We start from the raw sequence: 112,881 nt of genomic DNA on the forward strand, positions 1-112,881 counted from the left end.
ACCCACCAGAGACGCGCGATCACCCTCCGCGACAAAGAGTGCCTCATCCCCGGATGCCACGTACCCGGCTCGTGGTGCGAGATCCACCACGTGCAGGAACACTCCCGCGGCGGACCGACCCACACCGACAACGGTGTGACGTTGTGCTGGCATCACCACCGCACCCTGGACTCGTCGGGGTGGGAGATCCGTATGGACAACGGTCTCCCCATCGTCCGCGGACCCGCCTGGTGGGACCCCGCCCGACGATGGCGGCGACCACGACCCCCGCTCGCGAGGCATCGACGGTCCCGCAGCAAACCTCTCAGCGCCGGCACCTTTCACGACCGGACTTCGGCGATGAGCGTCGGCGGGTGAGGGCCACTCGATCCCCCCGCCCTGCGGTTGGAGGCAGCGGCTCGACAACTCCGCCACGTGAACCACAGGCGCGGCCCGCTGCAGTCTGCCCGCGAAGCGAGAGCGCCGCTCAGCGCACAGAGACGTCCCGCGCCGCCGACGATCTCCCCAGGTACACGTAGTCGTCATGTTTGGCGCTACGACCGTCACCCGCGGCACGACCGTGCATCCGCCGCCACACCCAGGGCAGTGCGTGGCGTCGCCACCAGACGCCGGTACCGATGGGCTCGTGCTCATGCAGTGCGGCGTCGAGCAGCCCCAGCGCGTCGGCATGCGGCACGGCGAGCACCTCGCCGACGCGGTACGCCAGAAAGCGATGTCCTCGGCTGCTGAGGTGTACGAGGTCCTCACCCCAGTGCGGGCGGTCCCCCAGCGTGGGGTGCAGATCCGTGTCGATCAGGATCGCTCCGGTTCGCGCAGCGATCCCCGCGAGCGCGGTCGCGAAGGCGGCGAAACGCGCGGTGTAGATCGCTGCGGCGCGACGACCGGGAAGGAACGGCGTCACCAGCACCACATCCGCGCCGATCCCGCGCAGCTGCAAGACGGCGCCCTCGAGAGATGCGGCGAGCGCAGGGATGTCGACCCGGCTCTTCACGAGATCATTCGCACCGATCAGGATCGACACCAGGTCCGGCCTGAGCTCGAGTGCTCTCTGCAGCTGGGACCCGCAGACATCGCTGACTCGCTTCGAGCGGATCGCGAGGTTGGCGTAGTGCAGACCTCCCCGCGAGGCGAGGAGCAGGGCGAGACGATCCGCCCACCCACGCAAGGCTCCGTCGGGGGCAGGATCGCAGAGCCCCTCGGTCAGCGAGTCGCCCAGCGCCACATAGCGTCGCCACCGTGTCGACGCGACCGGCCGCGATCGTTCAGGCCGCACCACGCGGCGAGCGCGCACGGCCGTGTCCACCCGCTTCAACGCCCGGGCCTCCTCATAGTGGCCGAGAAGCTGTTCGCAGACGCTGGACCATGACCTGCCCTGCACCGCGGTGAATCCCGCCTCTCCGAAGGCGCGTCGCTTGCGTGCATCACCGGTGAGGTCGGCAACCCGCATCCGCAGGTCGTCCAGGTCGCCCGGTCGATACAGCCATCCGTCCACGCCCATCCGCACGAGATCCAGCGGACCTCCTCGCCCGGTCGCGACCACGGGAATCCCGCTCGCGTGCGCCTCCTGCAGGGTCTGCCCGAACGTCTCACTCTCCCCCGGATGCACGAACACGTCGAAGGAGGCAATGGCCGCGGCGAGCGCGTCGCCGTCCAGGTGTCCCAGGAAGAGCGCATCCGGCATCAGGGACTCCAGGCGCGCACGGCTCGGACCGTCCCCGACGATCACCACCCGCGCCCCGGGCACCGACTGCAGCACCGCAAGATCCTCCACCTGCTTCTCCGGGGCGAGGCGTCCGACGTAGCCGATCACGGCTTCTCCCCCCGCTCCCCACCGGGCACGCAACGCGAGATCACGGCGCATCGGGTGGAAGCGCTCCGCGTCGACTCCTCTCCCCCAGCGGCGCAGCCGATCCACTCCGAGCTGCTCGAGCTGGCTCTGCGCGTCGGACGATGGGGCGAGGGTGAGCGTGGCCCTGCGGTGCAGCCGGGCGATATGCGTCTGCGCGAACCCGGTCGTCGCGGCGATCCCGTAGCGCTCCGTGTAAGCCGCGACGTCCGTCTGATAGGCGGCGACTGCGGCGGTCCCGAGGCGCTCCGCGGCGAGAACTCCGCGCCACCCGAGCGCGAACGGCGACGCCAGGTGCACCACATCCGGCTGGAAGCGCCGCAACGACGAGGCCACCCGGTGCGCGGATGACGTGCCGACTCTGACGTTACGGTATCCCGGCAGCGCGAGACTCGGGATGGACTCGATCATGGCGCCGCTCACCGACGACGGGATCCCCGCGGCAGCAGGAGCGATCACATGGGCCTCGTGCCCGGAGTTCTCGAGGTGACGCAGGATCTGCAGCACCGACCCGGTGACGCCGTTCATATGGGGAAGGAAGGACTCTGTCACGATCGCGACTCTCACACCCCCAGGATGACGGCCGCATCCGCGTCCCCGGTGCGGATCAGGCCTCCATCATCAGATGTTCACCGGATGCTGGAGCGCCGGTCACCGGCTATGCGCCCTTTGGTTCCTGTTCACCCGCGGAAGGCACCGTGTGGGTGTGCCTGCCGACCTGCTCACCGCGTCATTGACCGGCCCCTGGAGTCTCGCCCTCATGAGCGTGCTGGTTCTCGGCGACGCGTTCTTCGTGGTCATCCCCGGGGAGATCGCCGTCACCGCGCTCGGAGCCCTCGCCGCGTCCACCGGGTCCCCACCGCTCTGGGCCGTCATCTGCTGCGCCGCGGTGGCTGCCATTGTGGGCGACGTCTGCTGCTATCTGATCGGTCGGCAGGTCGGACTGCAGCGCTGGCGCTGGATGCGTGCGCCCCGCATCCAGCAGGCCCTCGGATGGGCGCGGCGCCGACTGGACGCCGGAACGGCGACGGTGCTGTTCACGGCGCGGTTCATCCCCTTCGCGCGACTCGCGATCAATCTCGTCGCCGGTGCATCGCGCATCCATCCTCCGCGCTACCTGACCTTGGTCACGCTCGCAGCGATCGGCTGGGCGGCCTACCAGGCGGCCGTGGGCGCGGCAGTCGCCGCGGTCCTTCCCGGCGGACCGCTCGTCGCAGTCCCGGTGTCGATCACCGTGGCCGTCGGTATCGGCCTGCTGATCGATGTCGTCACCCGCCGAGTCCGCAACTGAGTGCCCCGTCCCCACACCTGTGCCTTAGGCTGGCGAACATGAGCACCGAAGAAGGCGCCACCTCCGCTGAGGAGATGAAGCGCAAGTTCAAGGAAGCGCTCGAGAAGAAGAACGCGCACCACCGGCAGGGCGAGGCACACCTCGACGGCGATTCCGCCGTGCACGGCGCGCCCGCCCCGCAGACGCGGCGCGAGTTCCGACGCAAGAGCGGTTGACCACACGGATGCGGGAGCCGACGATCGTCGACTCCCGCATCCCTCACTCCCCTCGGGGAGCGGTCATCTCGCGGCAGCCCGGAGCCGGGCGCGCTCCTCCTTCGCGGCCATCTCATCAAGCGCCGATTCCTTGAGCCCCTGGACGTCGACGGCCTCCCGCTCCTCAGCCATCCCGTGCTCGTCGACGCCGTCGAGCTGCGATTCCTCGAAGGGGATCGCTCCGCTCAGCACCTGCTGCACCCGGTCCCGATCGATCTGACGAGTCCACGTGCCGATCAGCAGCGTGGCGACGGCGTTGCCGGTGAAGTTGGTGAGCGCGCGTCCCTCCGACATGAACCGGTCGATGCCCACGATCACGCCGACGCCGTCGACGAGGTCGGGACGGTAGGCCTGGAGTCCTCCCGCGAGCGTGGCGAGCCCGGCACCGGTGACGCCGGCGGCTCCCTTGCTGGCGATGATCATGAACACCAGCAGACCGATCTGCTCGCCGATCGACATCGGCTGTCCCATCCCGGTCGCGATGAACAGCGACGCCATGGTCAGGTAGATCGCGGTGCCATCGAGGTTGAACGAGTACCCCGTCGGCACGGTGATGCCGACGACCGGCTTCGAGACGCCGATGTGCTCCATCTTCGCGATGAGGCGCGGCAGCGCGGATTCCGACGACGAGGTACCGACGATGAGCAGGTACTCCCGAGCCAGGTACTTCACCAGACTGAAGATGTTGACCCGGGTGACGGCGTAGAGCAGCGTCCCGAGCACCACCACGATGAAGAGGATGCAGGTGATGTAGAACGCGATCATGAGCACGCCGAGACTCCAGATCGCGGCGATTCCCGTCTTGCCCACCACCGCGGCGATCGCACCGAAGGCGCCGAGCGGGGCGAGCCACAGGATCATGCCGAGGATGCGGAACACCAGCTTCTGGAGGTTCTTGACCGCATCCATGATCGGGGCGCCCTTCTCGCCGAGCCCCTGGAGGGCGAAGCCGACGAGCAGCGCGATGAACAGCACCTGCAGGACGCTCTCCCCCGTGAAGGCCGAGAAGAAGGTCGTCGGGATGATGCCGAGGATGAACTCGGTCGTGGTCTTCGCCTCGGTCTCGGTCGCGTCGTAGCTCGAGTTGACCATGTCGAGACCGGCACCCGGGTGGATGATGTTGCCGACGACCAGGCCGATCGCGAGCGCGAACGTGGACATGACCATGAAGTAGAGCAGTGCCAGCCCGCCGATCTTGCCGACGGTCGCCGCCTTCGCGATCGACCCGACACCGACGACGATCGTGCAGAAGATGATCGGGGCGATCATCATCTTGATCAGAGACACGAACCCCTTGCCGATCGGTTCGAGACTCTGCCCGACCTCCGGCCAGATCAGGCCGACGGCCGCCCCCAGCACGACGGCGATGATCACCGACACATACAGCCAGGTGTGCCGGTCCCAGGCCTGCTTGCCGCGCCGCCAGTGGAATCCGGGAAGTGAGAACCCTGTCGTGATGGCCATGTTTCCTCCTTGATCATGAACGTCTTCGTCTCATGCCCGGTTGCCACGTCGCCGCCGGTGCACCCACGGTCGCGGACTTCCCCGTCTGGCACCATTTGTGGTCGTATTGGTCACGACCGAGATCGACGACGAGCGGAGGATGCGTTGGCTCATACGGCTCGCAGCGCCGCATCACGGGTGTTCCTGGTCCTGCTGGCGGCCGCCCTGATCATCGGCGTGCTCGTCGCGGTGTTCTTGGTCGTCGATGCGCAGCGCGCCATCCGCGCGGAGGCCGAACGGGTGACGTCCGCCACGGCCATCGCCCTGGCGAACTCCCCCGTCGTCGCCTCCGAACTCGCTGCGAGCGACCAGGCGCGCGCGACCAGGGTGCTGGAGCCGTACGCCATGTCGATCGTGGAGGACGCCGACCTCGACTTCATCACCGTGATGACGGCCGACGGGGTGCGCATCACCCACCCCGATGTCGACCAGATCGGCCGACCCTACCTGGGCACCATCCCGGAGGACCCGCGCCCCCTCACCGAGGTCTTCACCGGGACGCTGGGACCTTCGGTGCGCACGATCGAGCCCGTGACCGGCGACGACGGAGAGCTGCTCGGGTGGGTGGCGGCCGGCGTCACGATCGAGTCGATCTCCGAGACGGTGATCCGGCGCATCCCGCTCTCGCTCGCGATCACCTTTGGCCTGGTCATCTTCGGCGCACTGGGCGCGTGGATCGCCCGCCGGATCACCCGACGAATCGCCGGAGACCTGCCACCGGGACAGGTGCGCGACGCCGTCTCGTCCTACGAGTCCATCCGCACGCTCGGCGACGCGCTGCGCGCACAGACGCACGAGCACGGAAACCGCATGCACACGGCCGTCGCCCTGCTCGAGCTCGGTCGCAGCGCGGAGGCCATCGAGATCCTGACCGAGACGTCACGTCAGAGCCAGTCGCTCGTGGATCAGGTGACCGCCAGGCGACACGGTGACCCTGCCGTCGGGGCGCTCCTGCTCGGCAAGGCCTCGCAGGCGAAGGAACGCGGGATCGACTGGCGCGTGCGCATCGAACCCGACACGCCCCGGTCGCCGCTCTCCGCCGTGGACAGCGTGTCCGTGCTCGGCAACCTGATCGACAATGCGCTGGACGCCGCCGCCGAGTCCGAGGACCGCTGGGTCAGCGTGGTGTTGAGCCCCTCGGCGGACGGCGGGATCATGCTCGACGTGTCCGACAGCGGCCCGGGAGTGCCGGACGAGCTGGCAGAGCGGATCTTCTCCTCCGGCTTCTCCACGAAACCTGCCGGCGCCGAGGGGCGCGGCGTCGGTCTCGCTCTCGTCAGGGCCGTGGTCGACGACGTCGGCGGAACAGTCACGCTCTCCGCGCACCCGACGACGTTCCGGGTGGTGCTTCCCCGCGCCGATACTCCGCGGAGGCCACGATGATCCGCACGCTTCTCGTCGACGATGACGCCCTGACCCTCGAACTGCACCGCAACTACGTGGCCCGGCTGGACGGCTTCGTCGTCGCCGGCGAGTGCGCGGGCGCGCGCGCCGCCGTGACTGCGGTGCTGGACAGACCGGGCCCGGATGCCTTCGACCTGGTGCTGCTCGACGTCACGATGCCCGATGGGTCCGGCCTCGACGTGCTGCGCACCCTCAGGGCGCGCGCGGCTGCGGTGGATGTGATCGCGATCACCGGGGTACGCGACGCGGACACCGTGCGGCAGATGGCGGCGCTCGGCGTCTTCCAGTACCTGGTGAAGCCCTTCCCCTTCGCGGTGTTCGAGGAACGGATGGCGCAGTACCGCGACCACCGAACTCAGGCCACCGCGACAGCAGGTCAAGCCACGCAGGCGGAGATCGATGCGCTGCTGGGACGCGCAACCGGATCGATCACTCTGCCGAAGGGGCTCTCCTCCGCGTCGCTGGAACGCGTCACCGCCGAGGTCCGCGCCGCAGGACCGTTGTCGGCGACCGAAGCAGCGGAACATCTCGGCATGTCGCGAGTCGCGGTGCGGCGCTATTTGGAGCATCTCGCGGCGGAGGGCCTGGTGGCGCGTGGCGCACGTTACGGCGCCCGTGGCCGGCCGGAGACCGAGTACCGCTGGAAGTAGCCGCACCGCCTCGCACCGACCGCGTGCCTGTCAGCGCGGCAACCGTCCCTCGTGAAGGAGCGCAGAAGGGTCGAACCTGCCGCGTAGCTCTCGCAGACGCGCGACCTCGCTCGCCGGGGCGGCCTGGTCGAGCATCCTCCCCGGACTGAGGAAGGTCGGTACCGTGCGCTCGGCCGTGCTCGGAGCGAGGAGCTCCCGGAAACCGGACAGGCTGGCATCCCCTGGTTCACTCGGCGTACCGGGAAACAGCGGGGCGAGTGCATAGACGATCCACCCCACTCCCTGCAACGAGGCGAAGCCCGGCCGCCGAGGCGCGTCGAGTGCGCCGCCGAGCATGCGGACGTCGATGGCGATGATCGATGCCTGCTCGGGTCGATCCCGATAGCGGGTCAGGTCGTCGATCACGGCGTCATCGAGCGTGCGCAGGGCCACGGATGCTCCGCGGCTGGGCGTCGGATCGGTCGGCTCGTTCGACTGCGCGCTCAGGAGGGCCGGCAAGGTCGGCCCGGACTGGTCTCGGCGCACGGTGCCGGCCGACCGGATCGCAGAGAGGAATGTGTCTGCGCTGCCCTCCGTCGACAGAGCCTGCACCATCACGAAGTTCTGTCCGCGGATCTCCGGCGGCAGCGGAGGCGCGTCGGGCATGCGCATCGAGTTCGTGAAGACGTTCAGCGTCGAGGGTGCGTCGGCCGAGAGATCGCGCACCGCACGAAGCACCCCGGGCGCATCTGCCGCATCGAACACCAGCGTCGCACCCCACAGTGACGGTGCGGGGACCAGGTCGATCTCGATCGCGGTGACGATGCCGACGACGCCCCCGGCACCGCGCAGCGCCCACATCAGGTCGGGATCGGTCTCGTCATCGACGCGCTCGTGCGTGCCGTCGGTGCGCAACACCCACGCCGCGCGCAGGTTGTCGGATCCGAGTCCCGCGGTGCGGCTGAACCAGGAATGCCCGCCGCCGAGCGTGTAGCCCGTCGCGGAGACCACGGGACTCGTGCCGGCGGGCGCCACCCATCCCGTGCCCTCGAGAGCGTCGACCACCCGGCCCCAGCGCACACCGGCGCCGATGACAGCCGTTCCCCGCGTGAGGTCGATGTCGAGCGCGTCGAAGCCCGACATGCGCACCAGCAGCGCGTCGGCGAGGTCGCCCGAGGCCCCGTGACCGCCCGGTTGCACAGCGATCTGCACACCGAGGTCGGCCGCAGCCCCCAGGAGCGTGCGCAGATCCGACACGTCGGCGGGAGTCGCCACGACCGCGGGATGCTGCGCGATGGCGAGATTCCAGGGGCGGCGGCCCTCGTCGAACCCCTCATCGGAGGGGAGGATCAGGGATCCTGTCAGCGCGCCGCGGACGTCGTCGAATGCAGTGAAACGGGACATGACGCCACCATACGATGCCCCTCGGACATCGTCGACGGCGTCATGCCCCGCACGATCACTCGCCCGCGAGACCGCCGAGCATGTGGCCGAAGGAGCGCCCTTCACCGAGGTAGGTCGCCGGGTCGTAGGGGTCGACCACGGCCGCGGTCTCTCGCCGTGCGATCGCCTCGGCGAGCTCGCGTGCGCCCTTCTCGACACGCTTCGCGAGCGGCGCCACATCATCCCCTGCCCCGCCCCAGTCGCTCGACGCGGCGAAGACGCCCGTCGACACGGCCTCGGCGTGCAGGTAGGCGAACAGCGGACGGATCGCGTAGTCGATCGCGAGCGAGTGCCGTGCCGTTCCGGCGTTGGCTCCGATGAGCACGGGCTTCCCGGTGAGCGCATCGGGGTCGAGCACGTCGATGAACGACTTGAACAACCCGTTGTAGCTCGTGGAGAAGATCGGCGTGACGGCGATCAGCGCATCCGCGGAGACCACTGTGTTGATCGCGGTCTCCAGCGCGGGCGGCGCGAATCCGGTGAGCAGGTTGTTCGTGATGTCGTGCGCGTAGTCGCGCAGCTCGATCACGTCGACGCTGGCCTCGATGTCGTGCCCGGCGAGCGCCTTCACGGTCTCAGCCGCGAGGCGGTCGGCGAGCATCCGCGTCGATGACGGGTTGGAGAGCCCAGCGGAGACCACCGCGATACGACGGGTGGCCATCTCAGGCCTGCTTCCGGCTGAGACCGAACGCGGCTCCGGCCGGTGCCGGCGAGTCCTGGTACGGCGAGTCGCCGGTCAGGTTGTCACCACGGTTGGCGCCGGGCCGGGCCTGACGGGTGGGGCCGTCGCCGAACTCCGCCTTCACGCGCGCGGCGTGGGTCGGGGCGTCCGGAACCGAGGCAGGACGATCCTTCGCCAGCTCCTTGCGCAGCACCGGCACGACCTCGGATCCGAGGATGTCGAGCTGCTCCAGCACGGTCTTCAGGGGAAGGCCGGCGTGGTCGATCAGGAAGAGCTGACGCTGGTAGTCGCCGTAGTGCTCGCGCATCGCGGCGTAGCGGTCGATCACCTGCTGAGGGGAGCCCACGGTGAGCGGGGTCATCTCGGTGAAGTCCTCCATGCTCGGGCCGTGGCCGTAGACCGGGGCGTTGTCGAAGTACGGCCGGAACTGGTTCACGGCGTCCTGCGACTTCGCTGCCATGAACACCTGACCGCCGAGCCCGACGATCGCCTGCTCCGGCGTGCCGTGACCGTAGTGCGCGTAGCGCTGACGGTACAGCTCGATCAGACGCTGGTAGTGCTCCTTGGGCCAGAAGATGTTGTTCGCGAAGAAGCCGTCGCCGTAGTACGCGGCCTGCTCGGCGATCTCCGGCGTGCGGATGGAGCCGTGCCACACGAACGGCGCGACGCCGTCGAGCGGACGGGGTGTCGAGGTGAACCCCTGCAGCGGGGTGCGGAACTTGCCCTCCCAATCGACCACGTCCTCCCGCCACAGCTTGTGCAGCAGGGCGTAGTTCTCGATCGCGAGCGGAAGTCCCTGGCGGATGTCCTGTCCGAACCAGGGGTAGACCGGTCCGGTGTTGCCGCGACCGAGCATGAGGTCCATGCGACCGTCGGAGACGTGCTGGAGCATCGAGTACTCCTCGGCGATGCGCACCGGGTCGTTCGTCGTGATCAGCGTCGTGGACGTCGACACGATCAGACGCTCGGTCTGCGCGGCGAGGGCGGCGAGGAACGTGGTGGGGCTGGACGACCAGAATGGCGGGTTGTGGTGCTCGCCGATCGCGAACACGTCGAGGCCCACCTCTTCGCTGTGCTTCGCGATGGCCAGGGTGGCCTTGATCCGCTCCTGCTCGCTGGGCGTGACTCCCGTGGTGGGATCGCGGGTGATGTCGCTGACCGACATGATGCCGAACTGCATCGCCTGCGCGCCTGACTGCTCGCTCATGATTGCTCCGTCTTCTCCGAATCGGATGACTCGGCATCCGCTTCTATTCATTTGAATGTATCTGAGTCAACGTGACACGAGCAACTTTATTCCCCGAGTAGCCTCGGAGGATGAACAGCGCAGGTGCCGACATCGCAGGACCCCCGACGGGCGCGGTCGCCAAGCCTCGGCGTCGCGTGCCTTTCTGGGACAACGCGCGCTACATGTGCATCGTGCTCGTGGTGCTCGGCCACGCGATCCAGCGCCTCATCTACGACTCCGACATCGCCTTCGCGTTCTACCTCACGCTGTATGCGTTCCATATGCCGGCGTTCGCGATCATCTCCGGCTACTTCTCCAAGTCCGGCTCCCCCACCAAGACGCAGATGGCCAGGGTGATCACCGACATCCTCGTCCCCTATGTGATCTTCGAACTGCTCTGGACTCTGACGAAATGGCTGGTCGAGGGGCAGGCGAACCCGAACATCACGCAGCCGTCGTGGACGCTGTGGTTCCTGCTCGCGCTCGGGATCTTCCGCCTGGTGCTCCCGTACCTGGCGCTGCTGCGCTGGCCATTGGCATGGACCGTGCTGATCTCCCTCGGAGTCGGGTACCTGCCCAACGTAGACAGCACGTTCTCCCTGTCACGCACGCTCGGCCTCCTGCCCTTCTTCGCACTCGGGTGGTGGCTGCGCGAGCATGACATCGTCAGCCGCTTCCGACTTCTCGACTTCCGCCCGTGGTGGGTGCGCGCCGTCGCCGTCGTGGTGATCGCGGCGACCGGGTGGGCCGCCTGGAACTGGCTGCCCGTCTGGCAGGCCGCCGACCTGCGGCACTGGCTGTTCTACGAGGACTCCTACGCCGATCTGGGCGGAGAGCAGTGGTGGGCCGGTGGTGTCCGTCTCGCGCTGATGGTACTGGCGGTCGTGCTGAGCGCGGCGTTCTTCGCGCTGATCCCCCGAGGGACGCACTGGTGGACGACGTTCGGCCAGTACACGATGTACGTGTTCCTGCTGCACTCCTTCGTGCTCTACCCCTTCCGCGAGACCGGGGTCCTGCGCGACCTGGAGCCGACCTGGCTCTGGCTCCCCCTCGTCACCGTCCTGTCGGTGCTCGTCGCGTTGGCCCTGGCGACGCGACCCATCCGACGCGTGTTCCGGCCGCTCGTCGAACCGCGTCCGACGTGGCTGTTCGCCGACCCTGCCCTCGCCTCACGGGAGGGCAGCCGCAACGACCCCACCGGAGCACGCCGACCGCGGTCGTGATGACGCCTCGGGATCAGCGCCTCCGGGTAGCGTGAGAGGGTGACCCGCGCTGAGACGATCCGTGACCGCATCGTGCAGGAGACGGAGGCCTCCGGTTTCGGGGCGCACGGCCTCCACGTGCTGATCGGTGCGGACACGGCCACGCACCGATGGACCCCCGACATCCGTGCGGACATCCATTCGGTCGCCAAGGGCATCTGCGTGATGGCCGCGGCGATCGCGGCCGAGGAAGAGCTCATCGCCTTCGACGCACCGGTCGCGACATACCTGGACGGCCTCCCGCTCGGTGACGGCGTCGAGCAGGTCACGCTCCGCCACCTCCTCACGATGACGAGCGGCATCGACCTTCCCTGGTCGGAGACGATGATGACCGACTGGCCCGACCTCGCGACCGAGTTCCTCGGGAGACTGACGCCGGGGCGGCGCTTCCAGTATTCGAACGCCAGCACCTACACCGCCATGCGCGTTCTCGAGACCCGGGTCGGCGACGTCGCTGCGTATCTGGAGCCCCGCCTGTTCGCACCGCTCGGGCTGAGGCAGGTCGAGTGGGAGCGGTGCCCGAACGGGCGTATCGTCGCCGGCGGCGGCGTGGCGTTGCGCACCGAGGAGATGGCCAGGCTCGGACGACTGATCCGCGATCGCGGCGTGTGGGAGGGCCGTCAGCTCGTGGCCCCGGAGTGGATCGACGCGATGCACTCCGAGTGGGTGGTCGCCGGTGAGAGTCCTGGGTACGACCGCTACGCGCTCGCGGGCTGGGGTGGCCCCGGCGACGCCTGGCGACTCCACGGCGCCTATGGCCAGCTGCTCATCTTCGCGGCGGACGCGGTGGTGACGATCACGGCCGGGGACCACTTCGGCGCCGACGCGATGGCGGCCTTCGTCGTGGAGACGCTCGCGTCCTGAGCCGGTCGCGCTGCTCCGGGCGTCTGCAGCGCTAGGCGAACAGCTCGGCACCGATGTAGGAACCGGGCTGCGCTCCACGGGGAATCGCCCAGATCCCGGATCCGACGTGGCGGATGTACTCGTTCAGCCTGTCCGTCGACAGACGCCGCTGCAGCGTGATGAAGTGCGCCGGGTCGCGCTGATACGACAGGAAGAAGAGCCCGGCGTCCAGGCGTCCGAGGTCGTTGTTGCCGTCGACGTAGTTGTATCCGCGGCGGAGGATGCGGATGCCGTCGTTCTGCTCCGGATGGGCGAGCCGTACGTGGCTGTTCGCATCGATCGATGTCCCGCTGAAGTTCGGCGCCGTGAACTCGTCGCCTCCGGAGAGCGGAGCACCCTCCCCCTTGTCTCGACCGATGATCGTGTCCTGCTCGGCGAGGCGCACACGATCCCAGGTCTCGATCAGCATCGCGATCTTGCGGGCGACGAGGTACGACCCGCCGGCGAGCCAGCTCGGCTCGTCCTCATCCGCCACCCACACGTGCGCGTCGAGCGCCTTCTGGTCGTCGGCCAGGATGTTCGCGGTGCCGTCCTTGAAGCCGAACAGATTGCGCGGAGTCGCGGCGGTCGCCGTGGTCCGTGAGGTCTTGCCGAAACCGAGCTGCGACCAGCGCAGGCGCGCCCGCCCGAACGCGATGCGGCTGAGATTGCGGATCGCGTGCACCGCGACCTGCGGGTCGTCCGCACAGGCCTGGATGCACAGGTCGCCGTGCGAACCCTGCGGATCGAGGTCGTCGCCGAGGAAAGCGGGAAGTCGCTCGAGACCCTTCGGGCGCAGAGCGGCGATCCCGTACCGGTCGCCGTCCTCGTTCTCGAAGAGTCCGGGGCCGAATCCGAAGGTGAGGGTGAGACCCGCCGCCGGCAACCCCAGCGCTTCCCCGGTGTCCTCCGGCGGCTGCTCGGTCGGGCCGCCGACAGCACCTGTCGCACTGACTTCGAGGCCCTGGGTCATGCGGGACGCCGCGTACGACCAGTCCTGCAGGAGCGAGATCAGGTCGTCGCGGTCGGTGCGCGGCATCATGTCGAATGACGCGAAGTGCAGATGATCCTGCACCGCAGTCGTGATTCCCGCCTGATGGTCGCCGAAGAAGGCGTAAGGGTCCTGCGCGCCCGCCGCGGCCCGCGCCCTCCCGAGCGCCACCCCTCCGGCGAGTCCGGCTCCCGCACCGACGGCGAGACCGGCGACGCCACCGCCGATCGCGAGTCCGAGCAGACCCCGCCTGCTCAGACCGGCCGGAGCGGACGCCGCAGCCGGTTCCGCACTCGACGCGTCTCCGGCTGCGGCATCCGTTCCTGGTTCATTCACGTGGGTGATCGTATCCCGTCAGCTGATCAGTCGAGCACCGTGCCGGTGAGCTGCGACAGCGGCTCGGCCAGGGCGTTGATCAGATCGGTGAACTCGCGCTTGTCCTGGTCGGTGAGCTCGGAGTAGCCCACGAAGCCATCGGCCAGCGAGCCGTGCGCGGCGAGCGAGGTCTCGAGAGCGGCGTAGCCGTCCTCGATCTGGGCGACGAGAGCCTCACCGTCGTCGCCCTGGGCGGATGCGAAGTCCTTCACGAGCGAGAACGCCATCTTCGACCCCTCGACATTCGCCGCGAAGTCGTAGAGGTCGGTGCCGGACCACCAGTCCTCCTCGCCGGAGATCTTTCCGGTCGCGACCTCGTCGAGCAGCGCGATCGCGCCGTTCGAGATCCCGCCGATGCCCTGGTCGTCGAGCGCCGTGGTGAAGTCGTCGGAGTGCACGTAGTCGTACAGCTCCTGCACATCGGCCAGGAGCAGGTCGCCGAAGTCGGCGCGCTCCTGCGGCGTCGAGGGGGCCCAGTCCTGCCGGGCAGGTGTCTCGCCGTCGGCGTTCAGCGCATCCTCCGCCGGCACCCAGAGGTCCTTCTCGATGCGGTGGAATCCGGTCCAATCGAGTCCCTCGGCGACGGCGTCGACCTCGCGGTAGTCGATGCGCGGGTCGAGGTCGCCGAGCGCCTCGGCGACCGGCTCGATGCGCTCGTAGTAGGCGCGGGTCAGCGGGAAGAGCTCGCGGGCGGTGTCATCGTCACCCGACTCGTAGGCGGCGACGAAGTCCTCGACCGCGGGAACGAGCTGGCCGACCTGGTCCTTGACGAACGCGCCGTACAGGTCGACGGCCTGCTGCTTCTGCTCGGCATCCGCACCGTCGACCGTGACGCGGTCACCCGTGACCGTGAACGAAGCCTTGCCGACGCCATCGCCGATCATGCCGGGCTTGCACAGGGTGTAGTACTCGCCCGGCTGCGCGACCACGGTGAGGGTGCGCGATGCCGACGGCGCGATGTTCTCGACCTCGCCGACGATGCGCAGGCCGTCCTCGGCGAGCAGGTAGAACTCGGAGACCTGGTCGGTGTCGTTGGTCACCGCGAACGTCAGGGTTCCACTGGTGGCCGTCGACTCCGAGACGACGCAGTCGCTGTCGGTGGACGAGACGTCGAACGCCGCCGAGGCGTCGGCGTCGCTCTTGGCGACACAACCGCTCAGGACGAGCGCCGCGGCTCCGGTCGCGGCGACCGCGCCGAGGATGCGATGGGAGGTGGTCATGCTGCTCCTTGGTGTGAGAGGGAGGTTGCGCCGGCGTCCGGGTGCGCAGCGGGCTGCGGCCTCGAGGGACGACGCGAACGGAGACCGCGGATGTAGAACGATCCGACGACGGTGAGGTACAGGGTCCAGCCGGCGACCTGCAGCCAGGTCATGGCAGGCATGAAGCCGACGGTCGCCTGCAGGATCGCCGCGAGCGGTCCTCCCGGGGCTATCGCGGTCGACACGTTGAAAGCCCATCCGAACGGGAAGGCACCCCAGCCGATGGCGACACCGCCGGTGACCGGATCGATGGGGGCTGCGGGCGTGAACGGACCAGGAAGCGCGCCGGCCTCCTGCAGGTCCATGACCGCGTAGGCGAGCACTCCGGCGGCGACGATGACCAGGAATCCGCCGGTCCAGGCGAAGAAGCGGCGCAGGTCCAGCGTGACAGCGCCTCGTGAGATCAGCCAGCCGACCACGACAGCCGCGGCGAGGCCGAGAAGAGCCCCGAGGATCGCGGTCGGGGCGTCGCCGAAGGACTGCACCATCGACCACAGCAGGAGTGTGGTCTCGATGCCTTCGCGCGCGACGGACACGAAGCCGATCGCGACGAGCGCCCAGAGTCCCCCCGTTGTGAGGGCCCTGTCCACGCCGCCTTCGAGTGTCGCCTTCATGGTGCGGCCGGCGCGCTGCATCCAGAAGATCATCCAGGTCACCATGCTGACCGCTAGGAGCGAGAGCAGACCGCCGATCAGCTCCTGGGCCGTGAATGTCAGCTCGTAGGCGCCGAAGGTGAGCACGGCGCCGATGCCGAGCGCGAGGATGATCGCGAGCCCCACCCCTGCCCAGAGCTTCGGAAGAGCGTCGGCGCGTCCGAGACGTCGAAGGTAGGCGACGAGGATGCCGACGACGAGCGCGGCTTCGAGGCCCTCGCGGAGGCCGATCAGGAAAGTGGCGAGCACGGAATGAAACTCTCTGCAGAACGATGAGGTAAGGCATCCCTTACCAACGAGACTTTAGCACCGCCACTCCGCCGCCCGGTACACCCGGCATCCGGAACCGGAGCGCCCGCCACGGAAGTAACGCGACGCAACACTCGACCGCGCTCCGAGCAAGCGGATCTACCCTCGGGTCATGGCTGAACTCTCGCTCCCCATCCTCGACCTGTCCCAGCTCGACAACGGCCCCGAGGCGGCCGCGCGATTCCGCGACGACCTGCGCGCCGCGACGCACGACGTCGGGTTCTTCTACCTGACCGGAACCGGCATCTCCCCCGAGCTCGAGGCGCGCCTGCACCAGGCCGCTCTCGATTTCTTCGCGCTGCCGGAGGCGGACAAGCTCGCGATCGAGAACGTCAACAGCCCGCACTTCCGCGGCTACACGCGCGTCGGCGGCGAGCGCACGCAGGGCAAGGTCGATTGGCGCGAACAGATCGACATCGGGCCCGAGCGCGAGCCGATCGTCGGCGGCCCCGCGTTCAACCGCCTGGTCGGCCCGAACCTCTGGCCGGCCGCGCAGCCCGAGCTGCAGGACGTGGTCGCCGAGTGGCACGCCACCCTGTCCGATGTCGCCCGCAAGCTCCTGCGCGCCTGGGCGCAGACACTCGGTGCCGACGAGACGTACTTCGACGAGCACTTCGGGGAACCCTCGACGCTGATCAAGATCGTGCGCTACCCCGGAACGGATGCACCCGAGCCACAGCAGGGCGTCGGCGCGCACAAGGACTCCGGGGTACTCACCCTGCTGTGGGTGGAGCCGGGCAAGGGCGGGCTCCAGGTCGAGCGAGACGGCGCATGGGTGGACGCGCCCCCGGTGCCCGGTGCCTTCGTCGTCAACATCGGCGAGCTGCTCGAGTACGCCACCGGCGGCTACCTCAAAGCGACGAACCACCGTGTCGTATCGCCGAAGGCCCCGGACGAGCGCATCTCCATCCCGTTCTTCTTCAACCCGGCACTCGACAAGCGTCTTCCGCTGATCGAGCTGCCTGCCGAGCTCGCAGCCGAGGCGAAGGGCGTCACGGAGGACCCGAGCAACCCGATCCACGCGCTGTACGGCGAGAACGCGCTGAAGTCGCGCCTGCGCGCACACCCGGACGTCGCGGCGATCCACCACGCGGACCTCGTCGGCGCCTCGGTCTGACACACGCGCAGAGGCGTTCGGCTACCAGTCGAGCGCCTCTCTGCGCGCCCCGTGAAGATCGCCTCCCTGAGCCGAACTGAGGGTCAGGCGCGCGGGTCCGGCCCCCAGGCCAGCTGTCCTCCGCCGAGCTCGACGATCTCCCGCAGCGCCCCGAGGTGGCCGGCGAACGCGCGCTGTCCGGAGTCCGTCGATCGGACCCAGGTGCGCGGCCGACTGCCGACGTAGCCCTTCCTGGTCGACACATAGCCCGCGTCCTGCAGATGCGCGATCGCCTTGCTGAGCACGGAATCGTTCGCCTGGAGAACCCCGGCGAGAGTCGCGAAGTCGAGTTCGACCCCGTCGCCCAGCGAGGCGAGGATCGAGAAGCGGATCGGCGTGGCGAAGTTGTCGTCGAGGCGGGTGCGCGGGTGACCTCTGTCCGCGGCCGCGCGGATGTCAGGCACGCCCGTCCGCCTTCGCGGACAGCGGCGCGAGCGACGCGATCAGGGCCAGGACGACGATGCCCGCTCCGACCAGGACGCCGACGTGAGCATTGGCGACCCCCGTCGACCCGACGACGACGGTGGCACCGAGCGCCGCGATCCCTGCGAACAGCATCAGGAACTGCGGCCACCGCCAGACCTGGCCGAGGTACGCCAGGCCCCAGTCGGTTGCGCTGCCGACGCTGGCGACGATGAGCGCGATGCCAGCGAGCACGGCGAGCACCGACGTGAACAGTGTCTCTCCCATCGCTGCAGTGACGATCATGGTGCCGAGCAGGATCCCGAACGCCAGCGTCGTCCCCCGCGCCGGCCAGACGAACGGTGGGAGCTCTCGTCTGGCTGCCTGTGGTGCACCACGCGACACCCACAGCTGACAGGCGCCGATGCCGAGGAGCACGAGGACCGCGAAACCGGTGGGAGCGAGGATCAGACCCAGCGGGAGGGAGGATCGGATCTCGGACAACAGGCTCAGCAGGTACGTGGCGATGACGCCCGCCCCCGCGAGCACGAGTGCGCCGTAGTAGAACCACCGCCGGCGTGTGAAGCGGCGCTGCCCGCCGAATCGTTCGGTCACGCCCGTCAGTACCTGCCCGGTCATCAGGAACGCCAGGACGAGAAGCATCGCCACCGACGTGTCGCCGGCACGGAACGCGACGATCGTGGAGCCGACCAGTCCCGCCACCAGCACGCCCTGGACGATCGTCAGCCAGCCTTGCGGACGGAGATTCACGTGATCATCGCGGCGCCCGAGAACACGATCGACCTCGTCGAGATAGCGGCGCGCGACCTCGGGCGAAGGCGGGTCGAGTGGCGCGGCGCCCCGCATCGGTTTCTGGTCCATGACGACCTCGCATTCTGTTTCCGAGTGGAAAGCTCACTACTTTCCTAATGGAAACTCACACGTGAATCAACCCCGACGACGACGAAGGCCGCCCCACACCTGGGACGGCCTTCTCAAGAATGTTCTGCGCGATTGTACGCAGGGTCGCTTTATCGGCGAAGCCCGAGACGCTCGATCAGCGAGCGGTAGCGCTCGATGTCGATGTCCTGGAGGTAGCCGAGCAGACGACGGCGCTGACCCACCATGAGGAACAGACCACGACGCGAGTGGTGGTCGTGCTTGTGCTCCTTGAGGTGTTCGGTGAGGTCCTTGATGCGCTGCGTCAGCATTGCGACCTGCACCTCGGGGGATCCGGTGTCACCGGGGTGCGTCGCGTACTCTTCCATGATCGCCTTCTTGGCGTCAGACTCGAGTGGCATAGATGGGATCCCCTTTCAGTTCGTTGCGCGGCGCCCGACGCCTGATACGTGGGCTCTCTTTATCCGCGGCCGATCAAACGGCAACCTGAAGAGTCTACCAGCCCGGGGCGCTCCTCGACGACCGAGTCAGCACAGGCCCGCCGACCTCCTGCTCCGATACGCTCGAGGGGTGCGATACGGCGAGATCACAGGATGAGTGCGCGGCGCGGAGTACTCATCGATCTGAGCCCCCTCACCGAGAATCCGGCGTTCGCGCGCATGTGGATCGGCTCCACGCTCTCGGGCATCGGAGGACAGCTCACACTCGTCACGGTGATGCTGCACGTGTTCGCGCTCACGGGCAGCACCTTCGCCGTCTCGATGATCGCGGTGGCCGGCCTCATCCCGATGATCCTCGCCGGCCTCTACGGCGGCATGCTCGCCGACGCGTTCGACCGTCGCCGGGTGGCACTCATCGCCGCCACCGTGACGTTCGCGTCGACCGCGCTGCTCGCCGCCCTCACCTGGTCGGGCGGGGAGACGATCTGGTGGCTCTACGCGCTCAGCATGATCAACTCGGCCGCCAACTCGGTCGGGATGGCGACCCGTACCGCGATCGTGCCTCGCCTGATCCCGCGCGACAAGCTCGCCGCCGCCTCCGCCCTCAACGGCGTCGCCTTCGGGCTGACCGTCATGGCCGGCCCCGCACTGGCCGGGCTCCTGGTCGCCCTGACCGGCTACGGCTGGACCTACACGATCGACGTCGTCCTCATGCTCTCGATGTTCCTCGGACTGTGGACGCTGCCGTCGCTGCGCCCGGAGGGTGACGTGGTGCGACCGGGACTCGCATCTCTGGTCGACGGCTGGCGCTTCCTGCGCCGAGCCGGCAACATCCGGATGCAGTACATCCTCGACATCATCGCGATGACGTTCGGACAGCCCCTGGTGCTCTTCCCCGCGCTCGGCACCGTCCTCCTCGGGGGTGGAGCACTCACGACGGGACTGCTCACCGCCGCCGTAGCGGTCGGCACGTTCGCCTCGAGCCTGTTCTCCGGCCGCGTGGTGCAGTACCGCTGGCACGGGCGCGGCATCGAGCGCGCGGTCGAAGCCTACGGTGCAGCCATCCTGCTCTTCGGACTCGTCCTGCTGGTCGGCGCCGGGGCAGACCCCGCAACGGAGACGAGTCCGCACATCGCGCTGATCGTGCTCGCCTGCATCGCTCTCGCGTTCTCCGGCGCCGCGGACAACGTCAGCTCGATCTACCGGAACACGATGATGCAGGCCGCGGTCCCCGATGCGATGCGCGGCCGCCTGCAGGGCGTGTTCATCGTCGTGGTCGCGGGCGGTCCGCGCGTCGGCGCGCTCTACGCCGGCACGCTCGCGACGTTCACGGCACTCTGGTTCCCTCCGCTGCTGGGCGGATTCCTCGTGATCGCGCTCGTGGCCGTCCTCGCTCGTCGCAGCTCGGGATTCCGCGGCTACGACGCAGAGAACCCCGAGCCCTGAGGGCCCGGGGTTCTCCGTCGCACTGTGGTCAGTCCTGCTGCAGAGAGCCCTGCAGGTCGAGGCTGATCGTGACGTCCTTGCCGACGAGCACGCCACCGGTCTCGAGTGCGGCGTTCCAGGTCAGACCGAAGTCCTCGCGGTTGATGACGGTCTTCGCCGAGGCGCCGGCCTTGTAGTTGCCCCACGGGTCGCTGCCGAAGCCGCCGAAGTCGAGCTCGAAGCTCACGGGCTTGGTGATGCCGCGGATCGTGAGGTCACCGTCGACGAACAGGTCGCCGTCCTCGACGCGCGCGCCGGTCGAGACGAACTCCATGGTCGGGAAGTTCTCGGTGTCGAAGAAGTCGCCGGAACGCAGGTGCGTGTCGCGTCCCTCGTCCTTGGTGTCGATCGAGGTCACGTCGACGCTCGCCTCGACCTTGGCCTCCAGCGGGTTCTCGGGGGCGATCAGAGTCGCGCTCTTGACTCCGAAGGTGCCGCGCACCTTGGAGATCATCATGTGGCGGACGCTGAAGGTGACCTCGCTGTGCGAGGGGTCGAGCACCCAGGTGCCGGGGCGGTAGCCGGGAACGTCGATCGTGGTCATGGGATCTCCTTACGGGACAAGGGCCGCAGCTGCGGCATACGAGTACTCAACTCGCATTCAGAAGAATACATTCCCTCGAATAGGAATCTCCTGGAGAAATGTTTCGGGGAGACGCAGAACGCGCCCTTCCCCGCAGGGAAGGGCGCGTCACGCGGAGGTCGGTCAGCCGACGGCGACGAGGTCGATGATGAAGATCAGCGACTTGCCGGACAGGAAGTGTCCGCCGCCCGCAGGGCCGTACGCCAGGTGCGGCGGGATCACGAGTTCGCGACGACCGCCGACCTTCATGCCGGGGATGCCGTCCTGCCAGCCCTGGATCAGGCCGCGCAGCGGGAACTGGATGGTCTCACCGCGGCCCCAGGAAGAGTCGAACTCTTCGCCGGACTCGAACTCGACACCGGCGTAGTGCACGGTGACGGTGTCGCCGGGCTTGGCCTCGGTGCCGTCACCTTCGATGAGGTCGCGGACCACGAGCTCCGAGGGAGCGGGACCGGTGGGGGCGTCGAACTCAGGCTTTGTGCGATCAGTCATGACTCCATCCAACCGGAGCCCCGCCGACCGGTCAACGCGTGCGCACCTGCTCACAGCGAACAGTCCGCAGCCCCGCGCGCCTCACTGGTGATCGTCGTCGCGGCGGCCTCGACGACATCGGCAAGTGACTCTTGACACCCGCGACGACCGGGTGCACCCTGTTTACAGATCAACTCAGCGCCCGGTAGACATGCAGGCATCGCCGCAGCATCGGGCGCTGAGTCTTGTCCTGGCCGATGTCCTCCCGGCTCGGAGATGCTGTCAGTACGCGAGCAGCGCCGCCCTCGTCGCGCGGGTGCGGATCAGCAGCGCACGCTCGTCTTCCGCGGCCAGAGGATCGCGGCCCGTGATCGCGCGCTGGCGCACCGATGCCAGAGCCGTCGCGTCCTTGATGAACTCGCGCATGAGGGGACGACGGTCTCCGCGAAGCTGCGCGGCCCACGCCAGCCCGACCTTGCGGCCCGCCGGAGTCGCCAGCATCGTGACCTCCTCCGGCGTGAACCAGCCGGCGGCGGCGTACTCGCCGAGCCGGGCCCGTGTCAGGCGCGCCTCCTCCCGGCGCAGGGCGACGATGCCGAGGATGAAGCCGACGAACAGCGGAACCTGCAAGGTGAAGTACAGGGCGAAGAAGTCGGCGAACGTCGCGGAGCCGTTCCACAGTCCGTGCAGCAGGATCGCGCCGATCAGTCCCAGCAGGCCGGTGCCGAGCGCCGCCCCCGCCGATGCGTGGCGGCGAGCGGCGAGACCGATCGCGAAGCCGGTGAGCGCTGTGAACATCGCGTGGGCGAACGGAGAGAGCAGGGCGCGCACGACGAAGGTGACGGTCAGCTGCTCCCCACCGCCTTCGATCAGGCTGATCGCGAAGTACTGGATGTTCTCGGTGAACGCGAACCCCGCGCCGACGAGCGCGCCGTAGACCACTCCGTCGACCGGTCCGTCGAACGCGCGGCGCGCGACCAGGAAGATGAGGAAGACGCCGAACCCCTTCCAGAACTCCTCCACGATCGGTGCCTGGAACACGGCCGAGAGATCCTCGTCGCGCGGGCCGACCAGCAGAGTGAGGCCGACGTCGACCAGCAGTGTCAGACCGACTGCCGCGATCGCGCCCCACGCGATCGCGAAGAACACGAGCCGTTTCGGCTCCGGCTCCCACCGGTCGATCATCCGCACACCCAGGAACACGATCGTGAGCGGAATGAGCGCGAGCACCAGTCCGATCACCGAGGCCATGGGGCCGAGCGCCCACGCGAAGTAGCCGATCAGGGCGATCAGCAGGAAGCCGAGCAGGCCGAACAGCCAGATCGAGACCGTGCGGCCCTTCTTGGTCGGCACCGGCAGCGCCGGCAGGGACTCGGCGGGCGACGGTGCCACCGGCGCGGGCGGCGTGTAGCTCGTCGGCTGAGCGAGAGCGGACGCGTACGTCGGCTGCTGCGCGAACTGAGGTGGCGTGTAGGGCGACTGGGAGTACTGCTGCGGCGTGTAGGGCGTCGGCTCTGCGGGCGGCGGCGTGTACGGCGACGGCTGCTGCGGTTGAGGCGGTCCTCCGAAAGTCATAGCCAAAGCATATGGGCCACAAGCGATCGCGCCGCGATCTGGCGGACACCTCCAGGCTGATCGTGGCCCCCACCCGGTAGCGTAGAGACATGCGGTTCGCTCATCTGCGCCGTGCCGATTCCCCTCGCGCGATTCTCGCCGTGGTGGAAGACGCCGACGCCATCCTCGTCTCTGACCTCCTGGCCGATGCTCCTGCGACCCTGCAGCAGCTCATCGAAGGAGGAGACGAGCTTCTCGTCGCTCTCCGTGCGGCACTCGCGGACGGGTCCGCCCCGCGGCACCCCCTGGACGGGTGGACCTTCGACTCCGCCGTCCTCGCGCCCCCGGCCGTGCTCGCCGTCGGCCTCAACTACGCCGCCCATTCCAGCGAGCTCGGTCTGAAGACCGATACGGCTCCGACGGTGTTCACACTGTGGCCGAACTCGCTCACCGGGCACGAGCACACGACCTCGTGGCCGCGTACCCTCAGCGAGGCCGTGGACTACGAAGCCGAGCTCGGCGTGCTCATCGGCACCCCTGCCAAGGACGTGACGCACGACGACGCGCTGTCCCATGTCTGGGGGTACACCGTCGTCAACGACATCACGGCCCGCAACGTCCAGTTCTCCGAGGCCCAGTGGTCGCGCTGCAAGTCCTTCGACGGCTTCACCCCCACCGGCCCGTTCGTCGTCACGGCCGATGAGATCCCCGATCCGCAGAACCTGCACATCTGGACCGTCGTCGATGGCCACACCGTGCAGGATGCGTCGACCGACCAGATGGTGCGTTCGGTCGCCACACTGATCGCGCACCTGTCGCAGTCGCTGACGCTGCTCCCGGGAACGCTCATCTCCACCGGCAGCCCCGGCGGGGCCGGCTACTCGCGCGACCCGCAGATCTTCCTCCGCGACCGGTCGACGGTCACGGTCGGCATCGACGGCATCGGCGCGCTCACCACGCACTGCCGCATCCTGGACTGATCGGCTCCACGACATGAAGAAGGCCCCGGTGCGATCGCGCCGGGGCCTTCGTCATGCGTGCGTCAGATCTCGATGAGATCCTCCGGCGCGATGATCGGGATCGCGGCGGTGACCGCCTCGAGCCCGGAGAGCCGCGCGGGAGACAACTGCTTCATGACCTCATCACGCGACATCAATCCGGCCTCGACCACGAGGTCTGCCACATTGCGGTTCGTGAGCAGAGCCGTCTTCGCCAGCGCGGCAGCCGCCGCGTAGCCGATGAACGGGGTCAGAGCGGTGATGACGCCGACGGAGGCGCCGACCATCGCACCGAGACGGTCGCGGTTGGCGGTGATGCCGTCGACGCAGTTGACGCGCAGCGTCCACATCGCCTGACGCATCCAGGTGATGGACTGGAAGATCGAGTGGGCGATCACCGGCTCGAAGGCGTTGAGCTGGAGCTGCCCGCCCTCCACCGCCATCGTGACGGTCATGTCCGCACCGACCACGGCGAACGCGACCTGGTTGACGACCTCGGGGATCACCGGGTTGACCTTGCCCGGCATGATGCTGGAACCGGCCTGCATCGCGGGGAGGTTGATCTCACCGAGTCCCGCCTGCGGTCCCGAAGAGAGAAGGCGCAGGTCGTTGCAGATCTTGGAGAGCTTGATCGCATTGCGCTTGAGGCTCGACGAGAACGACATGAAGGCACCCGTGTCACTCGTCGACTCGACGAGGTCCGTCGCGGTGGACAGGTCGAGCCCTGTGACCTCGCGCAGGTGGTGGAGCACCGCCGGCGCATAGTCGACGTGGGTCGTGATCCCGGTGCCGATCGCGGTCGCGCCCATGTTGATCTCGAACATCAGCGAGGCGTTCTCGGTCAGGCGACTGTGGTCCTCACCGAGCGTGGTCGCGAATCCGTGGAACTCCTGGCCGAGCGTCATCGGCACCGCATCCTGCAGCTGCGTGCGCCCGACCTTGAGGATGTCGTGGAACTCGCCTGCCTTGCCCAGGAACGACCGTCGCAGCAGATCGAGCTCGTCCAGCAGCGAACGCAGCGTCAGCGAGAGGCCGATCTTCACGGCGGTCGGATAGACGTCGTTCGTGGACTGGCTGCGGTTGGTGTGGTCGATCGGCGACAGGAAGGCGTAATCACCCTTCTCCCGCCCGGCCATCTCGAGCGCGATGTTGGTGATGACCTCGTTCGCGTTCATGTTGGTCGACGTACCGGCGCCACCCTGGATGACGCCCACGGTGAACTGGTCGTGGAACTCGCCGTCGATGACGCGCTGCGCCGCCCGATCGATGAGGTCGGCACGCTCGGCGTCCAGCACGCCGATCTCACGGTTCGCGCGTGCGCTCGCCTGCTTGACCATCGCGAGCGCCCTGACGAGATCCGGATACACCGAGATCGGACGCTTGGTGATGGGGAAGTTCGCATCGGCGCGAGCGGTGTGGATACCCCAGTACGCGTCGGCGGGGATCTCCATGCTTCCGAGCGAATCGGTCTCGGTGCGGGTGAGGGGAGGCGCGGCAGAAGCCATGTCACATCCTTGTGGGTCGTGGCGAGTGAGAAAGGTGGGGGATGTCTCCAGTCTAAGCCCGCTCACCGGCTCCTCCCTCGGAGCGGGGTCAGCGCGCCGGTTTGCGGGAGAACGCCTCCAGACGCTGCTGCGGGGTGAGCCGCGCCATCCGCTCCAGCCATTCGGCAGAGAAGTACGCGCCGGTCGGCGCGTCCGTCACCGGCACGACGGTGTGCGTGATGGTGTCCGGGTGCACATGGACCAGCTGGAAGGCCTGCGCGGCATCCATCCCGTTCACGTCGGGAGCGGGAAGGGCCACGTTCATCGTGTAGCACGTGGCTGACGATGCGCTCACGGGCACGCCCGCGAACGTGCCGTGCGCGGAGTAGTGCAGATGACCGGCCAGGATGCCGCGCACGTCCGTGCCGCGGATGATCGCGGCCAGCTCATCCTGATGCTGCAGCTCGAGGATGTCGAAGAGCGGGAGGTGGCTCGGCAGCGGTGGATGGTGCATCGCCAGCAGCGTGCCGTGCGGGGCCGGCTCCTCGAGGATCCGCGCGAGCCAGTCGAGCTGCCCGTGGTCCAGATCACCGTGATGCCAGCCGGGGACGGTCGTGTCGAGCGCGATCAACCGCAGCCCGTGGAGATCCCAGACACCGGTGACGGGTTCCTCGGTGGGTGCGAGGTCGAGGAGGCCGGCGCGCAGAGCCGGGCGCTCATCGTGATTCCCCGCGACCCAGATGACGACCGTGTCGAGCTCGGCCGCGACCGGCTCGACCGCGGCACGGAGGCGGCGATAGGCGTCGGGCTCCCCCAGGTCGGCGAGGTCTCCCGTGATCACGATCGCCGCGGGGTGAGGATGCACTCGTCGGATCGCGTCCAGCGTGCGCGCGAAGCTCTCCTCCACGTCGTACCGTCCGCCGAGACGCGCTCCCCCGGCCAGGAAATGCGGATCGCTGACATGGATGAGCACGTGCGACGCGGGCTGATGCCGCCCGAACACGTACTCCTCATCGAGAGTCGCAGACATGCCATCAGCCTAGGCGGGAGCACCTCATCGCGTCCGGCCACGACGGAACGTGTCCCCGGACACCCACGCGACCACGACGGCTGTCGTGCTCCCGCTAGCATGAGGGCCATGGCCAAGAACGAGACACGACGACGACTCATCGCGGATGCCGGGCTCACAGTGCTCGCCCGCGAAGGCTCGCGCGGGCTCACCCACCGCGCGGTGGACGAGATGGCCGGCGTTCCCACCGGCACCACATCGAACTACTTCCGCAGTCGCGAGGCTCTGGTCACCGGACTCGTCGATCGCATCGGCGAGCGTCTCGCCCCGTCGGAGGACGATCTCGCACGACGCGGATCCGCCGAGCCTGGGCCCGCCCTGTTCGCCGACTACCTGCGCGACATCGTGCGCCGCCTCAGCGAAGAACGCGACGTCACGCTCGCGCTGTTCGAGCTACGGCTGGAGAGCAGTCGTCGGCCGGAGGTCGCCGCCGTCCTCGGGGCATGGCAGCGGGCCGGCTTCGACGGCGACGTGGCGTTCAACGCCGCAGCGGGACTGCCGGGCGGACGCCAGGAGATCGCGCTCTTCCACTACGCGATCGACGGAGTGCTGCTCGACCGCCTCACCACGCCGCTCGACCCGGATACGTCGACCGACGAGATCATCGACGCACTGGTCGCGGGGCTGCTGCGCTGACGCGCCGCCCCGCTCAGTGCCCGACGACGATGATGAGGATGCCGGCGACGACCGCGATCGCACACAGGCCGAAGCAGGCGTAGGCGCCGATCAGTGACAGCGTCTTCGCGCCCTCACTGAGGGGACTCTTCTTCGCCGCCTTCGCGGCCTGCTTCGCGGCACGGCGCAGATCCTTCTCGGTGATCACGGTGATGGCATCCGTGAACTCCGCGGGGCTGACGACCGGGGACCGACCGCTGCGCACCAGAAGACGCAGCCCGACCGCGTAGAAGGTGACGATCGACGCCGCACCGATCAGGGCGGCGGCGAACACCAGGAGGAATGCTGACCAGTCGATCTCGACGTTCACTTCGACTCCTCGCTGCTCGTCGACGCGGATTCCTCGGCCTGAACGGCCGAGGGAGCGCCCTTGCTGCGGGCCTTCTTCGCAGCCTTCCGCTTTGCCTCTTCCTTGGCCTTCTCCCGTGCCAGGGCGCGGGCCTTCGCCTCTGCCTTGGCGCGCTCGATGCGCTGCTGGCGGCGCGTCGGCGGCGGAGTGTCCGGCAACTCGATCGCCAGGCCGGATTCGGCGACGTCGCTCATCGCGTTGGCCGACGTCACGGCGTCACGACGCGAGCGCAGGAAGAGGCCGATGATCACGGCGAGCGCGAGCACGGCGTCGATGAAGATCCCCCAGTTGCCCAGCCAGTTGATCAGCAGGGCGGCCAGCGCGCCCACGGCGCCGGCGGCGGGGAGTGTGAGCAGCCAGCCGATGGCGATCCGGCCCGCCGTGCTCCAGCGCACGCTCGAGCCACGGCGTCCCAGTCCGGAGCCGATCACAGAGCCGGACGCGACCTGGGTCGTCGACAGCGCGAACCCGAAGGCGCTGGAGGCGAGGATCGTCGCTGCCGTCGAGCTCTCGGCGGAGAACCCCTGCGCAGGCTTCACATCCGTGAGGCCCTTGCCGAGCGTGCGGATGATCCGCCATCCGCCCAGGTAGGTACCCAGGGCGATCGTCACGGCACACGCGATGATGACCCACAGATAGGGGTCGGCCTGCGTGGAGCTCTGCCACCCGACCGTGATCAGAGCCAGGGTGATGACACCCATGGTCTTCTGCGCGTCGTTGGTGCCGTGAGCGAGCGCAACGAGGGAGGAGGTGAAGATCTGACCCCAGCGGAAGCCGTCGCGTCCGTCTGGCTTGCTGTCATATCGACGGGTGATCGAGTAGGCGATCTTCGTCGCGACGAAGGCGATGACCCCGGCGGTGACAGGAGCGATCAGCGCCGGCAGGATGATCTTCGACAGCACCATCCCGAAGTCGATGCCGCTGGCGCCGACGCCGATGAGCGTCGCGCCGATGAGTCCGCCGAACAGGGCGTGCGAGGAGCTCGAGGGGAGGCCGAGGAGCCACGTGAGCATGTTCCAGGTGATCGCGCCGATCAGCCCGGCGAAGATCATCGGCAGGAAGATGTCCGCCTTGATCCCGTCTTCATGGATGATCCCGTGCGACACGGTCTTGGAGACCTCGGTCGATAGGAAGGCGCCGACGAGATTGAGGACCGCGGCGAGGAGGACTGCGGTCTTGGGCTTCAGCGCACCCGTCGCGATCGGCGTGGCCATCGCGTTCGCGGTGTCGTGAAAGCCGTTGGTGAAGTCGAAGAAGAGTGCCAGCAGGATAACCAGCACGACGATGAGGGCTGCGGTTTCCACCGTTCGCTTTCGGTCGTTTGAGGAAGAGGGAGATGTCGACGGGATCGACGTGACGAACGAAGAGTTCACCGTGGGTTTGACTTCCGTTAACCGGCCCCGATGAATCCTCCCACCCTCCCCCGCGCCGGTCAACTTCACCTGGGATAGCGTGGAGCGGTGACTGATGCCCCGATCGCCCCCCGCCGTCCGACCTCGCGCACCCACCACGGGGACACCGTGGAAGACCCCTACGAGTGGCTGCGGGAGAAGGAGTCTCCCGAGGTCATCGCGCATCTGGAGGCGGAGAACGCCTACACGGACGCGCAGACCGCACACCTGGAGGACCTGCGCGAGCGCCTGTTCCAGGAGATCAAGGGGCGTGTGCAGGAGACCGACCTCTCCGTGCCCACGCGCCGCGGCGACTGGTGGTACTACAGCCGCACGGAGGAGGGCGCGCAGTACGGCATCCACTGCCGGGCCGCGGCCGCGGCGGACGACTGGACTCCCCCGGTGCTCGAGCCCGGCGTCGCGGTCCCCGGCGAGGTCGTCCTGCTCGACGGGAACGTCGAAGCGGAAGGACACGAGTTCTTCTCGCTCGGCGCGTTCGACACCAGCGACGACTCCTCCCGACTCCTGTGGTCGACGGATTTCGAGGGCGACGAGGTCTACACGGTCCATGTGCGCGACCTCGCCACCGGGGAGACGCTCGACGACGAGATCCCGGGCACCGCGAGCGCCTTCTTCACCCCTGACGGCACCTCGATCCTCTACACGACGCGTGATGACGCCTGGCGCCCCGACACGCTCTGGCTGCACCGCATCGGCACCCCGCTCAGCGACGACGTGTCACTCTTCCACGAGGCCGACGAGAAGTTCTGGCTCGGCGCGGGCATCACACGCAGCCGCCGCTATCTCGTGATCGGCGTCGGATCCAGCATCACGAGCGAGGAGTACCTGGTCGATCTGACCGGAGACCTCACGGCCGCGCCCCAGTTGGTGTGGCCACGCGAAGAGGGAGTCGAGTACTCGGTCGACCACGCCGTCGTCTCAGGAGAGGACCGGCTCTTCATCCTGCACAACCGGGATGCGCTCGACTTCGAGCTCGTGTCGGTCGCGGCCTCGGCGCCGACCGGCGACATCCACGTCGTGGTTCCGCACGTGGCAGGACGACGGCTGCTCGGCATGGACGCGTTCCGTGACTTCGCGACGATCGAGTACCGCAGTGAGGGTCTCGAGCGGATCGGGCTGCTCGACTACTCCTCGGATGCGGTCGACGAGCTCGCGTTCGACGAGCCGCTCTACTCGGCCGGCGTCAGCGGGAACCCGGAGTGGCACTCCCCCTACCTGCGACTCGGCTACACGTCGTTCGTGACACCGGGAACGGTCTACGACCTCGACCTCGCCACCCGGGAGCTGCTGCTGCGCAAACGCGCCACGGTGCTCGGCGGCTACGAGCCGGGCGACTACGGCCAGCAGCGGGCATGGGCCACCGCGCCCGACGGCACGAAGGTACCGATCTCGCTGGTCTGGAAGCGCTCCTTCGGCGCACCGGGCGATGCCGTGCGGCCCGTGCATCTCTACGGGTACGGCTCGTACGAGCACTCGATCGATCCCGGTTTCTCGGTCGCGCGCCTCTCCGCCCTCGACCGGGGAGTGATCTTCGCTGTGGCGCACGTGCGCGGCGGCGGCGAGATGGGACGTCAGTGGTACGAGGAGGGCAAGCTCCTCCACAAGAAGAACACCTTCACCGACTTCGTGGCATGCGCCCGGCACCTGATCGACGGCGGCGTCACCTCCCCCGACCGACTGGTCGCCGAGGGCGGCAGTGCAGGAGGACTGCTGATGGGTGCGGTGGCGAACCTTGCCCCCGAGCTGTTCGCGGGCATCCTCGCCGGCGTGCCGTTCGTCGATGCGCTCACCAGCATCCTCGACCCCTCCCTTCCGCTCACGGTCGTCGAGTGGGACGAATGGGGGAACCCTCTGCACGATGCGGATGTGTACGCCTACATGAAGTCGTACACCCCCTACGAGAACGTGCGCGACGGGGTCGACTACCCGCGCATCCTCGCAGTGACCTCGCTGAACGACACCCGCGTGCTCTACGTCGAGCCTGCCAAGTGGGTCGCCCGGCTGCGCGAGGCCGGGGCCTCGGATGTGCTGCTGAAGTGCGAGATGGTCGCCGGTCACGGCGGCGTCAGCGGCCGCTACAACTCCTGGCGCGAGCGGGCCTTCGAGCTCGCGTGGCTCCTGGACACGCTCGGGCTCGCCGACTGAGTCGCCACGCACCGGGGTAGGCGATCTTTCCGGGGTAGGAGGATCCTCCGCGAATGCGCCTCCCTCCCAGCATTCCCCCTACCCCGGTGCGCCGTCACTCCTTCTGCACACCGCATGAGGATCCCCTCTCACCCACAGACTCCGTGCATCCCGTCCGTCATGGAGCCAGTGCTGCGTGCACACTCATCGGATGATCCCCCTCACCGAATGGATGCGCCAGCACCACGGCGTCGCTCACAGCAGCACGGTGCGCCTCGCGGGCTACGACGCGCATGCGGTCAGGACGGCGATCGCCTCCGGTGCCGTCACCCGCGTACGGCGATCGTGGTTGGTCGACATCGAGTGCTCGGATGAACGGCGTCAGGCGGCGCAGGCCGGCGGACGTGTCAGCTGCATCACTGCGGCGCGTGAGCTCGGCCTCTGGACTCCCGACACGGCATGCACCCACATCGCGGTGCCAGGGACGGCATCTCGCATCGGGAACGCCGCACTGATCGTGCACTGGGGGCGCGGGCCGATCGACGTCCCGTCTCGCAGCGCCGAGGAACCAGTGCTCAACGTCCTGTTCCATGCGGCGCGCTGCCTGGAACCCGAGCGGGCGGTGCTCATCTGGGAGTCGGCGCTGCGCAGTGGTCTGGTCTCGGCGGGGCAGCTCGAGCGCGTCGCCTGGCATTCGGAACGTGCCACCCGGATCGCGGAGGTGGCTTCCTCACTCTCCGACTCCGGCTTGGAGACGCGGTTCGTGTGGATCACGCGCGAGATCGGCGTCAGAGTGCAGCAGCAGATCTGGATCGACGGCCATCCCGTCGACGCCCTGATCGGTGAACGCCTGGTCGTGCAGAGCGACGGGTTCGCTCACCATTCCACGGCGAAGGACCGTCGCCGCGACATCCGCGCCGACGCGCGCCTCACTCTGCTCGGCTACACGGTGCTGCGGTTCGACTACCACCAGCTGCTGTTCGACCCCGCGGGAGTGCAATCCATTGTCCGCATGGCGATGGCGCAGGGGCTGCACCTCCGAGGGGCACGGAACCGGACCGGAGGTAGGTGATCCCACCGGCGTAGGAGGATTCGTGCGGAATCTGCCTACGGTCGCGGAATCACCTACCTCCGCGAAGCTGAGGCTCAGCCGAAGAGCGCCGCCGCCTCGTCGTAGCGGCTGCGCGGCACGGTGTTCAGCTCACCCAGGGCTTCGGCGAAGGGCACGCGCACGATCTCGGTGCCGCGGAGGGAGACCATCTTCCCCCACGCCTCTTCGATGAGCGCATCGGCGGCGTGGAGTCCGAGGCGGGTCGCCAGGACGCGGTCGAAGCCGGACGGCGAACCACCGCGCTGGATGTGGCCGAGCACGGTCGAACGGGTCTCGATGCCGGTGATCCGCTCGATCTCCGGGGCGAGGATCTCGCTGATGCCGCCGAGGCGCGGGCGGTTGAAGGCGTCGAGTCCCTTGTCGCTGTAGGCCTCGTCCATCCCGGTGAGGGTGAAGCCCTCGGAGACGACGACGAGCGGTGCGCGGCCACGGTCGTGGGCGCTGCTGACGAGTGCGGTGATCTCATCGATCGACATCGGCACCTCGGGGATGCAGATCACGTGGGCGCCGGCGGCCATTCCCGCGTGCAGAGCGATCCATCCCACGTGGCGGCCCATGACCTCGGCGACCATGCAACGCTGGTGCGAGTCGCCGGTGGTGCGCAGTCGGTCCATCGCGTCGGTGGCGATGTTGACGGCCGTGTCGAAGCCGAAGGAGTAGTCGGTCGCGTGCAGGTCGTTGTCGATCGTCTTGGGGACGCCGATGACGTTGATGCCGTCCTTCGCGAGACGATCAGCGGCCGCGAGCGTGCCCTCGCCGCCGATCGCGACGATGCCGTCGATGTGGTGCCCGTAGAGGGTCTTGGCGATGTTCTCCGCACCGCCTCGCGGGCCCTCGTACGGGTTCGTCCTGCTCGTGCCGAGAATCGTGCCGCCGACCTTCGACAGGCCCTTCACCTCATGACGGGTCAGGGGGAAGAAATCACCGTCGACCACGCCGCGCCATCCGTCACGGATGCCGACGAACTCGATGTCGTAGTTCGTGGTGCCCTTGAGCACGATGCCGCGGATGACCGCGTTGAGACCGGGGCAGTCGCCGCCGCTCGTCAGGATGCCGATCTTCATGCTGTTGCCTTCAGACGTTCGGGAAAAGGGGGAAGAGGCAACGCTGCCTTCGATCGACACTAGTGCCAGCGCGCCGCCGGGCGCCATTCGAGGCACCCGAAAACCCCAGATCTTGACACGGCATTTTCGCCGAATCGCCGATCTTCCCGAGAATCGACCTTCGAGCGCCGGGATCGGCGGCAAGAAGGTCGATTCTTAACGCGGCCTTCAGGCTGCGCCGAGAGCCTGACGGAGCAGGTGCATGAGCGCCGCCAGCTGCACGGGCTCGCCGGCGACCTCATCGATGGCCTCGCCGTCGAGCGCGCGGGCCGCGAGACCCTGCTTCTGGTCGATGAGCTCGGCGATCTTGGTGTCGATCGTGTGCGCGGCGATGATGCGCCACGCGGTCACGGGCTCGTCCTGACCGATCCGGTGCACGCGGTCGATCGCCTGCGTCTGCTCGGCCGCCGTCCACGACAGCTCCGCGAGCACGACGTTGGACGCCGCCTGCAGGTTGAGCCCGACACCGGCCGCAGTCAGGGAGCACACCGCGATACCCACCTCGGGATCGCCGTTGAAGTCGTCGATCGCCTGCTGGCGTGCCGCAGTGGTCTGGTCGCCGCGGATGGACACCGCGCGGATGCCGACCGAGGCGAAGTGCGCCTCCGCGCGATCCATCACGTCGATGTGCTTCGCGAAGAACACGACCTTGCCCACCGAGCGCTGCAGCTGCGCGGCGTAGTCGGCTGCGAGCTGCGCCTTGGCCTGTCCGATGCGACGGACCATGGTGAAGACGTTGTCACCGCCGGTGCCCGACGCCTTCGACTCCTCGAGCTCGTTGTGCGCGACCATGCGGACGATGTCCTCGTCGATCTCGCCGGGGGCCAGACCGCGGTCCCCGCGAGCTTCGATGATGCGGCGGTACTTGGCGGCCAGCCGCTCCCCCAGCTCGCGCTCGGCCTGGCGGATGCTGCGGCCGAACTCGTCGTCCAACTGCACCGGCAGGTCGGCGATGAGCTTGTCCGGCAGGTCGGCAGCGACGTCCTTCTTCTTGCGCCGGACGATGCCCATCGAAATCACGGCGTCGCGCGCCTCGGGGTAGAACGCCTTATCCGCCGGGGTGTAGCCGGTGGCGTCGAGCTTCTCCATGAGCTCGGGCCCCGGCTTCTCACCGGTCGTCCAGCCGAGGAAGCGCCAGATCGCGTCGAAGTCCTCGACGTCGTTGATCAGCGGGGTGCCCGTGAGGGCGAGCATGAGCGGGTTGCCCCCGGGGGTGCGCTCGCGAACGCGGGCAGCCAGCGAGAGCACGTTCTGCGAACGCTGCGACGACAGGTTCTTGATGAAGTGCGCCTCGTCGACGACCATGCCGCGGAGACCGATCGACGACAGCCACGAGAGGTGACGGTCGAGGATCTCGTAGTTCACGATGAAGATGTCGGCGAAGGCGTCGATGTCGTCGCCGTCCCCCTGGATGACGGTCGCCCGGCGTTGCGGCGTCCACCGCTCGACCTCGCGCGCCCAGTTCATCTTGACGACGTTGGGGACGACGACCAGCAGTGGGTACGCACCGGCGACGGACGCGGCGAGCAGAGACTGCGCGGTCTTGCCGAGACCAGGCTCGTCGGCGAGCAGGAAGCTGCGGTGCCCCGCGCGCACGGACTCGAGGAAGCGCGACTGGTGCACCATCACCTCGAGGCCCTTGGGCGACAGGTGGTCGTACTCGGGCGCAGGGGGCAGCTCCATGCTGGCAGCGGCACCCCCGGCACCGGTCTCGAACGCCTTGTAGAGCGGACCCATCAGCTCCCAGCCGTCGAGCCGACGACGCGGGGTGGTGGTGGCGCGCGGCGTGAGATCGGGCGCGAGGAACGGGTTGGACAGCTGGCGGGCCTCGACCGAGGCCGGAGTCACCTGGCGCTCGGCGATCGCTGCCGGGACCACGGGGGCCTGGACCGGCGCGACGTCGGCGATGATGAGTTCCTCCGGCGCGAGTTCGGCGCCGGATTCGAGCAGCCAGTCCCTGCGCATGCGCTTGGCGACCGGCGACGTGGCCTGGTCAGCCTCGAGAAGCTGGATGAGCGAGGTGTCCCGCGCGGCGGTCTTGGCCAGGATCGTCGCGACGCCGTCGAGGCGCTTGAGCAGTTCGGCGCGCGCCGGATCGCCGATCTCGGCATCCGACTTCACCCGCGCGCGCTCTTCGCGCACCAGGAAGGCGATCACCTGGAACTTCACACGGTTGGTCGGTCCCAGCTTGCCCCGTTGGGACTTCGCCTCGATCTCGCGTACTTTGCGTGCGAGGATCGGGATCAGCGGTGCCTCATCGTCGCGACGAGACGTCTTCTTTCGCCGCGTGGCGGCGGTTGCCGTAGTCGGCATGCTCCTCCTGAGCGTGAAGGCTTGAGCATCGTCCGGATGCCGCAGCCGTTCTCGATGTCCGCGTGTGGCGTGAGCCAGGACCGTACGAACAGTAGATCTCGTTCTCTCCGATGCACGTATGACACGTGAGGATCGGTGAGAACTGCCACCCAGTCTACGCCATCACGACCGGCGCGTGAGGGATATCGATCCGCTCGGGCGCGGGGGGTCGGCTAGTCCTCGCCGGCGAGCACCCGTGCGGCGACGCGCACGTCGTCCGCCATCTGCTCTGACAGCTTCTCCATGCCCTCGAACGCGACCATGCCGCGCAGCCGCTCGACGAACTCCACCGTCACGTCGTGCCCATACAGATCGAGCCCGGTCTGCCCGAGCACATGCGCCTCGACCTGACGGACCAGCACGTCGTCGAACGTCGGGTTCGTCCCGACCGAGATCGCAGACGGATGCCGGATGCCGGTGTCGTGATCCACGAGCCACCCCGCGTACACGCCGTCCGCCGGCACGAAGGCATCCACGATCGGCGAGAGGTTCGCGGTCGGGAAGCCGAGCTCACGTCCCCGCTTCAGCCCGTGCACCACCACGCCGCGCACATCCGGGTTCCGTCCGAGCACCCGCGAGGCTCCCGACACGTCGCCGTCGATCAGCAGCTCGCGGATCCACGTCGATGAGACCCGACGGGGCGAACCGGGGAGGTAGACCTCGTCGACGACCTCGACATCGAAGCCGTACCGCGGTCCGAGTGAACGCAGCAGCTCGGGCGTTCCCGCCCCGCCCCGCCCGAACCGGAAGTCCTCCCCCACCAGCACGGTCGAGACCCGCAGCGCGTTCACGAGGATGTCGACGACGAAGTCCTCTGCGCTGCGTGCCGCGAGCTCCTCGTCGAACGTGAGCACGAGCGTGGCGTCGAGACCGAGTTCGCCGAGCAGCTCGAGCTTGCGGTCGACCGTGACGACGTTCTCGGGACACCGGTCCGGCCGCAGGATCGCGAGCGGGTTCCGGTCGAAGGTGACGGCGGTCGCACGGGCACCGCTGGCGGCCGCCCGCTCGTTCAGACGGGCGATCACGGCACGGTGGCCGGCGTGCACTCCGTCGAACTTGCCGATCGCGACCGCACTCGGACCGAAGTCGGCCGGAATCTCCTGGGGGTCCCGGAAGACGATCACGCGGAGACCTCGACGCGCGGCTGGTCGACAGCCGCAGGTCGATGCGTCCGCAACCACCAGATGCCGAAGACCGGGAGGACGAGCGGGATGAACAGGTACCCGCGGCCGAACAGCGACCACACCGTCTCATGCTGGAACAGCGCGGGCAGCAGGATGCTGAGCAGCCCGACCACCAGCACACCGGTCAGCTCGAACACGATCGCCACCCAGGCGACCGTGTACCACCCGCGGTGTCGCGCCAGGACGAGGGCGAGTGTGGCGAGGATGTACACGACCGCGGCGAGCGCGGACAACGAGTACGCGAGCGGCGCCTCGTCGAATCGCCGGACGATCTGCACGAAGCTGCGACCGGTCGCGGCGAGAGCCATGACGGCGTAGACGATCACGAGGACGCGACCGATGCCGGTCATCCGAGAGGAGGGGGCGGTGGGGCTCATAGCGCATTCCATCCTAGAGCCGCCAGGGGCTCGCGGATTCCGCGGCGACGCACGGTTACGCGACCTGGACTGTCCAGATGACCTGCATGCGCCACAGCATGACGCCGATCGCGAGCGCCGCGACCCCGAGGATCACGGTGCTCCAGCGGCTGCGCTCCATCAACGCCCACAGCACGGCGCCGACGGGCAGCAGCACCGCCGAGACCAGATAGACCCAGAACTCCAGCAGGTCACCCGTCGGCGGGTTCCCGGCCAACGGGGCCACGATCGCCACCACCACCTGCACCACGAGCAACAGCTCCACCAGTGCGAGAGCGCCGACGCTGAAGTCGCTCGGCCGGCGACCGGCGAGCCCGGCGATGAGGCAGAACAGTCCGGCTGCGACCGCCACCACGATCTGGACGATGGTCAGCCACAGGATCATGACGCGACCTGCGGCATGTTCATGGCGCTCTTCAGATCGGACCCGCGCTTCTCGACGATTCCCACCAGTTCGCCGTCCGTATCGATCGCCGCAGCGAGCGTTCCCTCGAGTCGGGTGGCCTGACCGCCCAGGCGCTTGCCGTGACGGAGATCCCGCGCCTCGTCCTCCGTGACCGCAAGGGGCTGCAGGATGCGACCGGCCGCCTCTGCGGCGGTGAGCGTCGGTGCACCGTCGAGAGCATCGATGCCCACGGCATCAGACACATCGAAGGGGCCCACCCTCGTGCGCCGGAGCGCGGTGAGGTGTCCCCCGACGCCGAGAGCGGCGCCGAGGTCGCGGGCGAGCGCGCGGATGTAGGTTCCCGACGAGCAGTCGACGATCACGTCGAGGTCGCGCGTCCCGTCGCCCGCCCGTTCGGCGACGACGTCGAATCGGGAGACCACGACGTCGCGGGCGGCGAGCACGACTTCCTCGCCGGCGCGGACGCGGTCGTAGGCGCGCCGGCCGTCGACCTTGATCGCCGAGACGGCGCTGGGCACCTGCGAGATGCCTCCGGTGAGTGCCTCGATGCCGGCCGCGACCGCCTCCGGTGTGACGGCGGCCCAGGCCTCCGGTGCGGCCTGCGCGATGATCTCGCCGTCCGCATCATCGGTTCCCGTCGTCTGCCCGAGCCGGATGGTCGCGTGATAGGTCTTGTCGGCGCCCACGACGTAGGTGAGCAGGCGCGTCGCCCCCTCGATGCCGAGCACCAGGAGTCCGGTCGCCATCGGGTCCAGCGTCCCGGCGTGCCCGACCTTGCGGGTTCCGAAGGCCCGACGTGTGCGGGCGACGACGTCGTGACTGGTGAGCCCAGCGGGCTTGTCGACGAGAAGGATGCCGGGCGAAACCATGCATCCAGCCTACGGGGCGCGCCGTCGCAGCCTGCGCACCTCGTAGGCTGTCGGAGTGCCTGTGACCGCCTCCGACCCCTCCCGCGGACTCACCCTGCGTCTGGCGGAGTGGTATCGCTCCGCCGCACGGGATCTGCCCTGGCGGCGCGCCGCGTTCCACCAGGAGTTCGGCGCCTGGGGCGTGCTCGTCAGCGAGTTCATGCTGCAGCAGACGCCCGTGGCGCGCGTCATCCCCCACCTGGAGGCGTGGCTGGCCCGCTGGCCCACCCCGACCGCGATGGCGGATGCCACACCCGCCGAAGTCGTGCAGCAGTGGGCGAACCTCGGCTACCCCCGGCGCGCACTCTGGCTGCATCGGGCAGCCGTCGAAGTGGTGGCTCGTCATGGGGGCGTCGTCCCGCGTGACGTCGATGCGCTCCTCGCCCTGTCGGGCATCGGCGACTACACGGCTCGCGCGGTCGCGGTGTTCTCCTACGGCGATCGTCACCCCGTCGTCGACACGAACACCCGCCGGGTCCTGGCCCGTGCGCTCGAGGGACGATCCCAACCCGCATCGCCGTCGCGCCGAGATCTGGCGCTGATGGAGACGCTGCTGCCGTCATCGGAGCAGGAAGCCACGGTGATCAACGCCGCGGCGATGGAACTCGGCGCCACGATCTGCACGGCGCGCGCGCCCCGCTGCGAGGAGTGTCCGATCGCCGTCGACTGCTCCTGGCTCGCCGCCGGCCGACCGGACACCGGCGACACCCGCCGGCGACAGGCGACCTATGAGGGCTCTGACCGGCAGGCACGCGGAGCGGTGCTGCGCGCACTCCGTGGCGCCCCCGACGCTGCGATTCCTCTGGATCTGCTGCTCGCGGACTGGCCCGATGCGATGCAGCGCGACCGCGCGATCGACTCCCTGATCGCCGACGGACTCGCGGAAGCACGGGACGGACTCCTCGCCCTTCCCGGCTGAGAACCGCTCAGAGGTGCCGATTGGTGCGGTGCGCGAGCACCGTGAGCTCGACGCGCGTGCGCACATCGAGCTTGGCGAACGCCCGTCCCAGATGCACCTCGACCGTGCGGACCGAGATCACGAGCGCGTCCGCGATCTCGCGATTCGATGCCCCGGTGATGGCGAGCATCGCCACATCGAGCTCACGCGCCGTGAGGAACTGCGTCCACGCACGCCGGCAGGCCCCCAGGGTGTCGAGTGCGCGGGCGCTGCCGCCGTTCGGCTCGTCCAGGCGCGAGAGCCGCTCCTGCATCGCACGGCTCCACGCTGTCGCTCCCGCCACTTCGAACAGACTCGCGGCAGCGCCCAGGTGCGTCGTCGCGGCGATGCGATCATCTCTGATCGCCGCCTGCGCGCCGATCATCGCCTCCACTCGAGCGCGTTCGAACGGTGAACGCAGCGTGCGCGCGAGCCGGTGCACCTCCTCGTGCTCCCTGCGCCACCGCCCCTCGGACGCGCCCTGCAATCGCATCCGGAGAGCGGCCGCCAGCTCGAGGTCGGGAGGACGCACGAGCTGTGGCGAGCGATGCACCGGCTCGGCGGCTCCGAACACCTCGTCGAGCCCCGGCACCGCGAGCGTGGTCTGCGGCGCCCCCATGTCGAGCCAGAGGCGCGCGGCCGCGGCGGCATCCTCGAAATCACCGTGGAGATAGGAGCGGATACTGCGATCCACCAGCCGGTCGATCTTCACACCGGGCGGAAGGGCATCCGTGAGCGCCAGCGCGTACGGGCTGAGCTCACCCAGCACGGCGAGATCGAGACGACGCGCCAGGACCACGCCGAGTCCCGCGAACGGAAGCGCGACGGGAAGCTCCCGTGCCGCTGCCACCAGATGCGCACGGGCCATGCCGATGTCACCACGCCAGCTCAGCAGCAGCACCTCGGCGAGGGCGCGGTACGCCCGCACGAGTGCGCTGTTCTCGAAGCCGGCGACGAAGGGATCAGCCTCCGCCCCCATCGCCGAGTCACCGGTGGCGAGAATGCGGAGCCCGAGATCGATGTCTCCTCCGGCAGCTGTCCGCAACGCGCGCAGCATGCCACCGCTCACCGGCCCTGCCCCGGCGACATCCTCCCCGTCCGCATCTCCTGCGACCAGCCAGCTCAGCGCGAACGCAGGATCGCGCAGCGCACGCTCGGCACCGATGCGCGCGCTGCCCTCCCGCACCGCGTCGAGCCAGACGCGCATGCGCCGACGATCGCCACGCTCCGCACACAGCCCTGCCGTCAGCGCCGAGGCCCTGGTCCAGGCGTGCCAGTCGGCGGCATGGTCGGATCGCGGACGGAAGTCGCCCGGCACCACGTCGGGTACGGAGCCACGCAGTGTGGACTGCGCGATGAGGAGCGCCGCAAGAGCCTGGAGGCGGTGGCTCTCGGCGCCGTCGGGGAACAGCGCCTCCAGCTGAGTCACCGCGTCCGACACGAAGCCGGCTCCGAGCGCGGAGGCACCGGCGACGACTCGCGCCTCGTCCCGATCGATGCCGTCTGCGTGGACCTCGGCTTCGCTCGCGAGGAGCAGCGCCCGTGCCGAGTGCCCCCGCTCCGACAACGCGCGGGCGATCGGGATGAGCTCCGGTGCCACCGACGGGCGACCGCGCAGAGATGAGCGCGCCCGGTGCCAGGCCGCGTTCAGCGGGTCCGCCCTGTGGGTGAACACGACGTCGAGCCGCGCGTGCATCTCCGCGACAGCGCCGGAGCCGCTGGTGTGCAGGATCCAGATCGCGAGGCGCGGATCGACGAACGAGACGCTCCCCGCATGCAGACGCAGATGTTCACCGACCGGTCCCCCGGCGATCTCGTCCACGGTGCGCCCGTCCACGTCGAGCACTGGCTCCAGACGGTCGTCCAGGCAGAGGGACACCGCGAGGAGCAGCTCGCGATCCGCCGCAGCCACGCGCAGGCTGCGAAAGGCTTCGAGGATCGTGGGGACGAACGGAAGCGGATCCGGGAGCGAGGCAGCGCCGTAGCGCTGCGCGGGGTTCAGGCGCTCGGCGACCTCGCGGATCGTGGCCGGATGCGCACCGACACCCGCGACCAGTCGCGTGAGGACGTGCGGAGCGCAGCCCACGCGGTGCTCCCGCAGCATGTCGAGCAGCGGATCCAGCGTCGCGGGAACGAAGCGAACCTCGGTGTGCGCGCACGAAACGTCGATGCCGATCCCCCCTCAGCGTCGCGAACCTTCCGGTCCGCCCTGCAGAGGCTAGCAACGACAGTGGCGCCGCAGGACAACAACCCCCAGGTGTGGTGGCCGGATATCACCGGACCGCCAGAGGGGGTGGACGACCTGTTACTGGTCGCCCTCGTCCTCGTTGCGGACATACGGGTCGGCCTCTCCCGCATGCGACGCGGACGAGGCCAGCTTCGCAACCTCGGCATCGCGCTGCTGTGCTTCGCGAAGGAGCGCGGAGATGTGGTCCGCGTTCTCCGGGAGCGCGTCCGGGATGAACTCGAGGGTCGGCACGAGACGCGTGCTGAGCTGACGTCCCACCTCGCTGCGCAGCATCCCTGTCGCCGAGGCGAGGGCTGCACCGCTGGCGATGCGCTCCTCCTCGGTACCCAGGACCGTGTAGAACACCGAGGCGTGCTGGAGGTCGCCGCTCACGCGGCAGTCGGTCAGCGTCACGAAGCCGAGCCGCGGGTCGCGCAGCCCCTTCTCGAGGCGCTCAGCGAGGATCACACGGATGCGGTCCGCGAGACGGGCCTGTCGTTCACCAGCCATTGTTCTCTCCTTCTTCACGACGCCTTCGGGCGCCCTTCCTCGCTGTGCTCCCGAGGAGCCAGCGCGAAGAGCGCCCGAAGATCACTGTGTGACTATCAGCCTCGCGGCTTTTCGATGAGCTCGGTGGTCTCGATCTCATCGCCGATCTGGATGTCGTTGTACTTGCCCAGGCCGATACCCGCCTCGTAGTCCGTCCGGACTTCGGTGACGTCGTCCTTGAAGCGGCGCAGCGACTCGATGGCGAGACCATCGGCCAGCACGACACCGTCGCGGATGACACGAGCCTTGGCGTTTCGCGTGATCGTTCCCGACCGCACGATGACACCGGCGATGTTGCCGAACTTGGAGGAGCGGAACACCTCGCGGATCTCGGCGACACCCGACTGGATCTCTTCGTACTCCGGCTTGAGCATGCCCTTGAGGGAGTTCTCGATCTCGTCGATCGCGTTGTAGATGACCGAGTAGAACCGGATGTCGACACCTTCACGGGAGGCGCGCTCGCGCGCCTTCGTGTCGGGGCGGACGTTGAAGCCCACGATGATCGCGTTGTCGATCGTCGCCAGGTTCACATCGGACTCGGTGATCGCACCCACACCACGGTGGATGATGCGCAGCTGCACCGAATCGTCGACCTCGATCTTGAGGAGCGACTCCTCCAGAGCCTCGACGGCACCGGAGACGTCACCCTTGATGATGAGGTTGAGCGACTCGACCTTGCCGTCCTCGAGAGCACGGGTGAAGTCCTCGAGCGAGATGCGCTTGCGGGCCTTGGCCAGCTGGGCGTTGCGCTCGACCGCTTCACGCTTCTCAGCGATCTGGCGGGCCATGCGGTCCTCCTCGGTGACGATGAAGACGTCACCGGCGCGCGGCACGGAGTTCAGACCCTGCACCTGCACCGGACGCGACGGGTAGGCCTCGAGGACCTGCTCGCCGTTCTCGTCGGCCATGGCACGCACGCGGCCGTAGGCGGTGCCTGCGACGATCGCGTCACCGATCCGGAGCGTTCCGGACTGGATGAGCACCGTGGCGACCGAACCGCGCCCCTTGTCGAGCTTCGCCTCGATGGCGACACCGCGGGCACCCTTGTTCGGGTTGGCGGTGAGGTCGAGACCGGCGTCGGCTGTGAGCAGCACCGCGTCCAGGAGCTCCTGGATACCCGTGCCGGCACGAGCAGAGACGTCGACGAACATGACGTCGCCACCGAACTCCTCGGCGACCAGACCGTACTCGGTGAGCTGCTGACGAACCTTCGAGGGGTTGGCGTCTGGCTTGTCGACCTTGTTCACCGCGACCACGATCGGCACGTTCGCCGCCTGGGCGTGGTTCAGCGCCTCGACCGTCTGCGGCATGATGCCGTCGTCGGCTGCGACCACGAGGATCGCGAGGTCGGTGACCTGGGCACCACGGGCACGCATGGCGGTGAACGCCTCGTGACCCGGGGTGTCGATGAACGTGATCGCACGCTCGATGCCCTCGTGCTCTGTCCAGACCTGGTAGGCACCGATGTGCTGGGTGATGCCACCGGCTTCACCCTCGATGACGTTGGTCTGACGGATCGCGTCGAGAAGACGGGTCTTACCGTGGTCGACGTGACCCATGACGGTGACCACGGGGGGACGGATCTCGAGGTCGTCCTCGCTCTCCTCCTCGAGCTCCTGCTCAAGGTTGAGACCGAAGCCCTCCAGGAGCTCCTTGTCCTCGTCTTCCGGCGAGACCATCTGGATCTTGTAGCCGAGTTCGGCTCCGAGGACTTCGAACGTCGCCTCGTCCAGCGACTCGGTGGCCGTGGCCATCTCGCCGAGGTTGAAGAGGATCGTGACCAGGGTTCCCGGCTGCACCGTGTAACCGGTCAGCGTCTCGATCTTGTCGGCGAAGTCCGCGATCGATGCGCCGCGACGCATGCGGATGGTCTCCCCGTTGCCACGGGTGACGTTGACGCCACCGACGACCGGGGCGCTCCGCATCTCGAACTCTTGCCGCTTCGCCCGCCGCGACTTGCGCTGCTTGCTCTTGCCGCCACCCTTGCCGAAGGCACCAGCGGTACCTCCACCAGGACCACGGCCACGACCGCCACCACCACCGGGCCGACCGGCGAAACCGCCACCGGGACGTGCACCGGGTCCGGCGCCGGGTCCACCGGCACCGCCGGGACGGCCGGGGCCGCCTGGCCGCTGCTGGAACGGAGCGCCACCGGGACGACCGCCCTGTCCGCCGCGCGGAGCGCCGGGACGGGGGGAACCGGGACGAGGAGCACCCGGGCGCGGTGCACCGGGACGCGGTGCCTGCGGACGGGGGATGTTGCCGGGGGTCGGGCTGGGGCGCTGCCCCATGCCCTGCGCCGAGGCGAAGGGGTTGTTGCCGGGGCGCGGCCCTGCGGGACGCTGCCCCATGCCCTGCGCGGAGGAGAACGGATTGTTCCCCGGACGCGGGGCGCCAGGCTTCGGAGCACCGCTGTCCGCGGGCTTCGCCTCTGCATCGTCGGTCGGCTTGGCGGCCTCGGGGGCAGCAGGCGCCGGTGCGGCAGGTGCCGCGGGTGCCGGAGCAGCCTCGACGGGGGCCGGAGCCTCCGGGGCAGGCTTCGGGCCCGGCTTGGGGCCGGGGGTCGGCGCGGGCTTGCCGGCGGGCTTCGCCGCAGGCTTAGCCGCCGCCGGTGCCGCATCAGCGGCAGGCTTGAGGGATGCATCGGCTTCGATCGCCGCTCGCAGCTTGCGCGCGACGGGCGGTTCGATGGTCGACGACGGGCTCTTCACGAACTCGCCGAGTTCCTTGAGCTTTGCAAGTGCGATCTTGCTGTCGACGCCGAGTTCGGCGGCGATCTCATGTACGCGTGGTTTACCAGCCACAATTCTCCTGTCTGAGTCGGTCCACCCAGACAGGGCAGACCACTAGTCGCGGACGGGTCTCATTTCGAGCCGTTCACTTTGTTTCCATAGCTGTTCAGCCTTTGTTTCTTGGTGGGTTCTGTTCGAAGTTCCGTGTGTCCAGCTCAGTGGTCACACGCAGTGCTCGTCCGAATGCACGGCGCCGTAGGGCGGCTTCCTTGCATTCGGGTGTCGGATGCACCCACGCGCCGCGCCCCGGCAGAACAGCACGCTCATCGGAGACGAGGATGTCGTTCTGGGACACCACCCTGAGCAGGGCGGAGCGGGGAGCACGCGTGCGACAACCGACGCACGTTCGTACGGGTTCCATCTTACACCTGCGTTCCGTCTCGCTTCGCGCGTGCGGCCACCGAGTCGGCCGGATCCGGTCCGATCAGTCGAGCACGCTGTCCGGCTGGATGTCGATCTTCGCCCCGGTGAGCTTGGCGGCCAGACGAGCGTTCTGGCCCTCCTTGCCGATCGCCAGCGACAGCTGATAGTCGGGGACGAGCGCACGGACGGCCTTGGTGTTCGCGTCGAGGATGAACGCGCTGGTGACCTTGGCCGGCGAGAGCGCGTTCGCGACGAACGCGGCGAGCTCGGGGTTGTAGTCGACGATGTCGATCTTCTCCCCCGCGAGCTCTTCGGTGACCGCGCGCACGCGTCGTCCGAGCTCCCCGATGCATGCGCCCTTGGCGTTGATCGACGCGTCGTTCGCGACGACGGCGATCTTGGTGCGGTGACCCGCCTCACGGGCGAGCGCGACGATCTCGACGAGACCGGCTGCGATCTCGGGGACCTCCAGCGCGAAGAGCTTGCGCACGAGGCCGGGGTGCGTGCGGGACACGGTGATCTGCGGCCCCTTGAGCCCCTTGGCGACGCTGGTGACGTAGACACGCAGACGCGAGCCGTGCGTGTAGACCTCCCCGGGAACCTGCTCTTCTGGTGGGAGGATCGCCTCGACCGAGCCGAGATCGACGTGGATCATGCGCGGGTTGGGACCCTGCTGGATCACGCCGGCGACGATGTCGCCTTCCTTGTCCTTGAAGTCGCCCAGCACGACATCGTCGGCGATGTCGCGCAGGCGCTGACTGATGACCTGCTTGGCTGCGAAGGCGGCGATGCGGCCGAAGTCGTGCGGCGTCGCGTCCTCCTCGCCGATGATGGCGCCCTCTTCGTCGCGGACGACCTGCAGGACGGCCACATGACCGGTCTTGCGGTCCAGCTCGACGCGCACGCCCTCCGGGGTCGGCCCTTCCGGAGCGACGTGCTTCGAGTACGCCGTCATGATCGCCTGTTCGATGATGGAGACGAGTTCATCGAAGGGAATCGCCTTCTCCTTCTCGATCCCTCGCAGCAGACTCAATTCGATGTCCATGACGGCCTCCCTATTCAGCTCTCGTCGCGCCTGTGTGCACGCGCGACATCCGTACCACGATACCCTGTGCCCACCGCCGCATGTCACGGCGGCCACCCCGAAGACGAGCAGAGACGCCGCAGGAGGACCCAGTGACCGAGTTCGACACGATTGTGATCGGAGCAGGGATGTCCGGAACCACGAGCGCGCGCATGCTGGCTGACGCCGGACAGCGCGTCGTCGTGCTCGAAGGGCGAGACCGCATCGGCGGACGCATGCACTCGGATCGCTCCGCCGGGTTCCCGGTCGATCGCGGCGCGTCGTGGATCCACGGCATCGACGACTCGCCGCTGTGGGAGCTCGTGCAGGCACTGGGCATCCCGACGTTGGAATACACGGTCGGGAGCTTCCAGGCGGGTGGCCGGCCGATCGAGAACTTCGACGGCGACGGGCGTCGTCTGGATGACGCGGAGACCGCGCAGTGGGTCGCCGACGTCGATGCCGCCGATGCCGCGCTCGCGGTGGAGATCGCCTCCTCGTCCCCCGGCGACACCTACCTCGATGTCGCCGAGCGCGCCCTGGATCGCAGCGGATTCGCACCCGAGCGCATCGACGAGCTCCGCGAGTTCTTCCGCCACCGGGTCGAAGAGCAGTGCGGCGCCTGGATCGGCGACCTCGATGCTCACGGACTCGATGAGGATGCGATCGACGGTGACGAGGTCATCTTCCCCCGCGGATACGACGAACTCCCCCGCCGTATCGGCGCCGGGCTGGACATCCGCCTCGATCACACCGTCACCGCGGTCCGCCGCGACGCGGACGGCGTGACGGTGTCGACCGCACAGGGAGACTTCACGGCCGACCGCGTGATCGTCACCGTGCCGTTGGGCGTGCTCAAGGCCGGTCGCATCGCCTTCGACCCCGCGTTACCCGAGGAGGTGACCGGCCCGATAGAGCGCCTGGGGATGGGCGTGTTCAACAAGATCTTCCTGCAGTTCCCCGAACGGTTCTGGAATGAGGACAGCTACGTGGTGCGGGCGCTGGGCGAGGCCGGTGAGCACTGGCACTCCTGGTACGACGTCTCCGCCGTCAGCGGCATCCCCACTCTGCTCACCTTCGCCGCCGGGCCGTTCGGGCGTCGCATGCAGGCCCTGCCCGACGAGGAGGTCGTGGCCGACGTGCTCGTGGCGCTGCGCCGGCTCTACGGAGACGCCGTGGGCGAGCCGATCGCGCACTGGATCACGCACTGGGGTGACGATGAGTTCTCGATCGGCTCCTACTCGCATCTCGCGACGGGCTCATCGCATCACGACCACGATGCCCTCGCCGGCCCGGTCGACGGAGTGCTGCACTTCGCCGGGGAAGCCACCTGGGGCGATGAGCCCGCCACCGTCGGCGCCGCGTACTACTCCGGGCACCGCGCCGCGGAGCGCATCCTCGGACGCCCCGTCGACCTCGCGGCGTTCGCCGCCGGCATCACCGCGCGGGAGCAGCAGACGGCAGCTGGTTGATCGCTCCGATCAGCCGGAACAGGTTGCCGACCTGACGCTGTTCCAGGTGCAGGGCCAGGCGCGGCAGCTCGAGAAGGTCGCCATCCGCGATCTCGGGTTGACGCGGCTCGGTGCGTCGGATTCGGCCGGAATCGAGCATCGGAGCGAACCGGTCATTCAGATCGTCGATCTCGGCGTCGGTCGGCGCCACGCGCAGGCGCAGGACGAGCTCGTCGCCGATCCACCGCAGCGAGTCATAGTTGCGCCAGAAGCCCGTGATCTCGTCGCGGGCCGCCTCGACGGAATCCGTGATGACGACGCGATCGAAGTCGCCATCCGAGATCACACCCGCGGGCGCGAGCTCCTGATCGATGAAGCGACGCAGCCCCTGCCAGAATGTGCCGCCCGGCTCATCGAGCAGCACGATCGGCATCGGCTCCGCCTTGCCCGTCTGCTGCAGGGTGAGCAGCTCGAACATCTCGTCCAGCGTGCCGAACCCGCCGGGGAGGCAGATGAAGCCGCGCGACTCCTTGATGAGCATGAGCTTGCGCGTGAAGAAGTACTTCATCGCCACCACGTGGTCCTGGCCGGCGACGAGGCCGTTCGCCTTCTCCTCGAACGGGAGGCGGATCGAGACGCCGAGCGAGCGCTCGGGCCCGGCGCCCTCGGCGGCGGCCTGCATGATCCCGGGCCCCGCACCCGTGACCACCATCCAGCCGTCCTTCGCGAGCACCTCGGCGACGTCCCGCGCCTGCAGGTACAGCGGATCGTCCTGACGCGTGCGCGCGGAGCCGAAGACCGTCACCTTCGGCACACCGCGGAACGGTGCGAACAGGCGGAACGCGTCGCGCATCTCAGCCAGCGCCGCAGAGGCGATCTTCAGGTCCAGTCGATCCGCGCCGTCCTCCCCCAGCAGGATCGCCGTGCGCAGCAGCCGCATCACGAGCCGTCGGTCGGAGTGCACTCCCGCGTCGTCGAGGACGGCATTGATCTCGGTGCTGAGAGCTTCGGGCAGCGGTTCGTCGGTCATGACTCCAGCGTGGCACGACCCGCGGAGGCGGCGACCGACGCAACGCCGAGGTCAGCCACCGTTCACCGGAACGTCGACAGGACGAGGAACGCCGCGCCCGCTCGAGGCGGGCGCGGCGTTCAGGGCGTCAGGGCTCAGCGGCGGGAGAGCCGCTGGATCGCCTCCGTCACCGAGACCGCGTCGCGGTCACCGGATGCGCGATCCCACAGCTCGACCTGGCCGTCGGCGGCGCCGCGGCCCACGATCACGATCTTCGGAACGCCGACCAGTTCGGCGTCCCCGAACTTCACGCCCGGCGAGACCTTGGGGCGGTCGTCGTAGAGCACATCGAGGCCGGCGGACTCGAGCTGCTCGGCCATGTCCTGGGCCACATCGAACGCGACCTGGTCGCGGCCGGCGGCCACCACCTGCACGTCGAACGGCGCGACCGACGCCGGCCAGATCAGACCCTTGTCGTCGTTGTTCAGCTCGGCGATGATCGCCAGGATGCGGGTCACCCCGATGCCGTAGGAACCCATGGTGACCGTGACCAGCTTGCCGTTCTCGTTCAGCACCTTGAGGCCGAGTGCCTCGGCGTACTTGCGGCCGAGCTGGAAGACGTGTCCGATCTCCATGCCGCGGGCGAGTTCGACAGGCCCAGACCCGTCGGGCGCCGGGTCTCCGGCACGGACGTTCGCGATCTCGACGATGCCGTCGGCGAAGAAGTCACGGCCGGCTACCACGGAGTGGGCGTGCTTCTCGTCGAGGTTCGCGCCGGTGATCCAGCTCGACCCCTCGCTGACGCGCGGGTCGACCAGGTAGCGGATGCCGGTGGCCGACTCCTCGCCCAGCACGGCACCCGTGGGCGACCAGGGGCCGATGTAGCCCTTGACCAGCAGGGGGTTGTTCTCGAAGTCGTCGGCCGTGGCCGTCTCGACCTCGGCGGGCGCGAATGCGACCTCTGCGCGCTTCTCGTCGACCTCGCGGTCGCCGGGGATACCGACGACGACCAGCTCACGAGAGCCGTCGAGGTGAGTGAGCGCGAGCACGACGTTCTTCAGCGTGTCGGCCGCGGTGTACTCCCCGTCGAGGTGCGCATTGGCGTGCGTGACGAGCGTCTCGATGGTCGGAGTGTCGGGCGAGTCGAAGATCACGGGCGCGGCGTCGGCGTCGAACGCGATCGGCTCGGGCACGGCGGTCGTGAACGCTTCGACGTTCGCCGCGTAGCCGCCGGCGCTGCGCACGAAGGTGTCCTCACCGACAGGGGTGGGGTGCAGGAACTCCTCGCTGCGCGAGCCGCCCATGGCCCCGGCATCCGCCTGCACGATGACGTACTCGAGCCCCAGGCGCTGGAAGATGCGCTCGTACGCATCACGCTGTGCCTGATAGCTGGCCTCGAGGCCCTCGTCGGAGGAGTCGAAGGAGTAGGCGTCCTTCATCGTGAACTCGCGTCCGCGGAGCAGGCCGGCACGCGGACGCGCCTCGTCGCGGTACTTGTCCTGGATCTGATAGATCGTCAGGGGAAGATCCTTGTACGAGGAGTACAGATCCTTCACGAGTAGCGTGAAGGCCTCCTCGTGGGTGGGGGCCAGCAGGTAGTCGCCGCCCTTGCGGTCCTGCAGACGGAACAGCAGGTCGCCGTACTCCTCCCAGCGTCCCGTCGCCTCGTAGGCCTCACGGGGCATGAGGGCCGGGAAGTGCACCTCCTGGGCACCCGCGGCGGCCATCTCCTCGCGCACGACGGTCTCGATCTTCGACTTGACGCGAAGACCCAGTGGCAGCCAGGCGAAGATACCGGCGGCCTGGCGGCGGATGTACCCGGCGCGGATCAGGAGCTTGTGTCCGACGACCTCCGCTTCGGCGGGGTCCTCACGGAGCGTACGGAGGAAGAAGTTCGATAGACGAGTGACCACGGAGCAAGTCTACTGATCCGCGGTCACTCGTCCGGGTCGACCCCGATCAGTTCAGGGCAGGGAGTCCGGAGGGGACGACGCCGCCCTTGTACAGGCTCGCGGCGAGCTCCTGGAGCGCCGTCAGGGCCACGCGCTGCGGGAGCGGGCCGTAGGAGATGCGGGCGACGCCGATCTTCTCGTATTCGGACGCCGCGAGCGCACCGGGGACTCCGATCACGCTGACCTTGCGCTCACCGATCCCCTCGACCAGCTGACGAGTGACGTTCGCATCGAGGAGGCCGGGAACGAACACCGCGGTCGCACCGGCGTCGATGTAGGCGCGTCCGCGCTGGATCGCGTCGGCGATGCTCTCCTGTACCGGGCGGCCACCGGCGCGCACGAACGCGTCGGTGCGGGCGTTGAGCGCGAACGGCACGCCCTCCGCCTCTGCGGCCTTCACGATCGCCTCGACCGCGGCGACCGACTCGTCGAACGGCTTGAGCCGATCTTCGATGTTCGCGCCGACGACGCCCACGCCGATCGCGAGGCGGGTGGTCTCCCCCGCATCTCCGTAGCCGTCATCGAGATCGGCGCTGACGGGAACGCGCACCGATGCCGCGATGCGACCGACCATGTCGATCATGAGGTCACGGGGCGTGGCGCCGTCTTCGTAGCCGAACGAGGCCGCGATGCCGTGTCCGGCCGTGGCGATCGCGTGGGTCTCGGGGAGCGCGGCGACGGCGCGGGCGGATACGACGTCCCACACGTTCACGACACGGAGGATCTCCGGAGCGTCATAGAGTCCGACGAGGGTCTGGGCTTTGGCAGCTGCAGTGGTCATGACTCCACGCTAACGCGCCATGTCCGCGAACGGGCCGTCTCGCGCACCTAGTCTGGGGAACATGCCCCAGCGCCGCTCGCATGTCGCGCCCTCAGCCGCGCAGACCGAACTCGCCACCGCCCTCGCGGCTCTGCGCGAGTCGCCCGACGTCCCGGTGGAGTTTCCCGCGGAGGTGCTCGCGGAAGCGGAGGGGGCACGCGCCGCCACACCCGAGCTCGACCTGCGCGACATCCCGTTCGTCACACTCGACCCCGAGGGCTCACGCGATCTCGACCAGGCGTTCCAGTTGGAGCGGCGATCGGGCGGGTACACGGCACGCTATGCGATCGCCGACGTTCCGGGTTTCATCGAGCCCGGCGGAGCGGTCGATGCCGAGGCACGGCGTCGCGGCCAGACGCTGTACGCGGCGGACGGATCCATCCCCCTGCACCCTCGGGTGCTGAGCGAGGACCGCGCCTCCCTCCTCGCGGACGTGGATCGCCCGGCGCTGGTCTGGACGTTCGCGCTGGACGACGCCGGCGCCGTCGCCGACTTCCGGGTCGAACGGGCGCTGATCCGCTCGCGCGCGCAGCTCGACTACGTCACGACTCAGGCCGCGGTGGATCGCGGTGAGGACGGCCCCTGGGCGCTGCTGCCCGAGCTCGGAGCGCTGCGCATCGAGCAGGAGCGGCTGCGCGGAGGGGCGAGCCTGAACCTCCCGGATGAAGAGGTCGTGCGCACGGAAGACGGCACGTATGCGATCGAACGGCGCCGCCCCCTCCCCGTCGAGGAATGGAACGCGCAGCTGTCGTTGATGACCGGTATGGCGGCCGCATCGACGATGCTGGATGCCCGCGTCGGGATCCTGCGCACGATGCCGAAGCCTGACGAGAAGTCCTTCGATGCCTTCCGCCTGCAGACTGCGGCTCTCGGACGCCCGTGGACCTCCGGCGAGTACGGCGAGTACCTGCGCGGCCTGAACCGGGCCGACCCGCTCACGCTTCCGGTGCTCGAGGCGGCATCCATGCTGTTCCGCGGCGCGGGCTACGTCGCCTTCGACGGCGAGGCCCCGTCGGCCACCGTGCAGGCGGCGATCGGCGCACCGTATGCGCATGCGACGGCGCCGCTGCGACGTCTGGTCGACCGGTGGTCACTCGTCATCTGCCTCGCCGTGTCACGCGGCGAAGAGGTGCCCGCCTGGACGCGGGATTCGCTCGCGGCGCTGCCTGCCCTCATGCAGGAGTCCGGCCAGCGCGCCTCCCGCCTGAACGCGGCGACCGTCAACGCGGTCGAAGCCGCACTACTCACCCCGTTCGTCGGATCGATGGTCGACGCCACCGTGATCGAGTCCCGTGGTGAGCGGGCGACGATCCAGATCGCGGCACCTGCCGTGACGGCCTCCGCTCCACTTCCCACCGGGGCGAAACCCGGAGACGTGGTCCGGCTCAGGGTCGTCCGCGCCGACATCGGTCGCGGTGAGGTCGAGTTCGAGATCTGAACCGCGCGGTGCCGCACGGACGCGCACTAGCCATATGTATTGAAGAGTTGATACATTTTGTATCAACTCATCAACACACTTTGGAGGAGCGATGCTCACCATCCTGCTGCTCGCGTCCGCACCGATCGCCGTTGCCGTGATCGTGGCGATCGGCGTCCGCCTGATCAATCTGCCTCCACTGCCCCGTATCGGCGCGCCCGCCTCCTGGCTCACAGCCGCAGCGGGCGGCATCCCCGCGCTCACGATGGCTGCCCTGGTGTGGTTCCCGTTCGTCATCCCACCGCTCGGGTTCTTCGACCTCGACGTCCGGTCGATGGCGCCGCTGATGCTCGGCGTCGCCGCCGTGATCCTCCTGGCCATCCCCCCGACATCGCGGCATCGCGGAGCGGTCGCACAGGTCTCGCGGCGCACGATCATGTCCTTCGTCTCCGTGCGCTGGATCATCACGTCACTGGCGGTCGCGGCGATCATCGTGGCGCTCTCGGTGGCAGCCGGCAACGCGTCCGGACTCGACGAGGACGGGCGCTACACGATCTACACCATCTCGATCGGCACCACCGGGACCGAGATGGGCACCGGGATCTACGGCTGGCATTACTCGGTCCCGGCGCTCGCCGGCGTCACCGTGCTCCTGGTCGCGACCGCCGGAGCCTGGGCGCTGCTCCCCCGTCCCGCCTGGAGCGATGACATCACGCACGACAGTGCGGTGCGCCGACTCCGTGCCTCGAACATCGGCCGTGCCGCGTGCGGTGCGCTGCTCATCCATCTCGCGGTCGTGCTCCGGTCACTGGCAGGCACCGCATCGTTGATCGGCAGCACGACGACGACGGAGCTCGGCGCCGTATCGGTCACCCCGCCCTTCGCGGCGCTCGGTCCGACGCTGGACTGGTGCGGCGTCATCGCGCTGACCGCCGGACTCGCGATGTGGATCGTCATCGCGCTCACCGCGATCCCGAGCCCGGTCCGGCAGCCGGCTGCGGTGACCGCATCCGCCTCATGATCATCGCGCTCACGCCGACCGGCGGCACACCGGCAGAGCAGGTGCACAGCCAGCTCCGTGGACTCATCACGACGGGACGGCTCGCCGCTGACGAACGCCTCCCCTCCGTGCGACAGCTGGCCTCCGATCTCGGCATCGCTCCTGGCACCGTCGCGAAGGCCTACCGCCAGCTCGAGGAGGACGGACTCGTCATCTCGCGCACCGGGGCGGGCACCAGAGTCAGCCGCACGGCCACCGCGGTCTCCCAGGAGGTCGCGGATGCCGCCCGTGCTCTCGTGGAGGCATCACGGCGCAGCGGTCTGACCGCGGCGGATGCCGAGCGCGTGTTGCGCGCGATGTGGTGACGCGGGCGGCGCTCAGGCCGACGGAACGACCGTCGTCGTCATCACCAGCAGCTGCGGGTCACTGAGGTCGAGGGCGACCGAGATCACGGCGAACTCCGCGAGCGAGGCGACGTGCGTGCCTCCGCAGAGGATCACGGCCTCCCCCTCGGGCAGCGCGCAGTGCCAGCGGCGGCGGTCGACGATCGTCGGCCCCTCGGTCACGATGCGACTGGTCGCAGCCGACGCCACCCATGCCGCGAGCTGCGCGTTGATCGCGGTCTCGCGATCGGCCAGGGTCGAGGCGAATGTCTCGGTGTCGAAACCCGCGCGCCGCAGGCTCTTTCCGAGCCGGTACTCATCCACGCTGCCGTCCTCGTGGATGCGGCTGGACTGGTTCGCCCGGCCCTCGAAGTCGGGGGTGCCGAGCGCGTCGGCGCCGGGATCCTTGCGCCAGAGATCGGCGACGGCGAGGTCGAGGGCGAGCGACGCCAGGTGGCACGCGGTGTGACCGCGGCTGAGTCCGGCGCGATGAGCGGCGTCCACCTCGAGGCGCACGGCGGCGCCCTCGATCAGCTCCGACGGGATGTCGCCATCGACACGGTGCCCGACGAGCCACGTCCATCCCTCGGCTCCCCGCTTGACCGGGATGTCGGCACCGACCGCGAAGTCTCCCTCGTCGCTGACCGCCGCCATGACCGCCTCAGCCACGACCACGCGGGCGTCTCCGAGGATGAGCGCACCGGAGTCACCCGGCTGGTCGGGCCAGGTGTGGTCGACCGGGTGGAAGGGCGTCGCGTCGACCACGACGACCGCCCCCTCGGACGAGGCCTCGACATGGGTGACAGTGCCCTCGCCGATGACGGATCCATCGGCGAATGTCACGAGGGTGGCAGGCATGGAACTCCTTGGGGGTCGCCGCGGCGGCTGCCCGGCAGCGGCACAGAACTGTACGGCAGTCGCGTCTACGGCAGTCGCGTCAGACCGTGATGACCTGCGCGGTGCCGACCGATGCGTCCGGGCCCATCTCCGCAGCGATGCGGTTCGCCTCTTCGATCAGGGTGGCGACGATCTCAGCCTCGGGAACGGTCTTGATGACCTCGCCCTTGACGAAGATCTGCCCCTTTCCATTGCCGGAAGCGACGCCGAGGTCGGCCTCGCGCGCCTCGCCCGGTCCGTTCACGACGCAGCCCATCACGGCGACGCGCAGCGGGACCGTCATGTCCTTGAGCCCCTCGGTGACGTCTTCGGCCAGCGTGTACACGTCGACCTGGGCGCGGCCGCACGAGGGGCACGACACGATCTCGAGCTTGCGCTCACGCAGGTTGAGCGACTGCAGGATCTGGTGACCGACCTTCACCTCTTCCGCGGGAGGAGCGGAGAGGGACACGCGGATCGTGTCTCCGATACCCTCGCCGAGCAGGATTCCGAACGCCGTGGCGCTCTTGATCGTTCCCTGGAAGGCGGGGCCGGCCTCGGTCACACCGAGGTGCAACGGCCAGTCGCCCCGCTCGGCGAGCTGACGGTAGGCCTTGACCATGACGATGGGGTCGTTGTGCTTGACCGAGATCTTGAAGTCGTGGAAGTCGTGCTCCTCGAACAGCGATGCCTCCCAGACCGCGCTCTCCACGAGCGCCTCGGCGGTGGCCTTGCCGTGCTTCTCGAGGATGCGGCGGTCGAGGGATCCGGCGTTCACGCCGATGCGCAGCGAGACGCCCGCCGCTTTGGCCGCCGCGGCGATCTTGCCGACGTTGCCGTCGAACTCGCGGATGTTGCCCGGGTTCACGCGGACAGCACCGCATCCGGCGTCGATCGCCGTGTAGATGTACCGGGGCTGGAAGTGGATGTCGGCGATCACGGGGATCTGGCTCTTCATCGCGATGATCTTGAGCGCGTCGGCGTCGTCCTGGTGCGGCACAGCCACACGGACGATCTCGCAGCCCGAGGCGGTGAGCTCTGCGATCTGCTGCAGAGTGCCGTTGATGTCCGTCGTCTTCGTGGTCGTCATCGACTGCACGCTGACGGGAGCGTTACCGCCCACGAGCACCTTGCCCACCTTGATCTGGCGGGACTTGCGGCGAGGGGCGAGGACTTCGGGGATCTTCGGCATCCCAAGATTCACTGCTGGCACTCCTCCAGACTACGCCGCCTGGATGCACACCGGCTGGATGTCGGGCACAGTCGTGCGGCGTCATGCGCCAGGGCCGACCCTGCGCCATGTGATAGTTTCGCCCCATGCTCGCGAACCAGACCTGGTGGCCCGCCTCCTAGGCGGTGTGTTCGCGTTCCCACGAATCCAGACCGCCTCCGGGGCGGTCTTTTCGTTGAGCCGAGCCGGAGCCCTGCACAGGAGACATCGATGACCCTCTCACGACTCGCCGAGCTCAGCGCTGACCTGAGCGCTTCCTTCGTGCTGATCGCACGCGACGGCTCGGACTCCGTCGAGCTCCTCACGGGAGAGGTCGTGGACGTCGATCTCCTCGCCGACATCCCGCTGACGATCGACGGCTCGGCCCGCGAGGTCTTCGCGCTGGTGCCGTACCGCCAGGTCCGCGAACGCGGCTTCGTCGCCCAGGACGACGGCGCCCCTCTGCGCTGCATCGTCGTCGACGAGCATCTGGCGCTGCCCACGTCCGCGTTGGTGGACGCACTGCCCTCCGCTCCGGTGCCGCTGCAGGACGCCGGCTTCGACATCGCCGACGAGGAGTACGCCGCGATCGTCGAGCGGGTCATCGCCGACGAGATCGGCCGCGGCGAGGGGGCCAACTTCGTGATCCGCCGCGACTTCACCGCGCGCATCGACGTCGACGATCGCACCGCGGCACTGACCTGGTTCCGCGCGCTGCTCAGCCACGAGCGCGGCGCGTACTGGACCTTCGCGGTCTTCACCCCCGGCCACATCGCGGTCGGGGCGAGCCCTGAAGCGCATGTCGTCGCGCGCGGCGGCGTCGTCACGATGAACCCGATCTCCGGCACCTTCCGCCATCCGGCCGGCGGCTCGACGCGCGAGACGCTGGTCGAGTTCCTCTCCTCCACCAAGGAGACCGAGGAGCTGTTCATGGTGGTCGACGAGGAGCTCAAGATGATGAGCGCGGTCTGCTCCGACGGCGGCCGGATCACAGGCCCGCACCTCAAGGAGATGTCGCGGCTCACCCACACCGAGTACATGCTGCGCGGCCGCAGCAAGCTCGATCCGCGTGACATCCTGCGTGAGACGATGTTCGCCCCCACCGTCACGGGTTCCCCCATGCAGAACGCCTGCGCCGTCATCCGTCGGCACGAGCGCGAGCCGCGCGGGTACTACTCCGGCGTGGCGGCTCTGTTCACCCCGAACGCGGAGGGCGGACACGACCTCGACGCTCCGATCCTCATCCGCACCGTCTACGTGCAGGACGGCGGGTTGCGCGTGCCGGTCGGCGCCACGCTCGTGCGCCACTCCGACCCCCAGGGCGAGGTGAGCGAGACGCACGGCAAGGCTGCCGGAGTGCTCGGCGCCATCGGCGCCATCGACCGCGACCGTGCAGCCGAGGCACGCAGCGACGCGGACGCCCCGGCCGCCGAGGTCGCCCTGGCTGACGACCCGACCATCGCCACGCTGCTGTCGTCGCGCAACTCGCGCCTCGCGGACTTCTGGCTGAATCCACAGGGCGAGGACGTGACGGGCCCCTTCCGCGGGCAGACCGCCGTCGTCGTGGATGCCGAGGACCGCTTCACCACGATGCTCGCGCACCAGTTGCGCCATCTCGGACTCGAGGTGACCATCGCCCCCTGGAGCGAGGTGACGGATGCGGCGCTCGACGCGGCCGATCTCGTCGTCGCCGGCCCCGGTCCCGGCGACCCGCGCGACACCGGCACCCCGCGCATCGCGCGCATGCGCGCCATCGTCGCCCGTCGCGCGGATGCGCGACAGCCGCTGCTCGCCGTGTGCCTGAGTCACCAGATCCTGAGCGACCGGCTCGGCATCGCGCTGACGCCTCTGGACGCCCCGCACCAGGGACTGCAGAAGTCGGTCCCCGTGTTCGGCGAGGATGCGTCGATCGGGTTCTACAACACCTTCACGGCACGCGTCGCGCCGGGGACGACCGCGGTGGACGGCGCCGAGGTCTCCGCAGACGCCGCATCCGGAGACGTCTACGCCCTCCGCGGCGACCGCTTCGCGTCGGTGCAGGGGCACTTGGAGTCGATCCTGTCGCGCGACGGCATCCGTACCCTGGAGCGTCTGGTCGCGCACGCACTCTCCTGAGCATCACCCCACGTCGTACGTCATCGTCGACAGCAGCACGCTCGCGCTGTCGCGCTGCGCGGAGAGGTAGAACAGCGACCCGGCCATGCCGGTGAACAACCCGACGCGCCGGGCGTAGGGAGGATCCGCGCGCGCACCGCTCGGGTCGTCGAGCACCATCTGCAGAGCGATCCGGGCGGACGTGTCGCCGTCGCGCAGCCCCCAGCGTTCGACGTAGGGTCCCGACTGCTGGAGCAGGACACGACCGAGACCACCATGGCAGAGGGACATCCCCCCGAGTGCGGCGCGCTGCAGTCTCTCTCGCAGCGCATCGGCACCCGCATCGCGCCCGACCTGAAGTCGTGCCTCGAGTTGACCCCCCGCGCCCCAGCACCAGGATCCGGACAGCGACTTCTGCTGCTCCTCGATATCGTCCGACGCCTCCGTCGATGCCAGGATGCGCTGCTCGAGGTCGAAGCAGTCGTCGATGAGTGCGTCCACCTCATCCGTCGCCTTCATCGCCGCCAGCGCGAGCGCGACGCCGGACAGGCCGTGCGCGAGCCCCGGCGCCACGAGACCGCGCCGCACCGCGACCGTCAGCTCATCGATCAGCACGGACTCGTTTCTGGCGCGGGTCTTGGCGAGCACGGTGTCACCCAGGATGTCGCACAGGCGCTGCGAGGCCACGACGACTCCCGCAGCGCCGTTCAGGTAGTCGTGGGAGCGGTGGACCGGTTCCTGCGCGTCGAGCAGCGCGCAACTGCGCGCCAACCGTTCGAGGGCGGCATGGTCTTGGTTGAGTCGGGCGGCCTCCGCCAACGCCAGCGCAGCGCCGAGAGGCCCCTCACCCAGACCGGGCGACACCTGGTCGGCTCCGCGCTGCGCGCGATTCTCCACGAACCGTTCGAGCGATCCGAGCAGAGACTCGCTGGACCGTTGGTAGAGAGCTGTGGCGGACACGCTGTCCAGCGCTGCGGCACCCGCGGCGAGCACGATGCCCGCGAGACCGTCGTAGACCCCGGAGCGGGTGGGGAAGAGTTCATGCCGGCTCGTCGAATGCGCGACAGAGGATGCCCACCACACATGCTCGCCCAGCGAGTGGGCGGTATTGCTCAACTCCGCGACGATGTCCTCGATCCCCGGAGCAGGATCGGGCGACCGGGGCCGCGGGGCGGCAGCATGCGGAGACCCCTCAGCCGGAGGGGGCGAAGCGCTCCAGTCCGGATCTTCGAGGCCCAGTTCGATCGTCCGCTCCAGCAGGAATGCCTGCCCATCGACGGATGCCGGATCCGTGATCGTCGAGAAGCGCTCCACCCAGAGGGCGAAGGGGTCATGGCCGACGTCGAACGATGCCCCGGTTCCCGACACGATGCGCGATCCGTGCACGTCGACCTCGAAGACGGGAACACACCCCCGGTCGAGCTGTCGCGCCTCCTCCTGGAGGAGCCACTCCGTCTCCGCGCGTGTCGCAGGCTCCGAGGACACCCTGTCCCGGTGCGCCCCCTTCATCTGCAGCAAGCTCATGAAAGAGGCGGTGGCCCTGGTCAGGACGCGGCACCTCAGACTCCTCGGACGCTGCACCATGGACACGATGAGCTCCTGCACCCGAGGCTCGCTCAGGAGCGCAGAGACCGAACGGAAGCCGGCGCACACATCGCCCCCGTGGTCGGCGAAGGGCGGGCGGACCGACTCGTCGTATGGCTGGCTTCCGTAGATCTGCGCCTCGGACAACCTTTCATACGTCGTCTGCAGCTCCCCGTCGACTCGGACGATCCTCTGGATCTGGGACTGCCTGGCCGGGTCCGCGAACGATCCGAGCGCACTGGGGTCGTATGGATCCGCCTTCTCGTACCGCTTCGCCCAGTTGGGAACCAGGAGGGTGGAGAGGATACTCGGGACTGGTCGCGAGAAATACCCCTCAGCCGAAGCGGCCGACGGCGACAACCCGACGCCGAATGCGCACTCCGCGTCGATGATGAACGGGGCTCCCTGCGAGCACTTGATGTTCTCGTAGTGGAGGTCCTGCATCCCGAGCGCGTTCGCGAACGCCACCAGACCGCCGAAGCGACGGTAGTAGTCCGCCCGTCCGCGTTCATCGACGATGTTCTCGAAGACCACGTACTCCTGCCAGCCGTACACCCCGCGATCGAGGGTGCGCGGCGAGCGCGGCAGATCGTCGCCGGGAAGGGCATCGAGTATCTCGCTCAGCACGGTGTCGGGAGCGAGCGAACGCGGCTTGTAGACCAGCACGGGTCGACCCTGGGAATACACGCCGAGCACTGCTCCTCGTGTATGCACGTCGCCGAGAACCTTGAGATGACTGATCGAAACGAGCGAGTCCGCGACCCATGATCCCGTCGTTCTCTCGTCGGCGATGCGGCCGGTGAAATCACGCGCGGCTCCGGCGAAGATCTCCCGCAGTCGTCGCACGCGCGACGTCAGATCGCCGAGCTCCAGGAGCGAGGCGTACTCCCCTGGTACGGCCGAGAGCTTTTCCCACATCTCGCGCGCGTCGAGCGGTGGAGCTGCACCGCTGACTCGTTCGCACTCGCTCTGGGCGACGACCGAGAGCATCGTCGCGGTCTGGGTCACGAACGAGCTGATGAAGGCACCGATCAATGCGCCGTCGTCGAGACCGGGGCAGTCGCTCTCGATGTCCGCGAGATCATCGAATAGTGCTCGCACCTGATCCCAGGCAAGCAGAGCGGGCCAGTTATGCAGCTCGGACTCGCCGACCGCATCGATCCACGCGCCTGGCGTGAGCGCAGGCATCTCCTTCTAGGCGCGCCATCCGAAGACGACAGGTGCGGCAGGCTCCGCAGCGAAGGTCGGCCCGACAGCGCAGTTGCACACCGTGTTGTTCTGGCACGTCGGTCCCAGCACCGTCGTGCACATCTGCGGGTTGTTGGTCTCGGCGCCCGACACGGTCGTGTCGATGGCCTCGGTATCGCGACCTACCAGCGTGCGGAGGATCGCCTCATCTATGGGATCCCGCCCTGTCACCGGTTCGCGGACTGCCGTGGAATCCGATGCTTCCTGAACGGCGATCCTCAGTTCCGCAATGCTCGACATGGTGTCTCCTTCGTCTCAATTCACATCAGTCACGTGTGGTAGTACTTCCTCCAACACGCTACGGAGCGCTCGCGCAGCTGTCAACGATGCGCGGAAGGAGAGGTTCCCGGAGGTGCCATCGCTCTGCGCTGCTCCCATTCCTCACGCAGGATCGAATAGATCGCCACGTCGTTCCAGCAGCCGTCGCGCCACTGCGCTCGCCTCAGCGTCCCTTCTCTGGACATTCCCGCCGGCGTCGCGAGAGGACTGCGAGGGGCTGCTGTCGCAGATGTGGTGGCCTCGACGCGATGCGCGGTCGTCGTGAGGAACAGGTAGTCGATCAGGAGCGTGAGCGCGGAGGACGCCGCCCGCGTGCGTCGGTGCTCCGGGAGGATCAGCAGGCCGATGCCCCACCCCCGGTGGCGTGGCGAGCCCCCGTAGTCGTATCCGGGAAACCAGCTGACCTGTCCCACCGTGATGCGGTCGTTCACGACGCGCATCCGTCCCCCGTCGGGGCTGATCACTCCCAGCCCCGGGCTCTGCGGCCCGAAGGGCGGCACCTGCGTGTACCCGAAACCGAACCAGTTGTTCGGCTGCCAGGTCTCGGCGTCTCGAAGGCGCTCAGCCATCTCCGCCTCCGTGGAGGGATCGTACGGCCGTAGCGAGTATCCGTGCATGAAGATCATCTCCCTTGTGCAAGAACGTCCTCACGACACTCTGCCAGCTATTGGAAGAGGCTCACCGGCTTCACGATGTCCGCGACGAGCAGGAGAGCGCCCATGCCGATGAGGAGGACAGACACCACCACGGTGAGAGGGACCAGCCGTGTCGCGTCGATGGGAGCCGGCGCCGGCCGGCGTCGCAGCCTGGCCCACACCCGTCTGAATCCGTCCCAGAGCGCGACGACGATATGTCCACCGTCCAGCGGCAAGAGCGGGATGAGGTTGAAGACGAAGAGGGCGATGTTCAACATTCCCAGCAGGCTGAGCAATCCCGCGAACCGATCGACTATCGGCGCGTCGACGGCGGCGACTTCTCCTGCGAGCCGACCGACGCCGACGACACTCAGCGGTCCATTCGGATCACGGTCCGCGCCGGCGAAGACAGCAGCACCGACGTCCCAGAGACGCGCGGGAAGGTTGACGATCATCGAGGTCACACGGCCTGCGGTGTCGAACGCCATCTGCGGCCCCGCGCTGATCGGCTGCTGCACATAACCCATCTGCGCCCACATGCCGATGTAGCCCACGCTCTTGACGACCTGCTGTCCCTCGGCGTCGAGCACAGGTCGACCGCTCGCATCGGTGATGGTGCGCTCGGCGGCGATCGGGGTGATCTGCAGCGCCTTCTCCTCACCATCCCGAAGGACCACCAGGTCGAGGGTCTCGCCGGGTGACCTCTGAACGACCGCGGTGGCATCTGCGAAGGTCGAGACCGGCGCTCCATCGATCGACACGAGCACGTCACCGGGTTCGATCCCCGCCTCGGCCGCCGGTGACAGCGGATCCGCCGCGGTGCACTCGGTCGCGGTCGTCTCCGCCGGCAGCACGCACTGGCTCACGGCGGAGATCGTCGTCGTCCCCTGCTGGACACCGATACCGGAGACCAGCACCGTGAAGATCACGACCGCGAGGATCAGGTTCATCGCCGGGCCGCCCAGCATCACGATCACGCGCTTCCAGACAGGGAGACGGTAGAAGACGCGGTCTTCTGCGCCTTCCGCGATCGTCTCGTCGTTCGCGGAGCGCGCGTCCTGGATCAGCGTACGGAACACGCCCTTGGCCGGGCCCGTCCCGCTGGATGCCGGGTACATGCCGGACATCGAGATGAAGCCGCCCAATGGGAGCATCTTGAAGCCGTACTCGGTCTCGCCGATGCGCTTCGACCACAGACGCGGTCCGAAACCGATCATGTACTGGCCGACGCGCACGCCGAAGAGCTTCGCGGGGACGAGATGGCCGACCTCGTGCAGACCGATCGAAAGGCCGAGGCCGATCAGCATGAACAGGATGCCACCCACATAGAGCAGGATTTCCACCTGCTCACGGTACAGCGCCGCGTCTAGGAATCCGCCCGGGACCCGTAGTGTTGTTTCCGTGACCTCCCGGCAGCTGCGACTGATGCGTGCCGTCGTCGTCTCTGCCGCAGCCACCCTGATCGCCGCCGTGTCGCACACGATCGGCGGCGGGGCGGCCCCGCATCCGCTGCTCATCCTCGCCGTCTCGGCTCTGATCACCCCGCTGTCGGCGCTGGTGATCGGCGTGCGTCGCTCTCGGGTGCGAACCGCCGCAACGGTGCTGTTCGCACAGGCGGCATTCCACGTCGTCTTCCAGATGCTCGGCGCCCCGACCGTCGACGCAGCGATCGCGTCCCGTGGTCACGCGCATCATCTGGAGCTCTCGCAACTCGGCGCGGTATCGGCTCTTCCGGCTCCGAGCCTCACGATGCTCGGAGCGCACTTCGTCGCCGCGGCGCTGACCATGTTCCTGCTCTGGCACGCCGAGTCGCTGCTGCAGTCGATCGTCGACTGGGTGCAGGCGCTTCTGCGCTCGGTGCCGACTCTCACACCGCCGGACCATCACCGACCGTCCCGCCTCGTCTCGACGCTCGTCCCCCTGACCGACGCCGCCCTCACAGCGGGCGTCTCGCGGCGCGGCCCTCCTGCCCTCCTGCGCGGCTGATCCGCCGCACGAGCGGCGCCCTCACTCCCGAGCGCGCCATCCCCGCGGAAGCGTGCCGTCGGCGCGCCCGCGCCCCGTCTGCAGGAGAGAACCATATGTCCCGTTCCACCATGTCCCCCGCCCCCGCGCGCTCGCACCGAGCCGCCCGTCTCGCCGCCGCCATCGCCGGAGGAGCGCTGCTGGCCGTCGCCGTGCCTGCGATGGCCAGCGCTCACGTCACCGTCAGCCCCGACGAGCTGGTCGCGGGCGACCACGGCGTGCTGACGTTCGCCTTCTCGCACGGGTGCGACAACTCCCCCACGACCGCCCTGCGCATCACGATGCCTGATGGCCTCGCCTCCGTGTCGCCGACGCTCGACGGAGACTGGACGATCGACGTCGAACGCGGCGACGACGGCCTGGTGTCCGCCGTGACCTACACCGCGATCTCGCCCGTCCCCACCGATCTCCGCGGTGCGGTGAGCATGGGGGTCGGCCTGGACGAGGACACGCCGGAATCGCTGGCGTTCCCGGTGGAGCAGAAGTGCGTGGACGGCACCACCGAGTGGACCCAGATCGCCGAGAACGGCGAAGACCCGCACAGCCTGGACGCGCCGGCCCCCGTGGTGACGGTGGCGGCGGCGACCGGCACGGGCCACGGCGAGCACGGAGACGCCGCCGCCCCTGCTGCCGCAGCAGACTCCGCCGCCCCTGAGGGGCCCTGGGGAGTGATCCTGGGCACCGGCGGCTTCGTGGCCGGGATCGCGGCGCTCGTCGTGTCGGTCCTGGCCTACCGGCGCAGGGTCTGACCCTCAGACACGTCCTCTCTCCGGATTCGTCGGGAGAGAGGACGTGCCGCACCGGCATCCCGACGTCGACATGAGATCATGGATGCGACATGTCGATTGAACAACAACCGAGCCTGCCTCCCGTGCTCCGCCCCGCGAACCCGCCCCGGCGCGAGCTGTCCGAACTCGCCTCCCGCTTCGCCCGAGAGGTGCGCGGCGATGTGACGGGGATCACCGTCTCCGGTATCACTCTCGCCACAGCGGATCTCCGCGCCGGCGAGGCCTTCGTCGCTATCCAGGGCGTCAACCGCCACGGAGCGGATTTCGCCGCTGCCGCCGCGGAGAAGGGCGCCGTCGCCGTCATCACGGACGACGCGGGCGCCGCGATCGCTCAGGGTGCCGGGCTTCCGATCATCGTCGTCGACGACCCACGCGGTGTGCTCGGGGATCTCAGCGCCTGGGTGTACGGCACCGGCGCCGACGACCCGCTCCCGCTGCTGTTCGCGACGACGGGCACCAACGGCAAGACGAGCGTCTCGCATCTGCTCGAGGGCATCCTCGACCAGATCGGCGTCGTCACCGGGCTCTCCTCGACCGCCGAGCGCCACATCGCCGGCGAGGTGATCGTCTCGCGTCTGACCACACCGGAGGCCTCGGAGTTCCACGCGCTCCTCGCACTCATGCGCGAGCGCGATGTCGAGGCCGTGGCCGTCGAGGTGAGCGCCCAGGCGCTGTCCCGTCATCGTGTCGACGGCATGCACTTCGATGTCGCCGGATTCACGAACCTCAGCCACGACCACCTCGACGACTACGCCGACATGGCCGAGTACTTCGAGGCGAAGCTGCCGCTGTTCCGTCCCGATCGATCCACGCGAGGCGTCATCTGCCTGGACTCCCCCTCCGGCGCCGCTGTCGTGGACCGCGCCGAGATCCCCGTGGTGACCGTCGGCACGCCGTCCATCGCCGCCGACCCCGAGGGCGCCGAGAACGCCGATTGGGTCGTCGTGATCGATGACGAACGCGCGGCAGGCACGACGTTCACGATGACCGGCCCGCTCGGCTCGCTCACCACGACCGTCCCCGTCATCGGACCGCACATGGCGGCCAATGCGGCCCTCGCGATCGTGATGCTGCTCGAGGGCGGCTACGCGTGGGAGCGTATCACCGGGGCGCTCGAGCGCGACGGCGGCATCCGCGCCTACCTGCCCGGCCGCACGCAGCTCGTCTCCGGCGACACCGGACCCGCGGTCTTCGTGGACTTCGGCCACTCGCCGGACGCTTTCGAGAAGACCCTCGCCGCCGTGCGCCGGGTGACCCCGGGTCGCGTGCTGATGCTGTTCGGCGCCGACGGCGACCGCGACGCCAGCAAGCGCTTCGACATGGCGCGCACCGCCGTGGAGGGAAGTGACATCCTGGTCGTCACCGATCACCACCCGCGCTTCGAAGACCCGGAGTCCATCAGAGCCACCCTCATCGCCGGAGCGCGCACGGCGCGGCCCGATGCGGAGATCCACGAGTACTCGCCCCCGGAGCGGGCGATCGTGGCCGCGGTCGGACTGGTCGGCGACGGCGATGCGATCCTGTGGGCCGGACCGGGTCACCAGGACTACCGCGACATCCGAGGCGTGCGCACACCCTACTCCGCACGTGAGCTCGCCCGGCGCGCCCTGCGAGCGGCCGGGTGGCCCGTTCCGGACTCGCGCTGGCCGGTCCCCTACCCCGACGAGGACTGAGCAGGGTTCAGGCTCCGGCGGCGATCAGCCGGTCGGCCTTCTGTCGCGCCCAGAGCTCGGCCGCAGCCAACGTCTCGACCGTGAGCGTGTCCGGGGGCTCGTGCGCATCGACCACCCGGGCGATCGTGTCGACGATCCCGAGGAACGTCAGACGCCCTTCATGGAACGCGTCGACGGCCTGCTCATTCGCGGCGTTGTAGACGGCGGGGAAGGTCGCCCCCGCGCGACCGACGGCCTTCGCGAGCGCGACAGAGGGGAACGCCTCATTGTCGAGGGGTTCGAACGTCCAGGATGTCGCCGCCGTCCAGTCGAGCGGCCGGCCGACGCCTCCCACGCGGTTCGGCCAGTCCAGGCCCAGCGAGATCGGCAGGCGCATGTCCGGCGGCGACGCCTGCGCGATGGTCGACCCGTCGATGAACTCGACCATGGAGTGCACCACGGACTGCGGATGCACGACCACGTCGATGTCCTCGTAGGGGATGTCGAAGAGCAGATGCGCCTCGATGACTTCGAGCCCCTTGTTGACGAGGGTCGAGGAGTTCGTGGTGACCATACGACCCATGTCCCAGGTCGGATGCGCCAGCGCCTCAGAGGGAGTGACCGACTCCATGTCCGCCCTGGAGCGCCCGCGGAACGGTCCGCCGGATGCCGTGACGACCAGGCGGCGTACCTCAGCGTGACTGCCGCTGCGCAGGGCCTGAGCCAGCGCAGAGTGCTCGGAGTCGACCGGCACGATCTGACCGGGGGCGGCCGCGGCCAGCACCAGCTGCCCGCCGACGATCAGGGATTCCTTGTTCGCCAGGGCCAGCGTGCGACCGGCCTTCAGAGCGGCCAGTGTGGAACCGAGCCCGATCGAACCCGTGATCGCGTTGAGCACGACGTCCGCTTCCACATCGCGCACGAGCTGTTCGGCCTCTGCGGCCCCGAGCGCCGTACTCTCGACGCCGAACTGTTCCGCCTGCTCATCGAGCATCTGGCGGTTGCTTCCCGCGGCGAGGCCGACGAGTTCGAAGCGACGGGGGTTCGCTCGGATGACGTCGAGCGCCTGTGTGCCTATGGAGCCGGTGGAGCCGAGGATGATGATGCGACGCATGCCGCCAGCCTATGGCACGTCCTCGGCTCCGCTCCCGCTACTGCTGGACGGGTGTCGTGGCGAGGATGTCGACCACGAACACGAGGCTCTCCTTCTGGAGCTCGTGGCCCTCGGTGGCCCCGTAGCCGTCGGACGGGGGCATCACGACGATCACCTGCGAGCCGACCTTCTGGCCTTCGAGCGCGAGGCGGAAGCCGGTCACGACGCCGCTGGTCTGGAACTGCGAGGGGGTCGCATCACGGCTCCAGCTGGAGTCGAACTCCTTGCCGTCGGACCACTTGACGCCGCGGTACTGCACCACGACGAGGTCGCCCGCGCCGACCGTCGCGCCGTCGCCCTGCTTGAGCACGGCGACCTCGGTCTTGGCGGGTGCGTCGCCGTCCGGGATCGTGATGGTGGGAGCGCCGTCATCGTCGAGCTTCACCGTCGGGAACCCGGGAGTCGGGTCGACCGGAGTGCCGGTGGCGACCTCGGGAAGCTGCTCGACTGCTTCGGCGTACACGATGACGTTGCTCGCGCCCTCGCCGAGAACGCTGCCAGGGAGTGTCAGCACGACCTGAGAGCCGACCGGCTCGCACTCGAGTGCCGCGACGAACAGCGACGACTGGTTCGTGTCGAGCAGGACGGGAAGCAGTCCGCCTTCGCCACGGGCTGAGGAGTCGAGCACCTCGCCGGATTTCGCGTCCACGATCTGATACTGCACGGAGACCAGATCGCCGACGCCGATGTCATCGCCGTCACCTGCGGCCACGATCGTGCGCTCGACACCTGCGAACGGCGCATCGGCCGGCACGGTCACCTTGGCGTCCGCCCCCTCCCCGTCGACGACGACGGCATCGGAGGTGTCGCCGGGCTGGGCGTCGAGGGCACAGCTGCTCGTCGCCGTGGGCTCGGGAGTGCTCGAGCTCTCGGGCGAGGACGTGCCGGAGCATCCTGCCAGCAGAAGGGTCGCCGCAGCGACGGTGGACAGGACGATGAGCGGACGCTTGCGCACAGTGAGACCTCTGGATCGCGATCGGGACACCCCATCCTCCCCTATTCCCCTTTGCTCGCGCTGGGAGACGCGGCGCGATTCTTCATTCCAGCGAAGGCATGAATCCCGGAGTAACCTGCTCTGATGACCTCTGAGCAGTCCGTCGAGCCCGAATCCTCGTCAGAAGAGACTGCGAAGCCTCGTCATGCAGGCTTCACCTACACACTCGGACGCAGCCTCATCACTCCTCTGGCCCGCCTGGTGTACCGTCCACGGATCGAAGGCCGCGAGCACGTTCCGTCCGCTGGCCCCGTGATCTTCGCGAGCAACCACCTGTCGTTCATCGACTCGATCGCGATCCCGGTGGCCGCCCCCCGCCCCGTGCACTTCCTGGCGAAGTCCAGCTACTTCGAGGGCACCGGTTTTCGCGGATGGATGAGCAAGACCTTCTTCGAGTCGATCGGAGCGATCCCGGTGCGACGCGGCGCAGGCCAGGCGGCGCTCGACGCGCTCGATCTGCAGCGCCAGCTCCTCGACGAAGGACTGACGGTGGCGCTGTACCCCGAGGGGACCCGCTCCACGGACGGCCGGCTCTACAAAGGACGCACCGGCGTCGCCTTCCTCGCGTTGCAGACCGGAGCGCCCGTGGTCCCGGTGGGCCTGGTCGGGACGGACAAGGTCATGCCGGTCGGTGCGAAGATGCCGACGCTGAAGGAGCGCATCACCGTGCGGTTCGGCGAGCCGCTCGATCTGTCGCCCCACGGTCCGGCGACCAGCGGACGGGCTCGGCGCCAGGCGACCGACGAGATCATGGCGGCGATCCATGCTCTCTCCGGTCAAGAGCTCGCCGGCGCCTACAACGAGGCCCCCGCACAGGGAACGATCGAGAAGATCATCCAGGCACTCCCCCACGAGCGCCGCTGAACAGGGACGCCGTCGATCGCGCGGCGCTCAGGCCTGCGCCGTCACGGTCGCCTCATGGTGCACGGGGAAGTTCATCGAGTTGGCGATGAAGCACCATTCGTTCGCCTGTGCGTGCGCGCGCTCCGCCGCCTCGATCATGGAGGCCTCCGCCACGACGACTTCGGGGCGCAGCATCACCTCGACGAACGAGCCGCCACCCGCGCCGTTCTCACGCATGAGTCCGGTCGCCTGGTCGCGATACGACACCACGACGACACCGGCGGTCACGCAGGCGTGCAGGTACGACAGCAGATGGCACTCCGACAGTGAAGCGAGCAGCATGTCCTCCGGGTTCCACCGTGTGGGATCTCCGCGGAAGGGCTTGTCCGCCGAGGCGAGCAGGTCGGGCTTCCCCTGCACCTCGATCGTCACATCACGCCGATAGTCGCGATACCCGCTGGTCCCCGACCCGGTGTTCCCCGTCCACGTGGACGTGAGGGCGTAGTGGTGGTCGCCGAGAGTGCGAGAGGTGGAGTGCGCAGCCATGCGCCCAGTCTGCCACCGGTGTGCGACACCGGGCGTACCCGGGCGCCGACCCGTTCACGGGGGGAGCCGACGGTAGGCTGGACCGGTGCTGGAGACTCTCACCGTTCAGGAATCCGTCGAACTCGCCGTCGTGGAACGCAGCGGCTTCATCGAGTCCCGCCATGCGGGCGCAGCCGTAGTGCTGTCGGCAGACGGCGAGGTGATCGCGCGTCACGGCAACGCCGATGCGCTGATCCTTCCGCGCTCCAGCCTCAAGCCGCTCCAGGCCGTCGCCTGCATCACGGCCGGCGCTGCGCTGGAAGGCGAGCAGCTGGCGCTCTCGACGGCCAGCCACACCGGCACCGATCGACACGCGAACACGGTGCGCGACATGCTCACGGCCGGCGGACTCACCGAGGACGACCTCGGCTGCCCGCCCGCGTGGCCGAGCGACACCGCCACCCGCGACGAGATGGTCCGCGAGCACGGCGAGCCCGCACGCGTGCGGATGAACTGCTCGGGCAAGCATGCGGCGATGCTGCGGGCCTGTGTCGCCACCGGCTGGGCGACGGACGGCTACCTCGACGTGACCCACCCCTTGCAGGCGCACATCCGCGAGGTGATCGAGCGTCTGACCGGCGAGAAGGTCGCCCACACGGCGATCGACGGCTGCGGTGCCCCTGTGTACGCCTTGACCCTCACCGGGCTCACCCGATCCATCCACCGCATCGGCACCGCCTCCGACCGCTCCCCCTTCGCCCTGCACCGGGTGGCCGGCTCTCTGGTGCGCGCCGTGCGTGAGAACCCGTGGACCATCGAAGGACCCGGGCGCCCGGACACCGTCGCCACCGAGAAGCTCGGCGTGTTCACCAAGGGCGGCGCCGAGGGCGTCATGGTGATGGTCGCACCCGACGGCACGACTGTGGGGCTCAAGATGCTCGACGGCGCATCGCGCGCATCCACCATCGTCGCCGCGACGCTCCTCGCGCGCACCGGTGCCGTCAGCGAGGCTGCTGTCGCCGACCTGGCCGCTGCCCTTCCGCTCTCGGTGCTCGGCGGTGGTGCAGAGGTCGGCGTCATCCGCCCCGGATCGGGCCTCTGATCCGGACCCCTCCGGCCTCGCGGGCCCCGGTCACGATCCGACGGCGGAACCCATGCGGTCCGCACGCCTCTGCCTTCGGGTGCGCTGCACCGTCGCCGGATCGGTGGTCTGCGACGCCTGACCGGTCGCCGGACCGGTCATCGGTGCGAACGCGGGGACGATGACCCGGCGGAGGGCTTCATCGCCGCGCACCGCCCATCCCCTTCCGGCATGCGGATGGGCGAACGGGGGCAGGTCGCGGACACCCGCCAGCTGACGCAACTCCACCGGGCTCTCGACGCGGAACAGCACCTCGCCCTCCGTGCGGACGAGTTTCCACGCCGCCGGATTCCTGAGCCAGGTCTCGGCGTCGGCGACCAGGACGGCGCCGCTTCGTTCTGCGGGCACACCCTGCTCGAGCGGAAGGACCTCGCGTTCCGGGAACTCCGCTCTCAGACTCTCCGCGATACGGGAGGCGAAGGGGCTCACGACACCGGTGACCGCGCCGCCAGGAGCCCAGCCGTCCGCAGGCGGCATCGCCGGCACGGGGGCGGCTGCGTCGACCCAGGCCAGCTGCACCTCGCGATCTCCGATACGCGCACGCCCAGGCGGACGGTCTCTGACGAACCCCGATGATTCGCCGCCGGCGGCCAGATGCTCCACCCGACTCGACATCCGCAGCAGGGCCCGTCGCGGCAGCGCCTCCAGCAGACGGGCGACGCCACCGGCGGCTCGCGCCGCCGTGATCACGAAGCTCGTCGTGCGTGTGCCTCGCAGCACCTGCTCCATCCGACGCAGCCACTCCTGCGCATACTCGGATGGCCATGCGGCGGCGAGCAGATCGAGGTCGTCGCACAGGACGAGTCGCGGCGGCGCGACGGATCCGTCCGACCAGGAGCCGACGACGTCCCACGCGGCCTCCAGATCCGCGGGCATCCACAGTGCCTGCGGGTGCTGGGCGGCCAGCATCCGCAGCGCCGACGTCCGACCGGTTCCTCGGGTACCGAGGATCGCCAGCCCGCGGTCGACGCCCGCTCGCAGCACTTCCACCGGCTGCGCCTGCGTGTCGGGCTCATCGGCCCGCCCCAGAATGAGCATCTCGGCCGACGGAGCAGTCCCCTCCCGCGCATCGCCGAGAGGGAGGAGGGCGGGGAGGGCAGGCTGCCACGGACTGTGCGGCCGTGCCGCACCCCGCCACACGCTCGCGATGCGGCTCACATCCGCCGATGCCGCGCGCGCTACCCGCACGATCTGCGGCTCGAGGTCCTGCGGCCGCCGTACGAAGCCCAGACCGCGCGATTCCGTTCCTCCGGGGAGCTCGGCCGCATCCGCAGTGCCGATCACGAGCCGGCTGTCGGCGGCATCGGCGACGCGCAGACTGACGCGCAGAGGGCAGTTCGCAGCGAGAGCGTCCCGCACGACCCCCGACGCGCGCTGAGTCCCGAGGATCAGATGCATGCCGAGCGCGCGCCCGCGTGCTGCGACATCGGTGAAGACCTGTCCGAGGTCGGGATGCTCGTGCAGCAGAGCGGCGAACTCGTCGATCACGATCACGAGCCGGGGCATCGCCATCTCGCTGATGTCGCGGACCCCCGCAGCAGCGAGCATCGACTCGCGCCGGCGGATCTCCGCGGTCAGGCTGGACACGCCGCGCCGCGCGCCCTCCTGATCGAGATCGGTGATCACCGCCGCGACCTGGCGCAGCTCCCGCAACGGTTCGAAGGCCGTTCCACCCTTGAAGTCCGCGAGCACGAACGAGACCTCCTCCGGCCCATGCGTCGTCGCCATCGCGGCGACCCAGGTCACGAGCAGTTCGCTCTTGCCCGTGCCCGTCGTCCCGGTGACGATCGCATGCGGACCGTCCGTCACGATGTCGAGCACGACGTCCCCGTGCCCGGACCGGCCGATCACGGCGGAGAGCCCCGGCTGCCCGCGGTGCTGGGTGAGCTCGTGCAGTGCGACGAATGCGGGAGCACCATCCGGATCTTCGACGTCGTCGCCGCTGGTGTGTCCGAGCAGAACGGCCTGGTCGACCGAGAGTGCCTCCAGCGCGATGTCCTGCGGTCCCTCGGGCGTGCGAACGGTCGCGCTGCGCAGTTCGGTGACCTCGACGACGGTGGTGACCCCCTCCGGGACGTCACCCCCGGGCGGAACCACCCAGACCGCGGCGTCGAGGGCGACTCGCGCATCCCCCGGTGTGAGCAGCCCGAGGCGGAAGCCCCCTGTCCGCCCTGAGCGCGCGTGAGGCAACATCGCGAGACCGTTCTCCTCGAGACGGTCGCCCACGAGCACGAGCCGCGCCGGGCTGAAGCGGAGACAGAGCTGCGCAACGAGCGCACGCGCGACCGCGGCGCTCTGCGGCGCGCAGCCTCGCACGCAGATCCCCGTGCCCAGCTTCACTCGCACGGGCGCCTCGTCGAGGGTTGCGCAACGCTTCTGGAACTCCCGTGCCCTTTCGCCCTCACCCCCGCTGCAGCGAATGCCGATCGGCACCGAACCGCTGCCGATCACGAGCTCCGTTCCGGCATGCGGCCCCTCCGTCCCCCGCAGGGGTGGTTGCGCCAGACACATGGCGACGTCCAGATGGCGCTGCCACAGCGCGGCGCGCTCCGCCTGTTGCCGAGTACGGAGTTCCTCTTCCGCCGATTGCCACACGGCCGCCGCTGCTGCCTCGTCTCTACGCCGGTCGCGCCGTCGGATGCGCGCCGCGTCGAGGGCCGAGGCCGCCAGCATCAGCGGACCGAGCGCGGCGAAGCAGAGGGCGTACAGCGATCCCGAGACCAGCCACAGCACGACACCGGCCGCGACCGGGATGACCGCCGCCGCGAACGGCAAGGGCGTCCGCCGGGCGGGTGACGGGGCGGAGGGGAGCACGATCGATGAAGGGTCCATGCCTTCATTCGACCGCGGCGATCACCTCGAATCCCGGTGATCCACAGCCGAGGACCGCTATTCGACGGTGTCGGCGACTGTGGAGGAAGACCCGTCGGGGTCGCCGACCTGCACGATGATGAGCGTCACGTTGTCGCGACCGCCGTTCTCGAGCGCGGCGGCGAGCATGGCGTCGACGGCCGGCCCCGGCTCCGCGTTCTCCCGAAGGAAGTGCTGGATGCCGTAGTCGGTGAGTTCCTTGGTGAGCCCGTCCGAGCAGATCACGAAACGGTCACCGGCACGGACATCGATCGTGATGTAGTCCGGGGCGGTGAGCTCGCTCGCACCGACAGCGCGCGTGATCACGTTGCTGTACGGGTGCCCCTCGGCTTCTTCCGGGCTGAGCTTGCCCGCCGCGATCAGCTCCTGCACGACCGAGTGGTCGGTCGTGACCTGGATCAGGCGGTCGTCGCGCAGCAGATACACACGGGAATCGCCGATGTTGAGCGCGACCCACTGCGGCTCGTCGTCAGCGAGATCGAGGAAGACTCCGGTGAGCGTCGTGCCCGTGCCCTCGTCCGTCGTCTCCGGATGATCGGCGATGTCCGCGACCGCCCGCTCGAGCGCGGTCTCGATGGCCGGACGGGTCACCGGTCCGTCCGACACCACGGCCTGCAACCGGGAGACGGTGCTCTGGCTCGCGATTTCGCCTCCGGCGTGTCCGCCCATGCCGTCCGCGACGATGAACAGAGGGAAATCCGCGAGGAACGCGTCCTGATTGTTGTCTCGACGGCGTCCCTGATCAGTGACTCCTGCCCAGGAGAGCAGCAGACGGCGCTGCGCAACCGTGACGCTGCGTGTCGTCGTCGTCGTCTCAGCCACGTACTGCCTCCGATGGATCTGCGACCAATCGGGCGGCCGCAGCATACTCACACATCGTAGTGGAACTCACGCATCGCGCTCATACCCGCGCGCCCGGGTCCTCGGGGAGCGGGAACAGTCGATCGATCGTCTCGAGTTCGTCGGCGTCGGGCCGCCAGGCCTCCCCCGCCTGCGCATTGGCCTCGATCTGCGCGGCGGACGTCGCTCCGGCGATCACGCTCGACACCAGCGGATTCGCGAGCAGCCAGCCGAACGTGGCCTGCAGCATCGTGATGTCGCGGTCGGCGCAGAAAGTGCGGAACTTCTCGATGGCGTCCCAGGGTGCGTTCTCCCAGACGTGTCTGCGGATCGACATGATCCGGCTCTCCGCCGGGCCGCCCTCACGGGTGAACTTGCCGGTGAGCAGACCGTTGTGCAGAGGGAAGAAGGGGAAGAACCCGAGGTTGTAGCGTGCCACGGCGGGAAGGACCTCGCGCTCGGCGGCACGCGCCAGCAGGGAGTAGTGGTTCTGCGCGGAGATGAACCGTCCGGTCGAACGCTCGCGAGAGACGAACTCGGCTTCCGCGATCTCCCAACCCGCGAAGTTCGAGTGTCCGTAGTAGCGGATCTTCCCCTCCCTGACCAGCTCGTCCAGCGCGTCGGTCGTCTCGGCGATCGGCGTCTCGGGGTCCGGCAGATGCAGCTGGTAGAGGTCGATCCAGTCGGTGCGCAGCCGGCGCAAGGACTCCTCCACCGCACGGCGCACATAGCGACGGGAACCACGCCCCGCCGGGAAGTCGTAGCCCATATCGCGCTCGTGGCCGAACTTCGTCGCGAGCACGATGCGGTCGCGACGGCCCTCCAGCGCCTCCCCCATCAACGTCTCGCTCATCCCGGCCTCGGCACCGTACATGTCGGCGGTGTCGAGCAGTGTGATGCCGTTCGCGATCGCCGCATCGATGACCTCACGGGTACCCGCGAGCGTCTCCGTGGCGGTGCCCGCACGGCCGAAATTGTTGCAGCCGAGGCCGGTGGGAGACACGAGCAGACCGGACGCGCCGACACGGCGCTGCGACATGACCATGACTTCCACGTTAGTCGAGGCCGGCGTCTGTCATCCGATGCGCAACGCAGAGAGCCCCCGACCGTGGTCGGGGGCTCTCTGTCACGTCTCTCAGGCCGGAGGCTGAGTGGGGTCTGCCGGCGGCGTGGTCGGAGCGGCCGGCGGCGCTGCGGGCGGAGCCGGCGGCGTGGTCGGAGCAGCCGGCGGGGCTACGGGCGGAGCCGGGGGCGTGGAAGGCGAGACCGGGGGCACAGGCGCTCCGGTCGCCGGCGCGGCAGGCGGCGCGTAGCCGGGCTGTGCCGGGGGCGCGTAGCCCTGCGGGGCGGGCGGTGCGTAGCCCTGCGGCGCGGGCGGTGCGTAGCCCTGCGGCGCTGCGCCGTAGCCCTGCGGAGCAGCACCAGACGGCTGGGCGGGGATGCCGTCCCAGACGGTGCGGTCGCCGAGGAAGCCGTTCGATGCCCAGGACGCCGGCACGATGTTCGGGTTCCAACGCGACTTGTCGAAGGCGTTGATGCCGAGCCAGACGATCGCGAGGAAGAAGTACAGCACGACCCAGACGGCGTCCTTCTGCAGCTTCAGTCCGATGCGCCAAGCGGCCAGCAACGACAGCACGGCGAGTGCGATCGAGAAGATCGCGCCGATGCCGATCCACGACAACAGGATCGTTCCGCCGATGCCGTACAGCACGAGCCACGGGCTCAGGTCGCCGAGCTTGAAGAAGATCATCGTGTTGTACACGGGCACCCAGGCGCGCCACTTGCCCTGCACGCCTGCTTTGTCGAAGATCTTCATGAGGAACAGCGATCCGAGCACGTAGCCCGCGATGCCGACGATGAAGCTGATGAGCACGATGATGCCGATGAACGCGGCAGCTCCCGCGTCGTAATAGTAAGAGTCCATGATCCCCTCCGGATGGGAATGAGCGAGCGCTCTCCGCGCCGCGACATAACCATATCGGTCGCCCTGTCACCGGGCAACGACCCACACGGGGAGAACTCCCCATGTGACGGCAGCCGAAGCCGCGCGTCACTCCGAGACGACGAGCTCCAGAGTCCCGGAATCCGCACCGTCGCGGAGCACGATCCCCCGTCTGTCCGCCCAGCTGCGGAGCGACCGACGAGATACGATCCTCGGGCGCGTCTCGGCGAGCTCGCGCACGAGGAGTCCCTTGGACTTCTTGTTGAAGTGGTTGAGAGCGCGCGATCCGCCCTCGTCATCGGTGACGACGCGCACGTACGCCGAAGGGACGGAATCGGGCACGGGCCCGAGAGCGACGTACGCCTCGCTGCGCAGGTCGAGCACGAACGGGGGCGCCTCCCCCGCGATCGCCTCGGTCGTCGCGTCCGCCCAGTGCCGACGCAGCGCTGCCACGCCGGGAAGCGACGTGCCGGCCGCGAGCCGATATGCGGGGATGGGGTCCAGGGCTCCGATCGGGCCGAGCGGCGCACTGTGGATCCAGACGTGGGCTCCCAGCCACCGGCGCGAGACGGTGGACAGCGTGGCCGCGTCCAACGCATCGAAGAGCACGCCCGTGTAGCGGTCGACCGCCGGCATGGTCGCCGCGTCCCGCAGCATCCGATTGTGCGCGATATCGCCCAACTGCCGTGCGCTGAGCTTCAGCACCGCACGCGCGGCATCCTCATCGGCGGCGAGGGCGACCAGCGCATCGATGACGGCCGAGCGCTCGGCGTGCAGTCCGGCCAGCGCCAGCGCGTCCAGGTCGAGGGGGGCGCCGTCCCCGCCCGGTCGCTTGGTCTCGGACGGTGGGAGCAGGATCTTCATGAGGCCTCGATACAGACAGACGCGTCCGCCTCAGGTCCCGGCGAGGGAGCCCGAGGCGGACGCGTCGAGGTGAACTACTCAGGCGATGAGGGCCGCGTTGCCGGCAACGATCGTCAGGGTGTTGCCCTCCATGGAGAGGAAGCCGTCCTGCGCGTTGGCGAGCACCTTGGTGCCATCCGTCTGGGTGATCCGGACCTGGCCCTCAGCGAGGATGGCCAGCACCGGCTCGTGTCCTGTCATGAAGCCGATCTCACCCTCGACGGTCTTGGCGACCACGAGGCTCGCCTCTCCCGACCAGACCTCCGCGTCGGCGGAGACGAGGCTGACGTTGAGCGCCATGTTCAGCCGTTCTCCTTCTGGATCTTCGCCCACTGCTCTTCGACGTCGGAGATGCCACCGACGTTGAAGAAGGCCTGCTCGGCGACGTGGTCGAAGTCACCGCGGGTGATCGCATCGAACGACTCGATGGTCTCCTTGAGCGGGACGGTCGAACCCTCGACACCGGTGAACTTCTTGGCCATGTAGGTGTTCTGCGAGAGGAACTGCTGGATGCGACGTGCACGCGACACGACGATCTTGTCCTCTTCCGAGAGCTCGTCGACACCGAGGATCGCGATGATCTCCTGCAGTTCCTTGTTCTTCTGGAGGATCTGCTTGACGGTGGTGGCGACGCGGTAGTGGTCCTCGCCCAAGTACCGGGGGTCCATGATCCGCGACGTGGAGGTCAGCGGGTCGATGGCCGGGTACAGACCCTTCGACGCGATCTCACGAGAGAGCTCGGTCGTGGCGTCGAGGTGGGCGAAGGTGGTCGCCGGAGCCGGGTCGGTGTAGTCGTCGGCGGGCACGTAGATCGCCTGCAGCGAGGTGATCGAGTGGCCACGGGTCGACGTGATGCGCTCCTGGAGGAGACCCATCTCGTCGGCCAGGTTGGGCTGGTAACCCACCGCGGACGGCATACGGCCGAGAAGCGTGGAGACCTCGGAACCGGCCTGCGTGAAGCGGAAGATGTTGTCGATGAAGAGCAGCACATCCTGCTTCTGCACGTCACGGAAGTACTCCGCCATCGTCAGAGCAGACAGGGCGACGCGCAGACGGGTTCCCGGCGGCTCGTCCATCTGGCCGAACACGAGGGCCGTCTTGTCGAAGACACCCGCCTCTTCCATCTCGTGGATCAGGTCGTTGCCCTCACGGGTGCGCTCACCGACGCCGGCGAACACCGACACACCACCGTGGTCCTGCGCGACGCGCTGGATCATCTCCTGGATGAGGACGGTCTTTCCGACACCGGCTCCACCGAACAGACCGATCTTTCCACCGAGCACGTACGGCGTCAGAAGGTCGATCGACTTGATGCCGGTCTCGAACATGGTGGTCTTCGACTCGAGCTGGTCGAAGTTCGGAGCCTTGCGGTGGATCGGCCAGCGCTCGGTGACCTCGATGGTCTCGCCGGGCTCGAGGTTGAGCACCTCGCCGATCACGTTGAAGACCTTGCCCTTGGTGACGTCGCCGACGGGGACCGAGATGGCCTCACCGGTGTCGCGAACCTCCTGGCCGCGGACGATGCCGTCGGTCGGCTTCAGGGCGATGGCGCGAACGAGGTCGTCACCGAGGTGCTGAGCGACCTCGAGCGTGATCTCGACGGAAGAGTCGCCGATCACGATCGTCGTCTTCAGCGCGTTGTAGATGTCGGGAATCGAGTCGTGCGGGAACTCGATGTCGACAACCGGACCGTTGACGCGTGCGACGCGCCCGACGACCGCGGTCGCCGGCTGGTCAGCCGTAGCGGTGGGGGTCATTTTCGTCTCTCTCCTGATGGTCTATTTGCTCGACGAGAGCGCGTCGGCGCCGCCGACGATCTCTGCGATCTGCTGCGTGATCTCCGCCTGGCGCGCGTTGTTGCGCAGACGGGTGTAGTCGGTGATGAGCTTGTCGGCGTTGTCGCTGGCCGACTTCATCGCCTTCTGCGTCGCGGCCTGCTTGGCAGCAGACGACTGCAGGAGAGCGTTGAAGACGCGGCTCTGGATGTACACCGGCAGGATCGCGTCCAGCACGGTCTCGGCGTCCGGCTCGAACTCGTAGAGCGGGTAGATGGTGTTCCCCGCCTCCGACTCGTCGGCTTCCGAGATCTCCAGCGGGAGCAGGCGCACGGATTCCGGCGTCTGCGTCATCATGCTGACGAAACGGTTGTACACGAGGTGGATCTCGTCCACGCCGCCCTCGACGCCACCGCGGGAGAAGTCCTCGAGAAGCTTCTGCGAGATCTCCTCCGCCGTGTGGAACGACGGCGTGTCGGTGTCGCCGGTCCACTCCGCGGCCGCCTGGATGCGACGGAACTGGAAGTAGCCGACGGCCTTGCGACCGACGAGGTAGAACACCGGCTCCTTGCCCTGCTCGCGCAGGAGCTCGGCCACCTCGAGACCCTCACGGAGGATCTGCGAGTTGAAGGCTCCGGCGAGACCGCGGTCCGAGGAGAAGATCACGACCGCGGAGCGGTGGATCGTCTCGGGCTCGCGGGTGAGCGGGTGGTCGACGTTCGAGTGCGTCGCGACGGCGGACACGGCCCTCGTCACGGCTCGCGCGAAGGGGCTGGACGCCTTGACGCGTGCCATCGCCTTCTGGATGCGCGAAGCCGCGATGAGTTCCATCGCCTTCGTGATCTTCTTGGTCGTCTGAGCAGAAGAGATCTTCTGCTTGTAGACCCTGAGTTGAGCGCCCATGAGTTCAGTTCCTCACGCGATTACGCGCGACGGCCCTTGACGATCTTCTCCTGGTTGACGTCGTCCGCCTCCGCAGCCGCGTGCTCCTCGTGGCCGGGAGCACCGATGCTGGTGCCCTTGCCACCCTGGAACTCCAGGATGAAAGCGTCGGTGTGCTTCTCGAGCTCTGCGACCGTGTCGTCATCGAGGACGTTGGTCTCGCGCAGGGTGTCGAGCACCGAGGTGTTGCGACGCAGGTAGTCCAGGAGCTCGCGCTCGAAGCGCAGGACGTCCGAGACCTCGATCGTGTCGAGCTTGCCCTTGGTTCCGGCCCAGATCGAGACGACCTGCTCCTCGACCGGGTACGGCGAGTACTGCGGCTGCTTGAGCAGCTCGGTCAGACGCGCACCACGCGAGAGCTGGCGACGGGACGCCTGGTCGAGGTCGGATGCGAACATCGCGAAGGCCTCGAGCGAGCGGTACTGAGCCAGCTCGAGCTTCAACGTACCCGAGACCTTCTTGATCGACTTGACCTGTGCGTCACCACCGACTCGCGACACCGAGATACCCACGTCGACCGCCGGACGCTGATTGGCGTTGAAGAGGTCGGACTGCAGGAAGATCTGGCCGTCGGTGATCGAGATCACGTTGGTCGGGATGTACGCCGAGACGTCGTTGGCCTTGGTCTCGATGATCGGAAGACCCGTCATCGAGCCGGCGCCGAGCTCGTCGGACAGCTTCGCGCAACGCTCCAGCAGACGGGAGTGCAGGTAGAAGACGTCACCCGGGTACGCCTCACGGCCCGGCGGACGACGCAGCAGAAGGGACACGGCGCGGTACGCCTCAGCCTGCTTCGACAGGTCGTCGAAGATGATGAGGACGTGCTTGCCGCCGTACATCCAGTGCTGGCCGATGGCCGAGCCGGTGTAGGGGGCGAGGTACTTGAAGCCGGCGGGGTCGGATGCCGGAGCGGCCACGATCGTGGTGTACTCCAGGGCACCGGCCTCTTCGAGCGCGCCCTTCACCGAGGCGATGGTCGAGCCCTTCTGGCCGATGGCGACGTAGATGCAGCGGACCTGCTTGTTGACGTCGCCGGACTCCCAGTTGTCCTTCTGGTTGATGATCGTGTCGATCGCGATCGCCGTCTTACCGGTCTGGCGGTCGCCGATGATCAGCTGACGCTGTCCACGGCCGACCGGGATCATCGCGTCGATCGCCTTGATGCCGGTCTGCATCGGCTCGTGGACCGACTTGCGCTGCATGACGCCGGGCGCCTGCAGCTCGAGCTCGCGGGTTCCCTCGGTCTCGATCGAGCCGAGGCCGTCGATCGGGTTGCCGAGCGGGTCGACGACGCGACCCAGGTAGCCGTCGCCGACGGGGACCGAGAGGACCTCACCCGTGCGGGTGACTTCCTGACCGGCCTCGACGCCGGTGAAGTCACCGAGGACGACGACACCGATCTGGTTCTGGTCGAGGCTCAGCGCGAGGCCCTTGGTGCCGTCGCCGAAAGTCACGAGCTCGTTGGCCATGACGCCGGGCAGGCCCTCGACATGCGCGATTCCATCCGCGGCGTCGATGACGGTGCCGACCTCGGTCGCCGCTGCCCCGGTGGGCTCGTAGGCGGCGGCGAAGTCCTTCAGCGCGTCACGGATGACGTCGGGGCTGATCGATAGTTCTGCCATTGTCTTCCCTTTGTATCTGGGTGCGCGGTTCCCCGCGCGAAGTCGTGTTAGCCCGCGAGCTTCTGGCGAAGGTCTGCGAGTCGAGCGGAGATGCTGCCGTCGATGACGTCATCGGCGATCTGCACGCGCAGGCCTCCGAGAACGGCAGGGTCGATGACGACGTTGAGCGAGACCTTGCCGTCGTACCGACGCGAGAGCGCGTCGCTGAGACGGGTGCGCTGAGCTTCGTTCAGCTCGGATGCCGTGTGGACCGTCGCGACGACTCGACCGTGCTGGCTCGAGACGATGCGCATGGCGCGGTTCAGCAGCTGGCGGATGCGACGATCGCGCGGCTGACGCACGAGCGACGACACGATCAGCGCCGCGGGGGCGCTGACGGAGCCGGTCAGCAGACGCTCGACGAGCTCGACCTTGGCCGCTCCTCCCCCGAGGCGGCTGCCCAGGGCGAGTTCGAGCTCCGAGTTCGCGGCGATGACGCGGGAGAAGCCGAAGAGCTCCGCCTCGATGTCGGCTCCGCTGTCGGAGATCGCCGCTGCACGGATCGCGAGCTCCTCGATGCCGTCGACGAGCGCGCTCGCGTCGGACCAGCGCTCGGAGACGACGGTCTTGAGCACGTCCCGGGTGATCTGCGAGAACCCGCCGAAGACCGAGGCGACGACGTTCTGCCGTGCCTCGGCCGGAGCCGAGGCGTCAGCAAGCGCGCCGCTCAGATGCGACGATTCGCCCACGGCATGCGCCGCGGCGAAGAGCTCCCGCGAAGTGTCGAGGGTCACGCCGGATGCCGCGGCAAGCGCCTGAACGGATGCCGCAAGCGCCTGAGTGGTCGCGCTGCCCATTACTGGGCCGCCTTCTCGGATGCTTCGAGGTCGGCGAGGAAGCGGTCGACCACAGCCGTCGCACGCGCGTCATCGGACAGCGTCTCCCCGACCACGCCACCGGCGAGGTCGATGGCGAGCGTTCCGACCTCGCTGCGGAGCGAGACGAGAGCGGTCTGACGCTCGGCCTCGATCTGCGTGTGCGCGGTGGCGGTGATACGGGCAGCTTCGCTGCTCGCGGCTTCCTTGGCCTCGGCGACGATCTTCTTGCCATCCTCACGGGCGGCCTCACGGATCTCACCGGCTTCGGTGCGTGCCTCGGCCAGCTGACGCGTGTACTCCTCGAGCGCGGCCTCGGCCTGCTTCTGAGCCTCGTCAGCCTTGGCGATGTTCCCCTCGATGGCGGCGGACCGCTCGTCGAGCATCTTCGTCAGCTTGGGAAGGGCGACCTTCCAGACCACGATGAGAATGATGAGGAACCACAGGCCAGACCAGATGATGTCGTACCACGCGGGGAGAAGCGGGTTGTTTGCCGCCTCACCCTCAGCCGCGAGGTTCGTGACAAGAGCGTTGAGCATCCTGTCTCCTTCTGAAGTCGGTGTGGATTACGGGAAGGGGATGAATCCGACGGCGATGCCGACGAATGCAAGCGCCTCGGTGAAGGCGATACCGATCCACATGAGGACCTGAAGACGACCGGCCAGCTCGGGCTGACGGGCGACGCCCTCGATGGTCTTGCCGACGACGATGCCCACACCGATGGCCGGACCGATTGCAGCGAGGCCGTAGCCGACCGATGCGAGGTGGCCGTTGATGTCTGCGAGAACCGTAGTTGCGTCCACGGGGTTTTTCCTTTCGTTGGGTGGGTGGCTTTCGCCGACCCGCTCAGTGCTCTTCTGCGACCGCGAGCTGGATGTAGACCGCGGTGAGGACGGTGAAGACGTATGCCTGGAGAACCGTGACCAGGATCTCGAACAGCGTGAATGCGCCGCCGAAGGCCAGGGTTCCGATGCCGAGCGCCGCCCATCCCCCACCAGCGGTGAAGAAGAAGAACTGGGTGGCTGCGAAGCACAGCACCAGGATCATGTGTCCGACCACGAGGTTCATCAGGAGTCGCAGGGTCAGGGTGACCGGACGGATGATGAAGGTCGAGATCAGCTCGATCGGCGTGACGATGATGTACACCGGCCACGGCACTCCCGAGGGGAACAGCGCGTTCTTGAAGAAGTTCTTGGGGCTCTTCTTGATACCGGCGTAGATGAAGGTCACGTAGCTGACGAGAGCGAGCGTGAGCGGGACGGCGATGATCGCGGTACCCGGCATGTTCAGGAACGGGATGATCCCCGTGACGTTCATGAAGAGGACCATGAAGAAGATGGTCGTCAGGATCGGCAGGAAGCGATCGCCGTCCTTGCGTCCGAGCAGGTCGTGCGCGATGTTGGTGCGGACGAATCCGAGACCCATCTCGACGAGGCTCTGGCCACGACCCGGGATCATCTTCATGCGGCGCGTGCCGAGCCAGAGGATGAGGACCACAGCGATGACCGAGAGCAGCTGGATCAGGTGGATCCGGTTGACCGGGATCACGCCGAACAGGTTGAAGAGCGTTTCCGGGAAGAATTCGTCGATCGACGGACCGTGGAACTCACCATCAGAGGCGAGTCGTGGGGTCAGGGTCGCAGCAAGATTAAACAGCGCGGGCTCCAGCTTCGGGGCACCGGTCAGAACCGGGGCGACGATGGTCGGTGTGCTTCACTGCGCAAGCGCTCGCGGGAGAGCGGCGGGCACATGTCAACACTATCAGAGTCAGATGGTGCGCGAGTCCGCTGGGCCCTCGTCCACGGGCTTCTCCGGCACGATGTGGTGCCGTCCGGGAGCACGGTCCTCCGGCACCTCGGTGGGCAGGGACACGCCCGGGGCGCGGTCCTCGGGAACCTCGGTGGGCAGGGAGGCGTCGCTGACGTTCGGCAGCCGCATCTTCGTGAGCACCAGCACGTCGATCACGAGCGACATGACGACGCCGGCGACGATCGAGAGGAAGAACACCATGGGGTGGATCCAGGGCTGACCGCTCAGCACGATCATCACCACGACGAAGACGCCGAGCTTGAGGAGCCAGCCGCCGAGCACGATCGCGAAGAACAGCTGCACGTACAGCGGGTCGCCGAACCAGCGGTTCGCGATCAGGATGCTGATGCCCGTGATCGCGAGGAAGAGCATCGCGAGCAGCACGCCGAGGAGTCCGCTCACCAGCCCCTCGCCCCCGCCGACCAGGAAACCGACGACACCGGCCACCACCGCGAGGATCACCGTCGCGACCGCGGACCAGATCAGGGTGCGGCGCAGGATGGGATTGCTGGACACGGGGTTCGGGCTCATCAGGACTCCAGGGATGTCGGGTCGGGCTCGGGTGCCGTCGCCGGCTTCTTACGACGGGAGGGCATGAGGGTGATCAGCAGGCAGGCTGCGATGCCCACCACGCCGAAGCCGACGCCGGGGAGGTACTGGCCGGGCCAGTCCTCGCGCGCGCCGACGTACATGAGCAGCACCGCGAGCGAGATCACGGCCGACCATGCGTAGAAGATGAGGACCGCGTCGCGGTCGCGGTGACCGAGGTCGAGCATCCGGTGGTGCAGGTGCTTGCGGTCGGGCGAGAACGGCGAGCGTCCGGCGCTCATGCGCCTCAGCACCGCCAGGCCGAAGTCGAGCAACGGCAGCAGCACGACCAGCAGCGGCAGCAGGATGGGCAGGAAGGCACCGACCAGCTGGGAGCGTCCGAGACGTTCGGGATCGAGCGAGGAGGGGTCCATCTGTCCGGTGATCGAGATCGCGGATGTCGCCATCAGCAGACCGATCACCAGCGCACCGGAGTCGCCCATGAAGAGCTTCGCCGGACTCCAGTTCAGCGGCAGGAACCCGAGACACGCGCCGATCAGCACGGCGGCGATGAACGTCGAGAGGTTGAAGTTGCTGGAGGCACCGGAGTCGCGCGTGAAGATGTAGGAGTAGGCGAAGAAGACGCCGTTCGAGATCAGGCAGACGCCCGCGACGAGCCCGTCGAGACCGTCGATGAAGTTGACCGCGTTCATCACGATCACGATCGCGAACATGGTGATCGTGATGCTCAGCCAGCTCGAGACGACGATCAGGTCCCCGAAGGGCAGGGACAGGATCTGCAGTCCCCCGCCCACGGTGATGATCCCGGCGGCCAGGAACTGCGCGCCGAGCTTGATCATCCAGTCGATGTCCCAGAGGTCGTCGACGACCCCGATGACGGCGATCAGCAGCGCGGCGGCGAGGAGCGACCACATCGTCTGCGGCGGCGTCCAGATGCTCTGGAAGAAGGGGTTGAGCGCCGAGAACCCGAAGGCGGCGACGATACCGAGGAAGATCGCGACACCGCCGAGACGCGGCGTGGGCGTGGTGTGCACATCGCGCTCGCGGATGCCCGGATACAGCTTGTACCGCAGGCTCAGCCGCCAGACCGCCCAGGTCAGTGCGAACGTGATCGCGGCGGTGAGGAGGATCGTGAAGAGGTACTGCTTCACGAATCCTCGTCCTGGTGCTCCTCCTGCGCGGCGTCCACCGGCTGCTCCTCCGGTTCGAGCAGGTCTCCGAGCACCTCGTGCAGCTGCTCACGCGTGACCGCGCCGTGACGCAGGATCCGGACGACGGCGCCTTCCTCGTCCACACCGCGGCGCACGAGCGAGGTCGCATCCACGATGGTCGAGGCGATGCCGTCCTTGCTGAGGCCGTCGGCCAGGTAGACCGCGACGCTGTCGCCCAGCATCTTCTCGGCATCGAGGGCAGAGATCGCAGCGTCCTGCCCCGTGAGGTTCGCGCTCGACACCGCGAGCGGTCCGGTCTCGGCGAGCAGTTCGAGCGCCACACGCCCCTCCGGCATCCGCACCGCCACGGTTCCCATGGTCTCCCCCAGGTCCCACACGAGCGACGGCTGCGCGGGAAGCACGATGGTCAGCCCACCCGGCCAGAACGCGTCGACGAGTCGCTGCACCGGCTCGGGGACGGACTCCGCGAGGGCGGCGAGGGTGTCGACGGAGCCGATCAACACGGGCGGCGGCTGGTTGCGTCCTCTGCCCTTCGCGTCGAGCAGACGCTGCACCGCAGCCGGTGAGAAGGCGTCGGCGGCGACGCCGTACACGGTGTCGGTGGGCATGACGATCAGCTCGCCGCGGCCGATGGCCTGGCGTGCGTGCCGCATTCCGGCGAGCAGCTGCGCTTCGTCGTGGCAGTCGAAGATGGAGGACATGGCGGTTCGATTCTATCCGGGGACGACAGGGCTGATGCTCGGAAGGTCCTGATCAGGCACGGACTGCGGTGGTGGCGCGATCACGGAGGGTCAGATCGCGGTGGGTCGCGGCCGCGCGCCATCCGTCGGCGGTGAGGATCTCACGGATCGCCGCCCCCTGCAGCTCCCCGTGTTCGATCACCAGCAGGCCGCCGGGACGGAGCAGCGCAGCCGCTCTCGTGCTCAGCACCCGCACGAGATCGAGGCCGTCCGCCCCGCCGTAGAGCGCCATCGCCGGATCGTACAGGCGGACCTCGGGGTCGCGCGGGATCGCGTCATCAGGCACGTACGGAGGGTTGGAGATCACGACGGATGCGGTGCCGTCGAGCTCGGGGAACGCCTCCGCCATGTGCGCGAGGACCAGGGTGAGGTTCTCGACACCGCTCGTGTTGCGGCTCGCCCACGCGTGCGCCTCGGGAGACAGCTCAGCGGCGAAGATCCGCGCGTGAGGCACCTCTGTCGCCATCGCCAGGGCGATCGCCCCGCTCCCCGTGCCGAGGTCGATGCCGATCGGCGCGGGCTCCGGAGAGTTCAGCAGCGCGTCGATCGCGAACTGCACGACCGTCTCGGTCTCCGGTCGCGGGACGAAGACGCCGGGCCCGACCTGGAGCTCGAGGTGCCGGAACGGCGCGGTTCCCGTAAGGTGCTGGAGCGGCTCCCTGCCGGCGCGGCGCTCTACGAGTGCATCGATGCGCTCCGCATCCTTCGCGTCCACCGCATCACCGCGGATCAGGGCGGCCTGCACCTCGCCTCGGCGGAGACCGAGCACGTGGCCGGCGAGGAGTTCGGCGTCGACCACCGGATCGGAGACGCCGGCGTCGGCGAGACGCTGCGCCGCACCGCGCACGAGTGCGGCGAGAGTGTTCACGGACATGGCTTCCAGCGTAGAGCGCCGGAGGGTGTCACAATGCCGACCCCTCATCCGACCTCGAATAGGCTGGTGCCGCACTGACCCGCATCAGGAAGGCTCTCCCATGCCCGGCATCCATTCCGACATCACGACCGCATTCGGCAACACCCCGCTCGTCCGGCTGAACAGCGTCACGGAGGGCCTCGGAGCGACCGTGCTCGCCAAGCTCGAGTACTACAACCCCGCCTCGAGCGTGAAGGACCGCATCGGCATCGCGATGATCAACGCGGCCGAGGCCTCCGGCGAGCTCAAGCCCGGCGGCACGATCGTGGAGTCCACCAGCGGCAACACCGGCATCGCTCTCGCCATGGTGGGAGCCGCGCGCGGCTACAAGGTCATCCTGACCATGCCCGCATCGATGTCGAAGGAACGACGCCTCCTGCTGAAGGCGTTCGGCGCCGAGATCGTCCTGACCGACCCCACCAAGGGCATGAGCGGCGCGATCGAGGTCACGAAGCAGATCGTGGCAGACACCCCCGGTGCCATCTGGATCCGGCAGTTCGAGAACGCCGCGAACCCGCAGATCCACCGCGAGACGACTGCACCGGAGATCCTGCGGGACACCGACGGGAACATCGACATCTTCATCGCCGGCGTCGGCACCGGTGGCACCGTGACCGGCACCGGCCAGGCGCTGAAGGCGGCGAAGCCCGACGTGCAGGTCATCGCCGTCGAGCCCAAGGACTCCCCCGTTCTCAGCGAGGGCCACCCCGGCCCGCACAAGATCCAGGGCATCGGCCCGAACTTCGTTCCGGCGATCCTCGACCGCGACGTGATCGACGAGGTCATCACGGCCGAGTTCGAGGAGTCCATCCAGGTGGCACGCCGACTGATGGCCGAGGAGGGTCTGCTCGTCGGAATGTCCTGCGGCGCCGCAGTGTCCGCGGCCCTCAAGGTCGCAGCGCGGCCTGAGAACGCCGGCAAGACGATCGTCGTCATCCTGCCCGACACCGGTGAACGCTATCTCTCGACCGCGCTCTTCGAGGACCTGCGCGAAGACTGACGAGGACACGCCAGCATGATCGGTCGAATGCGCGAGGACGTCGCGGCGGCGAGGCTCCGCGACCCGGCGGCGCGCAGCGGCATCGAGGTCGCACTGCTCTACCCCGGGCTGCACGCCATCTGGGCGCACCGGGTGTCGCACGCACTCTGGCGGCGCGGCTTCCGCCTGCTTCCGCGAGCGGGGTCACAGGTGTCGCGCTGGCTCACCGGGATCGAGATCCACCCTGGGGCCCGGATCGGACGCCGGTTCTTCATCGATCACGGCATGGGCGTCGTGATCGGGGAGACCGCGGAGATCGGCGACGACGTGATGCTGTACCACGGCGTGACGCTCGGCGGCCGCACCCGCGAATCGGGTAAGCGGCACCCCACGCTCGGCGATGGCGTGGCGGTCGGCGCGGGCGCGAAGATCCTCGGACCGATCACGATCGGCGCCGGATCCGTGGTCGGCGCCAACGCCGTGGTCACGCGGGACGCTCCGGACGACAGCATCCTCGTCGGGATCCCGGCGAAGCCTCGTCACCGCCTCGTCGGCGAGGACACGCGCGCCCTGCTCACCGCGCCCGACTACTCGATCTGACGCCGCACGCCGGACTCAGCGCCGAGCGCGGGCGTCCTTCACCTTGCGCTTGACGAAGAGCAACGGGAGCAGCACGGTCCCGAGCGCCGTCACGAGCCACACGATCACGGAGCCGAGGATCCAGCCGGCCGCGTCGGTGATGCGCAGACCGCCGACCGGCAGCAGCACCACGATGATCAGCGCGACGAGCGTCGAGAAGATCCCGATCCCACCCAGCAGCACGGGGGCGTACCGGTCGGCGAGCTTGCTGATCCACGGCGAGAGGATGCTCTGCAGCAACGCGAAGATCAGGATGCAGAGCACGAAGCCCCACCACTTCGACCAGTCGATCTGGAAGCCGTCCAGGACGAGGTCGGCGACGATGAGTCCGATGCCGGCCGAGAGGATGTAGATGGCCGCGCGGAACAGGAATGTGATCACGCGCTGAGCCTAGCGCCCCGCGCCCCGCCGCCGGGAGCGCGACATCCGTGCTCCCGGCGGCGACTTCTCACTGCGCGACGAAGAACGGGATCGCACCCACCAGGATTCCGACGCCGAGCATCACCAGCGACACGATCGCCGTACGCCACAGCACCTTGCGGTGATGGTCTCCGAGGTTCACGCCGGCCAGGGATACGAGCAGCAGGATCGCCGGCACGAGAGGGCTCTGCAGATGGACCGGCTGTCCGGTGATCGACGCCCTGGCCATCTCCACCGGGTCGATGCCGAAACTCGCCGCGCTCTGCGCGAGGACCGGGAGGATGCCGAAGTAGAACGCGTCGTTGGACATGAAGAAGGTGAACGGGATGGAGAGGATGCCCGTGATCGGAGCGAGGAACGGACCGAGCGCTGGCGGCAGCACGTTCGTGATCCACGTGGCCATCGCATCGACCATGCCAGTCCCCGTGAGCACTCCGACGAGGACGCCGGCGGCGATGACCATCGACACCACGCCGACGATGCTGGGGGCATGGGCGACGATCTCCGACGCCTGGTCCTTGATGCCGCGGAAGTTGACGACGAGGGCGACACCCGCGCCCACCATGAACACGTACGGCAGCGGCAGGATGTCGAGCACGAGCAGCACCATCACGGCGAGTGTGAGCGCCAGGTTGAACCAGATGAGCTTCGGACGCAGGGTCGGCCGGGCGGGGTCCAGCATGGTGTCCGCCATCGCAGTATCGGCGGGATCCACGCTCGCGGCGGCGACGGGCCCGTGACCGCCGGCAACGACCACGATGTTGCCGGTGCGCAGCGCGGCTCGGGCACCCGGCTTGGGACCGGCGCCTCGGAAGATGCGCGGAACGGCGGCCAGGGCGCCGCCGTCGGAGCCGGGGAGCAGTCCATCGGAGTCCAGACGGCCCAGGCGACGACGCTCCTGAAGACCCAGGACCCACGCGAAGCCGAGCGTCACGATGAGGCCGGCTCCGAGCGCGGGCAGCATCGGCACGAAGATGTCGGTCGGCTGCAGCCCGAGAGCGGTCGCGGCACGAACGGTCGGCCCGCCCCAGGGCACGATGTTCAGCGTGCCGTTCATGAGACCGGCGACGCAGGTGAGCACGACAGGACTCATGCCGAGCCGCAGGTAGATCGGCAGCATCGCCGAGGTCGTGATGATGAACGTCGTGGAGCCGTCGCCGTCGAGCGACACCGCACCGGCGAGGATCGCGGTACCGAGCACCACCTTCGCCGGGTCGTCGCCCAGCACACGCGTGATGACCCGGATGAGCGGGTCGAACAGCCCGACGTCGATCATGATGCCGAAGAACATGATCGCGAACATGAGCAGCGCCGCCGTGGGCGCCATCGTCCCGATCGCGTCGAGGATCATGTCGCCGAGGCCGAGTCCGGCACCCGCGAACAGGCCGAATGCGGTCGGTACGAGGATCAGGGCGACCATGGGCGTGAGCCGCTTGGTCATGATGAGCGTCATGAACGCCAGCACCATCGTGAATCCGAGCAGCACGAGTACCCACTCGGGCGGCACGAACGCCACGTCGTACGTGGGTGCCTCGTCGGCGGCCGCGAACAGGCCGGTGAGCGCGTGGGACATGGGTGACTCCTTCGTCATGACTCCGTCGGCGGCGACGGATCCTGATGAGACTAGGGAAACCGCGCGCACAGGGTGCGGTATCCCGCATTCCCGCCGGTTGTGCGCGTAGCGTGAGTTCTGCGCATATTGCGCGGGAGGAGCAGCGATGCCCAGGACGACGTCGACCAGACCGCGGTTCGCCACGCGCGCGCTGCTGCTGCACCTCGCCACCGTCGCGCTCGTGGTGGTGCTGTGCACCGGCGTGTACCTTCTGCTCGCGGTCCAGCAGCTGCGGACTGAAGCGGAGTCGACCGCGCTCGGCATCGCGAGAACCCTGGCAGAGGACCCGCAGGTGCGTGCCGAAGTCACGCGGATCTCGGCGTCCGAGCACGAACCGGACGCCGAGGAACTCCGCCGGGGCGATCTGCAGCGACTGGCCTCGGACGTCGCCGCCCGCACGGGAGCGCTGTTCGTCGTGATCACGGACGACAACGGCATCCGATTGGCGCACCCGACGCCCTCGCGGATCGGCGAGGAGGTCAGCACGCCCTACGAAGAGGTGCTGCAGGGCAGGGAGATCGTCGACTGGCAGACCGGCACGCTGGGTGAATCGGCGCGTGCCAAGGTCCCTGTGCGCGACGCCGACGGCACACCGGTCGGCGAGATCAGCGTCGGTTTCGAACGCGCCGGCGTCTTCGACGACCTGCCGCCCCTGCTGGCGGTGATCGCCCTCACGGCAGCAGGCGCCCTGGGGCTCGCGATGCTCGCGTTCCTCCTGCTCCGCCGGCGGTGGGAGCGCCTGACCCTCGGCGTACAGCCCGAGGAGCTCGTCGCCCTCGTGCAGAACCAGACCGCCGTGCTGAACGGCGTCGCGGACGGCGTGCTGGCCGTCGACCCGCAGGGGATCGTGCGGGTGAGCAATGCCGCGGCGGATCGTCTGCTCGGCCTCGACTCCCCCATCGGACGCTCGCTCGAGACGCTGGGTCTGCCCTCCCCCGTGATCGACACGGCGCGCGGCGTGATCGCCCGATCGAGCGCCGTGGTCGGGAACCGGATGCTGTATCTCGACTCGCGCCCCGTCGTGCGTGACGGACGCGCACTCGGCGACGTGCTGATCGTGCGCGACCGCACCGACCTCATCGCGCTGACGGAGCGGCTCGAGACCGTCAGCACGATGACAGCGGCGCTGCGCGTGCAGCGGCACGAGTTCGCCAACCGGATGCATGTCGCCGCGGGGCTGATCGACGCAGACCGGGTCGCGGACGCGCGGGCCTTCCTCGGCGAACTCGTCGAGCGCGGTCCTGTCGCCTTCCCGGTTGCGGGGCTCGACCTCCTCGGCGATCCGTTCCTGCATTCCTTCCTCGGCGCCAAAGGGGTGGAGGCCGGTGAACGCGGTGTCGCCCTGCGCATCGCCGACGACACCCAGCTGATCGGCAGCGTGATCGCGGCAGAAGACGTGGCGGCGGTGCTCGGCAACCTCATCGACAACGCCGTCACCGCGGCCGTGTCCGGTGAGCGGACGCCGCGCTGGGTGGAGGTCGCCGTGCTCGACGACGGCGACGCGCTCGTGTGCACCGTGGCCGATTCCGGTGGCGGTCTGCGCGGCGTCGACCCGATGTCGCCTCGGCGGACCGACGATGGCGGCGCCGACAGCGTGCACGGTCACGGGATCGGCATCCCCCTCTCGACGGAGATCGCCCGCCGCAGCGGCGGCGACCTCTGGGTCATCGATCCCGGAGACGACGGCCACGGGGCCGTGTTCGCCGCCCGCATCGGCGGCGCCGTGGGCCACGCCCCGCTCCCGGACGACTCGGCGACCGATCACCGCACTCACCCCGATAACAAGGAGAAGCCATGACCGAGCCCCTCCGGGTCCTCATCCTCGACGACGACTTCCGGGTCGGTCAGCTGCACCAGGGCATCGTGGACGAGCACCCCGGGTTCACGGTGTCGCAGACCGTGCGCTCTCTCGCCGAGGCGCGTGACGGCGTGCGCTCCTCCCGCCCCGACCTGCTGCTGGCCGACGTCTTCCTCCCCGACGGCGACGGCATCGCGTTCGTACGGGACTCGGGCATCGACGCCATTCTGATCTCCGCAGCCGATGACGCGCCGACGGTGCGCCGCGCGCTCAGGTCAGGAGCGGTCGGCTACCTCGTGAAGCCGTTCGAGCGGCGCGCCCTGACCGGACTGCTGGATCGGTACTCCCGCTACCGCAATCTGCTCGCGGGTGACCGTGCCGTACGGCAGGAGGACGTCGACAGGGCGCTCGCGATCCTGCACGGCGCCGGTGAGCCGGTGTCGCTGTCGCGGTCGGCGACGGAGCAGCTCGTGCTCGCGGCGCTCGGCGACGGCGAGGCCTCGGCAGCGGAGGTCGGCGAACGCGTCGGCATCTCGCGGGCGACCGCCCAGCGACACCTCGCCGCCCTCGCTGCGCGGACGATCGTGGAGGTGCGACTCCGCTACGGAGCCACGGGGCGTCCTGAGCATCGGTACGCGGCGCGCACCTGACGCACCGACCGCGCGCGCCGGGTCAGGACTCGGAGCCGACAGCGGCCAGTCGTGCTTCCTCGTCGGCGGAGATCGCTGACGCGATCAGCGGTTCGAGAGCGCCGTCCATGACCTGGTCGAGGTTGTAGGCCTTGAACCCGGTGCGGTGATCCGCGATGCGGTTCTCCGGGAAGTTGTAGGTGCGGATCCGCTCTGAGCGGTCCATCCCGCGGATCTGCGACTTGCGGGCATCGGATGCCGCGGCGTCGAGCTCTTCCTGCTGCTTGGCGAGGAGCCGCGCACGCAACACGCGCATTCCGGCCTCGCGGTTCTGCAGCTGCGACTTCTCGTTCTGCATCGACACCACGATCCCGCTGGGCAGGTGCGTGATGCGCACGGCGGAGTCCGTCGTGTTGACCGACTGCCCGCCCGGGCCGGACGAGCGGAACACATCGATCTTGAGGTCGTTCTGGTTGATCGCGATCTCGTCGGGCTCGTCGACTTCGGGGAACACCAGGACGCCGGTGGTCGACGTGTGGATGCGCCCCTGCGACTCGGTCGCGGGCACACGCTGCACGCGATGCACGCCACCTTCGTACTTCAGATGCGCCCAGACGCCCTGCGCCGGGTCCGACGACGATCCCTTGATCGCGACCTGCACGTCCTTATAGCCGCCCAGATCGGACTCGTTGCGCTCGAGGAGCTCTGTCTTCCAGCCCTTCGAGGCGGCGTACTGGATGTACATGCGCAGCAGATCGGCGGCGAACAGCGCCGATTCGGCGCCACCCTCCCCCGCCTTGATCTCCATGATCACGTCGCGCGCGTCGTCGGGGTCGCGCGGGATCAGCAGTCGCCGGAGCTTCTCCTGAGCCGCCTGCAGCCCCTCTTCGAGCACCGGGACCTCGGCCGCGAAGGTCTCGTCCTCACGGGCGAACTCGCGGGCGGCGTCGAGGTCGTCGGATGCGGCGACCCAGGCCTCGTGCGCCGCGACGATCCGAGACAGCTCCGCGTACCGGCGGTTGACGCGCTTCGCCCGCGCGGCGTCGGCGTGCACCGCCGGGTCGGAGAGTTCCTCCTGCACCCGGCGATGCTCGTCGATCAACGCCTGAACGGACTCGAACACGGTCGCTCCGCTCAGCGGATGTTGTTGTCGTGCCCGTGACCGCCGGAGGGCAGCGTGGGGATCGACTTCTGCATCTGCACCAGGAACTCGACGTTGGAGTTGGTCTCCTTGAGCTTGCCGAGCACGACCTCGAGGGCTTGCTGCTGGTCGAGGCCGGCGAGGGCGCGACGCAGCTTCCACGTGATCTTGACCTCATCGGCCGAGAGCAGCATCTCTTCACGGCGGGTGCTCGACGCGTTGACGTCGACCGCGGGGAAGATGCGCTTGTCGGCGAGCGAACGCGACAGGCGCAGTTCGCTGTTGCCGGTGCCCTTGAACTCCTCGAAGATGACCTCGTCCATCTTGGACCCGGTCTCCACGAGCGCCGTCGCGAGGATGGTGAGCGATCCACCGTTCTCGATGTTGCGCGCGGCGCCGAAGAAGCGCTTGGGCGGGTACAGCGCCGATGCATCGACACCACCGGTCAGCACACGACCGGACGCCGGCGCGGCGAGGTTGTAGGCACGTCCGAGGCGCGTGATCGAGTCGAGCAGCACGACGACGTCGCGGCCCAGCTCCACCAGGCGCTTGGCGCGCTCGATCGCGAGCTCGGCGACCGTGGTGTGATCCTCGGCCGGACGGTCGAAGGTCGAGGCGATGACCTCACCCTTCACCGTGCGCTCCATGTCGGTGACCTCTTCGGGGCGCTCGTCGACGAGCACGACCATGAGGTGGACCTCGGGGTTGTTCTGCGCGATCGCATTCGCGATCTGCTGCAGCACGATCGTCTTGCCTGCCTTGGGCGGCGCGACGATGAGACCGCGCTGACCCTTGCCGATCGGGGCGACCAGATCGATGATGCGCTGCGTGAGCTTCTCGGGAGCCGTCTCCAGGCGCAGGCGCTCCTGCGGGTAGAGCGGGGTGAGCTTGCCGAACTCGACGCGAGTGGCGGCGTCGTCGATCGACAGGCCGTTGATCGAGTCGACCTTGACCAGCGCGTTGTACTTCTGGCGGCCGGGCTGCTCGCCCTCGCGCGGCTGCTTGATCGCGCCGACGATCGCGTCGCCCTTGCGCAGGTTGTACTTCTTGACCTGGCCGAGCGAGACGTAGACGTCGCTGGGGCCGGCGAGGTAGCCGGTGGTACGGACGAAGGCGTAGTTGTCGAGCACGTCGAGGATGCCGGCGATCGGGATCAGGACGTCGTCCTCGCCGATCTCGGTGTCGAACTCGTCGGTCGGCGCACCGCTGCGGCGCTTGTTGCGCTGACGGTTGCGGCCGTTCCCGGACTGGTCGTCATCGGCGACCGGCTGAGCCTGCTGCTGATCCTGGGCGGCACCGCCCTGGCCGCGCCCGCGGTTGCGGCTGCGGTTGCGGTTACGGCTGCGGCCGCCCTGCTCCTCGCCATCGGCGGAGTCGGACGATCCGTCCGAGGCCGGCTGCGCGTCGGCGGGAGCCGACTCGGCGGGCTGCTCGGCCGCGGGGGCCTCGGCTGCGGGCTTCTGCGCGCCGCGACGGCCGCGACCGCTGGTCTTGGGGGCCGCTTCGGCCGGAGCCTCGGTCTGGGCGCTCTCAGCCGGCTTCTCAGCGGCAGGTGCCTCGGCCGCAGCAGCGGGCGTCTCGGCGGGCGCTTCGGCCGAGGCGGCCGGTGCCTCGGCATCAGCCTTCTTGGCGCGACTGCGGCGCGGTGCCTTCGCCTTCGGAGCCGACTCGGCAGCGTCGCCATCGGCCGCGGGAGCGGCGGCGGGTGCGTCTGCCGCAGGGGCGGCATCCGCCTGCGCTGCGGCGGCCTTCTCGGCCTTCGCAGCCGCCGTCGCGCTGGTGGCGCGGCGGGGTGCACGCTTGCGCGCGGGGGCGGCCTCCGTCGCCGCATCCGCGTTCACGGCAGCAGCCGGCGCTTCAGCGACCGGAGCGGACTGGTCGTTCTGGGTCTCGGAGAAATTCTCCACGAGTACTCCCTCATGTGTCATGGGAAAAGAGCGTTGTACGCGCACAACGGGTGCTGCGCGCGATCGCACGGGCTGACGCTCGGCGCCAGCCGGCCTGGGCACGTGTGCCAAGGGATTCGCGTGCGGGTCTTGCAGATTGCAATGGGGCCAGATTCACGAAGCTTCGTGGAAGCCCTCCGCTCGATCCCCCACTGTACCACCACGAACGTCGACCGCCAGCAGGAGCGCCTCCCACGGGGTGTCGGTGACGGCGTTGGCCACTTCCACCGCGTCCTGACGGCTGCCGGGGCCGTCTGCGAGCACCAGGACACTCGGCCCTGCGCCCGACACGACGGCGGCGAATCCCGCCGCCCGCAGCGCCTGCACCAGTCGCTGCGTCTCGGGCATCGCCTCGGCGCGGTAGTCCTGGTGCAGGCGGTCGGCCGTCGCATCCAGCAGCAGCTCAGGGCTCTGCATCAGTGCCGCGATGAGCAGCGCCGAGCGCGAGACGTTGAACACGGCATCCGCCGTCGACACCTGGGGCGGCTGCAGAGAACGGGCCTGCGAGGTCGACATCGTGTATGCCGGCACGAGCACGAGCGGCGACACCCCGCGGTGAACCAGGAGCTTCTTGTGCTGCGGACCGCGCTCGCCCATCCAGGCGATCGTCAGGCCGCCGAACAGCGCGGGCGCCACGTTGTCGGGGTGCCCCTCGATCTCGGTCGCGAGACGCAGCAGGTCGCCGTCACCGATCTCGACGTCGCCCTCCAGCAGTCCCTTGGCCGCCAGCACTCCTGCGGCCACCGCGGCACCGGAGGACCCGAGACCACGTCCGTGCGGGACGCCGTTCTCGGCGATGATGCGCAGCCCTGGCAGGGGACGACCGGCGTCAGCGTAGACGTGCGCGATCGTGCGCACGATCAGGTTGGTCTCATCGCGCGGGATCTCGGCGGCACCCGACCCCGTGACCTCGATCTCGAGCGTGCCGGCCGGCAACTCGGTGATGTGCAGCGTGTCGTAGATGCTGAGCGCCAGGCCGAGGGTGTCGAACCCGGGTCCGAGGTTCGCACTGGTGGCGGGGACGCGCACCTCGACGGAGCGGCCCTGCGCCATCGTCACTCGCCTTCCACGCGCAGCACGGAGACCACGCGCTCGACCACGGAGCTGTCCGCCAGGGCGTCGACGGTCGCGCTGAGCGCGCTCTCGGCGGCGCGGTGCGTGCCGATGATCAGGCGCGCCGTCGGCTCCGCCTCGCCTTCGACGGTCTGCACGACCGTCGCCACGGAGACTCCCCCATCGCTGAGGATGCCGGCCACGGTCGCGAGCACGCCGGGCGCATCCGCCACCTCCAGGGTGATCTGGTAGCGAGTGGTGACGTGCCCGATCGGAACGATGGGCATGTTGGCCCTGGTCGACTCGCCCACTCCGACACCGCCGGCGATGTGGCGGCGCGCGGCCGACACGACGTCGCCGAGCACGGCGGAGGCGGTCTGAACTCCCCCGGCGCCCGCGCCGTAGAACATCAGCGACCCGGCGGCCTCCGCCTCGACGAAGACGGCGTTGTTGGCGCCGTGCACGGAGGCGAGCGGGTGCGACTGCGGCACGAGAGCCGGGTACACGCGCACCGAGATGGACTCGTCGCCATTGGCCTCGATGCGCTCGCACACCGCGAGCAGCTTGATGACGAAGCCCGCGGAACGCGCCTCCTCGATCATCGACGCCGTGATGGAGGAGATGCCCTCGCGGTGTACGGCCTCGAGGGGAACCGCGGTGTGGAAGGCCAGGCTCGCCAGGATCGCGGCCTTCTGCGCAGCGTCGTATCCCTCGACGTCGGCGGTCGGGTCCGCCTCGGCGTAGCCCAGGCGCTGTGCGTCGGCGAGCACGTCGGCGAAGTCCGCGCCCTCCGTGTCCATCCGGTCGAGGATGTAGTTCGTGGTGCCGTTGACGATGCCCATGATCCGCACCACGCGGTCACCCGCGAGCGAGTCGCGCAGCGGACGGATGATCGGGATCGCTCCGGCGGCTGCGGCCTCGTAGTACACGGAGGCGCCGACGCGATCGGCGGCCTCGAAGAGCTCAGGGCCGTGAGTGGCGAGAAGGGCCTTGTTGGCGGTCACCACGTCGGCGCCGGATCCGATCGCCTGCAGGATGTTGGTGCGGGCGGGTTCGATGCCGCCGATCAGCTCGATCACGATGTCGGCCCCGAGGATCAGGGATTCCGCATCGGTCGTGAACAGCTCGCGCGGCAGGTCGACGTCGCGCGGCGCGTCGAGGTTGCGCACGGCGATGCCGGCCAGCTCCAGGGATGCTCCGGCGCGATCGGCGAGCTCGTCTCCGTGGCGCAGCAGGAGTGCTGCGACCTGGGAGCCGACAGCCCCGGCGCCGAGAAGCGCCACACGAAGTCGTCGGTACTCTGTCATCTTGCTCCTTCTGAGGTGGACGGACGCGATCGGCCGGACACGTGTCCGCCGTCGATGCCCGCGTCCCGCGCGAGCAGATCGTCGATGGTCTCGCCTCGAACGATCACTCGGGACTCCCCGTCGCGCACGGCGATCACGGGAGGACGCGGAACATGGTTGTAGTTGCTCGCCAGCGAGACGCAGTAGGCGCCGGTGGCCGGTACGGCGAGCAGGTCGCCCGGGACGAGATCGGCCGGGAGGTATTCGTGGTCGACGACGATGTCGCCGGACTCGCAGTGTTTGCCCACGACGCGGCTGAGCTGTGCAGCGCCGTCGCCGACGCGCGAGGCCAGTCGGGCGGAGAACTGCGCGCCGTACAGGGCAGGACGCGCGTTGTCGCTCATGCCGCCGTCGACGCTGATGTAGCGGCGGACCGCCCCGGACTCGACCGTGACGTCCTTAGTGGTGCCGACCTCGTACAGCGTCACACCGGCGGTGCCGACGATGGCTCTGCCCGGTTCGAACGACAGTGCGGGTACCGCGATACCGCGGGCATCGCATCCCTGGGCGACGGCGGCGACGATCTCGGCCGCGAGCTCGTGGATCGGAGTCGGGTCGTCGACGCGGGTGTAGGCGATTCCGAAGCCGCCCCCGAGGTTCAGCTGAGGGACGGGGCCGCTCTCGAGCAGGGTCGCGTGCAGTTCGAGCACGCGGGACGCCGATTCGCGGAACCCGGCGACCCCGAAGATCTGCGAGCCGATGTGACAGTGCAATCCTGCGAACTCGAGACCGGGGATCTCGCGGATCCGCGCGACGGCCTTCTCGGCCTCCGGCAGCGGGAAGCCGAACTTCTGGTCCTCGTGCGCGGTGGCGAGGAAGTCGTGCGTCTCGGCATGCACACCGCTGATGACGCGCACGAAGACCCGCTGCACGGCCCCGGTACGCGCGGTGATGGCCGACAGCCGCTCGATCTCGATATCGCTGTCGACGATGATCGACCCCACGCCGACGTCGACGGCGCGTTGCAGCTCCGCCGTCGACTTGTTGTTGCCATGGAACCCGATCGCGGCGGGGGCGACGCCCGCGGCGAGCGCGACCTCGAGCTCCCCTCCGGTGCACACGTCCACGCGGAGGCCTTCGTCGACGACCCAGCGGGCGACCGTGGTGCACAGGAACGCCTTTCCGGCGTAGTACACCTGCGCGGTGGTCCCGTGGTCGGCGGCGGCCTGGTCGAAGGCGCTGCGGAAGGCTCGCGCGCGCGTGCGCACCTCGTCCTCGTCGATCACGAGGAGGGGCGTGCCATAGGTCTGGGCCAGAGCGGTCGCGCTGAGGCCCGCGAGCAGCAGCGCGCCGTCGGCATCGCGGCCTGCGGATGCCGGCCAGACGCCGTCGGCGAGGTCATTCGCGTCGTCGGGCTCGACGAGCCACTCCGGGGCGAGCGAGTCGGCAGGGGAAAGCAATGAGCACCAATCGTGGGATGGATCTCGGGCTGAACGCGCACATCGAGGTTGACCCCGATTCTAGGGCACCTGCACCTGCCCTTCCGTCATGGTGTCGTGCGGCGTCAAGCCCCTGGGACTGTCCCCATCGGCCTCATAGGGTGGGAGCGTGGTGAACACCGAATCGCGATCCGAATCCCCTGCCCGTCCCGGCATCGTCGAGCGTGTGACCGGCCCGATCATCGCCTGGGCCCTCGGGCGCCGCCTGGTGCGTGCCGCCCTGCTCTACTCGGAGCGCCGCGGCCCGATGCTCGCAGACAGCGTCACCTATCGCGCGCTGTTCAGCGTCTTCGCCGGCGTGCTCCTGGGGTTCTCCATCGCCGCGCTCTGGCTGGCGGGCAACCCCGTGGCATGGCAGGCGATCATCGACGCGGTGCAGTCCGTCGTGCCCGGGCTGATCGGCGAAGGAGGGGTGATCGACACCGACGCGCTGAAAGCACCGGCGACCCTGTCGATCGCCGGAGTGATCTCGCTCGTCGCCCTCCTGGGTTCGGCGCTCGGGGCGATCGGATCGCTGCGCACGGCGGTCCGCGTCCTCGCCGGCACCGCGCACGACGACATCCTCTGGATCTGGGTACTGCTGCGCAACCTCGGCCTAGCGCTCGCGATCGGTCTCTTGTTCATCGCCGCGGCCTTGCTCACCTTCGCCGGGCAGCTCGGAGTCACCTGGTTCAGCGGTCTGCTCGGACTGCCCGAGGATTCCCCGCTCGTGCTCTGGGGCGTACGCGCGCTGTCGCTCCTGGTGGTCTTCGCGCTCGACGCGGCGCTCATCGCCGGCATCTTCCGCGTCCTGTCCGGCGTGCGGGCGTCAGCACGGTCGCTCTGGGTCGGCGCGCTCCTCGGCGCCGTCGGGCTCCTCGTGCTGCAGGAGCTCTCCGGGCTCTTCATCGGAGGCGCGACGAGCAATCCGCTCTTGGCGTCGTTCGCCTCGCTGCTCGCCCTGCTGATCTGGCTGAACTTCTCGGCGCAGGTGATCCTGATCGCGTGCGCCTACATCGTGACCGCCCACGAGGAGGCGAAGGATCGCGTGCACGCCCGTTTCGGCGCCACGACGTTCCCGCAACGTCGCGTGCAGCGGGCGGAGGTCGATGTGCGCGTCGCGACCGCCGAGTTGCGTGCGGCCCAGGAAGCGCTGGCCGGGGAGAACCCCAAGAGCTGACTCGCCGCAGCCGTCGACCCGTTGTGACCGCTTCAGATATCGTGGTCACAACGAAGGGGCGTACATGGAGCGACGGCGCCGGGAGATCACGCTCTCGATCGGCATGATCTCGTACCTGGAGTGGGTCCCCTCCGCCGAGTCCGGATCCCCCGTGCTCCTCCTGCATGGGGGCGGAGCCGACAGTGCGACGCTCTCGTGGGGCGAGCTCGCGCCGACGCTGGCGGCCGCAGGGCACCGGGTGATCGCGCCCGATCATCCGGGTTTCGGACGCAGTCCTCGCGTAGACGAACCGCTCACCCAGGAAAGGCTCGTCGGCTACGTCGCCGAGTTCGTGGATGCACTCGGTCTCGACGAATACGTGGTCGGCGGGCTGTCGCTGGGAGGCGGCCTCACCCTCGGCCACCTGCTCACCCACCCCGGACGGGCCCGCGGCGCGATCCTTCTCGGCACCTACGCAGTGATGCCCCGCCTGACGGACGGACCCCTCAGTGCACTCACGCACTTCCTGACGTTCGTCCTGCTGCGCACCGGTCTGCTGAACGCCCTGACGACGGTGTACTCGCGCAGCCCCACCGCAATGGCACGGGGACTGAAGGACATCGTGCGCAACGAGACGGCACGTACTCCTGCGCTTCTCGCCGCGGTGATCGACGAGGCTCAGACGGGAACCGGGCTCGCCGTCTTCGGCGAGTGGCAACGCGACCAGGTGCTCTGGAACCGCCTGCGCACGGTCTACTCCGACCGCCTTCCGGCCATCACCGTCCCCGTGCTGCTCGTCCACGGCGGGCAGGACCGCGGTGTTCCTCCGGCACGCGCCGAGGAGGCTGCTGCGGCCATCCCGCATTCCGAGTTCGTGCTGGTGCCCGGTGCAGGACACTGGGTTCAGCGTGATCGACCCGACCTCGTCGCCTCCGCCGTCGTCGCGCATCTGAGGAGGATCGACCGTGCCACGCCCGCGGGTTCCGCATAGACGTGAACGCATCCTCGACGCCGCGGAGAGCCTGATCCTTATCCACGGCTTCGACGGGGTGAGCATTGCCGCGATCGCCGCGCACGGCGGCATCGGAAAGGGCGCCGTGTATCTGGAGTTCGCCGGCAAGCATGCGATCCTCGACGAGCTGCTGCGCCGCGCGATGGGCCGAGTCCGAGCGCGCGTGCAGGAGAGCGTCGGCGACGATCCCCGTCTGAGCACGGCGTATCGGGCTGCCGCCCGTGCAGTGCTCTCGGATCGTCTCGTGACCGCCGCATTCCTCGATGACCAGGGCGTGCTCGGGCGGCATGCGGAGACCGTGTCGGATGCCCGCTACCGCGTGCGGCATCGCGCCGTGGTCGAGTGGGTGCGAATGCTGAAACGACAGGGGCAGATCTCAGCGGATGTCGTGCCCGAGCACCTGGCCCTGGCTCTGTCGAGCGCCACGATCGGGCTGCTCTCCGCGGCTCGTCTCATCGGCCCGATCGGACCGCACGACCTGGAAGGCGCGATCGACGCGCTGGGCGCGATGGCCGCCACCTTCGAGAGAGGCTGACCATGCACATATCGACATCCGGTGATGCGCAGAGCACTCCCCTGCTGCTCCTGCACGGAGGCGGGGTCGCTGGTTGGATGTGGGAGCCGACGCGTCGACACCTCACCGACGACCGCCGTCTCCTGATCCCCGATCTGCCCGGTCATGGGCGCAGCGCCGACCAGGACTACGTCTCTCATGACGACACGGTGCACCAGCTGGCGGCCGTCCTCGAGCGAGAGGAGCGTCCGGTCGCGGTGGCGGGATTCTCGCTCGGCGCGCAGCTCGCCGTGCTGTTGGCGGCGCGACGCCCCGACCTCGTGGACCGCGTGGCCGTCGTCAGCGCCCAGACGGTCCCGCTCCGTGCGGCCGGTCCGATGCTCACCCTCCTGCGCGTCACCGCCGGCCTCGCTCGAAGAGAGTGGTTCGCACGGCTGCAGGCCTCCGCGCTGTTCGTCCCCGAGGACCTGCTGCCCCGATATGTGCAGACGTCAGCCGGCATCTCCCGTGACACCCTGCTGCACGCCGTGGGCGACAACATCGCCTTCGGTGTGCCCGACGGCTGGAGCGGGTTCCCCGGCCCCGCGCTGATCCTCGCCGGCGCGCAGGAGAAGCCGCTCATGAAGACCTCGGCCGCGCTCCTGCACGAAGCGCTCCCGCAGAGCATCCTGGAGATCGTCGAGGGATGCGGTCATGGCATCCCTCTGCAGCAGCCCGCGTGGTTCGCCCGACGGATCGAGGCCTGGCTCGGCTGACCGGGGCGCGCCGGCGCTCAGGAGGTCGGGCAGACGCCCTTCTCCAGCAGAGCCTCGTCCGTGACGATCGCACCGTTCACGTCGATGTCGATGACCGCCTCGCTGCCGACGATCTCGAGCCCCGTGAGCGTGAGGCCGGCGGGGAGCTGGTCGGCGATGCAGATCTGCTGCGTCCGGGTGAGGGTCTCGCCCAATGAGCCCAGCGTCGACCCGACCTGGCCGGCATCGATCACGAGACCGCCCACGCTCAGCTCGACCGGGGTGAGTTCGAGGTCACCCTCCACCGCACCGGGGGTGACGGTGAGCGACACCGGGATGTCGATGCCGAGCACCGGGATCGTGCCGGAGACCGTGGCGTTCGGCGCGTCGAAGGCGACGGCGTCGACGGGCAGATCCGTGTCGGCGAGGAGCGCGGTGAACTGGGTCTGATCGATGCGGATCGTTCCGGAGGCCCCACCGAGGTCGCCGCCGCGCAGCGGGACGCCGGTCGCGGTGATATCCGCGGCTCCGGTGATCCCCTCCAACGTGACCGAATCGGTCGACAGGTGCAGGCTGTCCAGCGTGCCGCCGATCAGCTGCGGCAGCAGGAGGCCGTCGGCCTCGACGTCGAGCTGCTGATCGGCCGGCAGGTCCAGCTCGTCGACCACGAGCGAGCGCACGACTCCGGGAAGCACCGCGCGGGCGATGAACTCCGCGGCGACGACCAGCAGTCCCAGCACCACGACCACGATCAGCAGCACCCAGGGCCACCGGCGCCGCTTCGGCCGCGCGGCGACCTCTACCGGCTCCGAGGCGTCCTGCCCGGGGATGACGAGGGTCTCGTGCTCGGCGGCGGCGTCCGGGTACGGCAGGGTCTGGTTGTCGTCGCTCATGATGACATCCTGCCGTACCGCGCCCGCTCGCCCCGGCCCGTCACATGCGTTCTGGTGCGGACACGCCCAGCAGATCGAGACCGTTGCGGAAGACCTGACCGGCGGCGTCGTTCAGCCAGAGGCGCGTGCGGTGCACGCTCTCGATCGGGTCGTCGCCCTGCGGGATGACGCGGCAGTTGTCGTACCAGCGGTGGTACAGCCCCGCCAGCTCCTCCAGGTAGCGCGCGACCCGGTGCGGCTCGCGCACCTCCGCGGCGAACGCCACGATGCGGGGGAACTCCTGCAGGGCACCGAGCAGTGCGGCCTCGGACTCGTGCGTGAGCGTCTCCGGTGCGAACTCGGACCGGTCGACTCCGGAGTCGCCGGCGTTGCGCGCCACATTGTGCGTGCGCGCGTGGGCGTACTGCACGTAGAAGACCGGGTTGTCGTTGGTGCGCTTCTGCAGCAGTTCGGGGTCGAGGTCGAGCGGGGAGTCCGCCGGCGAGCGCTCGAGCGAATAGCGCAGCGCATCGGTGCCGAGCCAGTCGAGCAGGTCGTCCATCTCGATGATGTTGCCGGCGCGCTTGCTGAGGCGGGCGCCGTTGATCGACACCATCTGACCGATCAGCACCTGGACGTTCTTCTCCGGATCCTCCCCCGCAGCGCCGGCCACGGCCTTGAGGCGGTGCACGTAGCCGTGGTGGTCGGCGCCCAGGAGGTAGATCTTGTTCTGGAAGCCCCGGTCGCCCTTGTTGAGGTAGTAGGCGGCGTCGGCGGCGAAGTACGTGTACTCGCCGTTCGAGCGGCGGATCACGCGGTCCTTGTCGTCGCCGAAGTCGGTGGTGCGCACCCAGACGGCGCCGTCGAGGTCGAAGACATGCCCCTGCTCGCGCAGACGGTCGACGGCCTGGTCGATCAGGCTCGTTCCCGAGGCGTCCTTCGCGTGCAGCGTGCGCTCGGAGAACCAGACGTCGAAGGGCACGTTGAAGCGGTCGAGCGAGTTCTTGATCTCGGCCAGCTGGTACTCGTATGCCTGGTCGCGGGCGACCACGAGCTGCTCGTCGTGCGGAAGCTCGAGCAGATCAGGATGCGCGGCGAGCACCCGCTGCGCGAGGGTGGTGATGTACTCCCCCGGGTATCCGCCTTCCGGCGTCGGCTCGCCCTTGGCCGCCGCGAGCAACGAGGTCGCGAAACGCTTCATCTGCGCACCGGCGTCGTTGATGTAGTACTCGCGGACGGCGTGGGCTCCGCTGGCGAGCAGCAGCCGGACGATCGAGTCGCCGAGCGCCGCCCAGCGGGTGTGGGCGATGTGGAGGGGACCGGTGGGGTTCGCCGAGACGAACTCCACGTTCACGCTCACCCCCTGCTGGGAGTCGTTCGTGCCGTAGGCGGCGCCGGCATCGACGATCGTCTTCGCGAGCGCACCGGCAGCTGCCGCATCCAGGCGGATGTTGATGAACCCTGGCCCGGCGACCTCGGCGCTGGCGACGCCGTCGACCGCGGCGAGCCCGTCGGCGATCTGCTGCGCGAGCTCGCGCGGGTTCGTGCCGAACTGCTTGGCCAGACGCATGGCGATGTTCGACGACCAGTCACCGTGGTCGCGGTTGCGCGGGCGCTCGAAGACGAGGTCGGCGGCGGTCAGTCCGAGCGGCTCGCCAGGGCGTCGCTCGTCTGCGAGGGGCGTGAGGACGGCGAGAAGGGCGTGGGCGAGCGTTTCAGGGTTCATAGGCTCCCCAGTTTACGGCGCGTGGCGGGCCGGAATTTGCGCCCGGGGATTCCTGATCTACTCTCATCCCATGAAGGCCCGTGTCACCCGTCACCCGCTGCGATCCGCAGGGGTCGCCGTCGCGCTGCTCCTCGTGCTCGCGGCAGTCGCGCTCGGCATGTGGCGACCGTGGGCTCCACTTCCCTCCGCCGCTCCGATCGGCGCCGCTGCACAGGGCGATGGAGCAGCACCGGCGGCGATCGCCCCGGCGCCTCTCGTGCTCCCTGAGCACCCCACCGTCCTCGTGTTCGGCGACTCTTGGACGTACGGGTCCGCGGCGACCGTCCCCACCGAGGGATACGCGTATCAGCTGGCCGGCCTGCTCGACGGCGAGACCATCGTCGACGGTGTTCGCGGCAGCGGCTACCTCAAGCCGGGACTCGACGGCCCCGCGTTCGGCGAGCGCATCAGTGCACTCGATCCGACGCTGCACCCCGACCTCATCATCATCCAGGGGTCGATCAACGATCGGGAGCAGGGCGAGGCCGGCTACCGCGAGGCCGTCACCGCCGCCTGGGATGCACTCGCCGCGAAGTATCCGGAGGCCACGATCGTCGTGCTCGGCCCTGCGCCGCACGAGCTTCCCGTCGGAGCCGCGACGGCGCGCATCGACGCCGACCTCGCAGAACTCGCCGCTGCCCGCGGCTGGTGGTACATCTCCCCCATCGCGCAGAACTGGATCACCGAGCAGAACTACCTCGACGTGATCGACGTCGACCTCGGACGCAAGCACCCCTCCACCGCAGGGCACCGCTACCTGGCGGAGAAGGTCGCCGCCGCACTGGCCGAGTTGGCCGGCGCACCCGTCACCGAGGCGGGCGGGTCGGAGACCACCCCCGAGCAGTGATATTGTCGATCGGTACGCCTCCGTAGCTCAGTGGATAGAGCGCCGGTTTCCGGTACCGTAGGTCGCAGGTTCGACTCCTGTCGGGGGCACACTCATGAAGAAGGACCGTCCGTGAGGGCGGTCCTTCTTCACATCCGGGGCGTCGTCACCGCGGGAGTCGCGCGGCCAGATACGGACCGGTGCGGCTGGCGGGATCACTCGCGATCGCGTCCGGAGTCCCCGCGGCGACGATGCGTCCTCCGGCGTCGCCCCCGGAAGGGCCGAGGTCGATCACCCAGTCGGCGGCCGCGACCACATCCATCTCATGCTCGACGACCACGACCGTGTTGCCGGCATCGACGAGGGACTGCAGCTGCGCGAGCAGCAGACGCACGTCGGCGGGATGCAGACCTGTCGTCGGCTCATCCAGCAGATAGAGCGTGTGACCGCGCTGCATCCGCTGCAGCTCGGTCGCCAGCTTGATCCGTTGCGCCTCGCCGCCCGACAGCTCCGTCGCCGGCTGCCCGAGGCGCAGGTAGCCGAGTCCGACGTCGAGGAGAGCGCGCAGGCTGCGTGCTGCGGCAGGAACGGCGGCGAGGAACTCCGACGCCTGCTCGACCGTCAACGCGAGGACGTCCGCGATCGTCTTGCCCTCGAACCTGATCTCGAGCGTCTCCGCGTTGTACCGTGCGCCGCGGCAGGTGGGGCAACGTCCGTAGCTGCCGGGGAGGAACAGCAGCTCCACCGACACGAACCCCTCACCCAGGCAGGTCTCGCAGCGTCCGCCGGCGACGTTGAACGAGAACCGTCCTGCCGTGTAGACGCGCTCCTTGGCGAGGTCGGTGCGGGCGAACTCCGCGCGGACCGCGTCGAACATGCCCGTGTAGGTCGCGAGGTTCGAGCGCGGTGTGCGTCCGATGGGCTTCTGGTCGACGCGCACCAGCCGATCGACGTGCTCCAGACCCGTCGCACGTCGGAAGAAGAGCGCGTCAGCGCCGGTATCGGCGATCGTCGCCTCGGCGATTCCCGCGCCGTCTCCGGGAACAGCGGTCGACGTCGCATCCTCGTCAGTATCCTCGGTGAAGCCGTCGCCGTCCGCACGAAGATGATCGCGCACGACATCGCGGAGCACCCGGCTCACGAGCGTCGACTTGCCCGACCCCGAGACCCCCGTGACGGCGACGAAAGCGCCCACGGGGACGGCGACGTCGACGTCGGTGAGGTTGTGCGCTGTGATGCCCTCGATGGTGAGCCAGGCCTTCGGGGCGCGCACGGCGCGACGGATCTCGGCCACCTCGGCGTGCTCGGAGAACAGGAACGGCCGGGTCACGGACGACTCGACGGACGCGAGTCCCTCGACCGCACCGCTGTAGAGCACCTCACCGCCGCCCTCGCCGGCCCCGGGACCGACATCGACGATCCAATCGGCATGTCGGACGATGTCCATGTTGTGCTCGACCACGAAGACGGAGTTGCCCGAGCGCTTGAGCTGCTCCAGGACCTCGAGCAGGGGCTCCGCATCGGCAGGGTGCAGACCGGCGGACGGTTCGTCGAGCACGTAGATGACGCCGAAGAGTCCCGACCTCAGTTGCGTCGCGAGCCGCAGTCGTTGCATCTCGCCGGGTGAGAGCGTCGTCGTCACGCGACCGAGCCCGAGGTAGCCGAGTCCGAGGTCTGTGAGAACGGTGATGCGTTCCAGGAGGTCTGTGGTGAGCGCGACCGCGACATCGGTGCGCTCCCCGGAGAGAGTCGTCGGCAGTGCGGGGGCGGCATCGGTGAGCAGTGTGGTCGGCCGCAGCACCTCGGCGAGCTCGGTCATCGGGAGCGCGTTGAGCTCAGCGATCGTCCGTCCGGCGAACGTCACAGCCAGCGCTTCACGGCGAAGACCGGTGCCGTGGCAGAGCGGGCAGCGTCCAGACCGGACGAACTGCAGCACCTTCGCGCGCATCGTCGCGCTCTGGGAGTCGGCGAGCGTGTGGAAGACGTACTTCTTCGCGCTCCAGAACCGTCCTTTGTACGGCTTGGCGACGCGGTCCCGCTGCGGAGTGATCTCGACGACTGGCTGTTCATCCGTGAACAGCAGCCACTCCCGGTCCTCCTGCGGCAGGTCCCGCCACGGACGATCGACGTCGTAGCCGAGCTTGATGGTGATGTCGCGCAGGTTCTTGGCCTGCCATGCTCCCGGCCAGGCCGCGATCGCCCCGTCGCGGATGCTGAGAGACCGGTCGGGAACGAGGGAGTCCTCGGTGACGCTGTGCGCGACACCGATTCCGTGGCATTCCGGACATGCACCGGCTGCCGTGTTCGGCGAGAACGCGTCGGAGTCCAGCCGCGTCGTGAATCCTTCAGGGAAGGTCCCCGCACGCGAGAAGAGCATCCGCAGGGAGTTCGAGAGCGTGGTGACCGTGCCGACGCTCGACCGGGCGCTGGGGGCACCGCGCCGCTGCTGCAGCGCGACCGCCGGCGGGAGGCCGGTGATCGAGTCGACATGCGGATCGTGGCCCTGCTGGATGAGACGCCGCGCGTACGGGGCGACCGATTCGAGGTAGCGGCGCTGCGCCTCGGTGAAGATGGTGCCGAAGGCGAGCGAGGATTTACCCGATCCGGAGACTCCGGTGAACGCGACGATGCTGTCGCGCGGCACGTCGACGTCCACGTTGCGGAGGTTGTTCTCCTTGGCACCACGAACGCGGACGAACGGGTCGGTCACATCGCTCGGGGTGGCAGGCATCGGTCGAGTGTAGCCTCCGGCTGCTGAGGCTCGGCCGGGCACGCGGGCTGCGCCTCTCGATCTCACCTCGCGCTCGGGGTGTCCTCCTCGCGGCGAACACTCGCGGTCGCACCGAGCGAGATCGTCGAGAGCAGGCCGAGCGCCAGGAAGCCGGCAGCCGACCACGCGGCGTAACGGGTGCCGTCCGAGAAGGCGGCCTTCGCGTCGGCGGCGATGTCTGCTGTCTGCGGGTTCGCTTCGAGCCCCGAGATCGCTGCCCCTGCGCTGTCGACCACGGCCGAGACGACCTGATCCCGCTGCGCGGCGGGCAGGCCTCGCTCATCGAGCGCCGAGGAGAGGATGCCGGCGGTGCTGCTGAACAGCACGGTGCCGAGGATCGCGACGCCGAGGGCTGCTCCCAACTGGCGTGAGGTCGACTGGGTGCCCGACGCCGCGCCGCTGTCGGCGACCGGCACATCCGCCAACACGACACCGGTGAGCTGCGCGGTGGCGAGTCCCACGCCGAGACCGTAGATGAAGAGGAACGGAGCGATCGGCACCCACGATGCATCGGGGGCGATCAGGAAGCCGATGCCGGCCACGCCGACGATCTCCGCGATGAGGCCGACACGGACGATCCAGACCGGCGCGATCTTTCCGCTGGACGCACCGGCAGCGCCGCTGGCGACGAAGGAGCCCCCGGCGAGAGCGAGCAGCAGAAGTCCGGTCTGCAACGCATCGAAGCCGAGGACGAACTGGAGCCAGAGGGGCAGCGCGAGGATGATGCCGAACTCCCCGAGCGAGACGACGCCGGCCGCGATGTTGCCGTTGCGGAACGAGCGGATCGAGAAGAGTCGCAGCGCGAGCAGCGTCGACTGTCCTCTGCGTTGGCGGCGCACACCCCAGCCGATGAAGGCGACGAGCCCCGCGACCGCCACGGCGAAAGCGAACGGGATGGGCGACAGATCCCCCGGCCAGGTCCAGTCGCCGATCTGCGGACGCTGGTCGACGAGCCACCATCCATAAGTGCGCCCCTCGATGAGCCCGAACACCAGGCTTCCCATCGTCACGACGGAGAGAAGTGCGCCGACGCCGTCGATGCGGTCCGTGCGGTCGCTGCGGGACTCGGCGACGGTCAGCAGCACGCCGATCACGATGATGATGCCGAGCGGGATGTTGATGCCGAAGGCCCATCGCCAGGAGAAGGCGGTCGTCAGCCATCCGCCGAGCAGCGGACCGACGGCCGCCATTCCGCCGATGGTCGATCCCCAGACGGCGAACGCGATGCCGCGCTCGCGTCCGCGGAAGGTCGCGTTGATGATCGACAGCGTCGTCGGCAGGATCATGGCGCCTCCGACACCCTGCGCGAGGCGCGCGAGGATGAGCATCCCGCCGTCGGGCGCGAGTGCCGCGAGCACGGAGGATGCGCCGAAGAGGATGACGCCCGTGAGCATCACGCGCCGACGCCCGAACCGGTCGGCCAGGCTTCCGAAGACGAGCAGCAGCGCGGCGAACACCAGCGTGTACGCCTCCTGCACCCATTGCACCTCGGTCGAGGTGATGCCCAGGTCCGCCACGATCGCCGGAATGGCGACGTTGACGATGGTCGAGTCGACGATGATCAACGACACCGCGATGCTGATGAAGACCAGCCCCACCCAACGCAGACGAAGATAGCGATCCATGTTCGCTAGCTTAGCTAGGTAATAGCCTGGTTGCCATGCTTCGGGGACCCGGTTTCGTGCACTCGCTCGCCGCGGCCCCTCGCCTTGT

102 protein-coding genes and 1 tRNA gene are annotated in these 112,881 nt (G+C 68.8%); 34 read left to right on the plus strand and 69 right to left on the minus strand.

Translation table 11 applies throughout. From position 1 onward, the window contains the following. The first annotated feature begins 45 nt into the window (after window positions 1-45). Window positions 46-357, plus strand: coding sequence for an HNH endonuclease (locus tag ACIOVG_RS00005; RefSeq protein WP_400872617.1), 312 nt, complete (start codon window positions 46-48; stop codon window positions 355-357). A 109-nt stretch (window positions 358-466) separates the two neighbouring features. Here the strand turns inward: ACIOVG_RS00005 and ACIOVG_RS00010 are convergent, their stop codons facing one another. Beyond that, window positions 467-2,398: a GDSL-type esterase/lipase family protein gene (locus tag ACIOVG_RS00010; RefSeq protein ID WP_400867801.1), complete on the minus strand. Its 1,932-nt coding sequence runs from the start codon at window positions 2,396-2,398 to the stop codon at window positions 467-469. A gap of 154 nt (window positions 2,399-2,552) precedes the next feature. Here ACIOVG_RS00010 and ACIOVG_RS00015 point away from each other — a divergent pair, with 154 nt between their 5' ends. Continuing rightward, window positions 2,553-3,137: a DedA family protein gene (locus ACIOVG_RS00015; RefSeq protein WP_400867804.1), complete on the plus strand. Its 585-nt coding sequence runs from the start codon at window positions 2,553-2,555 to the stop codon at window positions 3,135-3,137. Between the two features lie 38 nt (window positions 3,138-3,175). Beyond that, window positions 3,176-3,352: a DUF5302 domain-containing protein gene (locus tag ACIOVG_RS00020; protein WP_247629872.1), complete on the plus strand. Its 177-nt coding sequence runs from the start codon at window positions 3,176-3,178 to the stop codon at window positions 3,350-3,352. Between the two features lie 63 nt (window positions 3,353-3,415). On the opposite strand, the gene ACIOVG_RS00025 is transcribed toward ACIOVG_RS00020, so the two are convergent. After that, window positions 3,416-4,855, minus strand: a complete 1,440-nt coding sequence (locus ACIOVG_RS00025; RefSeq protein ID WP_400867809.1) for a cation:dicarboxylate symporter family transporter — start codon at window positions 4,853-4,855, stop codon at window positions 3,416-3,418. A 144-nt stretch (window positions 4,856-4,999) separates the two neighbouring features. Here ACIOVG_RS00025 and ACIOVG_RS00030 point away from each other — a divergent pair, with 144 nt between their 5' ends. Both ACIOVG_RS00030 and ACIOVG_RS00035 read left to right on the plus strand, forming a co-directional pair. Then, complete coding sequence (locus ACIOVG_RS00030) at window positions 5,000-6,277, plus strand: ATP-binding protein (protein WP_400867812.1); 1,278 nt, start codon at window positions 5,000-5,002, stop codon at window positions 6,275-6,277. Continuing rightward, on the plus strand, window positions 6,274-6,948 hold the full coding sequence (locus ACIOVG_RS00035; protein ID WP_400867815.1) for a response regulator: 675 nt from the start codon (window positions 6,274-6,276) through the stop codon (window positions 6,946-6,948). Before ACIOVG_RS00030 ends, ACIOVG_RS00035 begins: the two co-directional genes overlap by 4 nt. Window positions 6,949-6,978: 30 nt before the next feature. Here the strand turns inward: ACIOVG_RS00035 and ACIOVG_RS00040 are convergent, their stop codons facing one another. The 3 genes from ACIOVG_RS00040 to ACIOVG_RS00050 are packed head-to-tail and all read right to left on the minus strand — an operon-like array spanning window position 6,979 to window position 10,259. Further along, window positions 6,979-8,331 (minus strand): FAD-binding oxidoreductase, encoded by a 1,353-nt coding sequence (locus tag ACIOVG_RS00040; protein ID WP_400867818.1) that lies wholly within the window; start codon window positions 8,329-8,331, stop codon window positions 6,979-6,981. 55 nt (window positions 8,332-8,386) lie between these two features. Further along, window positions 8,387-9,031, minus strand: coding sequence for an FMN reductase (locus ACIOVG_RS00045; RefSeq protein ID WP_400867820.1), 645 nt, complete (start codon window positions 9,029-9,031; stop codon window positions 8,387-8,389). Window position 9,032: 1 nt separating this feature from the next. Further along, complete coding sequence (locus ACIOVG_RS00050; protein WP_400867823.1) at window positions 9,033-10,259, minus strand: LLM class flavin-dependent oxidoreductase; 1,227 nt, start codon at window positions 10,257-10,259, stop codon at window positions 9,033-9,035. Between the two features lie 110 nt (window positions 10,260-10,369). On the opposite strand from ACIOVG_RS00050, the gene ACIOVG_RS00055 reads away from it, so the two are divergent. Both ACIOVG_RS00055 and ACIOVG_RS00060 read left to right on the plus strand, forming a co-directional pair. After that, the gene (locus tag ACIOVG_RS00055; protein ID WP_400867826.1) at window positions 10,370-11,503 is read left to right on the plus strand and encodes an acyltransferase family protein; all 1,134 of its coding nucleotides are present in this window, start codon (window positions 10,370-10,372) and stop codon (window positions 11,501-11,503) included. Window positions 11,504-11,542: 39 nt separating this feature from the next. Further along, a complete protein-coding gene (locus ACIOVG_RS00060; RefSeq protein ID WP_400867829.1) occupies window positions 11,543-12,406 on the plus strand; it encodes a serine hydrolase domain-containing protein in 864 nt (287 codons plus the stop codon). Window positions 12,407-12,437: 31 nt separating this feature from the next. Here ACIOVG_RS00060 and efeB read toward each other — a convergent pair whose 3' ends face one another. From efeB to efeU, 3 genes are read right to left on the minus strand one after another with little or no spacing between them, the layout of a single operon-like run. Continuing rightward, the gene (efeB, locus tag ACIOVG_RS00065; protein WP_400867832.1) at window positions 12,438-13,751 is read right to left on the minus strand and encodes an iron uptake transporter deferrochelatase/peroxidase subunit; all 1,314 of its coding nucleotides are present in this window, start codon (window positions 13,749-13,751) and stop codon (window positions 12,438-12,440) included. A gap of 26 nt (window positions 13,752-13,777) precedes the next feature. Continuing rightward, window positions 13,778-15,010 carry an iron uptake system protein EfeO gene (gene efeO, locus ACIOVG_RS00070; RefSeq protein WP_400867835.1) on the minus strand — a complete coding sequence of 411 codons (1,233 nt, stop codon included), beginning with the start codon at window positions 15,008-15,010 and terminating at the stop codon, window positions 13,778-13,780. Next, window positions 15,007-15,951, minus strand: coding sequence for an iron uptake transporter permease EfeU (efeU, locus tag ACIOVG_RS00075; RefSeq protein WP_400867838.1), 945 nt, complete (start codon window positions 15,949-15,951; stop codon window positions 15,007-15,009). Before efeU ends, efeO begins: the two co-directional genes overlap by 4 nt. Before the next feature lie 172 nt (window positions 15,952-16,123). Here efeU and ACIOVG_RS00080 point away from each other — a divergent pair, with 172 nt between their 5' ends. Beyond that, on the plus strand, window positions 16,124-17,128 hold the full coding sequence (locus ACIOVG_RS00080) for an isopenicillin N synthase family dioxygenase (protein WP_400867841.1): 1,005 nt from the start codon (window positions 16,124-16,126) through the stop codon (window positions 17,126-17,128). An 83-nt stretch (window positions 17,129-17,211) separates the two neighbouring features. Here ACIOVG_RS00080 and ACIOVG_RS00085 read toward each other — a convergent pair whose 3' ends face one another. From ACIOVG_RS00085 to rpsO, 3 genes are all read right to left on the minus strand, one after another. After that, the gene (locus tag ACIOVG_RS00085; protein WP_400867844.1) at window positions 17,212-17,571 is read right to left on the minus strand and encodes a transcriptional regulator; all 360 of its coding nucleotides are present in this window, start codon (window positions 17,569-17,571) and stop codon (window positions 17,212-17,214) included. Next, window positions 17,564-18,451: a hypothetical protein gene (locus tag ACIOVG_RS00090; protein ID WP_400867847.1), complete on the minus strand. Its 888-nt coding sequence runs from the start codon at window positions 18,449-18,451 to the stop codon at window positions 17,564-17,566. Before ACIOVG_RS00090 ends, ACIOVG_RS00085 begins: the two co-directional genes overlap by 8 nt. A gap of 149 nt (window positions 18,452-18,600) precedes the next feature. Next, window positions 18,601-18,870 carry a 30S ribosomal protein S15 gene (gene rpsO, locus ACIOVG_RS00095; RefSeq protein ID WP_046014407.1) on the minus strand — a complete coding sequence of 90 codons (270 nt, stop codon included), beginning with the start codon at window positions 18,868-18,870 and terminating at the stop codon, window positions 18,601-18,603. Between the two features lie 192 nt (window positions 18,871-19,062). On the opposite strand from rpsO, the gene ACIOVG_RS00100 reads away from it, so the two are divergent. Next, window positions 19,063-20,355 (plus strand): MFS transporter, encoded by a 1,293-nt coding sequence (locus tag ACIOVG_RS00100; RefSeq protein ID WP_400867851.1) that lies wholly within the window; start codon window positions 19,063-19,065, stop codon window positions 20,353-20,355. A gap of 28 nt (window positions 20,356-20,383) precedes the next feature. Here the strand turns inward: ACIOVG_RS00100 and ACIOVG_RS00105 are convergent, their stop codons facing one another. From ACIOVG_RS00105 to ACIOVG_RS00115, 3 genes are all read right to left on the minus strand, one after another. Next, the gene (locus ACIOVG_RS00105) at window positions 20,384-20,938 is read right to left on the minus strand and encodes a YceI family protein (RefSeq protein ID WP_400867854.1); all 555 of its coding nucleotides are present in this window, start codon (window positions 20,936-20,938) and stop codon (window positions 20,384-20,386) included. A 162-nt stretch (window positions 20,939-21,100) separates the two neighbouring features. Then, window positions 21,101-21,469 (minus strand): FKBP-type peptidyl-prolyl cis-trans isomerase, encoded by a 369-nt coding sequence (locus tag ACIOVG_RS00110; RefSeq protein ID WP_400867857.1) that lies wholly within the window; start codon window positions 21,467-21,469, stop codon window positions 21,101-21,103. Window positions 21,470-21,730: 261 nt separating this feature from the next. Beyond that, the gene (locus tag ACIOVG_RS00115) at window positions 21,731-23,023 is read right to left on the minus strand and encodes a PrsW family intramembrane metalloprotease (RefSeq protein ID WP_400867860.1); all 1,293 of its coding nucleotides are present in this window, start codon (window positions 23,021-23,023) and stop codon (window positions 21,731-21,733) included. Between the two features lie 89 nt (window positions 23,024-23,112). Between ACIOVG_RS00115 and ACIOVG_RS00120 the strand changes: the two genes are divergently transcribed. Next, window positions 23,113-23,982, plus strand: a complete 870-nt coding sequence (locus tag ACIOVG_RS00120) for a fumarylacetoacetate hydrolase family protein (protein ID WP_400867863.1) — start codon at window positions 23,113-23,115, stop codon at window positions 23,980-23,982. Window positions 23,983-24,044: 62 nt separating this feature from the next. Here the strand turns inward: ACIOVG_RS00120 and ACIOVG_RS00125 are convergent, their stop codons facing one another. Together ACIOVG_RS00125 and ACIOVG_RS00130 are read right to left on the minus strand one after the other, a co-directional pair. Continuing rightward, the gene (locus ACIOVG_RS00125) at window positions 24,045-25,505 is read right to left on the minus strand and encodes an aspartate ammonia-lyase (RefSeq protein WP_400867865.1); all 1,461 of its coding nucleotides are present in this window, start codon (window positions 25,503-25,505) and stop codon (window positions 24,045-24,047) included. An 88-nt stretch (window positions 25,506-25,593) separates the two neighbouring features. Beyond that, window positions 25,594-26,514 (minus strand): metallophosphoesterase, encoded by a 921-nt coding sequence (locus tag ACIOVG_RS00130; protein ID WP_400867867.1) that lies wholly within the window; start codon window positions 26,512-26,514, stop codon window positions 25,594-25,596. A gap of 108 nt (window positions 26,515-26,622) precedes the next feature. Here ACIOVG_RS00130 and ACIOVG_RS00135 point away from each other — a divergent pair, with 108 nt between their 5' ends. Then, window positions 26,623-27,189, plus strand: coding sequence for a TetR/AcrR family transcriptional regulator (locus ACIOVG_RS00135; protein ID WP_400867869.1), 567 nt, complete (start codon window positions 26,623-26,625; stop codon window positions 27,187-27,189). A 13-nt stretch (window positions 27,190-27,202) separates the two neighbouring features. On the opposite strand, the gene ACIOVG_RS00140 is transcribed toward ACIOVG_RS00135, so the two are convergent. Together ACIOVG_RS00140 and ACIOVG_RS00145 are read right to left on the minus strand one after the other, a co-directional pair. Continuing rightward, window positions 27,203-27,538 (minus strand): peptidase, encoded by a 336-nt coding sequence (locus ACIOVG_RS00140; RefSeq protein ID WP_400867870.1) that lies wholly within the window; start codon window positions 27,536-27,538, stop codon window positions 27,203-27,205. Continuing rightward, complete coding sequence (locus tag ACIOVG_RS00145; protein ID WP_400867872.1) at window positions 27,535-28,881, minus strand: anion permease; 1,347 nt, start codon at window positions 28,879-28,881, stop codon at window positions 27,535-27,537. The genes ACIOVG_RS00140 and ACIOVG_RS00145 overlap by 4 nt, the downstream gene beginning before the upstream one ends. A 156-nt stretch (window positions 28,882-29,037) precedes the next feature. On the opposite strand from ACIOVG_RS00145, the gene ACIOVG_RS00150 reads away from it, so the two are divergent. Next, window positions 29,038-31,134, plus strand: coding sequence for a S9 family peptidase (locus ACIOVG_RS00150; protein WP_400867874.1), 2,097 nt, complete (start codon window positions 29,038-29,040; stop codon window positions 31,132-31,134). Window positions 31,135-31,324: 190 nt separating this feature from the next. After that, window positions 31,325-32,185 (plus strand): DUF559 domain-containing protein, encoded by an 861-nt coding sequence (locus ACIOVG_RS00155; protein ID WP_400867876.1) that lies wholly within the window; start codon window positions 31,325-31,327, stop codon window positions 32,183-32,185. Window positions 32,186-32,259: 74 nt separating this feature from the next. On the opposite strand, the gene ACIOVG_RS00160 is transcribed toward ACIOVG_RS00155, so the two are convergent. From ACIOVG_RS00160 to truB, 6 genes are all read right to left on the minus strand, one after another. Further along, entirely contained in the window at window positions 32,260-33,288 is a 1,029-nt protein-coding gene (locus ACIOVG_RS00160; protein ID WP_400867877.1) for an ATP-dependent 6-phosphofructokinase, read from the minus strand. A 207-nt stretch (window positions 33,289-33,495) separates the two neighbouring features. Next, window positions 33,496-35,640: a DEAD/DEAH box helicase gene (locus ACIOVG_RS00165; protein ID WP_400867879.1), complete on the minus strand. Its 2,145-nt coding sequence runs from the start codon at window positions 35,638-35,640 to the stop codon at window positions 33,496-33,498. 212 nt (window positions 35,641-35,852) lie between these two features. Continuing rightward, window positions 35,853-36,803 (minus strand): bifunctional riboflavin kinase/FAD synthetase, encoded by a 951-nt coding sequence (locus tag ACIOVG_RS00170; protein WP_400867881.1) that lies wholly within the window; start codon window positions 36,801-36,803, stop codon window positions 35,853-35,855. Beyond that, window positions 36,800-37,240: a hypothetical protein gene (locus tag ACIOVG_RS00175; protein WP_400867883.1), complete on the minus strand. Its 441-nt coding sequence runs from the start codon at window positions 37,238-37,240 to the stop codon at window positions 36,800-36,802. The genes ACIOVG_RS00170 and ACIOVG_RS00175 overlap by 4 nt, the downstream gene beginning before the upstream one ends. A 55-nt stretch (window positions 37,241-37,295) precedes the next feature. Next, a complete protein-coding gene (locus ACIOVG_RS00180; protein WP_400867885.1) occupies window positions 37,296-37,664 on the minus strand; it encodes a hypothetical protein in 369 nt (122 codons plus the stop codon). Beyond that, window positions 37,661-38,554, minus strand: a complete 894-nt coding sequence (gene truB / locus ACIOVG_RS00185; RefSeq protein WP_400867887.1) for a tRNA pseudouridine(55) synthase TruB — start codon at window positions 38,552-38,554, stop codon at window positions 37,661-37,663. Before truB ends, ACIOVG_RS00180 begins: the two co-directional genes overlap by 4 nt. Before the next feature lie 55 nt (window positions 38,555-38,609). Between truB and ACIOVG_RS00190 the strand changes: the two genes are divergently transcribed. Continuing rightward, window positions 38,610-39,512, plus strand: coding sequence for an A/G-specific adenine glycosylase (locus ACIOVG_RS00190; protein ID WP_400867889.1), 903 nt, complete (start codon window positions 38,610-38,612; stop codon window positions 39,510-39,512). 7 nt (window positions 39,513-39,519) lie between these two features. Here the strand turns inward: ACIOVG_RS00190 and ACIOVG_RS00195 are convergent, their stop codons facing one another. The 5 genes from ACIOVG_RS00195 to nusA all read right to left on the minus strand — a co-directional run bounded on the left by ACIOVG_RS00195 (window position 39,520) and on the right by nusA (window position 46,506). Continuing rightward, window positions 39,520-41,634, minus strand: coding sequence for a LuxR C-terminal-related transcriptional regulator (locus ACIOVG_RS00195; RefSeq protein ID WP_400867891.1), 2,115 nt, complete (start codon window positions 41,632-41,634; stop codon window positions 39,520-39,522). A gap of 201 nt (window positions 41,635-41,835) precedes the next feature. Continuing rightward, on the minus strand, window positions 41,836-42,267 hold the full coding sequence (gene rbfA / locus ACIOVG_RS00200; RefSeq protein ID WP_400867893.1) for a 30S ribosome-binding factor RbfA: 432 nt from the start codon (window positions 42,265-42,267) through the stop codon (window positions 41,836-41,838). A 95-nt stretch (window positions 42,268-42,362) separates the two neighbouring features. Continuing rightward, complete coding sequence (gene infB, locus ACIOVG_RS00205) at window positions 42,363-45,110, minus strand: translation initiation factor IF-2 (protein WP_400867895.1); 2,748 nt, start codon at window positions 45,108-45,110, stop codon at window positions 42,363-42,365. 94 nt (window positions 45,111-45,204) lie between these two features. After that, the gene (locus ACIOVG_RS00210; protein WP_400867897.1) at window positions 45,205-45,459 is read right to left on the minus strand and encodes a YlxR family protein; all 255 of its coding nucleotides are present in this window, start codon (window positions 45,457-45,459) and stop codon (window positions 45,205-45,207) included. 63 nt (window positions 45,460-45,522) lie between these two features. Beyond that, window positions 45,523-46,506: a transcription termination factor NusA gene (gene nusA, locus ACIOVG_RS00215; protein WP_400867899.1), complete on the minus strand. Its 984-nt coding sequence runs from the start codon at window positions 46,504-46,506 to the stop codon at window positions 45,523-45,525. A 131-nt stretch (window positions 46,507-46,637) separates the two neighbouring features. Between nusA and ACIOVG_RS00220 the strand changes: the two genes are divergently transcribed. Further along, window positions 46,638-47,996, plus strand: coding sequence for a flavin monoamine oxidase family protein (locus ACIOVG_RS00220; RefSeq protein WP_400867901.1), 1,359 nt, complete (start codon window positions 46,638-46,640; stop codon window positions 47,994-47,996). Here the strand turns inward: ACIOVG_RS00220 and ACIOVG_RS00225 are convergent. The 3 genes from ACIOVG_RS00225 to ACIOVG_RS00235 form a co-directional block, all read right to left on the minus strand. After that, on the minus strand, window positions 47,962-49,005 hold the full coding sequence (locus ACIOVG_RS00225; RefSeq protein WP_400867902.1) for a TIGR00730 family Rossman fold protein: 1,044 nt from the start codon (window positions 49,003-49,005) through the stop codon (window positions 47,962-47,964). The two genes, ACIOVG_RS00220 and ACIOVG_RS00225, sit on opposite strands and share 35 nt — an antisense overlap. A gap of 134 nt (window positions 49,006-49,139) precedes the next feature. Continuing rightward, complete coding sequence (locus ACIOVG_RS00230; RefSeq protein ID WP_400867904.1) at window positions 49,140-50,897, minus strand: proline--tRNA ligase; 1,758 nt, start codon at window positions 50,895-50,897, stop codon at window positions 49,140-49,142. A 46-nt stretch (window positions 50,898-50,943) separates the two neighbouring features. After that, entirely contained in the window at window positions 50,944-51,717 is a 774-nt protein-coding gene (locus ACIOVG_RS00235) for an isocitrate lyase/phosphoenolpyruvate mutase family protein (protein WP_400867906.1), read from the minus strand. Window positions 51,718-51,778: 61 nt separating this feature from the next. Here ACIOVG_RS00235 and ACIOVG_RS00240 point away from each other — a divergent pair, with 61 nt between their 5' ends. The 3 genes from ACIOVG_RS00240 (at window position 51,779) to ACIOVG_RS00250 (ending at window position 54,538) form a co-directional block, all read left to right on the plus strand. Next, the gene (locus ACIOVG_RS00240; protein WP_400867908.1) at window positions 51,779-53,194 is read left to right on the plus strand and encodes an RNB domain-containing ribonuclease; all 1,416 of its coding nucleotides are present in this window, start codon (window positions 51,779-51,781) and stop codon (window positions 53,192-53,194) included. A 91-nt stretch (window positions 53,195-53,285) separates the two neighbouring features. Next, window positions 53,286-54,194, plus strand: coding sequence for a hypothetical protein (locus ACIOVG_RS00245; RefSeq protein WP_400867910.1), 909 nt, complete (start codon window positions 53,286-53,288; stop codon window positions 54,192-54,194). Next, window positions 54,191-54,538 carry a GntR family transcriptional regulator gene (locus ACIOVG_RS00250; RefSeq protein ID WP_400867912.1) on the plus strand — a complete coding sequence of 116 codons (348 nt, stop codon included), beginning with the start codon at window positions 54,191-54,193 and terminating at the stop codon, window positions 54,536-54,538. Before ACIOVG_RS00245 ends, ACIOVG_RS00250 begins: the two co-directional genes overlap by 4 nt. Window positions 54,539-54,550: 12 nt before the next feature. Here ACIOVG_RS00250 and ACIOVG_RS00255 read toward each other — a convergent pair whose 3' ends face one another. Together ACIOVG_RS00255 and ispG are read right to left on the minus strand one after the other, a co-directional pair. Further along, the gene (locus ACIOVG_RS00255; RefSeq protein ID WP_400867914.1) at window positions 54,551-55,414 is read right to left on the minus strand and encodes a hypothetical protein; all 864 of its coding nucleotides are present in this window, start codon (window positions 55,412-55,414) and stop codon (window positions 54,551-54,553) included. Window positions 55,415-55,493: 79 nt separating this feature from the next. After that, window positions 55,494-56,645, minus strand: a complete 1,152-nt coding sequence (gene ispG, locus ACIOVG_RS00260; protein ID WP_363553041.1) for a flavodoxin-dependent (E)-4-hydroxy-3-methylbut-2-enyl-diphosphate synthase — start codon at window positions 56,643-56,645, stop codon at window positions 55,494-55,496. Window positions 56,646-56,873: 228 nt separating this feature from the next. Between ispG and ACIOVG_RS00265 the strand changes: the two genes are divergently transcribed. Beyond that, a complete protein-coding gene (locus tag ACIOVG_RS00265; RefSeq protein WP_400867916.1) occupies window positions 56,874-58,757 on the plus strand; it encodes a chorismate-binding protein in 1,884 nt (627 codons plus the stop codon). A 3-nt stretch (window positions 58,758-58,760) separates the two neighbouring features. Here the strand turns inward: ACIOVG_RS00265 and ACIOVG_RS00270 are convergent, their stop codons facing one another. From ACIOVG_RS00270 to ACIOVG_RS00285, 4 genes are all read right to left on the minus strand, one after another. Beyond that, window positions 58,761-61,508 carry a DUF4135 domain-containing protein gene (locus ACIOVG_RS00270; RefSeq protein WP_400867918.1) on the minus strand — a complete coding sequence of 916 codons (2,748 nt, stop codon included), beginning with the start codon at window positions 61,506-61,508 and terminating at the stop codon, window positions 58,761-58,763. Between the two features lie 6 nt (window positions 61,509-61,514). Then, entirely contained in the window at window positions 61,515-61,808 is a 294-nt protein-coding gene (locus tag ACIOVG_RS00275) for a hypothetical protein (RefSeq protein ID WP_400867920.1), read from the minus strand. A gap of 80 nt (window positions 61,809-61,888) precedes the next feature. Next, window positions 61,889-62,416, minus strand: coding sequence for a GNAT family N-acetyltransferase (locus tag ACIOVG_RS00280; RefSeq protein ID WP_400867922.1), 528 nt, complete (start codon window positions 62,414-62,416; stop codon window positions 61,889-61,891). Window positions 62,417-62,511: 95 nt separating this feature from the next. Beyond that, window positions 62,512-63,825, minus strand: a complete 1,314-nt coding sequence (locus ACIOVG_RS00285) for a M50 family metallopeptidase (protein ID WP_400867924.1) — start codon at window positions 63,823-63,825, stop codon at window positions 62,512-62,514. Window positions 63,826-63,883: 58 nt separating this feature from the next. Here ACIOVG_RS00285 and ACIOVG_RS00290 point away from each other — a divergent pair, with 58 nt between their 5' ends. The 3 genes from ACIOVG_RS00290 (at window position 63,884) to ACIOVG_RS00300 (ending at window position 66,968) form a co-directional block, all read left to right on the plus strand. Beyond that, complete coding sequence (locus ACIOVG_RS00290; RefSeq protein WP_400867926.1) at window positions 63,884-64,468, plus strand: hypothetical protein; 585 nt, start codon at window positions 63,884-63,886, stop codon at window positions 64,466-64,468. 110 nt (window positions 64,469-64,578) lie between these two features. Beyond that, window positions 64,579-65,256, plus strand: a complete 678-nt coding sequence (locus ACIOVG_RS00295; protein ID WP_400867928.1) for a YcnI family protein — start codon at window positions 64,579-64,581, stop codon at window positions 65,254-65,256. Between the two features lie 89 nt (window positions 65,257-65,345). Then, complete coding sequence (locus ACIOVG_RS00300; RefSeq protein WP_400867930.1) at window positions 65,346-66,968, plus strand: Mur ligase family protein; 1,623 nt, start codon at window positions 65,346-65,348, stop codon at window positions 66,966-66,968. A 7-nt stretch (window positions 66,969-66,975) separates the two neighbouring features. Here ACIOVG_RS00300 and dxr read toward each other — a convergent pair whose 3' ends face one another. Continuing rightward, window positions 66,976-68,061 carry a 1-deoxy-D-xylulose-5-phosphate reductoisomerase gene (gene dxr / locus ACIOVG_RS00305; RefSeq protein WP_400867932.1) on the minus strand — a complete coding sequence of 362 codons (1,086 nt, stop codon included), beginning with the start codon at window positions 68,059-68,061 and terminating at the stop codon, window positions 66,976-66,978. Between the two features lie 37 nt (window positions 68,062-68,098). Then, window positions 68,099-69,085 (minus strand): FKBP-type peptidyl-prolyl cis-trans isomerase, encoded by a 987-nt coding sequence (locus ACIOVG_RS00310; RefSeq protein ID WP_400867934.1) that lies wholly within the window; start codon window positions 69,083-69,085, stop codon window positions 68,099-68,101. A 93-nt stretch (window positions 69,086-69,178) separates the two neighbouring features. Here ACIOVG_RS00310 and ACIOVG_RS00315 point away from each other — a divergent pair, with 93 nt between their 5' ends. Beyond that, entirely contained in the window at window positions 69,179-69,958 is a 780-nt protein-coding gene (locus tag ACIOVG_RS00315; protein WP_400867936.1) for a lysophospholipid acyltransferase family protein, read from the plus strand. A gap of 27 nt (window positions 69,959-69,985) precedes the next feature. Here ACIOVG_RS00315 and ACIOVG_RS00320 read toward each other — a convergent pair whose 3' ends face one another. Further along, window positions 69,986-70,483, minus strand: coding sequence for an OsmC family protein (locus ACIOVG_RS00320; RefSeq protein WP_400867938.1), 498 nt, complete (start codon window positions 70,481-70,483; stop codon window positions 69,986-69,988). Window positions 70,484-70,568: 85 nt separating this feature from the next. Between ACIOVG_RS00320 and ACIOVG_RS00325 the strand changes: the two genes are divergently transcribed. Next, on the plus strand, window positions 70,569-71,564 hold the full coding sequence (locus tag ACIOVG_RS00325; RefSeq protein ID WP_400867940.1) for an asparaginase: 996 nt from the start codon (window positions 70,569-70,571) through the stop codon (window positions 71,562-71,564). Window positions 71,565-71,594: 30 nt separating this feature from the next. Here ACIOVG_RS00325 and ACIOVG_RS00330 read toward each other — a convergent pair whose 3' ends face one another. The 17 genes from ACIOVG_RS00330 to prmC all read right to left on the minus strand — a co-directional run bounded on the left by ACIOVG_RS00330 (window position 71,595) and on the right by prmC (window position 88,496). After that, a complete protein-coding gene (locus tag ACIOVG_RS00330) occupies window positions 71,595-74,435 on the minus strand; it encodes an FtsK/SpoIIIE domain-containing protein (protein ID WP_400867941.1) in 2,841 nt (946 codons plus the stop codon). 57 nt (window positions 74,436-74,492) lie between these two features. Next, complete coding sequence (locus tag ACIOVG_RS00335) at window positions 74,493-75,296, minus strand: PP2C family protein-serine/threonine phosphatase (RefSeq protein ID WP_400867943.1); 804 nt, start codon at window positions 75,294-75,296, stop codon at window positions 74,493-74,495. Window positions 75,297-75,375: 79 nt separating this feature from the next. Then, entirely contained in the window at window positions 75,376-76,359 is a 984-nt protein-coding gene (locus ACIOVG_RS00340; protein ID WP_400867945.1) for an aldo/keto reductase, read from the minus strand. A 90-nt stretch (window positions 76,360-76,449) separates the two neighbouring features. After that, entirely contained in the window at window positions 76,450-77,238 is a 789-nt protein-coding gene (locus tag ACIOVG_RS00345) for a large exoprotein (protein WP_400867947.1), read from the minus strand. 126 nt (window positions 77,239-77,364) lie between these two features. Continuing rightward, a complete protein-coding gene (locus ACIOVG_RS00350) occupies window positions 77,365-78,120 on the minus strand; it encodes a YaaA family protein (RefSeq protein WP_400867949.1) in 756 nt (251 codons plus the stop codon). A gap of 78 nt (window positions 78,121-78,198) precedes the next feature. Continuing rightward, window positions 78,199-78,459, minus strand: coding sequence for a F0F1 ATP synthase subunit epsilon (locus ACIOVG_RS00355; RefSeq protein ID WP_400867951.1), 261 nt, complete (start codon window positions 78,457-78,459; stop codon window positions 78,199-78,201). Between the two features lie 2 nt (window positions 78,460-78,461). Continuing rightward, on the minus strand, window positions 78,462-79,916 hold the full coding sequence (gene atpD / locus ACIOVG_RS00360; protein WP_141872358.1) for a F0F1 ATP synthase subunit beta: 1,455 nt from the start codon (window positions 79,914-79,916) through the stop codon (window positions 78,462-78,464). Window positions 79,917-79,937: 21 nt separating this feature from the next. After that, window positions 79,938-80,837, minus strand: a complete 900-nt coding sequence (locus tag ACIOVG_RS00365; RefSeq protein ID WP_400867953.1) for a F0F1 ATP synthase subunit gamma — start codon at window positions 80,835-80,837, stop codon at window positions 79,938-79,940. 20 nt (window positions 80,838-80,857) lie between these two features. After that, window positions 80,858-82,498, minus strand: a complete 1,641-nt coding sequence (gene atpA / locus ACIOVG_RS00370; RefSeq protein ID WP_400867955.1) for a F0F1 ATP synthase subunit alpha — start codon at window positions 82,496-82,498, stop codon at window positions 80,858-80,860. 47 nt (window positions 82,499-82,545) lie between these two features. Then, window positions 82,546-83,334, minus strand: coding sequence for a F0F1 ATP synthase subunit delta (locus tag ACIOVG_RS00375; RefSeq protein WP_400867957.1), 789 nt, complete (start codon window positions 83,332-83,334; stop codon window positions 82,546-82,548). Next, the gene (locus ACIOVG_RS00380; protein WP_400867959.1) at window positions 83,334-83,891 is read right to left on the minus strand and encodes a F0F1 ATP synthase subunit B; all 558 of its coding nucleotides are present in this window, start codon (window positions 83,889-83,891) and stop codon (window positions 83,334-83,336) included. The genes ACIOVG_RS00375 and ACIOVG_RS00380 overlap by 1 nt, the downstream gene beginning before the upstream one ends. Window positions 83,892-83,918: 27 nt before the next feature. Continuing rightward, window positions 83,919-84,155 carry an ATP synthase F0 subunit C gene (gene atpE / locus ACIOVG_RS00385; protein WP_042541851.1) on the minus strand — a complete coding sequence of 79 codons (237 nt, stop codon included), beginning with the start codon at window positions 84,153-84,155 and terminating at the stop codon, window positions 83,919-83,921. Window positions 84,156-84,198: 43 nt separating this feature from the next. Continuing rightward, a complete protein-coding gene (atpB, locus tag ACIOVG_RS00390) occupies window positions 84,199-85,008 on the minus strand; it encodes a F0F1 ATP synthase subunit A (RefSeq protein WP_247630629.1) in 810 nt (269 codons plus the stop codon). Between the two features lie 111 nt (window positions 85,009-85,119). Continuing rightward, window positions 85,120-85,692, minus strand: a complete 573-nt coding sequence (locus tag ACIOVG_RS00395; protein WP_400867961.1) for a hypothetical protein — start codon at window positions 85,690-85,692, stop codon at window positions 85,120-85,122. Next, a complete protein-coding gene (locus ACIOVG_RS00400; RefSeq protein WP_400867963.1) occupies window positions 85,692-86,861 on the minus strand; it encodes an MraY family glycosyltransferase in 1,170 nt (389 codons plus the stop codon). The genes ACIOVG_RS00395 and ACIOVG_RS00400 overlap by 1 nt, the downstream gene beginning before the upstream one ends. After that, on the minus strand, window positions 86,858-87,583 hold the full coding sequence (locus ACIOVG_RS00405) for an L-threonylcarbamoyladenylate synthase (RefSeq protein WP_400867965.1): 726 nt from the start codon (window positions 87,581-87,583) through the stop codon (window positions 86,858-86,860). Before ACIOVG_RS00405 ends, ACIOVG_RS00400 begins: the two co-directional genes overlap by 4 nt. Window positions 87,584-87,635: 52 nt before the next feature. Further along, on the minus strand, window positions 87,636-88,496 hold the full coding sequence (gene prmC / locus ACIOVG_RS00410; protein ID WP_400867967.1) for a peptide chain release factor N(5)-glutamine methyltransferase: 861 nt from the start codon (window positions 88,494-88,496) through the stop codon (window positions 87,636-87,638). A 100-nt stretch (window positions 88,497-88,596) separates the two neighbouring features. Between prmC and cysK the strand changes: the two genes are divergently transcribed. After that, complete coding sequence (gene cysK, locus ACIOVG_RS00415) at window positions 88,597-89,535, plus strand: cysteine synthase A (protein ID WP_247629800.1); 939 nt, start codon at window positions 88,597-88,599, stop codon at window positions 89,533-89,535. 15 nt (window positions 89,536-89,550) lie between these two features. After that, window positions 89,551-90,114: a serine O-acetyltransferase EpsC gene (epsC, locus tag ACIOVG_RS00420; RefSeq protein WP_400867969.1), complete on the plus strand. Its 564-nt coding sequence runs from the start codon at window positions 89,551-89,553 to the stop codon at window positions 90,112-90,114. Between the two features lie 15 nt (window positions 90,115-90,129). On the opposite strand, the gene ACIOVG_RS00425 is transcribed toward epsC, so the two are convergent. After that, on the minus strand, window positions 90,130-90,534 hold the full coding sequence (locus ACIOVG_RS00425) for a hypothetical protein (RefSeq protein ID WP_400867971.1): 405 nt from the start codon (window positions 90,532-90,534) through the stop codon (window positions 90,130-90,132). A gap of 67 nt (window positions 90,535-90,601) precedes the next feature. After that, on the minus strand, window positions 90,602-92,146 hold the full coding sequence (locus tag ACIOVG_RS00430) for a CitMHS family transporter (protein ID WP_400867973.1): 1,545 nt from the start codon (window positions 92,144-92,146) through the stop codon (window positions 90,602-90,604). A 145-nt stretch (window positions 92,147-92,291) separates the two neighbouring features. Between ACIOVG_RS00430 and ACIOVG_RS00435 the strand changes: the two genes are divergently transcribed. Together ACIOVG_RS00435 and ACIOVG_RS00440 are read left to right on the plus strand one after the other, a co-directional pair. Continuing rightward, on the plus strand, window positions 92,292-93,983 hold the full coding sequence (locus ACIOVG_RS00435; protein ID WP_400867975.1) for an ATP-binding protein: 1,692 nt from the start codon (window positions 92,292-92,294) through the stop codon (window positions 93,981-93,983). Next, the gene (locus ACIOVG_RS00440) at window positions 93,980-94,633 is read left to right on the plus strand and encodes a response regulator (protein ID WP_400867977.1); all 654 of its coding nucleotides are present in this window, start codon (window positions 93,980-93,982) and stop codon (window positions 94,631-94,633) included. The genes ACIOVG_RS00435 and ACIOVG_RS00440 overlap by 4 nt, the downstream gene beginning before the upstream one ends. Before the next feature lie 22 nt (window positions 94,634-94,655). On the opposite strand, the gene prfA is transcribed toward ACIOVG_RS00440, so the two are convergent. The 5 genes from prfA to lysA all read right to left on the minus strand — a co-directional run bounded on the left by prfA (window position 94,656) and on the right by lysA (window position 101,498). After that, window positions 94,656-95,735 (minus strand): peptide chain release factor 1, encoded by a 1,080-nt coding sequence (prfA, locus tag ACIOVG_RS00445; RefSeq protein WP_400867979.1) that lies wholly within the window; start codon window positions 95,733-95,735, stop codon window positions 94,656-94,658. A gap of 11 nt (window positions 95,736-95,746) precedes the next feature. Next, on the minus strand, window positions 95,747-97,660 hold the full coding sequence (gene rho / locus ACIOVG_RS00450) for a transcription termination factor Rho (RefSeq protein WP_400867981.1): 1,914 nt from the start codon (window positions 97,658-97,660) through the stop codon (window positions 95,747-95,749). 153 nt (window positions 97,661-97,813) lie between these two features. Further along, on the minus strand, window positions 97,814-98,752 hold the full coding sequence (gene thrB, locus ACIOVG_RS00455; RefSeq protein ID WP_400867983.1) for a homoserine kinase: 939 nt from the start codon (window positions 98,750-98,752) through the stop codon (window positions 97,814-97,816). Between the two features lie 2 nt (window positions 98,753-98,754). Next, the gene (locus ACIOVG_RS00460; protein WP_400867985.1) at window positions 98,755-100,059 is read right to left on the minus strand and encodes a homoserine dehydrogenase; all 1,305 of its coding nucleotides are present in this window, start codon (window positions 100,057-100,059) and stop codon (window positions 98,755-98,757) included. Next, a complete protein-coding gene (lysA, locus tag ACIOVG_RS00465; protein WP_400867987.1) occupies window positions 100,056-101,498 on the minus strand; it encodes a diaminopimelate decarboxylase in 1,443 nt (480 codons plus the stop codon). The genes ACIOVG_RS00460 and lysA overlap by 4 nt, the downstream gene beginning before the upstream one ends. A gap of 148 nt (window positions 101,499-101,646) precedes the next feature. On the opposite strand from lysA, the gene ACIOVG_RS00470 reads away from it, so the two are divergent. The 4 genes from ACIOVG_RS00470 (at window position 101,647) to ACIOVG_RS00485 (ending at window position 104,956) form a co-directional block, all read left to right on the plus strand. Then, on the plus strand, window positions 101,647-102,696 hold the full coding sequence (locus ACIOVG_RS00470; protein WP_400867989.1) for a YihY/virulence factor BrkB family protein: 1,050 nt from the start codon (window positions 101,647-101,649) through the stop codon (window positions 102,694-102,696). A gap of 64 nt (window positions 102,697-102,760) precedes the next feature. Beyond that, window positions 102,761-103,666, plus strand: a complete 906-nt coding sequence (locus tag ACIOVG_RS00475) for an alpha/beta fold hydrolase (protein WP_400867991.1) — start codon at window positions 102,761-102,763, stop codon at window positions 103,664-103,666. Then, complete coding sequence (locus ACIOVG_RS00480) at window positions 103,641-104,222, plus strand: TetR/AcrR family transcriptional regulator (protein WP_400867993.1); 582 nt, start codon at window positions 103,641-103,643, stop codon at window positions 104,220-104,222. Before ACIOVG_RS00475 ends, ACIOVG_RS00480 begins: the two co-directional genes overlap by 26 nt. Window positions 104,223-104,224: 2 nt before the next feature. After that, complete coding sequence (locus ACIOVG_RS00485; RefSeq protein ID WP_400867995.1) at window positions 104,225-104,956, plus strand: alpha/beta fold hydrolase; 732 nt, start codon at window positions 104,225-104,227, stop codon at window positions 104,954-104,956. 17 nt (window positions 104,957-104,973) lie between these two features. Here the strand turns inward: ACIOVG_RS00485 and ACIOVG_RS00490 are convergent, their stop codons facing one another. Beyond that, entirely contained in the window at window positions 104,974-105,828 is an 855-nt protein-coding gene (locus tag ACIOVG_RS00490) for a DUF2993 domain-containing protein (protein WP_400867997.1), read from the minus strand. A gap of 40 nt (window positions 105,829-105,868) precedes the next feature. Beyond that, complete coding sequence (argS, locus tag ACIOVG_RS00495) at window positions 105,869-107,533, minus strand: arginine--tRNA ligase (RefSeq protein ID WP_400867999.1); 1,665 nt, start codon at window positions 107,531-107,533, stop codon at window positions 105,869-105,871. A gap of 70 nt (window positions 107,534-107,603) precedes the next feature. Here argS and ACIOVG_RS00500 point away from each other — a divergent pair, with 70 nt between their 5' ends. After that, on the plus strand, window positions 107,604-108,419 hold the full coding sequence (locus ACIOVG_RS00500) for an SGNH/GDSL hydrolase family protein (RefSeq protein WP_400868001.1): 816 nt from the start codon (window positions 107,604-107,606) through the stop codon (window positions 108,417-108,419). A 16-nt stretch (window positions 108,420-108,435) separates the two neighbouring features. Next, a tRNA-Arg gene (locus tag ACIOVG_RS00505) sits at window positions 108,436-108,508 on the plus strand. A gap of 56 nt (window positions 108,509-108,564) precedes the next feature. On the opposite strand, the gene ACIOVG_RS00510 is transcribed toward ACIOVG_RS00505, so the two are convergent. Beyond that, window positions 108,565-111,129 carry an ABC transporter gene (locus tag ACIOVG_RS00510; RefSeq protein ID WP_400868003.1) on the minus strand — a complete coding sequence of 855 codons (2,565 nt, stop codon included), beginning with the start codon at window positions 111,127-111,129 and terminating at the stop codon, window positions 108,565-108,567. A gap of 62 nt (window positions 111,130-111,191) precedes the next feature. Next, complete coding sequence (locus ACIOVG_RS00515; RefSeq protein ID WP_400868005.1) at window positions 111,192-112,793, minus strand: DHA2 family efflux MFS transporter permease subunit; 1,602 nt, start codon at window positions 112,791-112,793, stop codon at window positions 111,192-111,194. Window positions 112,794-112,881 lie beyond the last annotated feature (88 nt).

This window comes from Microbacterium sp. NPDC087591, from assembly GCF_044743625.1.
In the GTDB taxonomy this organism is placed as follows: domain Bacteria; phylum Actinomycetota; class Actinomycetes; order Actinomycetales; family Microbacteriaceae; genus Microbacterium.

What these genes read in the sequence shown, in the direction of transcription:
- ACIOVG_RS00020 (WP_247629872.1), top strand. Translation starts at nt 3,176, where the DNA reads ATGAGCACCGAAGAAGGCGCCACCTCCGCTGAGGAGATGAAGCGCAAG.
- ACIOVG_RS00025 (WP_400867809.1), bottom strand. Translation starts at nt 4,855, where the DNA reads ATGGCCATCACGACAGGGTTCTCACTTCCCGGATTCCACTGGCGGCGC.
- ACIOVG_RS00035 (WP_400867815.1), top strand. Translation starts at nt 6,274, where the DNA reads ATGATCCGCACGCTTCTCGTCGACGATGACGCCCTGACCCTCGAACTG.
- ACIOVG_RS00040 (WP_400867818.1), bottom strand. Translation starts at nt 8,331, where the DNA reads ATGTCCCGTTTCACTGCATTCGACGACGTCCGCGGCGCGCTGACAGGA.
- ACIOVG_RS00045 (WP_400867820.1), bottom strand. Translation starts at nt 9,031, where the DNA reads ATGGCCACCCGTCGTATCGCGGTGGTCTCCGCTGGGCTCTCCAACCCG.
- ACIOVG_RS00050 (WP_400867823.1), bottom strand. Translation starts at nt 10,259, where the DNA reads ATGAGCGAGCAGTCAGGCGCGCAGGCGATGCAGTTCGGCATCATGTCG.
- ACIOVG_RS00055 (WP_400867826.1), top strand. Translation starts at nt 10,370, where the DNA reads ATGAACAGCGCAGGTGCCGACATCGCAGGACCCCCGACGGGCGCGGTC.
- efeO (WP_400867835.1), bottom strand. Translation starts at nt 15,010, where the DNA reads ATGACCACCTCCCATCGCATCCTCGGCGCGGTCGCCGCGACCGGAGCC.
- ACIOVG_RS00080 (WP_400867841.1), top strand. Translation starts at nt 16,124, where the DNA reads ATGGCTGAACTCTCGCTCCCCATCCTCGACCTGTCCCAGCTCGACAAC.
- ACIOVG_RS00090 (WP_400867847.1), bottom strand. Translation starts at nt 18,451, where the DNA reads ATGGACCAGAAACCGATGCGGGGCGCCGCGCCACTCGACCCGCCTTCG.
- rpsO (WP_046014407.1), bottom strand. Translation starts at nt 18,870, where the DNA reads ATGCCACTCGAGTCTGACGCCAAGAAGGCGATCATGGAAGAGTACGCG.
- ACIOVG_RS00100 (WP_400867851.1), top strand. Translation starts at nt 19,063, where the DNA reads ATGAGTGCGCGGCGCGGAGTACTCATCGATCTGAGCCCCCTCACCGAG.
- ACIOVG_RS00105 (WP_400867854.1), bottom strand. Translation starts at nt 20,938, where the DNA reads ATGACCACGATCGACGTTCCCGGCTACCGCCCCGGCACCTGGGTGCTC.
- ACIOVG_RS00110 (WP_400867857.1), bottom strand. Translation starts at nt 21,469, where the DNA reads ATGACTGATCGCACAAAGCCTGAGTTCGACGCCCCCACCGGTCCCGCT.
- ACIOVG_RS00115 (WP_400867860.1), bottom strand. Translation starts at nt 23,023, where the DNA reads ATGACTTTCGGAGGACCGCCTCAACCGCAGCAGCCGTCGCCGTACACG.
- ACIOVG_RS00120 (WP_400867863.1), top strand. Translation starts at nt 23,113, where the DNA reads ATGCGGTTCGCTCATCTGCGCCGTGCCGATTCCCCTCGCGCGATTCTC.
- ACIOVG_RS00125 (WP_400867865.1), bottom strand. Translation starts at nt 25,505, where the DNA reads ATGGCTTCTGCCGCGCCTCCCCTCACCCGCACCGAGACCGATTCGCTC.
- ACIOVG_RS00130 (WP_400867867.1), bottom strand. Translation starts at nt 26,514, where the DNA reads ATGTCTGCGACTCTCGATGAGGAGTACGTGTTCGGGCGGCATCAGCCC.
- ACIOVG_RS00135 (WP_400867869.1), top strand. Translation starts at nt 26,623, where the DNA reads ATGGCCAAGAACGAGACACGACGACGACTCATCGCGGATGCCGGGCTC.
- ACIOVG_RS00155 (WP_400867876.1), top strand. Translation starts at nt 31,325, where the DNA reads ATGATCCCCCTCACCGAATGGATGCGCCAGCACCACGGCGTCGCTCAC.
- ACIOVG_RS00160 (WP_400867877.1), bottom strand. Translation starts at nt 33,288, where the DNA reads ATGAAGATCGGCATCCTGACGAGCGGCGGCGACTGCCCCGGTCTCAAC.
- ACIOVG_RS00165 (WP_400867879.1), bottom strand. Translation starts at nt 35,640, where the DNA reads ATGCCGACTACGGCAACCGCCGCCACGCGGCGAAAGAAGACGTCTCGT.
- ACIOVG_RS00175 (WP_400867883.1), bottom strand. Translation starts at nt 37,240, where the DNA reads ATGAGCCCCACCGCCCCCTCCTCTCGGATGACCGGCATCGGTCGCGTC.
- ACIOVG_RS00180 (WP_400867885.1), bottom strand. Translation starts at nt 37,664, where the DNA reads ATGATCCTGTGGCTGACCATCGTCCAGATCGTGGTGGCGGTCGCAGCC.
- truB (WP_400867887.1), bottom strand. Translation starts at nt 38,554, where the DNA reads ATGGTTTCGCCCGGCATCCTTCTCGTCGACAAGCCCGCTGGGCTCACC.
- ACIOVG_RS00195 (WP_400867891.1), bottom strand. Translation starts at nt 41,634, where the DNA reads ATGCTGCGGGAGCACCGCGTGGGCTGCGCTCCGCACGTCCTCACGCGA.
- rbfA (WP_400867893.1), bottom strand. Translation starts at nt 42,267, where the DNA reads ATGGCTGGTGAACGACAGGCCCGTCTCGCGGACCGCATCCGTGTGATC.
- ACIOVG_RS00210 (WP_400867897.1), bottom strand. Translation starts at nt 45,459, where the DNA reads ATGGAACCCGTACGAACGTGCGTCGGTTGTCGCACGCGTGCTCCCCGC.
- nusA (WP_400867899.1), bottom strand. Translation starts at nt 46,506, where the DNA reads ATGGACATCGAATTGAGTCTGCTGCGAGGGATCGAGAAGGAGAAGGCG.
- ACIOVG_RS00225 (WP_400867902.1), bottom strand. Translation starts at nt 49,005, where the DNA reads ATGACCGACGAACCGCTGCCCGAAGCTCTCAGCACCGAGATCAATGCC.
- ACIOVG_RS00235 (WP_400867906.1), bottom strand. Translation starts at nt 51,717, where the DNA reads ATGACCACTGCAGCTGCCAAAGCCCAGACCCTCGTCGGACTCTATGAC.
- ACIOVG_RS00240 (WP_400867908.1), top strand. Translation starts at nt 51,779, where the DNA reads ATGCCCCAGCGCCGCTCGCATGTCGCGCCCTCAGCCGCGCAGACCGAA.
- ACIOVG_RS00245 (WP_400867910.1), top strand. Translation starts at nt 53,286, where the DNA reads ATGCTCACCATCCTGCTGCTCGCGTCCGCACCGATCGCCGTTGCCGTG.
- ACIOVG_RS00250 (WP_400867912.1), top strand. Translation starts at nt 54,191, where the DNA reads ATGATCATCGCGCTCACGCCGACCGGCGGCACACCGGCAGAGCAGGTG.
- ACIOVG_RS00255 (WP_400867914.1), bottom strand. Translation starts at nt 55,414, where the DNA reads ATGCCTGCCACCCTCGTGACATTCGCCGATGGATCCGTCATCGGCGAG.
- ACIOVG_RS00265 (WP_400867916.1), top strand. Translation starts at nt 56,874, where the DNA reads ATGACCCTCTCACGACTCGCCGAGCTCAGCGCTGACCTGAGCGCTTCC.
- ACIOVG_RS00270 (WP_400867918.1), bottom strand. Translation starts at nt 61,508, where the DNA reads ATGCCTGCGCTCACGCCAGGCGCGTGGATCGATGCGGTCGGCGAGTCC.
- ACIOVG_RS00275 (WP_400867920.1), bottom strand. Translation starts at nt 61,808, where the DNA reads ATGTCGAGCATTGCGGAACTGAGGATCGCCGTTCAGGAAGCATCGGAT.
- ACIOVG_RS00280 (WP_400867922.1), bottom strand. Translation starts at nt 62,416, where the DNA reads ATGGCTGAGCGCCTTCGAGACGCCGAGACCTGGCAGCCGAACAACTGG.
- ACIOVG_RS00295 (WP_400867928.1), top strand. Translation starts at nt 64,579, where the DNA reads ATGTCCCCCGCCCCCGCGCGCTCGCACCGAGCCGCCCGTCTCGCCGCC.
- ACIOVG_RS00300 (WP_400867930.1), top strand. Translation starts at nt 65,346, where the DNA reads ATGTCGATTGAACAACAACCGAGCCTGCCTCCCGTGCTCCGCCCCGCG.
- dxr (WP_400867932.1), bottom strand. Translation starts at nt 68,061, where the DNA reads ATGCGTCGCATCATCATCCTCGGCTCCACCGGCTCCATAGGCACACAG.
- ACIOVG_RS00315 (WP_400867936.1), top strand. Translation starts at nt 69,179, where the DNA reads ATGACCTCTGAGCAGTCCGTCGAGCCCGAATCCTCGTCAGAAGAGACT.
- ACIOVG_RS00320 (WP_400867938.1), bottom strand. Translation starts at nt 70,483, where the DNA reads ATGGCTGCGCACTCCACCTCTCGCACTCTCGGCGACCACCACTACGCC.
- ACIOVG_RS00330 (WP_400867941.1), bottom strand. Translation starts at nt 74,435, where the DNA reads ATGGACCCTTCATCGATCGTGCTCCCCTCCGCCCCGTCACCCGCCCGG.
- ACIOVG_RS00340 (WP_400867945.1), bottom strand. Translation starts at nt 76,359, where the DNA reads ATGGTCATGTCGCAGCGCCGTGTCGGCGCGTCCGGTCTGCTCGTGTCT.
- ACIOVG_RS00345 (WP_400867947.1), bottom strand. Translation starts at nt 77,238, where the DNA reads ATGGACTCTTACTATTACGACGCGGGAGCTGCCGCGTTCATCGGCATC.
- ACIOVG_RS00350 (WP_400867949.1), bottom strand. Translation starts at nt 78,120, where the DNA reads ATGAAGATCCTGCTCCCACCGTCCGAGACCAAGCGACCGGGCGGGGAC.
- ACIOVG_RS00355 (WP_400867951.1), bottom strand. Translation starts at nt 78,459, where the DNA reads ATGGCGCTCAACGTCAGCCTCGTCTCCGCCGACGCGGAGGTCTGGTCG.
- atpD (WP_141872358.1), bottom strand. Translation starts at nt 79,916, where the DNA reads ATGACCCCCACCGCTACGGCTGACCAGCCGGCGACCGCGGTCGTCGGG.
- ACIOVG_RS00365 (WP_400867953.1), bottom strand. Translation starts at nt 80,837, where the DNA reads ATGGGCGCTCAACTCAGGGTCTACAAGCAGAAGATCTCTTCTGCTCAG.
- atpA (WP_400867955.1), bottom strand. Translation starts at nt 82,498, where the DNA reads ATGGCAGAACTATCGATCAGCCCCGACGTCATCCGTGACGCGCTGAAG.
- ACIOVG_RS00375 (WP_400867957.1), bottom strand. Translation starts at nt 83,334, where the DNA reads ATGGGCAGCGCGACCACTCAGGCGCTTGCGGCATCCGTTCAGGCGCTT.
- ACIOVG_RS00380 (WP_400867959.1), bottom strand. Translation starts at nt 83,891, where the DNA reads ATGCTCAACGCTCTTGTCACGAACCTCGCGGCTGAGGGTGAGGCGGCA.
- ACIOVG_RS00395 (WP_400867961.1), bottom strand. Translation starts at nt 85,692, where the DNA reads ATGAGCCCGAACCCCGTGTCCAGCAATCCCATCCTGCGCCGCACCCTG.
- ACIOVG_RS00405 (WP_400867965.1), bottom strand. Translation starts at nt 87,583, where the DNA reads ATGTCCTCCATCTTCGACTGCCACGACGAAGCGCAGCTGCTCGCCGGA.
- prmC (WP_400867967.1), bottom strand. Translation starts at nt 88,496, where the DNA reads ATGTCCGTGAACACTCTCGCCGCACTCGTGCGCGGTGCGGCGCAGCGT.
- cysK (WP_247629800.1), top strand. Translation starts at nt 88,597, where the DNA reads ATGCCCGGCATCCATTCCGACATCACGACCGCATTCGGCAACACCCCG.
- epsC (WP_400867969.1), top strand. Translation starts at nt 89,551, where the DNA reads ATGATCGGTCGAATGCGCGAGGACGTCGCGGCGGCGAGGCTCCGCGAC.
- ACIOVG_RS00430 (WP_400867973.1), bottom strand. Translation starts at nt 92,146, where the DNA reads ATGTCCCACGCGCTCACCGGCCTGTTCGCGGCCGCCGACGAGGCACCC.
- ACIOVG_RS00435 (WP_400867975.1), top strand. Translation starts at nt 92,292, where the DNA reads ATGCCCAGGACGACGTCGACCAGACCGCGGTTCGCCACGCGCGCGCTG.
- ACIOVG_RS00440 (WP_400867977.1), top strand. Translation starts at nt 93,980, where the DNA reads ATGACCGAGCCCCTCCGGGTCCTCATCCTCGACGACGACTTCCGGGTC.
- thrB (WP_400867983.1), bottom strand. Translation starts at nt 98,752, where the DNA reads ATGGCGCAGGGCCGCTCCGTCGAGGTGCGCGTCCCCGCCACCAGTGCG.
- ACIOVG_RS00460 (WP_400867985.1), bottom strand. Translation starts at nt 100,059, where the DNA reads ATGACAGAGTACCGACGACTTCGTGTGGCGCTTCTCGGCGCCGGGGCT.
- ACIOVG_RS00475 (WP_400867991.1), top strand. Translation starts at nt 102,761, where the DNA reads ATGGAGCGACGGCGCCGGGAGATCACGCTCTCGATCGGCATGATCTCG.
- ACIOVG_RS00485 (WP_400867995.1), top strand. Translation starts at nt 104,225, where the DNA reads ATGCACATATCGACATCCGGTGATGCGCAGAGCACTCCCCTGCTGCTC.
- ACIOVG_RS00490 (WP_400867997.1), bottom strand. Translation starts at nt 105,828, where the DNA reads ATGAGCGACGACAACCAGACCCTGCCGTACCCGGACGCCGCCGCCGAG.
- argS (WP_400867999.1), bottom strand. Translation starts at nt 107,533, where the DNA reads ATGAACCCTGAAACGCTCGCCCACGCCCTTCTCGCCGTCCTCACGCCC.
- ACIOVG_RS00500 (WP_400868001.1), top strand. Translation starts at nt 107,604, where the DNA reads ATGAAGGCCCGTGTCACCCGTCACCCGCTGCGATCCGCAGGGGTCGCC.
- ACIOVG_RS00510 (WP_400868003.1), bottom strand. Translation starts at nt 111,129, where the DNA reads ATGCCTGCCACCCCGAGCGATGTGACCGACCCGTTCGTCCGCGTTCGT.
- ACIOVG_RS00515 (WP_400868005.1), bottom strand. Translation starts at nt 112,793, where the DNA reads ATGGATCGCTATCTTCGTCTGCGTTGGGTGGGGCTGGTCTTCATCAGC.